103 protein-coding genes and 1 riboswitch (2 of these 104 running past the window's edge) are annotated in these 113,722 nt (G+C 71.7%); of the genes, 44 read left to right on the top strand and 59 right to left on the bottom strand.

All coding sequences use genetic code 11. The annotated features are described in order from the left end of the window. The 4 genes from OG780_RS38730 to OG780_RS38715 all read right to left on the bottom strand — a co-directional run. Positions 1-229 carry the 5' portion of a hypothetical protein gene (locus OG780_RS38730; RefSeq protein ID WP_328456207.1) on the bottom strand. The gene continues 389 nt to the left of window position 1, outside the view, so only the first 229 of its 618 coding nucleotides appear in the window; the start codon lies at positions 227-229; the stop codon falls past the left edge of the window. 132 nt (positions 230-361) lie between these two features. Then, the gene (locus tag OG780_RS38725; protein WP_328456205.1) at positions 362-2,206 is read right to left on the bottom strand and encodes a GMC family oxidoreductase; all 1,845 of its coding nucleotides are present in this window, start codon (positions 2,204-2,206) and stop codon (positions 362-364) included. Then, positions 2,203-3,585 carry a hypothetical protein gene (locus OG780_RS38720; RefSeq protein WP_328456203.1) on the bottom strand — a complete coding sequence of 461 codons (1,383 nt, stop codon included), beginning with the start codon at positions 3,583-3,585 and terminating at the stop codon, positions 2,203-2,205. Before OG780_RS38720 ends, OG780_RS38725 begins: the two co-directional genes overlap by 4 nt. Then, positions 3,582-4,268 (bottom strand): FadR/GntR family transcriptional regulator, encoded by a 687-nt coding sequence (locus OG780_RS38715; RefSeq protein WP_328456201.1) that lies wholly within the window; start codon positions 4,266-4,268, stop codon positions 3,582-3,584. The genes OG780_RS38720 and OG780_RS38715 overlap by 4 nt, the downstream gene beginning before the upstream one ends. Before the next feature lie 244 nt (positions 4,269-4,512). On the opposite strand from OG780_RS38715, the gene OG780_RS38710 reads away from it, so the two are divergent. After that, a complete protein-coding gene (locus tag OG780_RS38710; protein ID WP_443062261.1) occupies positions 4,513-5,709 on the top strand; it encodes a glycoside hydrolase family 64 protein in 1,197 nt (398 codons plus the stop codon). A 125-nt stretch (positions 5,710-5,834) separates the two neighbouring features. Here the strand turns inward: OG780_RS38710 and OG780_RS38705 are convergent, their stop codons facing one another. Then, positions 5,835-6,971, bottom strand: coding sequence for a sulfite oxidase (locus tag OG780_RS38705; protein ID WP_328456199.1), 1,137 nt, complete (start codon positions 6,969-6,971; stop codon positions 5,835-5,837). Between the two features lie 33 nt (positions 6,972-7,004). Continuing rightward, positions 7,005-7,667, bottom strand: a complete 663-nt coding sequence (locus OG780_RS38700; protein WP_328456197.1) for a TetR/AcrR family transcriptional regulator — start codon at positions 7,665-7,667, stop codon at positions 7,005-7,007. A gap of 125 nt (positions 7,668-7,792) precedes the next feature. On the opposite strand from OG780_RS38700, the gene OG780_RS38695 reads away from it, so the two are divergent. After that, positions 7,793-8,353 carry an NAD(P)H-dependent oxidoreductase gene (locus OG780_RS38695; protein ID WP_328456195.1) on the top strand — a complete coding sequence of 187 codons (561 nt, stop codon included), beginning with the start codon at positions 7,793-7,795 and terminating at the stop codon, positions 8,351-8,353. Positions 8,354-8,478: 125 nt separating this feature from the next. Beyond that, positions 8,479-9,156 (top strand): AIM24 family protein, encoded by a 678-nt coding sequence (locus tag OG780_RS38690; RefSeq protein WP_326789719.1) that lies wholly within the window; start codon positions 8,479-8,481, stop codon positions 9,154-9,156. Between the two features lie 69 nt (positions 9,157-9,225). Here the strand turns inward: OG780_RS38690 and OG780_RS38685 are convergent, their stop codons facing one another. From OG780_RS38685 to OG780_RS38675, 3 genes are all read right to left on the bottom strand, one after another. Continuing rightward, entirely contained in the window at positions 9,226-11,013 is a 1,788-nt protein-coding gene (locus tag OG780_RS38685; protein ID WP_328456193.1) for a M4 family metallopeptidase, read from the bottom strand. 235 nt (positions 11,014-11,248) lie between these two features. After that, a complete protein-coding gene (locus OG780_RS38680; protein WP_328456191.1) occupies positions 11,249-12,316 on the bottom strand; it encodes a polyprenyl synthetase family protein in 1,068 nt (355 codons plus the stop codon). Continuing rightward, positions 12,313-13,368 carry a tetratricopeptide repeat protein gene (locus OG780_RS38675; protein ID WP_328456189.1) on the bottom strand — a complete coding sequence of 352 codons (1,056 nt, stop codon included), beginning with the start codon at positions 13,366-13,368 and terminating at the stop codon, positions 12,313-12,315. The genes OG780_RS38680 and OG780_RS38675 overlap by 4 nt, the downstream gene beginning before the upstream one ends. Positions 13,369-13,736: 368 nt before the next feature. Between OG780_RS38675 and OG780_RS38670 the strand changes: the two genes are divergently transcribed. Further along, complete coding sequence (locus tag OG780_RS38670) at positions 13,737-14,618, top strand: aminoglycoside phosphotransferase family protein (protein WP_328456187.1); 882 nt, start codon at positions 13,737-13,739, stop codon at positions 14,616-14,618. 14 nt (positions 14,619-14,632) lie between these two features. Here the strand turns inward: OG780_RS38670 and OG780_RS38665 are convergent, their stop codons facing one another. After that, positions 14,633-15,472, bottom strand: a complete 840-nt coding sequence (locus OG780_RS38665; RefSeq protein ID WP_328456185.1) for a helix-turn-helix transcriptional regulator — start codon at positions 15,470-15,472, stop codon at positions 14,633-14,635. Positions 15,473-15,574: 102 nt separating this feature from the next. On the opposite strand from OG780_RS38665, the gene OG780_RS38660 reads away from it, so the two are divergent. Continuing rightward, positions 15,575-16,282 carry an SDR family NAD(P)-dependent oxidoreductase gene (locus tag OG780_RS38660; protein ID WP_328456183.1) on the top strand — a complete coding sequence of 236 codons (708 nt, stop codon included), beginning with the start codon at positions 15,575-15,577 and terminating at the stop codon, positions 16,280-16,282. 82 nt (positions 16,283-16,364) lie between these two features. Next, positions 16,365-16,991, top strand: coding sequence for an alpha-ketoglutarate-dependent dioxygenase AlkB (locus OG780_RS38655; RefSeq protein ID WP_328456181.1), 627 nt, complete (start codon positions 16,365-16,367; stop codon positions 16,989-16,991). A 33-nt stretch (positions 16,992-17,024) separates the two neighbouring features. Here the strand turns inward: OG780_RS38655 and OG780_RS38650 are convergent, their stop codons facing one another. From OG780_RS38650 to OG780_RS38640, 3 genes are all read right to left on the bottom strand, one after another. Next, on the bottom strand, positions 17,025-17,537 hold the full coding sequence (locus OG780_RS38650; RefSeq protein ID WP_328458684.1) for a TetR/AcrR family transcriptional regulator: 513 nt from the start codon (positions 17,535-17,537) through the stop codon (positions 17,025-17,027). Between the two features lie 206 nt (positions 17,538-17,743). Beyond that, complete coding sequence (locus OG780_RS38645) at positions 17,744-19,189, bottom strand: MFS transporter (RefSeq protein WP_328456180.1); 1,446 nt, start codon at positions 19,187-19,189, stop codon at positions 17,744-17,746. A 254-nt stretch (positions 19,190-19,443) separates the two neighbouring features. Then, the gene (locus tag OG780_RS38640) at positions 19,444-20,646 is read right to left on the bottom strand and encodes an FAD-dependent monooxygenase (RefSeq protein WP_328456179.1); all 1,203 of its coding nucleotides are present in this window, start codon (positions 20,644-20,646) and stop codon (positions 19,444-19,446) included. Between the two features lie 336 nt (positions 20,647-20,982). On the opposite strand from OG780_RS38640, the gene melC1 reads away from it, so the two are divergent. Both melC1 and melC2 read left to right on the top strand, forming a co-directional pair. Then, positions 20,983-21,387 (top strand): apotyrosinase chaperone MelC1, encoded by a 405-nt coding sequence (gene melC1, locus OG780_RS38635; protein WP_328456178.1) that lies wholly within the window; start codon positions 20,983-20,985, stop codon positions 21,385-21,387. Positions 21,388-21,420: 33 nt separating this feature from the next. After that, positions 21,421-22,245, top strand: a complete 825-nt coding sequence (melC2, locus tag OG780_RS38630) for a tyrosinase MelC2 (protein WP_328456177.1) — start codon at positions 21,421-21,423, stop codon at positions 22,243-22,245. 55 nt (positions 22,246-22,300) lie between these two features. Here the strand turns inward: melC2 and OG780_RS38625 are convergent, their stop codons facing one another. Beyond that, on the bottom strand, positions 22,301-23,008 hold the full coding sequence (locus OG780_RS38625; RefSeq protein WP_328456176.1) for a ribonuclease H family protein: 708 nt from the start codon (positions 23,006-23,008) through the stop codon (positions 22,301-22,303). Between the two features lie 90 nt (positions 23,009-23,098). Further along, a complete protein-coding gene (locus OG780_RS38620; protein WP_328456174.1) occupies positions 23,099-23,896 on the bottom strand; it encodes a VOC family protein in 798 nt (265 codons plus the stop codon). A gap of 140 nt (positions 23,897-24,036) precedes the next feature. Between OG780_RS38620 and OG780_RS38615 the strand changes: the two genes are divergently transcribed. Both OG780_RS38615 and OG780_RS38610 read left to right on the top strand, forming a co-directional pair. Next, on the top strand, positions 24,037-25,053 hold the full coding sequence (locus OG780_RS38615; RefSeq protein WP_328458682.1) for a zinc-binding alcohol dehydrogenase family protein: 1,017 nt from the start codon (positions 24,037-24,039) through the stop codon (positions 25,051-25,053). A 61-nt stretch (positions 25,054-25,114) separates the two neighbouring features. After that, complete coding sequence (locus tag OG780_RS38610) at positions 25,115-26,338, top strand: PP2C family protein-serine/threonine phosphatase (RefSeq protein WP_328456172.1); 1,224 nt, start codon at positions 25,115-25,117, stop codon at positions 26,336-26,338. Positions 26,339-26,495: 157 nt separating this feature from the next. Here the strand turns inward: OG780_RS38610 and OG780_RS38605 are convergent, their stop codons facing one another. Then, entirely contained in the window at positions 26,496-26,978 is a 483-nt protein-coding gene (locus OG780_RS38605) for a VOC family protein (RefSeq protein WP_328456170.1), read from the bottom strand. Positions 26,979-27,294: 316 nt separating this feature from the next. Here OG780_RS38605 and OG780_RS38600 point away from each other — a divergent pair, with 316 nt between their 5' ends. From OG780_RS38600 to OG780_RS38590, 3 genes are all read left to right on the top strand, one after another. Further along, positions 27,295-28,491: an epoxide hydrolase family protein gene (locus tag OG780_RS38600; protein ID WP_328456167.1), complete on the top strand. Its 1,197-nt coding sequence runs from the start codon at positions 27,295-27,297 to the stop codon at positions 28,489-28,491. Positions 28,492-28,692: 201 nt separating this feature from the next. Beyond that, a complete protein-coding gene (locus OG780_RS38595) occupies positions 28,693-29,346 on the top strand; it encodes an ATP-dependent Clp protease proteolytic subunit (protein ID WP_328456165.1) in 654 nt (217 codons plus the stop codon). Position 29,347: 1 nt separating this feature from the next. Beyond that, positions 29,348-29,950, top strand: coding sequence for a ClpP family protease (locus OG780_RS38590; protein ID WP_328456163.1), 603 nt, complete (start codon positions 29,348-29,350; stop codon positions 29,948-29,950). Positions 29,951-29,975: 25 nt separating this feature from the next. Here OG780_RS38590 and OG780_RS38585 read toward each other — a convergent pair whose 3' ends face one another. After that, positions 29,976-30,452, bottom strand: coding sequence for a helix-turn-helix domain-containing protein (locus OG780_RS38585; RefSeq protein ID WP_328456161.1), 477 nt, complete (start codon positions 30,450-30,452; stop codon positions 29,976-29,978). 84 nt (positions 30,453-30,536) lie between these two features. Next, positions 30,537-31,856: a DUF6777 domain-containing protein gene (locus OG780_RS38580; RefSeq protein WP_328456159.1), complete on the bottom strand. Its 1,320-nt coding sequence runs from the start codon at positions 31,854-31,856 to the stop codon at positions 30,537-30,539. Between the two features lie 162 nt (positions 31,857-32,018). Between OG780_RS38580 and OG780_RS38575 the strand changes: the two genes are divergently transcribed. After that, positions 32,019-33,320, top strand: coding sequence for a streptophobe family protein (locus tag OG780_RS38575; RefSeq protein WP_328456157.1), 1,302 nt, complete (start codon positions 32,019-32,021; stop codon positions 33,318-33,320). A gap of 34 nt (positions 33,321-33,354) precedes the next feature. On the opposite strand, the gene OG780_RS38570 is transcribed toward OG780_RS38575, so the two are convergent. The 5 genes from OG780_RS38570 to mgrA all read right to left on the bottom strand — a co-directional run bounded on the left by OG780_RS38570 (position 33,355) and on the right by mgrA (position 39,567). Continuing rightward, on the bottom strand, positions 33,355-34,353 hold the full coding sequence (locus tag OG780_RS38570) for a serine/threonine-protein kinase (RefSeq protein WP_328456155.1): 999 nt from the start codon (positions 34,351-34,353) through the stop codon (positions 33,355-33,357). A gap of 34 nt (positions 34,354-34,387) precedes the next feature. Next, positions 34,388-35,242: a hypothetical protein gene (locus OG780_RS38565; protein ID WP_328456152.1), complete on the bottom strand. Its 855-nt coding sequence runs from the start codon at positions 35,240-35,242 to the stop codon at positions 34,388-34,390. A 6-nt stretch (positions 35,243-35,248) separates the two neighbouring features. Continuing rightward, positions 35,249-37,591: an ABC transporter ATP-binding protein/permease gene (locus OG780_RS38560; protein WP_328456150.1), complete on the bottom strand. Its 2,343-nt coding sequence runs from the start codon at positions 37,589-37,591 to the stop codon at positions 35,249-35,251. Between the two features lie 68 nt (positions 37,592-37,659). Beyond that, positions 37,660-38,070 carry a hypothetical protein gene (locus OG780_RS38555; RefSeq protein ID WP_328456148.1) on the bottom strand — a complete coding sequence of 137 codons (411 nt, stop codon included), beginning with the start codon at positions 38,068-38,070 and terminating at the stop codon, positions 37,660-37,662. Positions 38,071-38,574: 504 nt separating this feature from the next. Beyond that, positions 38,575-39,567 (bottom strand): L-glyceraldehyde 3-phosphate reductase, encoded by a 993-nt coding sequence (mgrA, locus tag OG780_RS38550; protein WP_328456146.1) that lies wholly within the window; start codon positions 39,565-39,567, stop codon positions 38,575-38,577. A gap of 151 nt (positions 39,568-39,718) precedes the next feature. Between mgrA and OG780_RS38545 the strand changes: the two genes are divergently transcribed. Together OG780_RS38545 and OG780_RS38540 are read left to right on the top strand one after the other, a co-directional pair. Beyond that, positions 39,719-40,612 carry a LysR family transcriptional regulator gene (locus tag OG780_RS38545; RefSeq protein ID WP_328456144.1) on the top strand — a complete coding sequence of 298 codons (894 nt, stop codon included), beginning with the start codon at positions 39,719-39,721 and terminating at the stop codon, positions 40,610-40,612. A 109-nt stretch (positions 40,613-40,721) separates the two neighbouring features. Continuing rightward, a complete protein-coding gene (locus OG780_RS38540) occupies positions 40,722-41,231 on the top strand; it encodes a mycothiol transferase (RefSeq protein ID WP_328456142.1) in 510 nt (169 codons plus the stop codon). Positions 41,232-41,259: 28 nt separating this feature from the next. Here OG780_RS38540 and OG780_RS38535 read toward each other — a convergent pair whose 3' ends face one another. Together OG780_RS38535 and OG780_RS38530 are read right to left on the bottom strand one after the other, a co-directional pair. Next, positions 41,260-42,324, bottom strand: a complete 1,065-nt coding sequence (locus OG780_RS38535; protein ID WP_328456141.1) for an adenosine deaminase — start codon at positions 42,322-42,324, stop codon at positions 41,260-41,262. A gap of 85 nt (positions 42,325-42,409) precedes the next feature. Beyond that, positions 42,410-42,802 carry a VOC family protein gene (locus OG780_RS38530; RefSeq protein WP_326789692.1) on the bottom strand — a complete coding sequence of 131 codons (393 nt, stop codon included), beginning with the start codon at positions 42,800-42,802 and terminating at the stop codon, positions 42,410-42,412. Positions 42,803-43,259: 457 nt separating this feature from the next. Between OG780_RS38530 and OG780_RS38525 the strand changes: the two genes are divergently transcribed. Together OG780_RS38525 and OG780_RS38520 are read left to right on the top strand one after the other, a co-directional pair. Further along, positions 43,260-43,964: a phosphatase PAP2 family protein gene (locus tag OG780_RS38525; protein WP_328456138.1), complete on the top strand. Its 705-nt coding sequence runs from the start codon at positions 43,260-43,262 to the stop codon at positions 43,962-43,964. A 35-nt stretch (positions 43,965-43,999) separates the two neighbouring features. Then, positions 44,000-44,446, top strand: coding sequence for a hypothetical protein (locus tag OG780_RS38520; RefSeq protein WP_328456137.1), 447 nt, complete (start codon positions 44,000-44,002; stop codon positions 44,444-44,446). Between the two features lie 14 nt (positions 44,447-44,460). Here OG780_RS38520 and OG780_RS38515 read toward each other — a convergent pair whose 3' ends face one another. From OG780_RS38515 to OG780_RS38500, 4 genes are all read right to left on the bottom strand, one after another. Then, positions 44,461-44,955 (bottom strand): hypothetical protein, encoded by a 495-nt coding sequence (locus OG780_RS38515; protein ID WP_328456135.1) that lies wholly within the window; start codon positions 44,953-44,955, stop codon positions 44,461-44,463. A 211-nt stretch (positions 44,956-45,166) separates the two neighbouring features. Continuing rightward, the gene (locus OG780_RS38510; protein ID WP_328456133.1) at positions 45,167-45,769 is read right to left on the bottom strand and encodes a hypothetical protein; all 603 of its coding nucleotides are present in this window, start codon (positions 45,767-45,769) and stop codon (positions 45,167-45,169) included. Between the two features lie 148 nt (positions 45,770-45,917). Then, positions 45,918-47,285: a phospholipase gene (locus OG780_RS38505; RefSeq protein ID WP_328456131.1), complete on the bottom strand. Its 1,368-nt coding sequence runs from the start codon at positions 47,283-47,285 to the stop codon at positions 45,918-45,920. 131 nt (positions 47,286-47,416) lie between these two features. Further along, a complete protein-coding gene (locus OG780_RS38500) occupies positions 47,417-48,250 on the bottom strand; it encodes an alpha/beta fold hydrolase (RefSeq protein WP_328456129.1) in 834 nt (277 codons plus the stop codon). 351 nt (positions 48,251-48,601) lie between these two features. Beyond that, positions 48,602-48,696, top strand: a riboswitch (TPP riboswitch). Between OG780_RS38500 and OG780_RS38495 the strand changes: the two genes are divergently transcribed. The 3 genes from OG780_RS38495 to gndA all read left to right on the top strand — a co-directional run bounded on the left by OG780_RS38495 (position 48,688) and on the right by gndA (position 52,834). Continuing rightward, positions 48,688-50,088, top strand: coding sequence for a purine-cytosine permease family protein (locus OG780_RS38495; protein ID WP_328456127.1), 1,401 nt, complete (start codon positions 48,688-48,690; stop codon positions 50,086-50,088). It overlaps the preceding riboswitch by 9 nt. 64 nt (positions 50,089-50,152) lie before the next feature. Further along, on the top strand, positions 50,153-50,950 hold the full coding sequence (thiD, locus tag OG780_RS38490; RefSeq protein ID WP_328456126.1) for a bifunctional hydroxymethylpyrimidine kinase/phosphomethylpyrimidine kinase: 798 nt from the start codon (positions 50,153-50,155) through the stop codon (positions 50,948-50,950). 441 nt (positions 50,951-51,391) lie between these two features. After that, positions 51,392-52,834: an NADP-dependent phosphogluconate dehydrogenase gene (gene gndA, locus OG780_RS38485; protein ID WP_328456124.1), complete on the top strand. Its 1,443-nt coding sequence runs from the start codon at positions 51,392-51,394 to the stop codon at positions 52,832-52,834. Positions 52,835-52,922: 88 nt separating this feature from the next. Here gndA and OG780_RS38480 read toward each other — a convergent pair whose 3' ends face one another. Further along, positions 52,923-54,470 (bottom strand): hypothetical protein, encoded by a 1,548-nt coding sequence (locus OG780_RS38480; protein ID WP_328456122.1) that lies wholly within the window; start codon positions 54,468-54,470, stop codon positions 52,923-52,925. Positions 54,471-54,795: 325 nt separating this feature from the next. Between OG780_RS38480 and OG780_RS38475 the strand changes: the two genes are divergently transcribed. From OG780_RS38475 to OG780_RS38465, 3 genes are all read left to right on the top strand, one after another. Further along, on the top strand, positions 54,796-55,380 hold the full coding sequence (locus tag OG780_RS38475; RefSeq protein ID WP_326789681.1) for an Rv1733c family protein: 585 nt from the start codon (positions 54,796-54,798) through the stop codon (positions 55,378-55,380). A gap of 349 nt (positions 55,381-55,729) precedes the next feature. Then, the gene (locus OG780_RS38470; protein WP_328456119.1) at positions 55,730-56,194 is read left to right on the top strand and encodes a cyclic nucleotide-binding domain-containing protein; all 465 of its coding nucleotides are present in this window, start codon (positions 55,730-55,732) and stop codon (positions 56,192-56,194) included. A gap of 163 nt (positions 56,195-56,357) precedes the next feature. Beyond that, on the top strand, positions 56,358-57,062 hold the full coding sequence (locus OG780_RS38465) for a response regulator transcription factor (RefSeq protein ID WP_328456117.1): 705 nt from the start codon (positions 56,358-56,360) through the stop codon (positions 57,060-57,062). Positions 57,063-57,118: 56 nt separating this feature from the next. Here OG780_RS38465 and OG780_RS38460 read toward each other — a convergent pair whose 3' ends face one another. Together OG780_RS38460 and OG780_RS38455 are read right to left on the bottom strand one after the other, a co-directional pair. Continuing rightward, on the bottom strand, positions 57,119-59,503 hold the full coding sequence (locus OG780_RS38460; protein WP_328456115.1) for a glycoside hydrolase family 65 protein: 2,385 nt from the start codon (positions 59,501-59,503) through the stop codon (positions 57,119-57,121). 136 nt (positions 59,504-59,639) lie between these two features. Beyond that, positions 59,640-62,024, bottom strand: coding sequence for a phosphoketolase family protein (locus OG780_RS38455; RefSeq protein WP_328456113.1), 2,385 nt, complete (start codon positions 62,022-62,024; stop codon positions 59,640-59,642). 86 nt (positions 62,025-62,110) lie between these two features. On the opposite strand from OG780_RS38455, the gene ppk2 reads away from it, so the two are divergent. Beyond that, positions 62,111-62,914 carry a polyphosphate kinase 2 gene (gene ppk2, locus OG780_RS38450; protein WP_328456111.1) on the top strand — a complete coding sequence of 268 codons (804 nt, stop codon included), beginning with the start codon at positions 62,111-62,113 and terminating at the stop codon, positions 62,912-62,914. Between the two features lie 5 nt (positions 62,915-62,919). Here the strand turns inward: ppk2 and OG780_RS38445 are convergent, their stop codons facing one another. The 6 genes from OG780_RS38445 to OG780_RS38420 form a co-directional block, all read right to left on the bottom strand. Next, the gene (locus OG780_RS38445) at positions 62,920-63,807 is read right to left on the bottom strand and encodes a universal stress protein (protein ID WP_328456109.1); all 888 of its coding nucleotides are present in this window, start codon (positions 63,805-63,807) and stop codon (positions 62,920-62,922) included. 5 nt (positions 63,808-63,812) lie between these two features. Then, on the bottom strand, positions 63,813-64,835 hold the full coding sequence (locus OG780_RS38440) for a zinc-dependent alcohol dehydrogenase (RefSeq protein WP_328456107.1): 1,023 nt from the start codon (positions 64,833-64,835) through the stop codon (positions 63,813-63,815). Positions 64,836-64,898: 63 nt separating this feature from the next. Beyond that, a complete protein-coding gene (locus OG780_RS38435; RefSeq protein WP_328456105.1) occupies positions 64,899-65,804 on the bottom strand; it encodes a universal stress protein in 906 nt (301 codons plus the stop codon). An 821-nt stretch (positions 65,805-66,625) separates the two neighbouring features. Next, positions 66,626-67,465 (bottom strand): enoyl-CoA hydratase/isomerase family protein, encoded by an 840-nt coding sequence (locus OG780_RS38430; protein WP_328456103.1) that lies wholly within the window; start codon positions 67,463-67,465, stop codon positions 66,626-66,628. A gap of 307 nt (positions 67,466-67,772) precedes the next feature. Next, positions 67,773-68,180, bottom strand: coding sequence for a hypothetical protein (locus OG780_RS38425; protein WP_328456101.1), 408 nt, complete (start codon positions 68,178-68,180; stop codon positions 67,773-67,775). Between the two features lie 88 nt (positions 68,181-68,268). Then, positions 68,269-68,715: a MarR family winged helix-turn-helix transcriptional regulator gene (locus OG780_RS38420; RefSeq protein ID WP_328456099.1), complete on the bottom strand. Its 447-nt coding sequence runs from the start codon at positions 68,713-68,715 to the stop codon at positions 68,269-68,271. Between the two features lie 78 nt (positions 68,716-68,793). Between OG780_RS38420 and OG780_RS38415 the strand changes: the two genes are divergently transcribed. The 6 genes from OG780_RS38415 to urtE all read left to right on the top strand — a co-directional run bounded on the left by OG780_RS38415 (position 68,794) and on the right by urtE (position 74,970). Continuing rightward, positions 68,794-69,906: a substrate-binding domain-containing protein gene (locus tag OG780_RS38415; RefSeq protein WP_328456098.1), complete on the top strand. Its 1,113-nt coding sequence runs from the start codon at positions 68,794-68,796 to the stop codon at positions 69,904-69,906. Between the two features lie 299 nt (positions 69,907-70,205). Next, a complete protein-coding gene (gene urtA / locus OG780_RS38410) occupies positions 70,206-71,411 on the top strand; it encodes an urea ABC transporter substrate-binding protein (RefSeq protein ID WP_328456096.1) in 1,206 nt (401 codons plus the stop codon). A 61-nt stretch (positions 71,412-71,472) separates the two neighbouring features. Then, positions 71,473-72,369, top strand: coding sequence for an urea ABC transporter permease subunit UrtB (urtB, locus tag OG780_RS38405; protein WP_261707052.1), 897 nt, complete (start codon positions 71,473-71,475; stop codon positions 72,367-72,369). Continuing rightward, positions 72,366-73,478, top strand: a complete 1,113-nt coding sequence (gene urtC / locus OG780_RS38400) for an urea ABC transporter permease subunit UrtC (protein WP_443062260.1) — start codon at positions 72,366-72,368, stop codon at positions 73,476-73,478. Before urtB ends, urtC begins: the two co-directional genes overlap by 4 nt. After that, complete coding sequence (gene urtD, locus OG780_RS38395) at positions 73,475-74,278, top strand: urea ABC transporter ATP-binding protein UrtD (RefSeq protein WP_328456092.1); 804 nt, start codon at positions 73,475-73,477, stop codon at positions 74,276-74,278. The genes urtC and urtD overlap by 4 nt, the downstream gene beginning before the upstream one ends. Next, on the top strand, positions 74,278-74,970 hold the full coding sequence (gene urtE / locus OG780_RS38390) for an urea ABC transporter ATP-binding subunit UrtE (RefSeq protein WP_326789664.1): 693 nt from the start codon (positions 74,278-74,280) through the stop codon (positions 74,968-74,970). The genes urtD and urtE overlap by 1 nt, the downstream gene beginning before the upstream one ends. Before the next feature lie 63 nt (positions 74,971-75,033). On the opposite strand, the gene OG780_RS38385 is transcribed toward urtE, so the two are convergent. Both OG780_RS38385 and OG780_RS38380 read right to left on the bottom strand, forming a co-directional pair. Continuing rightward, complete coding sequence (locus OG780_RS38385; protein ID WP_328456090.1) at positions 75,034-76,233, bottom strand: RNA polymerase sigma factor; 1,200 nt, start codon at positions 76,231-76,233, stop codon at positions 75,034-75,036. Beyond that, the gene (locus OG780_RS38380; protein ID WP_326789662.1) at positions 76,230-76,586 is read right to left on the bottom strand and encodes a YciI family protein; all 357 of its coding nucleotides are present in this window, start codon (positions 76,584-76,586) and stop codon (positions 76,230-76,232) included. The genes OG780_RS38385 and OG780_RS38380 overlap by 4 nt, the downstream gene beginning before the upstream one ends. A 100-nt stretch (positions 76,587-76,686) precedes the next feature. On the opposite strand from OG780_RS38380, the gene OG780_RS38375 reads away from it, so the two are divergent. Further along, complete coding sequence (locus tag OG780_RS38375) at positions 76,687-77,760, top strand: acyl-CoA dehydrogenase family protein (RefSeq protein WP_328456087.1); 1,074 nt, start codon at positions 76,687-76,689, stop codon at positions 77,758-77,760. Here the strand turns inward: OG780_RS38375 and OG780_RS38370 are convergent. Continuing rightward, positions 77,750-78,892 carry an LLM class flavin-dependent oxidoreductase gene (locus tag OG780_RS38370; RefSeq protein ID WP_328456085.1) on the bottom strand — a complete coding sequence of 381 codons (1,143 nt, stop codon included), beginning with the start codon at positions 78,890-78,892 and terminating at the stop codon, positions 77,750-77,752. The two genes, OG780_RS38375 and OG780_RS38370, sit on opposite strands and share 11 nt — an antisense overlap. Before the next feature lie 154 nt (positions 78,893-79,046). Beyond that, the gene (gene ssuE / locus OG780_RS38365; RefSeq protein WP_328456083.1) at positions 79,047-79,601 is read right to left on the bottom strand and encodes an NADPH-dependent FMN reductase; all 555 of its coding nucleotides are present in this window, start codon (positions 79,599-79,601) and stop codon (positions 79,047-79,049) included. Between the two features lie 750 nt (positions 79,602-80,351). On the opposite strand from ssuE, the gene OG780_RS38360 reads away from it, so the two are divergent. Then, complete coding sequence (locus OG780_RS38360) at positions 80,352-80,519, top strand: hypothetical protein (protein ID WP_326789658.1); 168 nt, start codon at positions 80,352-80,354, stop codon at positions 80,517-80,519. 142 nt (positions 80,520-80,661) lie between these two features. Here the strand turns inward: OG780_RS38360 and OG780_RS38355 are convergent, their stop codons facing one another. Both OG780_RS38355 and OG780_RS38350 read right to left on the bottom strand, forming a co-directional pair. Next, positions 80,662-82,803 (bottom strand): MMPL family transporter, encoded by a 2,142-nt coding sequence (locus tag OG780_RS38355; RefSeq protein ID WP_328456079.1) that lies wholly within the window; start codon positions 82,801-82,803, stop codon positions 80,662-80,664. A gap of 294 nt (positions 82,804-83,097) precedes the next feature. Beyond that, positions 83,098-83,619, bottom strand: coding sequence for a MarR family winged helix-turn-helix transcriptional regulator (locus OG780_RS38350; RefSeq protein WP_442814132.1), 522 nt, complete (start codon positions 83,617-83,619; stop codon positions 83,098-83,100). A 156-nt stretch (positions 83,620-83,775) separates the two neighbouring features. On the opposite strand from OG780_RS38350, the gene OG780_RS38345 reads away from it, so the two are divergent. The 3 genes from OG780_RS38345 to OG780_RS38335 all read left to right on the top strand — a co-directional run bounded on the left by OG780_RS38345 (position 83,776) and on the right by OG780_RS38335 (position 87,844). Beyond that, positions 83,776-85,302 (top strand): SDR family oxidoreductase, encoded by a 1,527-nt coding sequence (locus OG780_RS38345; RefSeq protein ID WP_328456077.1) that lies wholly within the window; start codon positions 83,776-83,778, stop codon positions 85,300-85,302. 158 nt (positions 85,303-85,460) lie between these two features. Continuing rightward, entirely contained in the window at positions 85,461-86,834 is a 1,374-nt protein-coding gene (locus OG780_RS38340) for a cryptochrome/photolyase family protein (protein WP_328456075.1), read from the top strand. A 236-nt stretch (positions 86,835-87,070) separates the two neighbouring features. Beyond that, positions 87,071-87,844 carry a DUF4142 domain-containing protein gene (locus OG780_RS38335; RefSeq protein WP_328456073.1) on the top strand — a complete coding sequence of 258 codons (774 nt, stop codon included), beginning with the start codon at positions 87,071-87,073 and terminating at the stop codon, positions 87,842-87,844. 65 nt (positions 87,845-87,909) lie between these two features. Here the strand turns inward: OG780_RS38335 and OG780_RS38330 are convergent, their stop codons facing one another. After that, on the bottom strand, positions 87,910-88,905 hold the full coding sequence (locus tag OG780_RS38330; RefSeq protein ID WP_328456071.1) for a MerR family transcriptional regulator: 996 nt from the start codon (positions 88,903-88,905) through the stop codon (positions 87,910-87,912). A gap of 113 nt (positions 88,906-89,018) precedes the next feature. On the opposite strand from OG780_RS38330, the gene OG780_RS38325 reads away from it, so the two are divergent. From OG780_RS38325 to OG780_RS38315, 3 genes are all read left to right on the top strand, one after another. Continuing rightward, on the top strand, positions 89,019-89,612 hold the full coding sequence (locus OG780_RS38325) for a sigma-70 family RNA polymerase sigma factor (protein WP_328456069.1): 594 nt from the start codon (positions 89,019-89,021) through the stop codon (positions 89,610-89,612). A gap of 102 nt (positions 89,613-89,714) precedes the next feature. Next, a complete protein-coding gene (locus OG780_RS38320) occupies positions 89,715-90,299 on the top strand; it encodes a sigma-70 family RNA polymerase sigma factor (RefSeq protein WP_328456067.1) in 585 nt (194 codons plus the stop codon). Then, complete coding sequence (locus OG780_RS38315; RefSeq protein WP_328456065.1) at positions 90,296-91,048, top strand: anti-sigma factor; 753 nt, start codon at positions 90,296-90,298, stop codon at positions 91,046-91,048. Before OG780_RS38320 ends, OG780_RS38315 begins: the two co-directional genes overlap by 4 nt. A 56-nt stretch (positions 91,049-91,104) precedes the next feature. On the opposite strand, the gene OG780_RS38310 is transcribed toward OG780_RS38315, so the two are convergent. From OG780_RS38310 to OG780_RS38290, 5 genes are all read right to left on the bottom strand, one after another. After that, positions 91,105-91,911 (bottom strand): DUF1295 domain-containing protein, encoded by an 807-nt coding sequence (locus tag OG780_RS38310; RefSeq protein WP_328456063.1) that lies wholly within the window; start codon positions 91,909-91,911, stop codon positions 91,105-91,107. Then, entirely contained in the window at positions 91,908-93,176 is a 1,269-nt protein-coding gene (locus OG780_RS38305) for a cyclopropane-fatty-acyl-phospholipid synthase family protein (protein ID WP_328456061.1), read from the bottom strand. The genes OG780_RS38310 and OG780_RS38305 overlap by 4 nt, the downstream gene beginning before the upstream one ends. Then, a complete protein-coding gene (locus OG780_RS38300) occupies positions 93,173-93,904 on the bottom strand; it encodes a DUF1365 domain-containing protein (protein ID WP_328456059.1) in 732 nt (243 codons plus the stop codon). The genes OG780_RS38305 and OG780_RS38300 overlap by 4 nt, the downstream gene beginning before the upstream one ends. Then, the gene (locus OG780_RS38295) at positions 93,901-95,232 is read right to left on the bottom strand and encodes an NAD(P)/FAD-dependent oxidoreductase (RefSeq protein ID WP_328456057.1); all 1,332 of its coding nucleotides are present in this window, start codon (positions 95,230-95,232) and stop codon (positions 93,901-93,903) included. Before OG780_RS38295 ends, OG780_RS38300 begins: the two co-directional genes overlap by 4 nt. Before the next feature lie 234 nt (positions 95,233-95,466). Continuing rightward, positions 95,467-97,002, bottom strand: coding sequence for an AMP-binding protein (locus OG780_RS38290; RefSeq protein ID WP_328456055.1), 1,536 nt, complete (start codon positions 97,000-97,002; stop codon positions 95,467-95,469). A gap of 168 nt (positions 97,003-97,170) precedes the next feature. On the opposite strand from OG780_RS38290, the gene OG780_RS38285 reads away from it, so the two are divergent. Further along, a complete protein-coding gene (locus OG780_RS38285; protein ID WP_328456053.1) occupies positions 97,171-97,737 on the top strand; it encodes a GNAT family N-acetyltransferase in 567 nt (188 codons plus the stop codon). A 115-nt stretch (positions 97,738-97,852) separates the two neighbouring features. On the opposite strand, the gene OG780_RS38280 is transcribed toward OG780_RS38285, so the two are convergent. Then, positions 97,853-99,307: an APC family permease gene (locus OG780_RS38280; RefSeq protein ID WP_328456051.1), complete on the bottom strand. Its 1,455-nt coding sequence runs from the start codon at positions 99,305-99,307 to the stop codon at positions 97,853-97,855. Between the two features lie 181 nt (positions 99,308-99,488). Here OG780_RS38280 and OG780_RS38275 point away from each other — a divergent pair, with 181 nt between their 5' ends. Both OG780_RS38275 and OG780_RS38270 read left to right on the top strand, forming a co-directional pair. Next, positions 99,489-100,688 carry an ROK family transcriptional regulator gene (locus OG780_RS38275; protein ID WP_443062259.1) on the top strand — a complete coding sequence of 400 codons (1,200 nt, stop codon included), beginning with the start codon at positions 99,489-99,491 and terminating at the stop codon, positions 100,686-100,688. Between the two features lie 327 nt (positions 100,689-101,015). Then, entirely contained in the window at positions 101,016-103,742 is a 2,727-nt protein-coding gene (locus OG780_RS38270; RefSeq protein ID WP_328456049.1) for a glycoside hydrolase family 2 protein, read from the top strand. Positions 103,743-103,814: 72 nt separating this feature from the next. On the opposite strand, the gene OG780_RS38265 is transcribed toward OG780_RS38270, so the two are convergent. Further along, positions 103,815-105,257 carry a hydrolase gene (locus OG780_RS38265; RefSeq protein ID WP_328456047.1) on the bottom strand — a complete coding sequence of 481 codons (1,443 nt, stop codon included), beginning with the start codon at positions 105,255-105,257 and terminating at the stop codon, positions 103,815-103,817. 254 nt (positions 105,258-105,511) lie between these two features. On the opposite strand from OG780_RS38265, the gene OG780_RS38260 reads away from it, so the two are divergent. Together OG780_RS38260 and OG780_RS38255 are read left to right on the top strand one after the other, a co-directional pair. Beyond that, positions 105,512-105,775 (top strand): GlsB/YeaQ/YmgE family stress response membrane protein, encoded by a 264-nt coding sequence (locus OG780_RS38260; RefSeq protein ID WP_328456045.1) that lies wholly within the window; start codon positions 105,512-105,514, stop codon positions 105,773-105,775. A 125-nt stretch (positions 105,776-105,900) separates the two neighbouring features. Continuing rightward, positions 105,901-106,782 (top strand): GNAT family N-acetyltransferase, encoded by an 882-nt coding sequence (locus OG780_RS38255; RefSeq protein WP_328456043.1) that lies wholly within the window; start codon positions 105,901-105,903, stop codon positions 106,780-106,782. Positions 106,783-106,985: 203 nt separating this feature from the next. Here OG780_RS38255 and OG780_RS38250 read toward each other — a convergent pair whose 3' ends face one another. The 7 genes from OG780_RS38250 to OG780_RS38220 all read right to left on the bottom strand — a co-directional run. Further along, entirely contained in the window at positions 106,986-107,762 is a 777-nt protein-coding gene (locus OG780_RS38250; RefSeq protein ID WP_328456041.1) for a GNAT family N-acetyltransferase, read from the bottom strand. Positions 107,763-107,925: 163 nt separating this feature from the next. Next, the gene (locus tag OG780_RS38245; RefSeq protein WP_328456039.1) at positions 107,926-109,254 is read right to left on the bottom strand and encodes an MFS transporter; all 1,329 of its coding nucleotides are present in this window, start codon (positions 109,252-109,254) and stop codon (positions 107,926-107,928) included. Between the two features lie 301 nt (positions 109,255-109,555). Beyond that, complete coding sequence (locus OG780_RS38240; protein ID WP_328456037.1) at positions 109,556-110,506, bottom strand: catechol 2,3-dioxygenase; 951 nt, start codon at positions 110,504-110,506, stop codon at positions 109,556-109,558. A gap of 9 nt (positions 110,507-110,515) precedes the next feature. Further along, positions 110,516-111,604, bottom strand: coding sequence for a 4-oxalomesaconate tautomerase (locus OG780_RS38235; protein WP_328456035.1), 1,089 nt, complete (start codon positions 111,602-111,604; stop codon positions 110,516-110,518). Between the two features lie 73 nt (positions 111,605-111,677). Continuing rightward, complete coding sequence (locus OG780_RS38230; RefSeq protein ID WP_328456033.1) at positions 111,678-112,388, bottom strand: 4-carboxy-4-hydroxy-2-oxoadipate aldolase/oxaloacetate decarboxylase; 711 nt, start codon at positions 112,386-112,388, stop codon at positions 111,678-111,680. Further along, positions 112,385-113,173 carry a PIG-L deacetylase family protein gene (locus OG780_RS38225; RefSeq protein WP_328456031.1) on the bottom strand — a complete coding sequence of 263 codons (789 nt, stop codon included), beginning with the start codon at positions 113,171-113,173 and terminating at the stop codon, positions 112,385-112,387. The genes OG780_RS38230 and OG780_RS38225 overlap by 4 nt, the downstream gene beginning before the upstream one ends. Before the next feature lie 75 nt (positions 113,174-113,248). Continuing rightward, on the bottom strand, positions 113,249-113,722 hold the 3' portion of the coding sequence (locus OG780_RS38220; RefSeq protein WP_328456029.1) for a GntR family transcriptional regulator. It continues 177 nt past the right edge of the window; 474 of the gene's 651 nt are visible here — the last part of the coding sequence; the start codon falls outside the window, past its right edge; the stop codon is at positions 113,249-113,251.

The raw sequence follows: 113,722 nt of genomic DNA, 5'->3' as shown, positions 1-113,722 counted from the left end.
ACGACGCCCGCTCGCTGGCCGACGCGATGATCGAGGAGGCCGCCGAGGCGATGGCGGAGGGCGCCGACCCCGTGAAGTCGGACTTGTTCGGCGGGGTGATGGAGGCCGTACTGCTGCCGCCGCCGTCGTCGGAGCTGCACGAGACGAGAACGGAGCAGCACGCGATCACGGACAACAGGGCAGCGACACGCCGTGATCCGCTCCGGCCGTGGGGAACACGTCTGCTCATGGGGGCTCGTCCTCTTCCTGCCGTACGGGGCACGGGGGCTCGTCCTCTTCCTGCCTTACGGACTCCCTCATGCTCCGCGCCACGCCCGGCCAGGGCGAACCACGGGGGCCCATTGGGGTGGCGCACGACGGTTCAGCCCCCGTGCCGTGCTCCGTCGAGCCACGCGTCCGAGACCGCCAGGGCCGCCGCCATGATGCTGAGCTGCGGGTTGACCTCCGGGCAGGACGGGAGGACGGAACCGTCGGCGACGAGCACTCCGCGGACACCGCGGAGCCTGCCCTCGGGGTCGGCGGGTGCCCGCTGCGGATCGTCGCCCGCGGCCACGGTGCCGGTCGGGTGGAACGCCGACACGTGCAGATCACGGGCCCCGGCCGAGGTGAGCAGTTCGTCGAGCGCGTCGAGTGAACGGGCGCGGGGCGCGCGGGGGATTCCGGTGAGGACCTCCGTCGCCCCGGCGGCGAAGAGCAGGCGGCCCATGGCACGTACGGCGGTCATCAGGCGGTCGCCGTCGCGGGGGTCGAGGTCGTAGCGGACGAGCGTGCGGTCCCGGCCCCTGACCTGCCCCGAGGGACGGTCGGCGATCATGGCGCCGAGGGTCGCCAGATGGTCCGATCCCTCCAGTTCGCGCCGCAGTTCCCGGCCGAGGCCGGGCAGGACGAAGCTGCTCATGCCGGGTGGGCTCGCGGTCGCCTCGACGAGGATCCCCTGTGCGTGGAGTTCCTCGACCCCGACGCTCTGAAGGACGCCCCGCCAGGCCGTCACCGGTTCGGTGAAGCGTCCGGCGACGCTGGTGGCCGGGTGCACGCTGAGGTTGCGGCCCAGTCGGGGATGTCCGCCGAGGCCCGAGCGGCGCAGCAGGGGTGGGGTCTGGAGGGTGCCGGCGGCCGTCACGACGAGGGGGCTGAGGATCTCCAGTTCGCCGCCGTCGGGGCGGCGCGCCCGGACTCCGGCGGCGCGTGGCGGGCCGGGAACGTCGTGGTCCAGCAGGATGCGGTGGACCCGCGCGCCGGTGACGATCCGGGCACCGGCGGCGCAGGCGTCGGGCAGGACGGACAGCTGCACGCTCTGCTTGGCTCCGGTGGGGCAGCCCACGACGCACTGGCAGGAGCCCTTGCAGCCGGGGGCGTTGCGGCGCAGCGGGGCGGCCCGCCAGCCGAGCCGTCCGGCGCCGGTGAGGGTGAGCAGCCCGTTGTTGCCGAGGACGTCGAGGGGCTGGGGCGCCACGCGCAGGGTGCGCTCGGCCTCGTCGAGGAAGGGGCCGAGGCGGTCGGCGAGCGCGAACCCGAACAGGCTCCGCCAGCGCTCCCGTACGTGGTCCGGTGTGCGGTAGCAGGTGCCGGAGTTGACCACGGTGGTACCGCCGACGGCGCGGCCGACGGGCAGCAGGACGGGCGGCCTGCCGAGGGCCACCGTGGCGCCGCCGTCCCGGTACAGCTCGGTGAACCGGTCGAGGGGCGCCCGGCGGCCGAAGGAGGCCGTCGGGTGGTGCCTGCCCTCCTCCAGGACGACGACGTCCAGCCCGGCGCGCGCGAGGGTCCGTGCGACCATGGCGCCGCCCGCGCCGGAGCCGACGACGACCGCGTCGGCGGTGGTGCGGGCGGGCCATTCCTCGGCCGGTGTGCAGTCGAGGGGCGGATCCTGGGGGACGGCCCCGGGGGCGGGCCGGGCCTGCGTCCGTTCGGTGCCCGCGGCCAGCAGGACGGGAACCTTGAGGAGGTCGAGGAGCGGGGCGAGCCGGGGTCGCCGGGCCAGCGAGCGGAGTACCTCCTCGCGTTCCTCGGGGCGAAGCGCCGCCAGACGTCTGCCGGTGCGCGCGAGGGTGTACGACTCCACGGCGGCGACGGCGGTGCGTACTGCGGCGCGGGCGGGCCGGGGAAGCGCTGCGAGCACGGAATCGAGGCGGTGCGGCACACGGGCGGGCCATGCGGGGCCGCCCTCGTCGGCGAGCAGCGCGGCGACGAGCCCGTCGGCGGTCATCGTTCGCCCGCCTCGGCGTGGGCGGTGCCGTCGAGTTCCCAGGTGGCTTCCGGGCGCCAGTGGCCCCACCAGCGTTCCAGGACGACTCGGGCGTCGGCGGACTCGCTGTTGCGGCAGACGGCGCGGGCGCCGTCCGGGTCGCGGTATTCGAGGGTGAGGGTCCGTTCCGGGGGCTGGCGCACCTCGACGCGGATGCGGCGCAGAGCCGTCCGGCCGGTGACCGTCCACTCGGGCAGGCCCATGGCGGCCCGGAAGCGGCCGAGTCCCACCCGGCCGATGGCCGAGCGCTCCGGTCGCCGTGGCCAGGTGCGGCCGTCCCGGCGCAGGCGCAGGAAGACGAGCGGGGGCAGCCGGCGCAGGGCGGGCCGGGTGGACACGGCGGCGACGATCTCCAGGACGTCTCCGTCGCCGAGGTCCGCGTGCAGCCAGGTCCAGCGCTGCGCATTGCCGTGCCCGTAGATCCGGGCCGAGGCTCCGGGCGCGGCGCGCAGGTTCAAGGTCGTTTCCCCGTACGAGAATTCGCCCTCGTACGTGGCGCGGGCGGCCGGCAGCATCTGGGCCGCGGGCAGCACAGGGCGGCGCCAGGACCATCGGGGGAAGGTGAACAGTGGTGTTCCCTGGGGTTGTTCGATGAGTCTCCAGTGGAAGTCGCCCGCGCTGCCGGCGAGTTGTCCGCCGCCGCTGGTGACGTCCTCGGCCGTGAATCCGTCGGCCGGCCGGGTCCAGGGGACGGGTCCGAAGCGGGCGTGCCGCACCTCGCCCTCGCGGGGGAACACCGCGGCCCAGCCGTGGGCGAACGGCTCGGATCCGTCGGCGGGTGCGGTGAGTTCGTGGTGCAGCCAGACCCCGGTACCGGTCGCCGGGTCGGTGAGGGTGGTGTACCAGACCTCCGTGCGGCCCGGGGTGCCGTTCCATCGCGGGGCCGTGTGTTCCGCGGGGTCCTCGCGGCGCGGGAAGCGGAATCCGAGCAGGAAGGGGAGAAGGCCGGTGGCCAGGGGAAAGCGCAGGACGCCCTCGCCCACCCGCGCCGGGCCCTCGTGGACGGTGAACGGCAGCACGGTCATGGAGGTGAGGGGACGGCGGGGTGTCACCGACTTCCAGCCGTCCAGGGTGAGGCGGCGCCCGTCGGAGGTGAAGGTGAGCCGGTAGCGAATGCGCCGCCGGGCGATCGGCGACACCTCCAACTCGCCTTCGGCGCGCGGGTCGTCGGTGTGTCCGGCGATGCGTACCCGGCCGGTCAGGCGGGCCGGGGTGGTCCGGTGCGGGAGCAGGACCTGGTCGGCGACGGCGCGCAGGTCGAGCCGGATGCGCCGGTGGCCCGGTTCGCCGTCGAGGCGGACGGTGCCGAGCATCGTCTCCGTGAACCGCGTGCCCCTCACTTGAGGCCGTCCAGCATGATGCGTTCGGTGGCCCGCAGATAGGTGTCGGCCGCCTCGTGCGCTCGCCGGGCATCACCGGCGGTGACGGCCTCCACGAGAGGTGCGAGCCTCTCGTAGGCGGCCTCCGGGTCGGTGAAGGGCCCCTTGAGCAGGGAACGGACCGGCAGGTAGGCGTTGAAGAGGGTGTTCGTGAGCAGGACGTACACGCGGTTTCCGGTGGCGCGGGCCAGCGCGCGGTGCACCTCGACGTCGGCCAGCTGGACCGCGTCGGTACCCTCGGCCCGCCGTACGGCCGCGAGCAGCGCGCCGAGTTCGGCCCGTTGGGGGCGGGTGCCACGCTCGGCGGCCCGCTCGGCGATCAACGCGCCCACCCCGCGCCGCACTTCGAACACCTCGTGCACCCAGCCGGCGTCGTGCCGCACGAGCATGGGCAGGAGATCGGCCCCGCCGAGCCGGGCGTAGTCCCGCACCCGGGTGCCCACTCCGTGCCGGGTCTCCAGCAGTCCGGCCTGCACGAGCCGTCCGAAGGCGTGCTTGAGCGTGGTGCGCGTGACGCCGTACCCGTCGGCCAGCCGCCGCTCGGGGGGAAGGTAACTCCCCGCCGGATGACGGCCGTCGAGTATGTCCGTCCGCAGCCGGTCCTCCAGGACGTCCACGATGGTCTCGCGGGGCAGAGCCTCCACGTTTCCCCCTCCGGGCAAGTGGCTGAGTGGATGAGCCACTGAACCAGCGACCACCCCTGGGGGTCAACCCCTCGCGTGCGCTCAACCCTCCCCACCGCGAGGCGAGTTGGACCGGACCAATGCTGCGCGAATCGTTGACACGCCTGCCGCCCGGCAGGATTCTGAGAGCGCTCTCAAAAGGAAGCGGACGAGCCGCGTCCGCGTGCATCCACCTCGCTGAACCCCCACATCAAGGAGGCAGAGAGTGCGCGTACACATCAGATGGCCCGCCTGGGCGTTGGCCTGCGCCACACTCACCGCGGCACTGCTCACCTTCGGCGCGCCCTCCCGCGCCGAAGCCGCGGTACCGGCGACCATCCCCCTCACCTTCACCAACAACTCCGGCCGCGGTGACCAGGTCTACATCTACGACCTCGGCACCGAGCTCTCGACCGGACGACAGGGCTGGGCCGACACGAACGGCACCTTCCACGCGTGGCCCGTGGGCGGCAACCCGCCGACGCCCGCGCCCGACGCGTCGATCACGGGACCGGCCAACGGTCAGTCGAAGACGATCCGGCTCCCCAAGTTCTCCGGGCGGCTCTACTTCTCCTTCGGGCAGAAGCTCGACTTCCGGGTGACGACCGGCGGTCTCGTGCAGCCGGCCGTCCAGAATCCGAGCGACCCGAACCGCAACATCCTCTTCAACTGGTCCGAGTACACGCTCAACGACTCCGGTCTGTGGATCAACAGCACCCAGGTCGACATGTTCTCCGCCCCGTACGCCGTCGGAGTCAAGCTCGCCGACGGGACCACGAAGAGCACCGGGCACCTCAAGGCCGGCGGCTACAACGGCTTCTTCAGCGCGCTGCGCAGTCGGCCGGGCGGGTGGGCGAACCTCATCCAGACCCGGTCCGACGGCACCGTGCTGCGGGCACTCGCCCCGGGGCACGGCATCGAGGCGGGCGCGCTCCCGGCCGGCGTCATGGACGACTACATCAACCGCGTCTGGCAGAAGTACGGTTCGTCGACGCTGACGGTGACACCCTTCGGCGACCAGCCGAACACCAAGTACTTCGGCCGGGTCTCCGGTGGCGTCATGAACTTCACCAACAGCTCCGGAGCGGTCGTCACCAGCTTCCAGAAACCGGACTCGGACAGCGTCTTCGGCTGCTACAAGCGGCTCGACGCGCCCAACGACCTGGTGCGCGGGCCCATTTCACGCACGCTGTGCGCGGGGTTCAACCGCACCACGCTGCTGACCAACCCCAACCAGCCGGACACCTCGTCCGCGAACTTCTACGCGGACGCGGTGACCAACCAGTACGCCCGCGCCATCCACGCTCAGATGGCCGACGGCAAGGCCTACGCGTTCGCGTTCGACGACGTCGGGAACCACGAGTCCCTCGTCAACGACGGCAATCCGCAGCAGGCGTTCGTCACGCTGGACCCGTTCAGCTGACCGACGCCGCGTCGCGGGAGCGGGGGCGGGAGCGGGAGCGAAAGCGGGTCCCGGGCGGGAACCGCCCCCGCCCTCGCGTCCGTCCCCGTGCCGCGTCGCCCGGACCGCCTGGGCGTGGGTCGCCGTCAGCGGCCTCGTCCGTCGTCGCCGGGATCCAGACAGTGCACGGGGACCCGCTGGACCAGGTTGTTCACGAAGCCCCCGCGGTTCCACGGCTGTTCGACCGGCTGCGTGTGGCCTTCGGCATCGGTGGCGCGCGCACTGAGGACATGACGGCCGGGGGTCGCCGTCCACGTGAAGCTCCACGCGCGCCAGGCCCACCGGTCGGCGTTCGGCGGGTCCAGCCGTGCCGGGTGCCAGGAGCGCCCCTCGTCCGTGCTGACCTCGACGCCGGTCACGGGCGCGCGCCCCGACCAGGCCCGTCCCGTCAGGGTGACGACGCCCGGCGGGACCGCCCGCTCCCGCGACATGAAGTCGGGGAAGCCCGGCGGGACCAGCAGGGCGCGCGGGGCGATCCGGGTGACCGGCTCACCCTCGTCGGAGGCCTCCTGCCGCAGCCGGTACGCCACGGCCTGCTGGAATCCCCGGAACGGCGCGCTCGTCACCGTGATGTCCCGGAGCCACTTCACGTGCGCCATGCCGTACCAGCCCGGCACCACGAGCCGCAGGGGATGCCCGTGCTGCGGTGGCAGCGGGGCTCCGTTCATCGCGTAGACCACCAGGACCTCGGGCTCGTCGCCGCGCGCCACGTCCAGCGGAAGGGCACGCTGGTAGTCCTGCTCGACCCCGCGTTCCACACCGTGATCGGCTCCGGTGAACACCACGTCCACCGCGTCCGGTTCGACCCCGGCCTCGGAGAGCAGCAGGCGCAGCGGCACACCCGTCCACTCGGCCGTTCCGACCGCCTCCACCAGCCACGGCTGGCTGACCGGCCGGGGTGTCAGCAGGGCCCGCCCGTTGCCCGCGCACTCCATGGTCACCCGCTGCCTCACCGCGGGATACGCCTTCAGCTCGTCGACTCCGAGCAGCAGCGGGCGCTGCACCCGCCCGCCGAGAACGAGCCGCCAGGAGGCTTCTTCGGCGTACGGGATGTCGTAGTGCGTCAGCACATAGTGCAGCCCCGGCGGTGTGACCTCGTAGCGCAGCGCCTCCAGCGGCAGTCCGTGGTTCCGGGCGGCGAGGGCCAGCTCCTGGGCGCTGATGCCCTCCTCCGGGCCGGCCAGCCGGGCGGGTGCGCTCATGTCCTCGAGGCGATGGCCCATGTACCCATTGTCCGCCCGCCCGGGGCGGAGCCGCTAGACGGAGCGCGGGGTGACGCTCCGGTCGACCAGGTCGCGCCAGCCGGCCTCCAGACGCTCCAGCGGCATACCGCGCTGGCGGGTCAGATGGCCGATCAGCGCGGGGTCGAGGTATCCCATCAGGGTCTGGGCGACGAGCTCCGTGTCCGTGTCCGGCCCGGAGCCGGTCTGCCGCAGCAGCATGCACACGTGCATGAAGCGGACCCGGAACGGCGCGGAGGTGAAGCGGCGGGTGACCTCGGGTTCGGCGGCGAGGTACAGGTCGAGCTGTTCGGAGGTCTGGCGAAGGGCGTGGCATCCGAAGGCGTGCAGGCGCTCCACCGGTGGTGCGCCGGGGCCGAGCGGGGCCGGACCGCTGATGAAAGCGGTCTGGAAGCGCTGCTCGGTGTGGTCGAGCAGCGCCATCAGCAGGCCGGTGCGGTCGCCGAAGCGCCGGAAGACGGTCCCCTTGCCCACCGCCGCCGCGCAGGCGACGCCTTCCATGGTGAGCCTGGCCACTCCCTGCTCCTCGACCAGCCGCGCGGCGGCCTCCAGCAGACGCGCGCGGTTGCGGGCGGCGTCGGCGCGCAACGGGGCTTCCTCAGGCGCGGTGAGCTGCATGAGGACGGGCTCTCCGGGCGACTCCGGTCGCTTCGGAAACGGCGGAAGTGGCTGGGACATGAAGCCAGCGTAACGGCATCCGGGGCCAACTGGACTGCGGTCCGCTTCGGTGGTAGACCTTAAGCGGACTTCGGTCCGTTTTATTACGGCAGTGTTTCAGCGATTCCACCCCCCGGGAGATATCCATGTCCGTACGCATCCTCGCCCTCGTCGGCAGCCTGCGCGCCGGTTCCCACAACCGTCAGCTCGCCGAGGCGGCCGTCAAGCTCGCCCCGGAGGGTGCCGAGGTCGAGCTCTTCGAGGGTCTGGCCGAGATCCCCTTCTACAACGAGGACATCGACGTCGAGGGCGCCGTGCCCGCCGCCGCCGCCCGGCTGCGCGCCGCGGCCGGCGAGGCCGACGCGTTCCTGCTCTTCTCGCCGGAGTACAACGGCACCATTCCGGCCGTCCTGAAGAACGCCATCGACTGGCTGTCGCGTCCGTACGGCGCCGGCGCCTTCGGCGGCAAGCCGGTCGTCGTGGCCGGCACCGCGTACGGCCAGTTCGGCGGCGTCTGGGCGCAGGACGAGGCCCGCAAGGCCGTGGGCATCGCCGGCGGCACCGTGCTGGAGGACGTCAAGCTCTCCGTCCCCGGCTCCGTGGTCCGCTTCGCCGAGACGCACCCCGTCGACGACGCCGAGGTCGCGGCGCAGCTCTCCGAGGTCCTGAACCGGCTGCACGGCCACGTCGGTGCGCCCGCTGCCTGACAACTCCCTTGTGGGCCGGTCCGGTTGCCCCGGACCGGCCTCCGGCATGTCGTCACTCGGTCACCGTTCGTCCCAAGATCGCCACGACTCTGGCGGAGCCTCACCCTCCGCGACAGGATGCCCGCATGAAGAGCGATCTCTTTTCCAGTGACCACATGGTGCAGCCGGCCGTGGCGGCGGGCATGACCGTCCAGAACGCGAAGTCCATCAAGTACGCAGTCCAGGGCGAGATGTTCGCGCGTCAGGGCGCGATGGTCGCCTACCGGGGCAGTCTCCAGTTCGAGCGCAAGGGCCAGGGCGTGGGCGGCATGCTCAAGCGCGCGGTCACGGGTGAGGGACTTCCGCTGATGACCGTCCGCGGGCAGGGCGAGGCCTGGTTCGCGCACGAGGCACAGAACTGTTTCATCGTGGGCATCGAACCCGGTGACGTGTTCACGGTCAACGGCCGCAACGTCCTGTGCTTCGACGCCTCGCTGTCGTACGAGATCAAGACCGTCAAGGGCGCGGGCATCAGCGGCGGCGGTCTGTTCAACAGCGTCTTCACCGGTCACGGCAGCCTGGGGCTGATATGCGAGGGCAACCCGCTCGTCATCCCCGTCTCCCAGCAGCAGCCGGTGTTCGTCGACACCGACGCGGTCGTCGGCTGGACGGCGCATCTGCGCACCTCGCTCCACCGCTCGCAGTCGATCGGCTCGATGATCCGAGGGGGTTCGGGCGAGGCGGTGCAGCTCAAGCTGGAGGGCGAGGGCCACGTGGTCGTACGTCCCAGTGAGGCGACACCGCAGAAGACGCAGCAGCACTGAATCCGGGCAACGGCGAGGGGGCCCCGCCGGCCGGCGGGGCCCCCTCGTGTCGTCTTCCGGAGCGGTTCGTCAGCGGCCGGCGGCCGGGGTGTTGGCGGCCGTGACGTTGACGGCGGCCCAGGCCGAGCCCACCGCCTTGTACTCGGCGCTGTTCGCGCCGTACATGTCGGCGGCGGCCTTCAGCGTGGCCTTGCGCGCGTCGTGGAAGTCGGTCGTGGAGACCATGTACCGGGTGAGCGCCCGGTAGAAGACGGCGGTGGCCTTGGTGCGGCCGATGCCGGTCACCCGGGAACCGTCGTACGTCGGCGAGTCGTAGGTCACGCCGTTGACCGTCTTGCGGCCGCTGCCCTCGGCGAGCAGGTAGAACGCGTGCGAGGAGACACCGGAGCCGGCGTGCACCTCGGTGTCGTACGCGGCGGGCGACCAGTAGTCGATCGTCTCCTCGAGGACGTCGAGGGACGGGTGGTCGAGGCGCCGCAGGAACTTCTGGGCGAGGCCCAGCTTCTCCCCCACCAGGTAGTTGGGCGGGTTCTTCGGGTTGTTCGCCGAGAACTCGACGTCCGAGCCGAAGATGTCGGCGAGCGACTCGTTCAGAGCGCCCGCCTCGCCGTACTGGTTGCCGTCGTCGTCGACGCGGGTGGGTTCCAGGGCGGCGGTCGCGTCGACCACCCCGTGGGTCAGCTCGTGGCCGGTGACGTCGAGGACGACGAGCGGCTTCTTGAACACCCGGCCGTCACCGTCGCCGTACAGCATGCAGCCGCAGGTGGAGTCCCAGAAGGCGTTGCCGACCTTGTTGCCGAAGTGCACCATTCCGCGGGCACCGGCGCTGTTGTTCTTGATGCCCTTGCGACCGAAGGTCTTCTTGTAGAAGTCCAGGGTCTGGGCGATGCCGTACTGGGCGTCGACGGCGGCGCTCGTCCGGGCCGAGGTGGTACCCGTGCCCCACTTGTTGTCGCCGTCGGTGAACGCCTTGCCCCGCGCGAAGGACTCCAGCTCCTGGCCCTTGGCGTCCCGGGTCTCGGTGTTCCACCGGGTCGGGTCCTTGAGCACGTAGCTGGTCCGCGCGGTCCGGGTGGTGGTCAGCGCCACCTTGCCGGCGAAGAGGGAGGACCCGCTTCCGGTGGCGGTCGCCGGGTAACGGCCCGCGGCGGCGGCGCTCGCGAGGCCGGACAGCCCGGTTGCGGCACCGGCGGCCGTGCCGGTCCGCGGGGTCGCGCTCTCGCCGCGCTCGCGCAGCGTCGCGGCCAGGGACGGGGATATGAACTCGTCGGTGTTCGGGGTGTTGCTGCGGATCCGGCCGGTACGGGCGTCCACGACGACCGTGCTCGACCCGCCGGCCTCCGTGGTGTCGCTGTCCATGACGAGCACCTGGTAGGCGAGGGCGGCGGCGCCGTCACGGGCGTCCACGACGAGCCGGGCGGTGCCCGCGTCGCCCTTCGCCACGGCCTCGGCCTTCCGCTCCGCCTGCTCCGGCGTCAGCTCCGCCTCGACGGTGGACGGCTCGACCACGTGGTCGGCGGCCCGGGTCACACCCAGGTACTCGCCCCGCTTGCCGAGGTGGACGACCATGTCGCCGCCGAGGACCGGGAGGCCCCGGTGGGTGCGGACGAAGCGGACGTGGCTCTTTCCGTCCGGGTCCGTCATCACGTCCTTGGCCCGGAGGGTGTCGCCGTGGGTGACACCGGTGGCCGAGGCGTGCGCGAACGCCGCCGCCCTGGCGGCGGACACCGGCGACGAGGCCGAAGTCGCCGCGCGGGCGGGCCCGTTCGGCGCGGAGGCGAAGGCGGGACCGGGGAGCGTGGCGGCCGTCGTCACGGCGACGGCGATCGCCACGCGGCGTATGTGGGGTCTACGCACTGAGTTCCTTTGTACAAGAGCGGCCGGGATCACCAACCGCCTTACGGCGCGGCGCCGTCGGGCACCACGGGGGCTGTCGGGTCCCGATCGGACAGATGTGCGGGGGAACAAGGTGGTTGCCCGGCCCGGCCGATCAGCGTCCGTGTGTGACCGATGTCGCACGGACCCGGCCCCGGAGCGGACAGGGCGGGAGTGCGGGCTGAGAGGCGAGGCGGGATCCGGGAACGCGGAGACCTCAGACGGCGCGGACGGCGAGGGCGGACAGCACGGTACGGAGTTGCGCCGCGGGCTCCTGGGCCGACGGCACCCCGGCGAGGAGCGTGTCCGCCGCGGCCAGGTGGCGGCGCGCCGCGCGCACGGCCTCCGCGCGGCCCCCGGCGCGCTCGACGAGAGCCGTCGCGCGGCGGACTCCGGATTCGCCCAGGACGGCTGAGGCCGCGAGGAGTTCTTCGAGTTCGCCGTACCCCGCTCCGCCGAGCGCCGCGAGCACCGGCAGGGTCTTCTTCCCCTGCCGCAGGTCACTGTGGACCGGCTTGCCGGTGACCGACGGATCGCCCCAGATGCCCAGCACGTCGTCGGCGATCTGGAAGGCGACGCCGAGATGGCGGCCGGCGCGGTCCAGCACGGCCACGGTCCGGTCCGGTGCTCCGGCCAGCCGGGCGCCGAGTGCCAGCGCGCAGCCGAGCAGCGCACCGGTCTTGCGCTCGGCCATCAGCTCGTACTCCCGTACCCCGACCGCGCCGGGCCCGGTCCAGGGCCGGTCGGCGAACAGCAGGTCGTCGGCCTGGCCACGGACCAGGTCACCGAGTGCGGAGGTCAACTGCCGTACGGCGGAACCGGCTTGGGGAGTGAGGGCGACGGTCTCGACGGCCAGCGCGAACAGCGCGTCGCCCGCGAGGACGGCGGGACCGGTGCCGTACGCCTTCCACACCGCCGGGCGCCCGCGGCGCAGCGGGTCACCGTCCATGATGTCGTCGTGGAGCAGCGAGAAGACGTGCACGAGCTCCACCGCGACAGCCCCCGGCACACCGGTCTCGGCCGGGCCGGAGACGAGTTCCGCCCCGAGGACGGCCAGCGCCTGGCGTACCCCTTTGCCCTGACCGTGGTCGGCGGGGGCGCCGCCGACCTCGCAGCGGCCGAGCGCGTACCGGGCCATCTCGGCCACCCACGGGTGCAGCGTGCCGATCGCCTCCGACAGTGCGGGAGCGGCGAGTTCGCGGCACCGACGCAGCACCTGCGCGGCGGCGGGCGACGGCGCGGGCAGCGCCGGGACGGTCGAACGGTCGAGGGCGGTGGACGTCATCCCGCGGCCTCCGTCTCGTCGGTCCCGGTCGTCAACCCGAGTTCTGTCCGTGCCCGTTCGACCATCCGGTGGGCGTGCCGCAGTCCGATGCCCTCCAGCGTCACGGCCAACTCGTCGAGTTCGGCGGCGGTTTCGGCGCGGTCGCGGCCGAGGCGGGCGAGGGACTTGGCCAGCCCGAGACGGGACAGGGCCGTGCCGCGCGGCTCGCTCATCGCCTCGAACTCCGCCAGGGCGCCCGCGTACACATCGCGGGCCCGCCCGTAACGCCCGGCGCGGTAGAGGACGTTGCCGCGCATCTTGTGGTTGTACGCGAGCGCGCCGGACAGCTTCATCGCGCGGCAGGAGACCTCGGCCTCGCTCAGCAGCTCCAGCGCGCGCTCCGTGTCCCCGTCGCGCACGGAGACGATGTCCGCGAGTCCCCGCAGCGCCCAGGCGTGGCCGCGCCGGTCCTCGGCACGGGCGGCTATCCCGGCCGCCTCCTCGAACATCGCGTAAGCGGTGTCGTAGGCGCCGGTGTTGCGGTGGATCTGGGCGATGCCCTCCAGGGCCCACACGGTGTGCCGGGCCTCGCCGCGCTTGCGGGCCTCGGCCAGCAACTGCTCGTGCAGTTCCGTCACGGCCGCGTAGTCGCCCTGGATGCGGCCGGTCTCCGCCATTCCGGCCAGCGAGTAGCCGCGCACCACGACATCCCCCGCCCGGCCGCCGAGTTCGGCGGCCAGCCGCAGCAGCCGCCACGCCAGCGGGAACGCCCCGCGCTGGCGGGCCAGGGTGCCGCCGCTCCACAGCGCCCACGCCATCGCGGCGCCGTCCCCGGCCTCCCGGGCGGTGCGGTAACTCGCCTTCCACGCCCGGTCGGCGTCCGTCACCTGCCCGAGCCGGCGGTGCGCCTCGGCGACCGCGAGGCCCGACCGGGCGGCCTCGGCGCGGGCGCCCGCACGCTCGGCGGCGCGCAGTTGCTCGGTGCCCGCCGCGAGGACGTCGGTCAGCGAGGAGTTCACCGACAAGGTGGTCAAGGCGCCCTGGTATTCCGGGGCGAAGGCTTTGCCGTACATGAGTGCCCTTCCGTCCGCCCACCGTCCGTCCCCGTACGGGCTCAGTCCGGTGGTGATGCCGTTCTCGACTCCTTCAAGGCGGTGACGTGCGGCGATCCCACTATGCACACCACGTATACACAACACGTATACATGGACTGTATACACGGACTGTATACGCAATGTTTATAGTGCGCCGATCACTGTCCGTGAACTGATGCTTCAGGGAGGACAGCGCGCCACGCGCCCGTTGCCGATCAAGACGGCGATCGCGTCCGGGAGGTTGCCTGGCCGCCCCGAACACGTTGCACGGCGGCCCGAACCGGCCACAGGATGGCGGCAGCAGAGCCTCCCCCGCGGAAAGCAGGCCACCGTTGCCCCAAGCACCTATGCACACAGGTGAGGCGCGGATCGACGGTTCGCTCGTACGGCGCCTGCTGGCCGGGCAGTTCCCCCAGTGGGTCCGACTCCCCCTGAAACGTGTGCAGTCGGCCGGTACCGTCAACGCCCTCTACCGTCTCGGCGACGACATGGCCGTGCGCCTCCCGCGGGTCGCGGACGGCGCCGACGACGCGCTCAAGGAACACACGTGGCTGCCGCGGCTCGCCCCGATGCTCCCGTTCCCAGTCCCCGAGATCCTCGGCCTCGGCACCCCCGCCGCGGACTACCCGTGGCACTGGTCCGTGCTGCGCTGGCTCGACGGCGACCTCCCTGCGCCCGATGCCCTGACCGACCCACGGGAACTCGCCGTCGATCTGGGGGTGTTCGTCACCGCCCTGCGCGGGATCGATCTGCCCGGCGGGCCGGACGCCTACCGCGGCACACCACTGGCCGCGGTGGACGCCGAGACGCGCTCGGCGCTCGACGACCTCCGCGGCGTCATCGACACCGGGGCCGCGACGGCGGCGTGGGAGGAAGCCCTGGCGGCACCGGCGTGGGCGGGACCGCCGCGATGGCTCCACTCGGACCTGATGCCGATGAACCTCCTGGTCCGCGGAGGCCGGCTCGCGGCCGTCCTCGACTTCGGCACCCTCGGCACCGGCGATCCGGCCTGCGACTTCATCCCTGCCTGGAACCTCCTGCCCGCGGCCGCGAGGCCCGCCTTCCGGGACGCGGCCGGCGCCGACGACGCCGGATGGGCACGGGGACGCGGCTGGGCCCTGTCCATGGCCCTCGCCCAACTCCCGTACTACCGCGTCACGAACCCGGTCATCGCGGGCAACGCCGAGCACGTGATCCGCGAAGTGCTGGCCGAACAGCGGGTGTCGTAGCCGCCGTCACGCGGTCACTCGACGAGGGCCTGCGTTCCGAGAACGCCGAGGAGGGCGACGCGCTCGGCGTCCTCCGTACCGGGCTCGGCCGTGTAGACCATGATCCGCAGGTCGCTGCCCGCGACGCTGAGCACATCGCAGTCCAGCGTCACGGCTCCGACCTGGGGATGGTCGATGGTCTTGCGGGAGGCCTCGTGACGGGCGACGGCTCCGGACTCCCACAGCTCCGCGAACCGCACGCTGTTCGCGCACAGCTCGTCGATCAGCTGCCCGAGACGCCGGTCCGTCGGGTACCGGCTCGCGGTCGCGCGCAGGTCGGCGGCGAGCGTCGCTTCGAAGGCGCGCCGCTCCCGGGGGGTGTGCCGCACCCGGCCGCCGGGGCCGACGAAGGCGCGCCACACACCGTTGCGTTCGTTGCCGCTCCACCCGGACGGATCACCCAGCAGCGCCGCGTACAGCGGATTGGCCAGCAACAGGGTCCAGGCCGCGTCGTACACCGCCACGGGCGTCCCGCTCAGCCGGTCGAGCAGCCGGTGGACGCCGGGGGTGATGTGGGCCGGCACCATGCCCCGGCCCGGCGGCACCAGCCCGGCCACCTGGAAAAGGTGCTCTCTTTCGGCTCCGGACAACCGCAGCGCCCGGCCCAGGGCCTCGACGACCTGCTCCGAGGGATGGGCCGCCCGCCCCTGTTCGAGGCGGGTGACGTAGTCGACCGAGATGCCGGCGAGCAGGGCCAGTTCCTCGCGGCGCAGTCCGGCCGCGCGCCGGGTCCCGCCGCCGGGCAGCCCGACGGCCTCCGGCGTGACCCGGTCACGCCAGCGTCGCACCGTCCGCCCGAACTCCGTGTTCGCCATGCCACCCACTGTGCACCCGCCCGGGCCGGCGCGCCTGGTACCGGCGGTCCCAGGAAGACCGGACTCCTGGCTGCGGGCGGCGGACCGCCGGACTCTGGACGCATGACCACAACACTAATCACCGGAGCGAACAAGGGCCTCGGCTTCGAGACGGCCCGCCGGCTCGTCGCGGCGGGCCACACCGTCTACGTGGGCAGCCGGGACCTGGAGCGCGGACGGCGCGCGGCCGCGGAACTCGGGGCGCGCCCGGTCGTCGTCGACGTCACCGACGACGCGTCCGTCGCCGCCGCGGCCAGGACCATCGAGGCGGAGGGCGGCCTGGACGTCCTGGTCAACAACGCCGGCATAGAAGGGCGCGGCGAAGGCAACAGCGTGATCGGGGCGGCGGAGGTGACCGCCGGGATGATGCGCGAACTGTTCGAGACGAACGTGTTCGGCGTCGTCCGGATCCTCCACGCCTTCCTGCCCCTGCTCCAGCGGTCGGCCGCCCCGGTCGTGGTGAACCTCAGCAGCGGCCTGGCCTCGCTGGACCGGATCACCGACCCCGCCGGCCCGGCCCACGCCTACCCCGGTGTCGCCTATCCGGCGTCCAAGACCGCCGTCAACACGATCACCGTGCAGTACGCGAAGGCGTTCCCCGGGATCCGTGTCAACGCCGTGGAGCCGGGTTTCACCGCCACCGACCTGAACGGCAACACCGGGATCCAGACCGTGGAGGAGGGCGCCGAGATCATCGTGCGCATGGCGCTGATCGGCCCGGACGGACCGACCGGCGGCTTCTTCGACGCGGCGGGCCCCGTCCCCTGGTGACCACGTCACCCGGCCACCCAGCCACTCGGCCACTCGGTCACTTATTGGAACGCATATTCGATTACGAGAGTACGCTGGCCTCATGGCCACGCACCTCCAGGGCTCGCTCTTCGACCAGACCGACGAACTCCGTCTCGGCGCCCTGAACGGGCTGCGGCGCACGACACTGGGCGACGGCGCCTGGATCGACCTGCTGCCCGGCTGGCTGAGCGGAGCCGACGAGCTCTTCACCCGCCTCGCCGCCGAGGTCCCGTGGCGGGCCGAACGGCGCCAGATGTACGAGCAGGTGGTGGACGTACCCCGGCTGCTCGCCTACTTCCGGGCGGAGGATCCGCTGCCGCACCCGGTCCTGGACGAGGCCCGGGACGCGCTGTCGGCGCACTACGCCGAGGAGTTGGGCGAGGCGTTCACCACGGCCGGGCTCTGCTACTACCGGGACGGGCGCGACAGCGTGGCCTGGCACGGGGACAGGACCGGCCGGGGCGCCCGCGAGGACACGATGGTCGCCATCGTGTCGGTGGGCGCCCCGCGTGATCTCCTGCTGCGGCCGCGCGGCGGTGGGGACACAGTCCGGCGCCCGCTGGGCCACGGCGACCTCATCGTCATGGGCGGCTCCTGCCAGCGCACCTGGGAACACGCGATCCCCAAGACGGCGCGGGCCGCGGGACCCCGGATCAGCGTCCAGTTCCGCCCGGACGGCGTGAACTGACCGGCGCGGACGCTCCCGCCGGGCCCGGCCGGCTCACGGCGCGAGCTGCGCCTGCACGGCGGGCGCGTACCGGTCGACGATGTCGTCGACGGGGGTGGCGCGCAGGTGCGAGCCCCGCGCGATCCCGTACATCACGCCGAGGCCGAGCAGTGTGCTCACGGCGAGTTCGGCGCGCAGGCCCGCGTCCTGCCCGCTCAGCCGGCCGGCGAGACGGTCGCTGACCTGGGCGCGGAAGTTGGCCCGCAGTATCTCGCCCTGCTCCCCCTGGAGCGGGGCGAAGACGATCCGCAGGACGGGGTCGGCACCGCGCTGGGTCTGGCCTTCGAGGAGATGGCGGACCATGTGCCGCCCGAGCTCTTCCAGCGGCGCGTCCAGCAGGGCCTCGGCATCGGACTCGAAGGACATGACACGGGCGAACAGCGCGTCCTTGTTGCCGAAGTACTTGAGGATCAGCGGTGCGCTCACTCCGGCCCGGTCGGCGACCGCCTTGAGCGTGATGTCCGTGTGCGCGTGCCGGGCCAGCAGATACCGGGCCGCGCGCAGGATCGCCGCCTTGCTCGCCTCGGCGTCACGGCGGGGGGCGGGAGCCGCTTCCGGCTCCTGGTCCGGGGCGGGCGCGGCTTCCGGTTCGCGGGGCGGGGCGGGCGCGGCTTCGGGATCGTGGTGCGGTGGAGCGGCGGCGGCCGGCTGCTCACCGGGCCCTGGCGCGGCCGGGGACGCCGTGAGACCGGAGTGCGGGGTGGTCACGGTGCTCAAGCTCCTTCGAGGGCCTCGTCGCGGGGTGCGCCGATGGGGCGGCCGGTTCGCGGGGTCTCGCGGGAGGCGGGGTCGGCGGGTATCGACAGTGCGGCGGCGCAGGCCACCAGTGCGACGGTACCCGCCATGGCGAAGGCCAGCAGATAGCCGTGCAGGGTCGGAACGGGGGCACCCGCGACAAGGCTCGTGTGGTGCACGAGCACGGCGGCCACGGCGGCACTGCACACGGCCTGCCCGATGGTGCGCATCAGGACGTTGACGCCGTTGGCGGACGCGGTCTGCCCGGCGGGCACGGCACGCAGGATCAGCGTGGGCAGGGCGGAGTAGGCGAACGTCGTGCCGATCGAGCAGACCGTGGCGCCCAGGATGATCGCCCACAGGTCACGGCTGTCGGCGATCCGCAGGACGTAGCCGGAGGCGATGATCGCCGTACCGAGGGCCAGGGTGATCCGGGGACCGCGGGCCGCCGATATGCGCGCCGAGACGGGCGACAGCAGCAGCATCGTCACCCCGCCGGGCAGCAGGCACAGGCCGGTCGCCACGATGGACAGGCCGAGCCCGTAGCCGGTGGCCTTCGGCGCCTGGACCAGCTGCGCCGTGACCAGCGAGTTGCCGTAGAAGGAGAAGCCGGTCAGCAGCGCGGCGATGTGCGGCAGGGCGACGCGCGGACGGGCGGCCAGCTTCAGGTCGACGAGGGGGCGTTCGGTGCGCAGCTGCTGTCGCCACCACAGCGTCAGAACGGCCGCGCAGGCGGCGAACAGCGCGAGGATCCTGGGGCTGGTCCAGCCCCAGGTGCCGCCCTGGGACACGGCGAGCAGCAGACACACCAGTCCCGCGGCAAGACCCAGGGCGCCCAGTGTGTCGAAGCGGCCAGGCTCCCGTACGGGCGACTCGCGCACCGCCCACCAGGCCAGTGCCGTCCCGAAGACACCGAGCGCGGTCGTCGCCCAGAACATGACGTGCCAGTTGGCGTACTGCACCAGGAGGGCGGCGAGCGGGAGGCCGAGGGCGGCGCCGATGCCCACGGTCGAGCTCATCAGGGCGACGGCGGAACCCGTGCGCTCCGGCGGCAGTTCGTCGCGCAGGATGCTGATCGACAGCGGGACCACGGCGGCGGCGGCACCCTGAAGCGCCCGCGCCACGATCAGGACGCCGATGTGGGAGGTGAGCGCGCACATCAGCGAGCCGACCGTCATCATCCCGAGGGCCATGAGCAGCACGCGCCGCTTCCCGTACATGTCTCCCGCGCGGCCCAGGACGGGGGTGAGCACAGCTCCGGCGAGGAGGGTCGCCGTCACCATCCAGGAGACCGCGCCCGCCGAGGCGCCGGTCAGGCGGGGCAGGTCGGGCAGCAACGGGACGACCACCGTCTGCATGACGGCCATGAGAATCCCGCCGAACGCCAGGACAGGGATCGCGAGCCGCTCGCGCAGGGCCGCCATCGGCACTCCAGAAGTAGACGTGGGAAAGAGGTGAATGACAATTCACCTTAGCGGTGAATTGTCATTCACCCCAAGCGGTGTCCGCTTCTCCCGGAGTGCGTGAGGGCGCCTCGGCGGCGCCGGGGTGTTTCCGGGGCGCGCCGGGGATTCATGAGTGGCGTGGGGCGGGCCTGTCCGCGTCGAGCACGGGCACTGGCACGGGCACGTACGGATATCGCCCGGCACGAGCCGGTACGGCTGTCGCCCCGGCACGGCTATCGCCCGGCGCGGGCCTGTACTCCGCGGGCGACCTTGGGGCCGAGCCAGCGCTTGAAGCGGCGCAGCGCCTCCAGCCGGCCGGCCGCGCGGTCGATGCGGTAGTACAGCTGCGGCGGGACGTACGGCAGCAGAGGCGAGTGACGCTGCCCGAGCAGGGCGAACATCTGCGCCGGCGGAAGACCGATGTAGCGCGGCAGGCTCTCGTACCACTGGGCGCTGTGGCGGGCCGCGCTCTGCACCGACAGCAGCTCGGACCTGCGCTTCTGCCCGTACCGGGTGAGAGCGGTCCCGAGGTCCGGGTGCTCCCGCAGCGCTCCGGCCAGGGCGATGGCGTCCTCCAGGGCGAGCGTGGTGCCGGCGCCGATCGAGTAGTGCGTGGTGTGGGCGGCGTCGCCGAGCAGGACGAGGTTGCCGCGGTGCCACGTCCGGTTGGTCAGCGTGCGGAAGGTGAGCCACTGGGCGGCGCCGTCGGGCTGCGCCCGGCCGATCAGCCCGTGCCCGTTCAGGAGGCGGGCGAAGAGCTTCTCCAACAGCGCGAGCCCGTCGGCCTCGCCCGCGCTGTCGAGCCCGAGGCCGGTCCAGGTCTCCGGGGAGCACTCGATGACCAGGGTGCTCCGGTCGTCGCCGAACCGGTACGCGTAGCACCAGATCCAGCCGTGGTCCGTCTCCACGAAGGAGAAGGTGAACGCGTCGAAGACCTTCGTCGTGCCGAGCCAGATGTAGTGGTTGCGCCCGTGGCTGATCTCGCTGCCGAAGTGGTCGGCGTAACGCTCGCGCAGGGCGCTGTTGACGCCGTCCCCGGCGACGACGAGGTCGGCGTCGGGGAGCCGGTCGGCCGCGATCTCGCTCTCGTACTCGACACGGACCCCCAGGGAGCGGGCCCGCTCCGCGAGCAGGTCGAGCATCCGGCGGCGTCCGATGCCGAATCCCTCGTCCCCCGGGGCCACTGTCGTGCGGGTGCCGACATGGGCGACGCCGTCGCTCCAGCTCACCGAGTTCTCGCTGACGGCGAGCGCGGACGCCGGGTCGCCCTCGCGCAGTCTGTCGAGCAGGCCCGCCCAGTAGGTCACGCCCCAGCCGTAGGTCGATCCGGCCGGGTTCCTCTCGTGGACGGTGATGTCATGCGACGGGTCCTGGAGCTTCATCAGGATCGAGAAGTACAGGCTTGCGGGTCCGCCACCGACGCACGCGATCTTCACGCGCACTCCCCTATGTTGCACAATGCGGTCGATTGACCACGAAGAGTAGCAGGAGCGCCATGCCCGCGGTTCGCGCCAGATCGCGGGCGTGAGCCGCGCCACGAGCCGGCCGCCGCGACCGCAAGATCATCGCCACGACGCCTTCCGGCCGAAGGATTTCCGCCTGTCGGCGGGCCGCGGACACCCGGACAGCAAGATCATTTTTGTTCAACCCTGCATGACATATACGCGATTGTCCGGATCACAGCCAACCGACATTCGGCGATTTCTCCCGTTGTTTGACGAACCGATAGGCATATCGGGTCATCAACACAGCTGATCACAGGAGGTCTCCGCATGCCGGAGCTCACTCGTCGCCGCGCCCTCGGGGCCGCCGCCGCACTCGCCGTGGGCGCGGGTGCCCAGACCCTGGCCGCACCCGCCGCGTCCGCGAACCCGAACGGACCGGCCGCATCGCGGCGGTCCATGGCCGGGCACCACCACGGCGGCCCGGAAGCCTTCGACGAGGTCTTCCAGGGGCGCCGCATCGAAGGCCGCCCGGTCACCGGGGGCGGCCACCACCACGGCGCCGGATACGCCGTGTTCGTCGACGGCGCGGAGCTGCACGTGATGAGCAACGCCGACGGCAGCTGGATCAGCGTCGTCAGCCACTACTCCCCCGTGCCCACCCCGCGCGACGCGGCCCGCGCCGCCGTCGTGGAGCTGCAGGGGGCGCCGCTCGTGCCCTTCGCCGCCAACTGAACCACCCCGCAAGCAGATCGTGGAGTCCCGCACATGACCGTACGCAAGAACCAGGCGAGCCTGACCGCCGACGAGAAGCGGCGATTCGTCGACGCGCTGCTGCAGCTCAAGCGCAGCGGAAAGTACGACGCCTTCGTCACCACGCACAACGCGTTCATCCTCGGCGACACCGACAACGGCGAGCGGACGGGCCACCGTTCACCCTCGTTCCTGCCGTGGCACCGCAGATTCCTTCTCGAGTTCGAGCGGGCCCTGCAGGCCGTCGACCCCTCGGTGGCGCTGCCCTATTGGGACTGGAGCACCGACCGCACCGCTCGGGCGTCCCTGTGGGCGCCGGACTTCCTCGGCGGAACCGGGCGCAGTCTGGACGGCCGGGTGATGGACGGTCCGTTCGCCGCCTCTTCGGGCAACTGGCCCATCAACGTCCGCGTCGACAGCCGCACTTATCTGCGCAGGTCGCTGGGCAACGGGGTGCGGGAACTGCCGACCCGCGCCGAGGTGGAGTCCGTGCTCGCCATGGCGACGTACGACATGGCGCCCTGGAACAGCGCTTCGGACGGCTTCCGCAATCACCTCGAAGGCTGGCGGGGCGTCAACCTCCACAACCGGGTGCACGTGTGGGTGGGCGGCCAGATGGGCACGGGCGTCTCACCCAACGATCCGGTGTTCTGGCTCCACCACGCCTTCATAGACAGGCTGTGGGCCCAGTGGCAGCACCGTCACCCGGGCTCCGGCTACGTCCCGCTCAAGGACACCCCGAACGTCGTCGACCTCGGCGAGACGATGAAGCCGTGGAACGACACCCGGCCGGCCGACCTGCTCGACCACTCCGCGTTCTACACGTTCGACACCGTCTGATCCCGGCCGCGGCGCGGGCGCGAGCAAGCGCCCGCGTCACGGGGAACGCCGGGGCTCAGGCTCCGCCCTGCACCTCGGTGCGGCACTCCGGGTGACCCCAGCCCTGGGCGTTCTTGGCGATGGGCTCGCCCGCGGCGTAGGAACGACCGCACACGCAACGGCCGTTGAACTTGGCCTTGATGGTGCGGCTCGACGCGCCCGGCCGGGACGTCTTGGCCGCGGGGCGGCGGCGGGCGGCACCCGAGGCGACCGGGGTGTCGGGGGAGGCGGGCGGCTCCGGGGATCCGAGGTCGCTGCCCGCGGGCTGCTGTACCACCGCGGCCTGGCTGGCGGCACGGTCGGCGAAGTCGTTCAGCGGGTCGCCGTCGACCTGGTGGGCGGGGACGTAGCGGAACTCCACCGTACGTCCGGTGAGGAGTTCGTCGATCCGGGCGACCAGTTCCTGGTTGGCGACGGGCTTGCCCGCGGCCGTCTTCCAGCCCTTGCGCTTCCAGCCCGGCAGCCAGGTAGTGACGGCCTTCATCGCGTACTGGGAGTCCATCCGGATCTCCAGCGGCACATCGACTGCCACGGACGTCAACAGGCGTTCCAGCGCGGTCAGTTCGGCGACGTTGTTCGTCGCCGTGCCCAGCGGTCCCGCCTCCCAGCGGGCCGGGGTCTCGTCCCCGTCGGCGACGACCCAGGCCCATCCGGCGGGTCCCGGGTTTCCCTTCGAAGCCCCGTCACAGGCGGCAACAACGCGTTCAGGCATGACCCCGATCATGCCACGCCCGGCCGCGGGCCCCGCGCACGGAGTGGCGGGGAGCGGTACCACCCCGCCGGTGACCGGCGGGGTGGCGGCCACGGACGAGCGTCAGGACACGTCCGTCATCCCGGGCATCTCGCCCTGGGTCGCCTTCATGTCGATGACGGAGAACGACGCGCCCTGCGGGTCGCTCAGCGCGGCGAACCGGCCGAAGGGGCTGTCCATCGGCCCGAAGCGCAGGACCGCACCGCGCGCGGTCGCCTTGGACACCGCCTCGTCGCAGTTCTCGACGGCGAAGTAGACGTTGACGTACGACGGGACCTCGGGCGGGAAGTCGTCCGTCATCTTCATCCGGCCGAGCACCGGGTTCCCGCCGATGTTGAAGACGCGGAAGTCGACTGCGTCGTCCTGCACCTGCTGGGCGGTGAAGGGGAAGACTGCCGGGAAGAACGCGTCGGACTTCTCCGGCTCACGGGTGAAGACCTCGGCCCAGGCGTACGAGCCGGGCTCGCCGATCGACTCGAAGCCCTCGTGGACGCCCGCCTGCCAGACGCCGAAGACGGCCCCGCCGGGGTCCCGGGCCAGCGCCATCGTGCCGAAGTCACCGACCTGCATCGGCTCCATCAGCACCTCGCCGCCCTGGCTCCTGATCTTCTCGGCGGTCGCTGCGGCGTCGGGTGAGGCGAAGTACAGACACCAGGCGGACTGGCCCTCCTGCCCCGGCATCGGCGGTACGACGGCGGCCACCGCCTTGCCGCCGGAATAAGCCTGTGTGTAGTTCCCGTACTCCGAGGACGACTCGCCGAACGTCCAGCCGAGCACGTCCCCGTAGAAGCTCTTGGCCCCTTCGACATCGCTGAACATCGCGTCCGCCCAGCAGGGCGTTCCTTCAGGCTGTACGGCCATGACCCGACCTTCTCCTGTTCGGTGAACGATTGCGCTGTTCACGCTAGCCAGCCTTCACCCGGGCCGCGCGCCGAACCGGGGGCCCTGCAGGACACTGGAGGCGGACCGGTCCGGCCATCGACGGGACGGGGCACGGGATGATGCGGGCATGGGAAGTGGTCCGGCCGGGGCCGGTCGAGGGGGAAGCACTGCGCCTCGCCGAGCGACCGGTGCCGGAGCCCGGCCCCGACGAGCTCCTGGTCCACGTCCGCGCCTGCGGGGTGTGCCGCACCGACCTGCACATCGCCGAGGGCGACCTGCCCGTACACCGCCCCGGCGTGACACCGGGCCACGAGGCCGTCGGTGTGGTGGGGGCGACCGGCGGCGCGGTGAGCGGCTTCGCCCCGGGTGACCGGGTGGGGGTCGCCTGGCTGCGCCGTACGGACGGCACCTGCGGGTACTGCATGCGCGGGTCCGAGAACCTCTGCCCGGCGTCCGAGTACACCGGCTGGGACGCCGACGGCGGTTACGCGGAGTACACGACCGTACCGGCCGCCTTCGCCTACCCGCTGCCCGACGGCGTGGACGACGTCGCCCTGGCCCCTCTGCTGTGCGCGGGCATCATCGGCTACCGGGCCCTGCGCCGGGCCGCGCTGCCGCCGGGCGGGCGGCTCGGCCTGTACGGCTTCGGCGGCAGCGCCCACCTCTGCGCGCAGCTCGCGCTCGCCGAGGGCGCCACCGTGCACGTACTGACCCGCGATCCGGCCGCACGACGGCTGGCGCTCGGCCTGGGGGCCGCGTCCGCCGGCGGGGCGTACGACGAGCCGCCCGAACCGCTGGACAGCGCGATCCTCTTCGCGCCGGCCGGTGATCTGGTGCCGGTCGCCCTGCGGGCACTCGACCGGGGCGGTGTCCTGTCCGTCGCCGGCATCCATCTGAGCGACATCCCGCCGCTGCGCTACGAGAGCGACCTGTTCCAGGAGAAGGAACTGCGCAGCGTCACCGCCAACACGCGTGAGGACGGCAGGGACTTCCTGGCGCTCGCAGCCCGCCACGGCATCCGCGCCACGACGCACGCCTATCCCCTGGAGGACGCGCCGCGGGCGCTGCGCGACCTCAAGGCGGGCCGATTCGACGGCGCGGCGGTACTGGTGAACGACCGACCGCCGCGGCACTGAGCGTGCGGGCGGGCCACCCCCGTGCGTGGATGGACCCAGGGGGTGCTGCGGTGGAGGTGTGATGGCTGGCCGGGGCAAGGACGGGACGGCGGGTGCGGGGGTGCCGTCCGACGCCTCGGAGGACGCCGTCGAGTCGATCGGCACGACGCTCGACGAACGCACGACCTGCGAGGAACTCGTCGCGTTCGTGTGCCGGCACTTCTGCGAGACCGCCGCGGTGGACCTGCTGTCCAAGGACGTGACGGCCGGCCGCCGTACTTCGGGCCCGGAGTTCACCCGCGTCGCCGAGGCCGGCCGCACCCGGCTGCTCATCCCGTTGGAGGGCCGGCGCCCGCTGTCGGTCCGGGCACTCGACGAGGGCCGTCCGATCGCCGCCTCGATCGACCTGTCCGGCCGGACACCCCGGCAGGTCATGGCCGTACCGCTCCTCGCGCACGGTCGCCTGTACGGGGTGCTGCTCGCCGTCCGGCCGGGCGCGCCGTTCACCGGCGCCGACGTGGCGGGCGCCCACCACGCGGCGCGGCTCACGGCCGTGCACCTCGGCCACTCGCGCGAGCACGCATCCCTCCGCGGCACGGTCCTGGACCTCCAGCGGGCACTGCTCGCCGCACCGGGCCGGCCGCATCCGAACATCGACCTCGCCACCCGCTATCTGCCCGCGGGCGGCGGTTCCCTGGTGGGCGGGGACTGGTTCGAGACCGTACGGCTGCACTTCGGGCGCACTCTGCTGGTCGTCGGCGACGTGATGGGCCACGGCCTGGACGCCGCGGTGGACATGAACGCGTACCGTTCGATGCTGCGCTACGTCGCCTCCACGGATCTTCCGCCCCACCGGGTGCTGCGCCGTCTGGACACCGCGGTCGCCGAGGACGCCGGCCGGCGCCCGGCCACCTGTCTGCTCGTGCGGGTCGATCCGGCGCGCGGTATCGCGGTGATCGCGGGTGCCGGGCATCTGCCTCCGGTGGTGTTCGCCGGTGACGGCTCGGGCGAACTGCTGCCGCTGCCGGTGGGTCCGCCGCTGGGCACGGGGGTGGGCGGCTACCAGCAGGTGGTCCGCAGGCTCTCCCCGGACGACACCCTGGTGATGTTCACCGACGGTCTCGTCGAGCGCCGCGACGAGGACATCGACGAGTCGCTGGCACGGCTGGCCGCCCTGCGGCTTCCACCGGGTGCCGGGGTCGACGCCCTGCTCGACGAGGTGCTGGTCGCGCTCGACGCCCGGCACGCGGAGGACGACGTGGCGGTGCTGGCGGCCCGGATCCGCCCGCGCGACCACCCTGCCTGAGGCGCCCCGGCACCCGTCGTCCGCCGCCCGTCGCCCGTCGTTGTCCCCCGTCACACGTCTTGCGCCCCTTGCGTCACTCGCACACCTTGCGCCCGGCGTCCCCGTCCCTCCGGCCGGGACAGGGAGCCTGTCCCGGCCGGAGGGCGGCGGCCGTCGGTCATTCCCCCGCGTGCACCCTTTCCAGGGCCGCCATGTCCAGCTTGGTCATCTTGTACATCGCCTGGGCGGTACGGGCGGCCTTCTCCGTGTCCGCGTCACCGAGCAACTCGATGAGCCCGTCCGGGACGATCTGCCAGGACAGTCCGTACTTGTCCTTCAGCCAGCCGCAGGGACCCGCCTCGCCCCCGTCCTCGATGAACTTGTCCCAGTAGTGGTCCACCTCTTCCTGGCCGTAGCAGTGGACCTGGAACGAGATCGCCTCGTCGAACGTGAACTGCGGGCCTCCGTTGACCGCGACGAACTTCTGACCGTTGGCCACGAACTCGACGGCCAGCACGGAGCCGGGCGTCCCGGGCCCGGCCTCGGTGTAGCGGCCGACCCTGCCGAGCCGGGAGTGCTTGAACATCGAGACGTAGTAGTGCGCGGCCTCCTCGGCCTGGCCGTCGAACCACAGACAGGTGGTGAAACCGTCGGCGGGCATGTGTACCTCCTCGGGCGGAAATCGTCGTCACCTCTGTCGACCGATCCTCGTCCGAAAACTCATCGGCCGCGCGCGCACGACCTCACCCGCGACGACCGGGCAGCCCGGTGCGCGCCCCTTCACCCGCCTCGACCATTCTCGGCCGCCCGGGACCGGCCCGACCTGGTCACCCGGAGTGGTCGCACCCGCTCGACCATGACCGTCGGGGGTCGACGCGGCCCCCGGGACCGCTGTCCGGTGACACCTGGCTGCCGGCCCCCGGTCCCGCGGAAAACCCGTGCCGGGCGAGCCGGGCGCGGAGTTAGCATCCCCGGACATGAATCCCACCGACTCCCCCGGCGTCCATCCGTTCCGCGTCGACTTCCCGCAGAGCGACATCGACGACCTGCACCGCCGTCTCGACGCCACCCGCTGGCCCGACGAACTGCCCGGAGCGGGCTGGGCCTACGGAGTCCCGAAGGACTACCTCCAGGATCTCGTCCACCACTGGCGGCACGCCTACGACTGGCGCGCGGCCGAGGAACGCCTCAACTCGTGGCCGCAGTTCACCACCGACATCGACGGCGCGCGCGTGCACTTCGCGCACATCCGCTCGCCGGAACCCGACGCGACCCCGCTGATCATGACCCACGGCTGGCCCGGGTCCATCGTCGAATTCACCGATGTCGTGGGGCCGTTGACCGATCCGCGCGCGCACGGCGGCGATCCGGCCGACGCCTTCCACCTGGTCGTGCCGAGCATCCCGGGCTTCGGGCTCTCGGGGCCGACACGGGACACCGGCTGGGAGTTCACCCGGGTGGCCGCAGCGTTCGCCGTACTGATGGAGCGCCTCGGCTACCGGCGATACGGCGCACAGGGCGGGGACTGGGGCGGCGCCGTCTCGCGCGAGCTGGGGCGGGCGCACCCCGACCGGGTGACCGGCGTCCACCTCAACCTGCTGCCCGGGTCGTCCGCCGTCACCGAGCCGACCGCCGAGGAACTGGCCGCGCTGAGCCCGTACGAGCGCGAGCGCACCCTCGGCTCCTGGCGGCGGGGCCAGGAATGGAACCGCGAGGAGGCGGGATACGCCGCGCTCCAGTCCACCCGGCCGCAGACCCTCGCGTACGCCCTCACGGACTCTCCGGTCGGTCAACTCGCCTGGATCGCAGAGAAGTTCAGGCAGTGGACGGACTCGCGGGACCGTCCCGAGGACGCCGTCGACCGGGATCTGATGCTGACCAACGTGATGCTGTACTGGCTGACCGGAACGGCCGGTTCGTCCGCGCGGATCTACTACGAGCGGGCCCACGCCGCCTACTGGGGCACACCGCCCGAGCCGTCGACGGCTCCGACGGCCCTTGCCGTCTTCCCCGAGGAGAACTTCGTCGCGCTGCGCCATGTCGCGGAACGCACCGACACCATCGTGCGCTGGACCGAGTTCGACCGGGGCGGTCACTTCGCCGCGATGGAGGAGCCGGATCTGCTGGTCGCGGACATCCGGGCGTTCTTCCGCCAACTCCGCGCGACCGCCTGAGGAACGGTGCCGGTCCTCCGCCGGCCCCGCCCTGCGACGGCGACGGTGACGGCAGTCGCGAGGACCTTGCGGGAACACCCCGGAGACTTCGGCTCTGCCGACAGCGAATCTGCCACGGGCCGAGAAATCCGCTCCGGCACCGGCACCGGACCGAGAGTGGAGTCAGCGGCGACGCCCGCCGCGTCACGACCAGGAGGATCCATGACTCCCCTCATCACCGGCCGGTATCCGGACCGCATGCCGCGGGCCGAGGAGGGCGACACCCCGGCGACCCGCTACGACGACCATCTGGCCGCGCAGTTGCTGGCCCAGCGGATCGTCTTCCTGGGCACCCAGGTCGACGAGGTCTCCGCGAACCGGGTGTGCGCCCAACTGCTCCTGCTGTCCGCCGAGGACGCGCACACCGACATCAGCCTCTACATCAACAGTCCGGGTGGTTCGGTGACCGCCGGGCTCGCCATCTACGACACCATGCGGCTGATCCCCAACGACGTCTCCACGCTCGCGATGGGATTCGCCGCCAGCATGGGACAGTTCCTGCTCAGCGTGGGCACCCGCGGCAAGCGCTTCGCCCTGCCGAACGCGCGGATCATGATGCACCAGCCGTCCGCGGGCATCGGCGGCACCACCGCCGACATCGAGATCCAGGCGCAGAACCACGAGTTCACCAAGCGGGCCATCGAACGGATCACCGCGGAACACACCGGCCAGAGCGAGGAGACGATCTCCAGGGACGGTGACCGCGACCGCTGGTTCACGGCGGAGCAGGCCAGGGAGTACGGCATGGTGGACCGGGTCGTGGAGTCGCTCGACGATGTGCGCCCGGCCGCGTCACGACGACGGATGGGACTCTGACATGGGTACGTACACGATCCCGAACGTCGTCGAGCGGACCCCTCAGGGCGAGCGGTCGTACGACGTCTTCAGCCGGCTGCTCTCCGAGCGGATCATCTTCCTCGGCACGGAGATCGACGACGGTGTCGCCAACGTCGTCATCGCGCAACTCCTCCATCTGGAGTCGTCGAGCCCGGAGAGCGAGATCGCGATCTACATCAACTCGCCCGGGGGATCGTTCACTTCGCTGATGGCCATCTACGACACGATGACCTTCGTACAGGCGCCCATCTCGACGTTCTGCGTCGGGCAGGCCGCCTCCACCGCCGCGGTGCTGCTCGCCGGGGGTGATCCCGGGCGGCGGTTCGTCCTGGAACACGCCCGCGTGCTGCTCGGCCAGCCGGCCAGCGGCGGCCGTCAGGGCACGGTGTCGGACCTCAGCCTCCAGGCCAAGGAGATGCTGCGGATCCGCTCGCAGGTCGAGGAGGTCCTGTCCCGGCACACCCACCACGACGTCGCCACGCTGCGCGCGGACATGGACCGCGACAAGATCTTCACAGCGCAGGAAGCCGTGGAGTACGGGCTCGCGGACGAGATCCTGAGCCGCCGGCTCGCCGTGGTCTGACCTCGGCGAGCCACGCGGAACAGCGTCAGGCGGCGAGACACATTCCGTCGTACCGCGAGGCCGAGGACGGGGTGGACGCGGAGCGGCTCCGGACGGACTCGACCCGGGTGTGCCGGGTCAGCTCACGCTGGGCCAGCGACAGCAGTTCGGTCAGACCCAGACCGAGGGCGCGCGCGGCCGCGGCGAGGACCTCGGAGGAGGCCTCCTTGCGGCCGCGTTCCACCTCGGAGAGGTAGGGCATGGAGATCCGGGCCGCGTCGGCCACGTCCTTGAGCGTGCGTTCCTGGGCCAGTCGCTCGCGCCTCAGGACGTCGCCGACCAGGTCGCGCCACAGCGGCTCCTTGGCTGTGGGAGCGGGAGCCGCGGGTCCCCGGAGCGGCGCGAGCCCCGGTGGCCGCGGTGCTCGGCCCGGGGCACCGGCCGGCGGCGCTGCCCGGGCAGGCTCTCCCGCCGCCGGGCGCAGGGGAATGACGCGGGCTTCGTTCGTCACGTGGTCGCTCACCCCTTCAGCCTAGAAGCGCGGGGCCGTACGGGAAGGGACCGGCGTTCCGCTCTCGGTGAAGCCGGGGTGCGTCGCCCAGGACCCTCAGCCGCCGTCGCCCGCGGCGGGAGAGGAACCGGGCGACTCCGGCGACTGTTCGCCGGACGACGAGCCGGACGCCGGGGCCGACTCCGTCACGGGCGGCGGGGGCTCGCTGGAAGGACTCTCCGGTTCCACCGAGGACGGCGCGGAGGAGGACGGTTCGGAGGAGGACGACGACGGGGACGAACTCTCGGACGACGGCGAGTTCGAGGTCGAGGTCGAGGTCGAGGTCGACGGGGACTCGGAGCCCGAGTCGCTGACCGACGGCGAGGGCTTCACCGGGGGGTGCGTCTTCTTGTCCTTGTCCACGTCGTCACCCCGGTGCCGCTCGATCCACTCGTTGCTCTCGGGGTCGTAGAGCACGAACACATTGATGACCGTGGTCGACGGCGCGACGGCCACGGAGTTCTGCGGACGGTACGACGGCCACGGGTCGCCCGTCGTCTTGACGTTGCCCTTCTGCGGTACCGGTTCGAGCAGCGGGTTGCCGCAGGCACAGCGCACCCGGGGCACACCGCGGGAGTCCACGAGAACGGCGGTGCCTGCCTGGAGGACCGCCTGGTAGCTGGTGGGGGCGCCATTGCGGTAGCCATGGTTGGTGACACGGGTGTCCAGGCGCAGTTGTACGGGGGTCAGGGAGCGCAGATACACGGGGACCGCGTTCGGCTGGATGCCCTCGACCGAGGCGAAGGCCTTGTTCTTCGCGGGGTCCGCCTTCAGAGCGCTGACCTGCTTCTCGACGTCGCAGCTCGACACGTTGCGGGTACCGCCGTAGAGACCGGGCGCGTTGCCACTGTAGGTGCCGGCCTTGTCGGCGGGCGCCGACGAGGCCGATGCCGCGGGCGTCTCCGACTCGATGGAACTGTCGTTGGCGGTCGACTCGGTGAACGGGTCGGGCCCCGACTTGTCCGCGGACTGCGCGAAGACCTCGCTGCCGGCGTTCTTGGCCCCGCCGCCGTTGTTGGTGAAGACCAGTCCCAGGATCACCGCCGCCGCCACGACACCGGTGATCAGCGCGACCCGCGGCGCCGACCGCCACCAGGGCCGTTCGGGTCCCCCACCCGGCTGCCCAGGGCCGGTGGCTCCACCGCCGGGCCCCTCGGGACCCGAGCCACCGCCACCCGTACCACCGCCACCCGTACCGCCCCCTCCCGTACCACCGCTTCCCGGTCCACCGGCTCCGTCGCCCGCGCCGGAGGCGCCGCTGGGCGGTCCCGCGGGCGGAACGTTGACGGGCTGGGTGGGGCTCGGCTGCGACGGGCCCGACAGCGGGCCCGAAGGCGGTCCTGTGGGACGGCCGGAGGACGGCGGTTCGACGCTCACAAGCTCTTCTCCCGATGGAGGGATGCGGTGGCACCGAGGTGCTTTTGTACTGCTTTCCTACATAACGCAACCATTGTGTGCCCCGGTCCGCCGGTGCCCGCAAGCCGACGCGGTCGGCTCTCCCGAGGGGCGGACGGTGTCGGTGCTGCTTAGCGTGGCAGCGTGAGTCCCCAGACACCGTCCGCCCAGCCGGCCCACAGCAGCGGTGCAGGTCCGGCCGCCCGTCACGGCTGGCTCCAGGCCCTCGCGGCCGTACTGGCCGGTCTGGTCCTGATGGCTGTGGTCGCCGCTCTCGGCCTGTGGGCCTCCGGGGCCACCGACCTCCCCGACAACGCCTATCCGCGGGTGGTCGCGGCCACCCTGGTCACGGCGGTCGGCGGGACCATCGAGTTCACCGGCGACGCGGGAGCCATCGCCGAGACGAAGGCGGGCCTCACGGTGATTCCGCTGTCGGTGACCCTGACCGGGGCGCTGGTGCTCGGGGCGGGATTCCTGCGGCCGCTGCGGCACCGCGCCGTCGCCGGGGCGACGGAGCTGGCCGGCTGGGCCGGACGGCTCGCCGTGCTGTGGCTGCTCGTCCTGATCGGGCTGGCGCTCGCGGCCCGCCAGAACTTCACCATCGACCTCGGGGACGGCACCATCGGCGCCATCGGCGACCTGTTCGGCGCAACGCCCGAGGTGGGTTTCAAGGCCGCCATGGCACCGACGCTGGTTTTCGGGGTGCTGTGGCTCGCCGGCGTCTTCGTGATCGCGCTGCTGGTCTCGCGCGGTGCGCCGCTCCCGGCCCGGCTGCTGCGCTTCCAGGAATCGGTACGGCCGGCCGCGTACGCCATGGTGATCCTGCTGCTCGCCTGCGTGGGCCTCGGCGTGGTCATCGGACTGGTCGTGGCGGCGACCCGCGGGCATCCGGCCGAGACCTTCGCCGTGATGCTCCTCGGCCTTCCCAATGTCGTCTGGCTCGCGTTCACCATCGGGCTGGGCGCCACCTGGAACGGACGGGTGGACGGGCCTTTCGGACTGCCGATGCCGCACGTTCTCGACGAGGTGCTGCGCACGCCGGACGTGTCCGCGCTCAACCTCGGCTCCCTCGCCGACTACGACGGCAGGGTCTGGTGGCTGGTGGTCGTCGACGCCGTACTGCTGCTCGGGGCGGCGTTCCTGATGGCGGCCCGCTCACCGGCCCGGACGCGGGCCTGGCAGCACGCCGTCCGCATGGCGGCCTCGCTGGCGCTGACGGTGCTCATGATCTGCCTGCTGGGCCGGATCTCGGCGCACTACGGCCTGTCGATCCTCGGCCTCGGTGACATCGGCGGAGGCCTGAAGGGGGAGCTCTTCCTGAAGCCCCAGGTGTGGGGCGCCCTCGGCCTCGCCGTGCTGTGGGGGCTGGTCACCGGTTTCCTGGGCGCCCTTCTGGCCAAGGGCGTCCGACGCAAGGGCGAGGTCGGGTCCACCGGCCACCGTTGACCGATACCGACGAACGACGGCTGACGGTGGCGCCTCAGCCCCGGAACACGGGCCGGGCCCAGACGGGCGGCTGCGGCACGGGCCCGGGGCCGCCCGGCGCCGCCTCGGCCTCCGTGCTCGACCCGGTGCCGCTCCCGGTCACCGGGCCGCGTGCGGCGACCCGCAGCGCGCTGACGAAGGCCAGGCACGAGTCGTACCGGTCGTCGGGGCTCTTGGCGAGCGCCTTCGCGAGGACCGCGTCGACCGCCTCCGGGATGTCGGGGCGGTGCGTGGTCAGGGCCGGCGGCTGGTCGTACTGGTGGGCCCACAGCAGCGCCATGTCGTCGTCGCGCTGGAAGGGCGGCCGGCCGGCCATCGTCTCGTAGACGACACAGCCGAGGCTGTAGACGTCGCAGCGGCCGTCGACCGGCTTGCCGGAGATCTGCTCCGGCGCCACGTAGTCGAGGGTGCCGACGAACTGTCCGACGCTCGTGAACCCGGTCAGCGACAGGGACTTCTTGGTCAGTCCGAAGTCCGTGAGATAGACGTGTTCGGGGTGGTCGCTGTCGGTGCCCTGGGCCACCAGGATGTTGCCGGGTTTCACGTCCCGGTGCACCAGGCCGTGGTCGTGGGCCGCGTCGAGCGCGGAGGCGACCTGGATGCCGATCCGGGCGGCCACGGTGACCGTCAGCGGACCCTCACGGTCGAGAAGATGGCGCAGGTCGCGTCCGGCCACGTAACGCATGGCGATGTAGAGGACGCCGTCCGTCTCGCCCGCCTCGAACACGGGCACGATGTGCGGGTGGTCGATCGCGGCGGCCACCCGTGACTCATGGGTGAAGCGGCCGCGGAAGGTGTCGTTCCGGGCGAGTTCCGGGGCGAGCAGTTTGAGCGCGACCGTGCGGTCCAGACGCAGGTCCTTGGCCTGGTAGACGACGGCCATCCCGCCGCGGCCGATCTCCCGCTCGATCCGGTAGCCCGCGATCTGCCGTCCGATCAGGTCGGAGGGCCGCCCCGAGAACGGGCTGGTGTCCCGCCCGGACGTCTCGTCCATCAGCCGTCACCCCGGTCCTGCCCCGCGCCGTGCATCAGTCCTCGCTCCCGTCGTCGCCGTCGTCACCGCCGTCGTCACCGCCGAAAGTGACCAGGCGGGTGGGCTCGTGTCCGCCCGGAGGCCCGCCCCGAGGCCCACTGGGGGGCCCGCCGGGAGCGGGCTCCCGCACGATCCGCGTCGGCTCCGCCTGGCGCCCGCGCGCCGTGCTCGGCCCCTGCGACCGATCCCGCTCCTGCCGCCGCTCGGAATCCTGCGATCGGCCGGGTTCCTGCGACCGGTCGCGCTCCGGACCCCGATCCTGCTCCGGACCTCGGTCCCGCTCCGTGCCCCGGTCCCGCGACTGTGCCCGGTCCCGCGACGGTTCCTGTTCCCGTGGCTGGTGTGCACTCTCGCGTCGTGCGGTCGAGGGGGTGCGCTCGGCCGCGAAGGTGCTCAGCCGCGTCCCGTCGCAGTAGACCCACCGCTCGTGCTCGCCGTCGTACAGCCACAGCGACTCGCCGTCGACGACCACGCCGATCCGGCTGCCCTGCGTCCGGGCACGGAAGTTCTCGGCCTCGAGCTGCCCGGACGCCAGTTCCTCGGCCGCCTGCCGGTAGTCGGTGAGCGCCTGCTCGACGCGGGCCAGCAGCGGGCGCGGATCGGCCGTGCGGGCGAGCGGACGGGTCGCCGCCGGCGGTACCTGCGGTACGGCGATCAACAGGCGGCCGTCGACCCAGGCCGACCAGCCGTTCGCGCACACGATCCGCCCCCAGTCGCCGAGCCGGTCGACGAGTTCGACCGGCAGGAGCGCGTCCAGGGGAACGGTGGGGCGGGACGGGTCGGGCGACTCCCAGGCGGGCAGCCCGTCCTGCGGAACGACATGCGTCGGGCGGAAGCCGGGGGTCGTCATCGGCGGCTACTTCCGCATGACCGCGGGCTCGTGCCGTCGCAGCAGCCGGGCGACCAGCCAGCCGAAGACGACGGAGAGCACCACGAGCATGCCCATGTTGATGAGCCACGCGCTGGTCGAGTGCCGGAACATCGGGTCGCCGGTCAGCTCGCCGGGCACGATCCGGGCGAGGCCGATGGTCCCGGCCATCGCGCCCAGGGCCCAGCGGGAGGGCACGAGCCAGGAGAGCTGCTCCAGACCGGGCACACCGTGGAGCTTCAGCAGGGCGCCGCAGAACACCACCTGGACGATGGCCAGCAGCACCAGCAGCGGCATCGTCACCTCCTCCTTGCGCACCACGGCGGAGACGAGGAGGCCGAGCATCATCGCGGTGAAGGCGAGCAGGGCCACGGCCAGCGTGATCTCCAGGAGGGGTGGCATCAGGACGCCTTCACCCCCGGGGGCGTTGAGGTCGACGCCGAACAGGCCGACGAGGGTGAGCACGACGGCCTGGAGCACGGTGATGGTGCCGAGGACGACGACCTTGGACATCAGGTACGCCGATCTGGACAGGCCGACGGCCCGTTCTCGCTGGTAGATCGTCCGTTCCTTGACGAGTTCGCGCACGGCGTTGGCCGCGCCGGTCAGCACACCGCCGACGCACAGGATGAGCAGCGCGTTCATCGCCGTCTCCTGGGTCAGCTTGCCGCCCGCGAGCGCCCGCGCCATCGCGCCCATCACGAACGGCAGGGCGATCATGATGGCGAGGAAGGTCCGGTCGGCCCCGAGCGCGGCCGCGTAGCGGCGGACCAGGGTACGGAGCTGGGAGCCCCAGCTCTGGGCCTTCGGCGGCGGTCCGACGAGGGCTCCGGTGGCCGCGTCCGGCATCTTCGGCTGCGAGGTCGACTTGTCGATGTACTGACCGTGGAACGGCGAGTCCCGGTACTCCCCCGCCCAGTCACGGTCCGTGTCGCGCTCGAAGGCTTCGAACGCCTCGGGCCACTGCCGGTAGCCGAAGAAGGCCAGAGTGTCGTCGGGCGGCCCGTAGTAGGCCACCTTGCCGCCGGGCGCGAGGACCAGGAGCCGGTCGCAGACGTCCAGGCTGAGCACGCTGTGGGTGACCACGATGACGGTTCGGCCGTCGTCGGCGAGGCCGCGCAGCATGTGCATCACCGAGCGGTCCATACCCGGGTCGAGTCCGGAGGTCGGTTCGTCGAGGAAGAGCAGGGACGGCTTGGTGAGCAGTTCCAGGGCCACGCTGACGCGCTTTCGCTGTCCGCCGGACAGACTGTGGATGGGCTGGTCGGCACGTTGCCCCAGGCCCAGTTCGCCGATCACCTCGTCCACCCGGGCCAGGCGCTCCTCCTTGGCCGTGTCCTGCGGGAAGCGCAGTTCGGCGGCGTAGGTCAGCGCCCGGCGGACGGTCAGCTGGGCGTGCAGGATGTCGTCCTGCGGGACCAGGCCGATGCGCTGGCGCAGTTCGGCGTAGTCGCGGTAGAGGTCACGGCCGTCGTAGAGCACCGTGCCGTGGTCGGCGGGCCGCTGTCCGGTGAGCGCGTTCAGGAGCGTGGACTTGCCGGCACCGCTCGGGCCGACGACGGCGAGCAGACATTTCTCGCCGACGGGAAACGACACCTGGTCCAGGAGCGTCTTGCGGCCCTTGTCCACCTCGACGGTGAGGTCCTGCACGTCGAGGGAGACCTCGCCGCTGTCGACGTACTCCTGCAACTGGTCGCCGACGAGACAGAACGCGGAGTGTCCGATGCCGACGATGTCACCGGGTGTGATCAGGGCACGCTCGACGGGCTGTCCGTTGAGGAACGTGCCGTTGTGGCTGCCGAGGTCGACGATCTCGTACGTCCCGTCGGGCCTGGCCTGCAGTTCGGCGTGGTTACGGGAGACGATCAGGTCGTCGATGACGAGGTCGTTGTCGGCGCCACGGCCGATGCGGACGGTGCGGGACGGCAGCGGCCGTACGGTGGTCGGCTGTCTGAACGTACCGGTGGCGGCCGGCATGGAGACGGCCGAGGGGCGCTCCGCGGCAGGTGGCGGGCGTCGGACGAGGACGGCGCGCGGGCCGTCGGCGGGACTCCCGAAGCGGATCACGCTGCCGGGTCCGACGCCCCATTCGTGGACGCGTCGGCCGTCGGCGTACGTGCCGTTCGTGCTGTTCTCGTCCTCGAGCGTCCAGTGATCTGCCTGGGGCCGCAGCACCGCGTGGTGCCACGAGACCCGGACGTCGTCGATCACGACGTCACACAGCGGATCGCGCCCGACGTGGTAGTCGTGGTCCGGGCTCATCACCGTCGAGCCCGTCTCGGTTTCGAGGACGAGCTCGGGTGCAGTCGCCGTGAGCGGCCTCTCTGCCATGCCTGAATTCTAACGATCTGCCCACATAAGCGCCTGATCTGCGCCCGGTGGCCGGGGCGCGCGAACGGTCAGGCGGCGGAGGTTCCGAGGACCGCGGCGGTGCGGTGCATGCGCAGCGCGTCCACCGATTCCGCGAGCAGCTCGTACTCGGTGGTGTCGTCACTGGTGGAGACGCGGACGAGTTTGCCCGCGGCCAACTCCTCGGCGACCAGCTCCTGTTGCCCCGAGTCGCCGCACCAGGAGCGCAGCATGGTCGGGACGTCGGGAACGCTGTCCCCCACCGGGGCGATCGAGTTGGGCGGAAAGGCGGGATCCTCGGGCTGCGGATCGAGCCGTTCGGCCATCCAGGCCGCACGGTCCCGCATCCACCACAGGGCCAGCGCGAGGGTCGGCGCGCGATAGGTGCCGAGGGGTACGCCGACTCGCTGACCGCCGCACATGCCGTACGCGGTGACATGGCACAGGAATTCGTCGTGCACGATCTTCCCCCATTGGCGTCGCTCGTCGCCGGTCCGGCCTCACTTTCCCTGCGGCTCATGGGCTATGCTCCGTGCAATTGCACAGGCATGGCTGAATTGCCCTACTGATTGAGTATCGTCACTACTGACACACTGTCACCACGTGAATTCAGCCAGTCTCTTGGCATATTCATCGCCGCGGTTGGCCGAAACGGCATCGACAGCTTTTCCGGTCCCGGAACCCACCCCTGCCTTCAGGCCCCTGAACTCCGGCCCCCGGCATGACCCGTGAGGCGATCGACGCGGCGCCCGTCACGGTGGTCGTATCACTTCCCGGAGCCGAACACCGGCTCGGGACAAGGACCTTGACCATGCATACGTGCCCCGATGGACGCCGGTTCACCATGTCCGCGAACACCGACCGCCACGAGACCGCCGTCACGCTCGGTTTCGAGGAGGTCCCCGACGCGGTCACACGTCGGGGACCTCGGCGTACACCGGCGGGCGCGCCCCGCGCCGTAGGTCCTACGCCCTGGCCACCGCGTCGATCCGGGCGAGTTCGTCCTCGGTGAAGTCCAGGTTGGCGACGGCCTCGACGCTGTCCTCCAACTGCCGCGGGCTGCTGGCACCGACCAGGGCCGAGGTGACCCGGCCGCCGCGCAGCACCCAGGCCAGCGCGAGCTGGGCCAGCGACTGGCCACGGGACTTGGCGATCTCGTCGAGGGTCCGCAGCCGGCCCACGAGGTCCTCGGTGACCGTGTCCGTGCTCAGGAACGGACTGTCGCTCGCGGCCCGCGAGTCCTCCGGGATGCCGTCGAGGTAGCGGCCGGTGAGCAGGCCCTGCTCCAGCGGCGAGTACGCGATGGAACCCACCTGGAGCTCGTCGAGCGCGTCCAGCAGCCCCTCGTCCTCGGGGCGGCGGTCGAGCATCGAGTAGCGCGGCTGGTGGATGAGCAGCGGGGTGCCCAGCTCGGCCAGGATCCGGGCGGCTTCACGGGTCTGCTCCGCCGAATAGTTCGAGACGCCGACGTACAGCGCCTTGCCCTGCTGGACGGCCGAGTGCAGGGCGCCCATCGTCTCCTCCAGCGGAGTCTCCGGGTCGGGGCGGTGCGAGTAGAAGATGTCGACGTAGTCGAGGCCCATCCGGCCCAGGCTCTGGTCGAGCGAGGACAGCATGTACTTGCGCGAGCCCCATTCGCCGTACGGGCCCGGCCACATCAGATAACCGGCCTTGGTCGAGACGATCAGCTCGTCACGGTGGTGGGCGAAGTCCGCCTTCAGGGCGTCGCCGAGGGCGGACTCGGCCGCGCCGGGCGGCGGGCCGTAGTTGTTCGCCAGGTCGAAGTGGGTGACACCGAGGTCGAAGGCGCGGCGCAGGATCGCGCGCTGGACGTCCACAGGCCGGTCGGGGCCGAAGTTGTGCCACAGACCGAGCGACAGCGCGGGAAGCTTCAGGCCGCTGCGTCCGGTGCGCCGGTAGGGCATGTCCTCGTAACGGTCGGGGTGCGGGGTGTACAACGCGTACTCCTGAGAGGCCGGGGGAAACAGGCTGCCTCCACTCTCGCGCGCCCCGCGGGCAGCGGTCCAACGGAAGGATCGGATGGCATTGAGCGATCCCGCTTCTCAATCGGTCCGGGCGCCCGCCGGTCGGCGCCTACCCTTGCCTCTCATGGAACTGCGTCATCTTCAGCACTTCGTCGCCGTCGCCGAGGACCGGCACTTCACCCGGGCGGCGGAGCGGCTCATGGTGTCGCAGTCGGGTCTCTCCTCCTCGATCAGAGCGCTGGAGCGGGAGCTCCAAGCGCCTTTGTTCGTCCGTACGACCCGCCGGGTCACCCTCACGGAGGCCGGCCGCGCCCTGTTCGTCGAGGCGGAACGGATCCTCGCCCAGGTGCGGTCGGCGCACGACGCCGTGGCCGCCGTACAGGGGGTGCTGCGCGGCACTCTGTCCCTCGGCACCGAACAATGCATCGCCGGCGTGCACTGCGCCCGGCTGCTCGCCGCGTTCCGGCGGCGCCATCCGGACGTGGAGATCCGGCTGCGCCAGGCGGGTTCCGAGGCGCTGGCGGAGGAGGTCGCGGCGGGCCGTCTCGACCTGGCCTTCGCCGTGCGCACCCGTGCCGATGCCGAGCATCTGCGGTCGGTCCCGCTGGCCAGTGAGCCGATGACCGTGCTCTGCCACGCCGAGCACCCGCTCGCGACCGCCGCCGTCGTCACGCCCGAGGAACTGGGCGGGGAGGCCTTCGTCGACTTCCACCCCGACTGGGGTCCCCGGCGCACCACCGACGCGGCCTTCGCGGCAGCGGGTGTGCGACGGACGGTGGCCCTGGAGGTCAACGACGTCCACAGCCTCCTGGAGCTCGTCCACGAGGGCCTCGGCATAGCCGTCGTACCACGCCATTTCGGTCACAAGCCGGAGGCCCGCGATCTCACCGCGCTGCCTTTCAAGGGCGCCTCGGAGGGCTCATACGAGACGGTCGCGATGCTGCCTTTGGCGGAGGCCACGAGCCCGGCCGCGCGGGCCCTGATGACCCTGCTCGACGCCTCTCAGGAAGGTGCCTGAACCGTCCGGGACGCGCGGCGACGGCGGGGAGGCGGCGTGCCCGGCACCGTTTCAGGACACTCGGGCGGTTCCGGACGCAGGGACGGGCCCGATGGGCGATGGTGGTTCCATGCTTGCGAAGGACATCCTCATCGACGGATTCGGCCGCATCCGGGAAGAAGTCCGTGCCACTGTCGACGGGCTCGCGCCGGACGCCCTCAACACCCGCCCCGACGAGACCGCGAACTCGATCTCCTGGCTGGTCTGGCACCTCACCCGGGTCCAGGACGACCATGTCGCCGACGCGGCCGGGACGGAGCAGGTGTGGCTCACCGAGGACTGGGCGAAGCGTTTCGCGCTCGACCTGCCGCGCGGCGACACCGGGTACGGCCACACGTCCGGGAAGGTCGCCCGGGTCCGGGTGGAGTCGGGCGACCTGCTGCTCGGCTACTACGACGCCGTCCACGAACGGACCCTCGCCTACATCGGCGGGCTGGCCGCCCACGACTTCGAGCGCGTCGTGGACGAACGCTGGGACCCGCCGGTCACCCTGGGCGTACGCCTGATCAGCGTCCTGTCCGACGATCTCCAGCACGTCGGACAGGCCGCCTACGTACGCGGACTGGTTCAGCAGTCGTAACCGGGACGCACGACGTCCTCGGTCCGGTTCAGCAGTCGTAGCCGGGAAGCACGACGTCCTCGATGAGGGCCTTGCGCTCGTCGAACGGGATGAACGCGCTCTTGACCGCGTTCACGGTGACGGTGCGCAGATCCTCGATGCCCCAGCCCGCCTCCTCCACGAGCAGCGACATCTCCCGGGTCATCGTCGTCCCCGACACCAGACGGTTGTCGGTGTTGAGGGTGACGCGGAAGCCCAGGTCGCGCAGGGCGGTGATGGGGTGCTCGGCGATGGACTTCGCCGCGCCGGTCTGGAGGTTGGAGGTCGGGCACATCTCCAGGGCGATGCGGCGGTCGCGCACCCAGCCGGCGAGGCGGCCGAGCTTGCCGTCCACGATGTCCTCGGTGATGCGGACGCCGTGGCCGATACGCTGGGCGCCGCAGACCTGGAGCGCCTGGTGGATGCTGGGCAGACCGTGCGCCTCGCCGGCGTGGATGGTGAACGGGACGCTCTCGCGGCGCAGGTGCTCGAAGGCGGCCAGGTGGTCGGCGGGCGGGAAGCCGTCCTCGGCGCCCGCGATGTCGAAGCCGACGACTCCGGCGTCTCGGAACGCCACCGCGAGGTCGGCGATCTCGCGGGTCCGGTCGAACATCCGCATGCCGCACAGCAGGGTGCCGACGCGCACCGGGTTGCCCGCGGCGGCCGCCTTGGCCATACCGGCGGCGAGGCCCTCCTGCACGGCCTCGACGACCTCGGGCAGGGTCAGCCCGCCGTTGACCATGAGCTCGGGCGCGTACCGCACCTCGCCGTAGACGACACCGTCCTCGGCGAGGTCGAGGACGTACTCCTCGGCCGTGCGGAGCAGGCCCTCGCGCGACTGCATCACGGCGAGGGTGTGCTCGAACGTGGCTATGTAGCGGACCAGGTCGCCGGAGTTGGCGGCCTCGTAGTACCAGTCGGCCAGTTCCCGCGGGTCCGTGGTGGGCAGGGTGTGGCCGACGCTCTCCGCGAGCTCGACCAGGGTGGCCGGGCGGAGGCCGCCGTCGAGGTGGTCGTGCAGGACCACCTTGGGCAGGCGGCGGATCGTGTCGATGTCGATGCGGGGCGCGGTCATGTGCGGTGTTCCTCGGGAGGTCGTTCGGATCGGGAGGGTTCGGAAGAGTACGGGGCGTACGGGAGGGTGCGGAGGACCGGGCCGGTCAGCCCGCGGGCTGGAGCAGGTCCCAGCGGTTGCCGTACAGGTCCTGGAAGACGACGACCGAGCCGTACGGCTCGTGGCGCGGCTCCTCCAGGAAGGTCACGCCCGCGGCGCGCATCCTGGCGTGGTCGCGGGCGAAGTCGTCGGTGTACAGGAAGAAGCCGACACGTCCGCCGGTCTGGTCGCCGATCCGGCCGCGCTGCGCCTCGTCCTTGGCCCGGGCGAGCAGCAGCCCCGTTCCGCCGCCCTCCGCACCCGGCTCGACCACGACCCAGCGGGAGCCGTCGGGCCTCGGGGTGTCCTCGACGAGGCGGAAACCGAGGGCTTCGGTGTAGTGGCGGACGGCCTCGTCGTAGTCGTCGACGACGAGGGTGACCAGGGCGATGCGTCTCATCGGACCTCTCCAGGGTTATACGTAACACGCAGGGTACGTCATTCCCTGCCGGTCGCCGGGGTGGCTCCCGTCGCCGGTCACGCGGGATGGGAGGTCGGGCCGACGGCACCTTCCCCCACCAGATGACACGGCACCGCTCCCCCGCCCGGTGACACGGCGCCGATTTCTCTGCCGGGCGACACGGCACCGCTTCTCCGCCGCGTGACGCAACGCCGACACCCGCCGGGTCACGGGACGCCGACTTCCTCGGGCGATGGGACGCTGATCTTCGTGGAGCAACCCGGTGACAATCCCGGACGCCCATCGTCTACAGTTATGTAGACGAGACCGCGACGCAGCTGGGCGCGGGCGAGCAGTCCTGCCCCCGTGCGCGCGTCCCGTGGAAAGGGGCCACAGTCATGTCCGCCGCCCCGGGCGCCTCACCCGCGCACGAGGCCGACGCCACCCAGGCCCGGCCATGAAGCGACACGGCACCAGCGACATCGCCGCGTCGACCGCGCTGGGGAGCCTGGTGGCGTTCGTGCTGCTGGCCCTGGTCGTGACCGGTCACGACGGTGCACCCCTGTCCGGCGACTCCGAGCTGACCTCCTGGTCGCTCACGCACCGCCCGGACGTGGCGCTCGCCATGGCACGCGGCGTGACCTACACCGGCACCGGTGTCGTCCCGTACGCGCTGGTCGTCCTGGCCGGCCTGCTCCTCGGCCGGACGGCACGCCAGCGGGTCCGCGCCGTCGCCGCCTGTGTATGCGCCCTGGCCGCCGCACAGGCCCTGCGGTTCGCCGTGATGTCGCTGATCGCCCGTCCCCGGCCCCCCGTGGCGAACTGGGCCACCCATGCCTCGGGGTGGTCGTTCCCGTCCGGTCACACCACCACCTCCGCCGTCGCGGGCGGGCTGCTCGTCCTCGCGGTGCTCGCCCGCGCCCCGCAGTCCAGGAGAGCCCTCGTCCTGCTCATCGGCTGCTGGGCCGTGCTCGTCGGCCTGTCACGCGTCTACCTGGGCGTTCACTGGTTCTCCGACGTCGTGGGCGGCTGGCTGTTCGCCACCTGCTGGCTGAGCCTGCTCGTGTACGTCCTCGCGCGGTTCTTCCCCCACATCCGCTCCGCGGCAACGGCGCCCCCGCCCCCTCTCCGCGAAGACCCCACGGCGAACCACGGGCGGTAGGCTGCGGCCGTCGCTGAGATCACCCGAGGGACACCATGGAGCATTCGCTGTCGACCCGTAACCGTCTGGCCAACAGCGGCCTCGCGGTCGTCCCGGCGGTTGCCGCTACCGCGTACGCGGTTCAAGCCGACGGCGGGTTGCCACGGCTCGTGGCGGTTCTGGCCGTGCTCGGGTTCGCCGTACTGGCAGTCCGCGGATATCGGCTCGGCGTGACATACGACCACTCGCGGATCACGATTCGCGGCTACGCGCGCACGCGGGTCATCGACCGAGAACACATCAAGGCCGTCACGGACTTTCCGGCCGTGACGTGGACAGCCCGCAACGGGCGCGAGCGATGGACCCCTCTGACCGCTTTCATCACGAGCACGGGTGAATTCTCAGCGACCCGGATCCACAAGGAGCACGCCCTCACGAAGCTGCGGCAGTGGGTACGAGGCGGCGGCGACCGAGGGCGTGCGAAGACCGCCGTTCCTCGATGACATCGACAACGGCTTCAGTCGGCGAAGCAGCCGAAGTCCTCGTTGTCCCGATCCCCGTACGCCTTTCGTGATGCTTCCTCGCCTTCGTCGAAGATCACTCGCCCGGTGTCGAGTCGGCGGGGCTTGAAGGTGAGGAATCCCGAGACGAGATCGTCCGAGGTCATGTTGGCGCGCAGCGCGTACGTGGATGTGGGGTCCAGCGTGACGGACAGGGGGAGCCGCGTCGTGAAGCCTTGCGGGGAGCTCCCGAGGCGGATTCGATGCAACGGGATCCCGTGGGCAGCCTTGATGTGCCACAGCAGTTCACCCGGATCATCGACCGTGCCATCGTGATCCCACCGGTACAGGCCGACCTCGGTGATGCCGTCGTGCTTGGCGCCTGGGCACTCGCGCCAGCCGATCACCGGACCGGAACTCCCGCTCTCGACGAACAGCGGATTGAACTCCGCGCCGCAACCACTCAGCAGGAGTGCGAGAACCAGGACGCCTGTCGCTCTCCCCCACTTCACCCGGCGGAGTCTACGAGAGCGAGGGCGGGTCGGCACCGCTCTGCATCGTCTCGACCTGGCAACGGCGGACAACGGCTTCCGAGTTGGCGCGCGGGCTTCCGAACCGGGGCTGCGCTGTCGCCATGACCGGCCCATGAGGTCCCATCGGATCGATGCCGCGCACCGACCCCGGTGGGCTTCGGGCCGCGACGGCCGGCCGACGGGGCAGCCGTCACTCGGCGCCCGGCGGAAATCCGTAGATGCCGTCGTCCACGGGGACCCCGTCCGGGATGTCCAGGGGGAGGATTCCCCAGTTCCGGGCGATGGCCATGACGTGCTGTTCATCTGGCATGGCGGCATGCCAGTCGTCCCATTCGTCCTCGCTCCAGTTCTGTCGGCCTTCCTCCAGCCACCTTTCCCCGACGCCGAGTCGGCGCTCGATCTCGGTGGGCTCGCCGAGCCGCAGGGGCACATCACCGACGCAGCCGTGGTAGCAATAGGCCCGGACCAGTCGGCCGGCCTCCACTCTCGCCCAGGCGTGATAATCGCCGATGCGATCCGTGCTGAAGTACTGGAGGTCGCCGAGGCGTCGGCCGAGCGCTCCGAGCCAGTCCAGCATGGCCGGACCGTCGCCGTCGCGTCCGTTGTCGAGGTGGATCCGGCCGTGGGCCAGTGTCCACCCCTCCACGGGGGACGCCACGAAGACGCCCCGCTTGTACGCCGCTTCGGTCCCTGAGTCCCAGTCCATCGGCACTCGCCCGACCAACCCGAGCGCGTCGGCGACCGCCCGACTGCCGGCGCCGGGCACGGCGAGCCAGGATGTCTTGTAGCCCATACCCATGGTGATCCCCTCCCACGTCTTTGGGCGGATCCTGCCGCACCGCACTGACATACGCCGTCGGGCGCCCCCGTCACGCCCGGCGGGCCTCGCCTGGCCCCCTCCCCTCGGGGTGGCCTCGGCGAGGCTCGCGGGTCGCGTCCGGCTACGGATACACGTACGCGTTCAGCGTGTTCACCGCGGAGCCGGGATCGCCCAGGTCGTAGCGGTCGACCGCGAGGTAGTTGGGCTTCTTTCGGGCGGCCGGCTCGCAGAAGCGGCGGGCCCGGTCGGCGAGTTTGGTGTTGTCCGTCCCGGCGGTCCCGGAGATCGCGGCGTCACGGAAGTGGTTCATGACGAAGAGCGGGCGGAAGCCGTTCTCGGTACGGGTGAGCGGTACGTTCGTGCCCGCGTCGTACCAGCGGCTGTAGCAGGACCAGTCGGAGGAGCCGAGGCCCGAGCCCATGGACCAGTAGTTCTCGACGGTCCACTCGCGCTGGTACATGACGCCGAAGCTGTCCCGGGTCAGTCCTGCGGACTCGTCCGATGAACGGCTGTGGTCGGTGAAGATGAGCAGGCGGTGTCCCGTCGCGGTGAGATCCGCGAGCTTCGGCCAGCCGTGCTCACGCACGCCGGTCAGGTCGGGACGGTAGAGGACGTCGGACAGGCCGTTCACGCGGGCGAGTTCGGAGCGCAGGACGCCCGGATCGACGTAGTCCTCCAGGAACACGGTGACGACCTGGTCGGGGTGCTGTTTGAGGAAGTCGACCATGCGCTGGAGGTCGACCCAGAGCGCGACCGGCCTGCTGACGAGGGTGCAGCTGTTGTGACACAGGATCGCGCCGTCGGGGGTCTGGTGCAGATCGAGCATGAAGCCCCGTACGCCGTCGGCGAGTTGCTGATCGATACCGCGCTTCTGATTGGGTACGAGGTTGACGAAGGGCGGGGCGAATCCGCCGTCCACGCCGTTCGCGTAGGCGTTGTGCGCGGTGAGGAACGTGACCTGGTCCAGGGTGCGTTGGTCCTGCGGTGGCATCGGCCGGGTCGCGGGCGCGGCCGGGGTGAGGTACCAGGAGGCGAGAGCGCCCGGTGAGCCGATCGCCAGCTGGGCCGGGTAGTTGGAGCCCGAGGGCTTGTCGGTGACCGTCAAGTACCGGTCGGATCCCGGGGTTTTGAGTGTGTACTGGTCGGTTCCGCTCGGTGTCACCTCCCAGGCCGCGTCGGCGCTCGTACAGGCGACGGTCCGGGCCTGGTCGCCCGAGCGGCCCAGACAACTGCCCGCGCTGTCAGAGCTTTCGAGTACGGAGGCGGAACCGCTCTGGCGCAGGGTCCACTGCTGGCGGTCCTCGTTTCCCTTGGGGTTGTGCTGGACGACCGCGCCCGCGCTGTCGGCCGCGTTCAGTCCCGTGATGGCGCTCTGGACGAAGTAGGTGCCCGCGGCGGGGACTTCGGCGGCGCCGGCGGGCGCGGGGACGGCGAAAACGGAGCCCAGTACAGCGGTGGCGGCGAGCAGGGAGCGTCGGCTCGGTCTCATGGCACGTGATCCCTTCCTGTGGGGAGCATGAGCATGCCATGCAGCGGCACAGGGGCGGGCGGCGGCGGTACGGATCGCGTCAGTGGGCGTGGCCCCGGGCCGATGCCTTTCCGCGCATGCGCCGGGTGAGTTCAGCGGCCGTCGGCTCGCGTGCCGGGGTGCTCGATCCGCGTGACGAACGCGGCGATGTCGGCGACCACGCGTTCGGGCTGTTCCCAGTGGAGGCAGTGGCCGGTCTCCGGGTAGGCGAGGAAGTCCGCGCCGTGCACCGCGTCCAGGATGGTCTGCTGGTCCTCTCGGGACAGGAACTCGTCCTGTTCACCCCAGATGACGAGTGTGGGCACCAGGATGCCGGCGAGGGTCGCGCGGAGATCGGCGTCGAGGAGACCGCGGGCCGTGTCCTTCCAGACGTACGCGGGAAGCTTGAGATTCTCCTCCACCATGGTCTCGACGAACCCCCGGGCGATCGGGCGGGTCACCGTGTCGGCCAGGAAGTCCTCGACGAACGCGCGGGGCACGGGATCGGCCAGATCCTCCATGGCGCCGACCATTCCGGCCACCGCCGGTTTGTCCGCGAGGGTGCCGGGGACACCGAGCAGGACCAGGCCCGCGATGCGGTCGGGGTGGCTGCCGGCGACGATCCGGGCCGGTACGCCGCCGCTGGACGCCCCGACCAGGACGGCCCGGGGGATGTCGACCGCGTTGAGGAAATCCACCAGGTCGGCGGCGAAATCGTCCGGGGTGTAGCCCTCCGGGGGCCGACCGGCATCGCCGTGCCCGCGCTGCGTGGGCGCGTATCCGTGCAGGGACGCGGGAAGGCGCCTCAGGAGGGGTTCGAAGGACCACCAGGAGTCGGCCAGACCGTGCACGAAGACGACCGGCGTACCACTGGGGTAGCCGGCTTCGGCGTACGGGAGAGCGAGACCTTCCCGCACCTGCGCGGACTTCAGGGAGATCACGGTCACGGCACCCTGCCTCCTTCCGCCCGGCCACCGGGTCCGGGAACCCGGGAGCGGAGAGCGAGCGGCGATCACTTCCGACAGTACCGAGGGGCGGCACGCGCCGCGCTGCGAACGGGCCCGCTCGCGCTGTTCGAATGAACCGGAGCGTGCGCGGGCGGGCGACGGTCCGGGTGAGTGAGCCCATGAGGCGACGCTTCCGAAGGGGACCTGGGGTCACGGGCCCCGGAGGGCTCCCCGAACGGTCCGGCCCGTGTCCGGTGGTGACGCGGTCCGCCCGTACACAGGAGCTGAGCACGGGTTCTGCCCGGGGGACCCACTCCCGCTCGGTCCTCGGGAGCGGTTAGTGTGTCCGTCGTACCGGACACGGGGTGCCCCGTCCGAGGGCTGAGATCACACCCGTCGAACCTGAACCAGTTCATACTGGCGGAGGGATGTCTTCCATGCCATTGGCGCATGTTCCCGGCGGGCTGCCCGCCGACAGCCGGCCCGCCGTCTTCGACGGACGGATGCCCGCCGCACCCGGCGACCTGCGGGTGGAGGGGCACGGCATCGAGCCGGTTCCCGAGAGCAACCGGTACGGCGGGGCCGGGCGCCTGTTCACCGTGTGGTTCGCCCCGAACCTGACGATGACGGGCGTGTTCACCGGCACCATCGGGATCGCGCTGGGCCTGGACTTCGGCACCGCGCTCGCCGCGGTCGTCCTCGGAACCGTGATCGGTGCCCTGCCCACCGCCTACCTCAGCACCTGGGGCGGGCTCACCGGCACCGGCCAACTGCCGCTCGCACGGCTGGCTTTCGGCCGGGCAGTGGTGCTGCCCGGGATGCTCCAGTGGCTGTCCTCGGTCGCCTGGGACGCGTTGATCGGCCTGTTCGGCGGGGATGCGCTGGCGCGGCTGTGCGGCTGGCCGTTCTGGCTCGGCGTACTGGTCATGATGGCCGCTCAGGGGGCCCTCGGCGTCCTCGGCTACGAAGCCATCCACCGCCTGCAGATCGTCATGACGTTCGTGCTCGCCGTGGCCTTCGCGGTGATCGCCTGGCGGATGCTCGACGGGGTCCACCCCGCGACGACCGGATCCGCGGCGGGCGCCGACCGCGCCGGCGCGTTCGTGCTCACCAGCACCATCGCGCTGAGCCTCTCGCTGTCCTGGGCACCGTACGCCGGTGACTTCAGCCGCTATCTGCCGCGTTCGACGTCCCGGCCGCGGATGTTCTGGTGCACCCTGCTCGGGCTCGTCACGTCCTTCGTCGCCGTGCAGGTCCTCGGGCTGTGGGGCGCGTCGGTGCTGACCGACCAGACGGCGGCGGGCGTGGACTCGCTGCTGGGCGGTGGCGCCGCGGGAGCGTTCGGACTGCTGGCCGTGGCACTCGCCGCGGTGTGCAGCAACGCGATGAACGACTACAGCGGTTCGCTGGCCCTCCAGACCCTGGGTGTGCGGATGCCGCGCCCGCTGGCGGCCGCCCTGGCCGCCGCGCTCGGCTTCCCGCTGGTGCTGTGGATGCACGCCGCCGACACCACGGCCCGCTTCCAGAACGTGCTGTTGTTCGTGGGCTATTGGATCCCCGGGTTCGTCGCGATCGTCGTCGTCGACTGGATCGCCCGGGGGCGGGAGCGTGGGGACGCCCCGGTCGACGTCGCCGTCGAGATGTCCCGTCCGCGCTCCGGATGGCCGTCGCTGGTGGCCTTCGTCGCGGCGTTCGGCGCGGCGGTGCCGTTCATGGACACGGGCCTGTACGTCGGTCCGGTGGCCGACGCGCTGCACGGCGCCGATCTCTCGTACTACGTGGCGTTCCTCGTCGCCCTCGCCCTCTACGCCCCGCTGCGGCTGCGCCGCCGCGTCTGAGGCTGCCCGTCGCTCCGCCGGTCCAGGGCTTCGGGCCCACGGCCGTATCCGAGAGGAACACCTCATGACCGCCCCGCCCCGCGTCCTGACGATCGCCGGCTCCGATTCCGGCGGAGGCGCAGGAATCCAGGCCGACTTGAAGACCATGCTCGCGCTGGGCGCCCACGGGATGAGCGTGCTCACCGCTGTGACCGCGCAGAACTCCGTGGGTGTGCAGGGGGCTTGGGAGCTGCCCGAGGAGGCGGTACGCGCCCAGTACCGCAGCGTGGTCGACGACATCGGGGTCCAGGCCGTGAAGACGGGGATGCTCTCGTCACCCGGCCTCGTCACCACGGTCGCCGAGTTGCTGTCCGACGTGGACGCCCCGGTCGTCGTGGACCCGGTGAGCGTCTCCAAGCACGGGGACCGGCTGCTGGCCGACGACGCGCTGGACGCCGTACGGACCCGGTTGCTGCCGCGGGCGACCGTGGCCACCCCGAATCTCGACGAGGTCGCCCAGCTCACCGGGTTGAAGGTGGACGACGAGACGGGCATGCGCCGGGCCGCGGGGCTGCTGCTCGCGTTCGGTCCCCGTTGGGTGCTCGTGAAGGGGGGCCATCTGCCGGGCCAGGCCGTCGACTTGCTCACCGACGGAACAGCCGAGCACTGGCTGCGTGCGCCCCGCCACGACAACCGGCACACGCACGGTACGGGGTGCACGCTCGCCTCGGCCATCGCGGTGGGCCTGGCCGAGGGCCTTTCGGTGCCGGAGGCGGTACGACGGGCCAAGGCGTACGTGACGGCCGCGATCGAGGCCGGTTTCGCGCTCGGTGCCGGTATCGGACCGGTGGACCACGGGTGGCGGCTGCGCCGCAACGACTGACCCCGCCCGGCGTTCGCCTGGCGTTCGGGCACGGCCGACCCCGCCCGGCGGACGCCCGCCGTTCCGGTACGACCGATCCCGCCCGGCGTTCGCCCGCCGTTCCGGCACCACGGAATCCCGCCCGGGCCGCCGCCCGCGATCCCGGCACGGCTGCCCGATTCCCCGGTCGGCGACCCTCGTTCGGGCACGGCCCGCCCTTCCGTCGGCCACCGCCCGCCCGGGGCCCGCACCCCGGCCGGCCGACGGCTCCGTACCTCGGCGCGAGGCTCCCGGACGTCCGGGTCCGTCCGGCGCCCGGAGGCCCGTCCCACGGTCCGGCACACCTCCTGCCTCGGACGGTGAACACCTCGGCCCCTCCCGGCGTACTGATCGGCACAGCGACAGTCGTCTGCTCGCCCGTCAGGTACGCGGACAGGCAGATCCGGATCCAAGGAGCACACCATGAAGGCGACCGCGCAGATCGGCGTCACAGGGCTCGCGGTGATGGGCCGCAACCTGGCCCGCAACTTCGCCCGGAACGGCTACACCGTCGCCGTCCACAACCGCACCCCCGCGCGCACCAAGGCACTGGTGGAGGAGTTCGGGCACGAGGGCTCCTTCGTCGCGGCCGAGTCGGCCGAGGACTTCGTGGCGGCGCTGGAACGCCCCCGACGTCTCATGATCATGGTGCAGGCGGGTGCCGCCACCGACGCCGTCATCGAGGAATTCGCCCCGCTGCTCGAAGACGGCGACATGATCATCGACGGGGGCAACGCCCACTTCAGCGACACCCGTCGTCGTGAGCAGTCGCTGCGCGAACGCGGCATCCACTTCGTCGGCGCGGGTGTGTCCGGCGGCGAGGAGGGCGCCCTCAACGGGCCGAGCATCATGCCGGGCGGCTCCCCCGAGTCGTACGCCTCGCTGGGCCCGATGTTCGAGTCGATCAGTGCCAAGGTGGACGGCGAGCCGTGTGCCACGCACATCGGCACCGACGGCGCCGGACACTTCGTCAAGATGGTGCACAACGGCATCGAGTACGCCGACATGCAGCTCATCGGCGAGGCCTACGACCTGCTCCGGCGCGTCGGCGGCTACACGCCGCAGCAGATCGCGGAGATCTTCCGGCGCTGGAACAAGGGCCGCCTCGACTCGTACCTCATCGAGATCACCGCCGAGGTCCTCGCGCACACGGACGCCGCCACCGGCGAGCCGTTCGTCGACGTCGTGGTGGACGCCGCGGGGCAGAAGGGCACCGGCCGCTGGACCGTGCAGACCGCCCTGGACCTCGGCTCCCCGGTCACCGCCATCGCACAGGCGACCTTCGCCCGTGCCGCCTCCAGCCAGGACGGACTGCGCTCCGCCTACCGCGGCCTGCCCGGCGGCACCCACTGGGACCTGTCGGGAACCGAGGCCGAGCGCTTCACCAGCCAGGTGGAACACGCCCTGTACGCCTCGAAGCTGATCGCCTACGACCAGGGCTGGAAGATGATCCTGGACGCGGCGGCCGAGTACGGCTGGGACATCGACCTCGGTGAGGTGGCGAAGATCTGGCGCGGCGGCTGCATCATCCGCGCGGCGTTCCTCGACCGTATCCGCGCCGCGTACGCCGTCGATCCGGGCCTGGTCAGCCTGCTGTCGGACGCGGGGTTCGCCACCGAGATCAAGGACGCCCAGGTCCCGTGGCGCGAGGTCGTCTCCACGGCAACCCGCAGAGGCGTTCCGGTGCCCGCGTTCTCCGCGGCGCTGTCCTACTACGACACGCTGCGCGCCGACCGGCTGCCGGCCGCCCTGACGCAGGGCCAGCGCGACTTCTTCGGTGCCCACACCTACCGGCGCACCGACCGCCAGGGCAGCTTCCACACGCTGTGGGGCGAGGCGTCCCGCAGCGAGACCGAGGTCCTGTGACGCCTGTCGGTCGATGAGCGAGCGAGGGGCGGGCCGTACCTCCGTGGTGACGGAGGTACGGCCCGCCCCTCGCTGACGGCCGGGCGTCTCAACCAGCGTTCGTGAAGGGCTCGTCGATCCCCGTCACGAGGCGTGTCATCACCGCGGGCGGCAGCGACGGGTTGCCGGCCGCCGCTTCCGCCACCTGCCGGTCGGGGTCGGAGAGCAGTTCCACGATCACCCGCGGCGGGAGTGCCGGGTGAGCGGCGGCCACGGGTCTCGCCCGGTCGTCCGCGAGGCAGGAGAGCAGGACCGGGGCGGTCGCGTTCGGGTGCCGGGCGATCTCCCGGAACACCTTCTGCCCGGGTGGGGCCTGCCTGGCCAGGTGTTCCAACAGTGCCGCGCTCGCTCCAGGGTTGACCGCCACCTTGGCGTGGACCCGGGATCCGTGCCGGTCGACCATGGCCAGCAACCGGTCTTCGGTGAGGCCAGGGTGCGGCGCGACGGACTTGACCACCTTCGCATCGGGGTCGCTTGCCAGCGCGTCACGTATCTGCGGCGGCAGATCACGGCGTCGGGCCGCCAGCATGCGTGCCGCCGGGTCCGGCGACCGGGCCAGCTCCTTGACCTCGGCGGGAGTCGCGGCGGCGATCCGGGGGAGCAGGGTGGCGCCGACCTTGGCGGTGCGGGCCAGTTCGGTGAGCACGTCGAGCGGGACACGAGGATGCTGTGCGAGGCCCCGGCGCACCTGGACGCACGGGTCCCCCGCAAGTACGCGGATCACGTCCTCGCCGGTCGCGGGGTTCTCGGCGAGGTCGGCGCGGACACCGGGAACGGGGTCCGCGGCAAGTCGTGCGCACACCTGCGGGGACAGGTCCGAACGGGCCGCGAGTGTCCAGCGCAACATCATCGAGGGATGGTCCGCGAAGCGGACGACCGCTTCGGCGGGTGTCGCGGGGTTGCGGAGTGCGGCGACCTGTATGTCGTGGACCGTGGACTCGTGGGAGCCGTCGCAGGAGGCCCCCGGCAGCAGATCGCAGTCCGGCCGGGAGCACTCCGGATCGTGGGTGAAGGGGGTCGCCTCGCGGTCGCAGACCCGGCAGTGTCTCGCGGGAGGCAGTCCCTCGCCGGTGACGAGCGCGGCCAGTACGTGCGCGGGTGTCGCCTCGTTGGCCGCCACGGCGCGGCGCACCTCGGCATGCGGATGCTTCGCGAGCCCGGCGGCCGTTTCCGGTGCGGTCCAGAGGGCGAGCTCCGCGACGACGTCCGGATCCGGGTCCGGGTCCGCGGCGAGCGTCTCCACCACGTCGGCGGGGAGGCCGGGGCAGGCGGCCAGCTTCTCCCGGCGCTCCGCCACCGGGTCCGCCGCGAACAGGCGCGCCCACTCCGGGCTGCCGGATCCCTCGTCGAGCAGGGCGAGGGCAGTGTCCGGCCGCGCCACGGGATCGACCTCGGCGGCTGTCAGCCTGCCTTCACGGGCGAGCCGTACGCCGCTCCGCCCGTCGCGCGCGAAGAGGGCGACCGCCTGCGCGTGGCTGAGGTCCTCCCGGCCCGCGATGTCGATGGCGAGGTCGGCGTCCGCGACCGCGATCAGCCGGTCGACCAGTTCGGACGGCAGGGCCGGGTTGGCGGCGAGACCGCTCAGGACATGGTTCACAGGGGGCATCCTGCCCCGGGCGCGGAGGATCGGCCCGGGATTTTTCCGGCGCGGAGGTCACCGGACGGAAGGTCCCCGGTGCCGGCCCACGCGGTGCGCACGCCTCGCTCGGTGCCCCGCCGTTCATCGGCGCCCAAGGTGGAAATTTCCTTGTCAACGGCGCCTTCAGTACACGAGTCGATCTCGCGATACCCGCCCTGACCGGGGCAGATGCTTCGCGCAGGGGCCGCCTGGTCCCCGCCGCGGGACCGACCTGACTCTGCCACCGCTCGCGCGCGCCGCGATCCCCTTGCACTGTTGGGGTGTAACGAGGAGGTGCGGTGCCATGCGCGGAGCACAGGGTGCGAGGCAGTGGTGCTGGCGCTGGCGGAGGAATCCGCTGCGTCGCCGTGACGACGTCTTCGAGGCGTGGATCGTGCTGATCGTCTGGACGGTGATGGTGCTGGGCGGCACCCTCGCCGGCCTGGTGACCGCCCACGCCGCCGACGAGTCCTTCACGCGGCTGCGCCACGACCGGCACGCCATCCCGGCCATACTGGTCAGCGGCACGGAAAGGGCGGTACCCGCCGGAGAGGGCTCGTCCTTCGACCATGTCCGGGCGACGGTCCGCTGGACGACGCCGGACGGGTCGCCACACATCGGCAGCGCCCTGGTGGAATCCGGGCACAAGGCCGGATCGCACGTGGTGATCTGGACGGATCCGCAGGGCCGGCCCACCACGGCACCGCCCACCACGAGCGCCGCGGCCACCGAGTCCACCCTGCTGGGCGTCGCCGCCGCCGTGGCCCTGGGCGGCCTGGTCTTCGGCGTGGGCGGCCTCGTCCGGTGGCGGCTCGACCAGCGGCGCTATCGCCGGTGGGAGCGCGAGTGGGAACGGCTCGGACCGCAGTGGGGGCACAAGACGCCCTGACCCAGGTGCGTCCATCCCCCACGGTCGGGGCCACTGGTCCCCGGCAGGAGTCAACCGGCCTAAGCCGTAAGGGAATTCTGCGGTACGGGACTTCTGCGGTGCGGGACTTCACGCCTCCCGGACGGTGTTGCCGTCCGGGAGGCGTTCGGCGGCGACGGGGTCCGGGACGGTCAAGGCGTGGATGGCGCGCGGCACGGCACCGCGGAGACGGCAGTCTCCTTCCGTGGAAGCCTTCGGCCCGGGCCGGTGCCATGCGGCCCGTGAAGGGGGCCGGACGGCCCATGGCGGCGGGCGGACCGCGGGCGGAGATTGGAGGCGGAAGGGTCGGGCGCCAGGAAGAGGCAGGATCATGAGCACTTCCACCACATCCACCATGCTGCGGGCGCTGCCCGCCCACCAGCAGGAACGGCTGCTGCGCATGGCCCGCGAGGTGTCGTTCCCCGAGGGCACCCGGCTGTTCGAGGAAGGCCGTCACGCGGACCGGTTCTGGATCATCCGGACCGGGACGGTGTCCCTCGACATGCGGGTCCCGGGCCGCCGGGCGACCGTCATCGAGATCCTCGGTCACAACGAACTCGTCGGCTGGTCCTGGCTGTTCGCCCCGCACACCTGGCATCTGGGCGCCGAGGCGACGAGCCCGGTGCGCGCCTACGAGTTCGACGCCGAGGACGTCCGGGCACTGTGCCGCGAAGACCCCGAGCTGGGAATGGCCGTGGCCCAGTGGGCGGGCGAGATCGTCGGCCACCGGCTCCAGTCGGCCCGGACCCGGCTGCTCGACCTGTACGCCCCCTACGGCAGCGGCAGCGCGCGCTGACCACCGGCGTCGCGCGGATCGGTGAGCCTGCCGTCGACCTCGGCGGGGAAACCCGTGCAGACTCGAATGGGGCCGGTCGGCCCTAGTGCATCGGGGCCGGAAGCGCGACGATCGACCTGAGCGGGCTCACGGTCTGCTGTCCATTACTGAACAAGGGGTCGTCATGGCCGAGGCGCGTACGTTCTCCGAGCGGAACCCGATCAGGGTCTTCCTGCTGGACGACCACGAGGTGGTACGCCGCGGTCTCACGGACCTGCTGGACGCCGAGCCCGACATCTCGGTGGTCGGCGACGCGGGCAACGTGGAGCACGCCCTGGTGCGCGGCCCCGCGCTGCGCCCCGACGTGGCCGTTCTGGACGTACGCCTGCCGGACGGCGACGGCATCAGCGTCTGCCGGGAGCTGCGCAGCCAGATGCCCGAGCTGTCCTGCCTGATGCTGACGTCCTTCGACGACGAGGAAGCGCTGCTCGACGCGATCATGGCCGGGGCGGCGGGCTACGTACTGAAGCAGATCAAGGGGTCCGACCTGGTCTCGGCGGTCCGCACCGTCGCGTCCGGCCAGTCGATGCTGGACCCCACGACGACCGCCCGGCTGATGCGCAAGCTGCGCACGGACCCGGCCGAGGAACCGCCCCTCTCGCCCGAGCTCGCCGGCCTCTCGCCGCGCGAGCGGGACATCCTCGCGCTGATCGGGGACGGGCTCACCAACCGCGAGATCGGCAAGGAGCTCTATCTTTCCGAGAAGACGGTGAAGAACCACATCTCCCGGCTGCTGGCCAAGCTCGGCGTCCAGCGCCGCGTCCAGGCCGCGGTCCTGGCCAACCAGTTCGAACACCCGGAAACGGCCGGCCACCACTCCACGCGCTGAGCCCCGCTCCGGCCGGCCCCGGTCACTGTCCCCGGCCCCCGGACCCCGGACCCCGGTCATGGTCGCCATTCCGGCAGCGTGAGTGTGCAGGACTCACCCGGCGCCACCGTGACCGTGCGGTCCGCCAGGGTGATGTCGATCGGCGGCTCGTCCGACGCCGGCACGCTGACGCTCAGCCTCCCCCCACCCAGGTGCAGCTGCACACCACGGTGCCCCCGGTAGCGGATCGCGAGACCGTACTCGGACAGCTCCGGCAGCGGGACCGGATCGAACCGCAGCGCCCCGCCCCGGGTCTCGAGACCGGTCAGCCCGCGCTGGACGAGATCGAGGGTGCCGGCCATCGCGCCCAGGTGGATGCCCTCCCCCGTGGTGCCGCCCTGGAGGTCGGCGATGTCGCCCCGCAGAGCCTCGTGGATGTACGTCCAGGCCTCGGCGCGCCGGGCCCGGCCCAGCACCCAGCCGTGCACGAGACTGCTCAGCGTCGAACCGTGGCTCGTGCGGCTCAGGTAGTGGTCGACGGTGCGCCGCCAGAGGGTGTCGTCGACCTCGTGTCCGAGCCTGCGGAACAGAGCGCCGAGTTCGGCCGGCGCGAAGAGATAGCCCAGCATCAGCACGTCCGCCTGCTTCGAGGCCTGGTAGCGGTTGACGCTGTCGCCCTCGGCCTCCAGGATCCGGTCGAGCCGCCGGATGTCGCCGTACCGGTCCCGGTAGCCCTCCCAGTCGAGCTCTGCGAGGTCCCCGTACCCCTCGAACTGGCTGATGACCCCGGCGTGGAAGGGCACGTGCAGTCCGCTCGACACGTCGTGCCAGAGGTCGAGTTCGGCGGGGTCGAGGCCGGTCCGCTCCACCATGTCCCGACGCAGCAGCTCGGGCAGCTCGCCCAGCACGTCGAGAGTGCGGGCGAGCACCCAGGCGGCCGTCACGTTGGTGTACGTGTTGTCGTCGAGCCCGGGCCGGATGGCGTCCGGGTAGGCGTCGTGGTACTCGTCGGGGCCCACGACACCGCGGATCCGGTAGCGGCCGAGGGCGGCGTCGTACTCGGCGAAGCCGGCCCAGAAACGGGAGATCTGCACGAGCATCTCGATGCCCTTGGTGTGCAGGAACTCGGTGTCGCCGCTCGCCTCGCAGTACTGCCATACGTTGTACGCGATGGCCGATCCGACGTGGTGCTGGAGGTGCGAGTGATCGGCCAGCCAGCGCCCGGATCGCGGGTTCAGGTGCAGTTGCTGGGTCTCCTCCCGTCCGTCGCTGCCGCTCTGCCACGGGTACATCGCGCCGGTGCGGCCGGCGTCCTGTGCCGTCCGGCGGGCCCGCTCCAGACGGCGGTGGCGGTAGGTGAGCAGGGCGCGGGAGACCTCGGGGAAATGGAGGTTCAGGTACGGCAGCACGAACAGTTCGTCCCAGAACACGTGCCCCCGGTAGGCCTCGCCGTGCAGCCCGCGCGCCGGGACTCCGACGTCGAGCTCCGCGGTGTGCGGGGAGAGCGTCTGGAGCACGTGGAACAGGTGCAGACGCAGGATCGGTCCCACGCTGCCCTGCACGTCCAGTTCGGCGTTGCGCCACAGTGCCTGCCACGCGGTGCGGTGGGTGTCCAGCAGCCCCTCGAAGTCCGCGGCCCGCCCGACCCGGTCGACGGCCGCGTCCAGCGGGTCCTTGATCGCCGTGTCGTGGGAGGTGTGCAGGGCGACGGTCTTGTCCACGGTCACCGTCCGGCCGTCGGTCAGCGCGATCCTGAGCGACTGGGCGGCACGTCCCGGCGTGTGCGCGTCCGTGGTCTCGGCGGGGGCGTCCGTGACGGTCCGGGCGGCCATTCCGATACCGATCTCCGAGGCGGAGGTGCGGCAGCGCAGCCAGACCGTGTCGGGTTTCCCGGTACCGGCCCTGACATCCATCAGGTGACGGGAGGCGAGGGAGCGATAGCGCTCGACTCCGCTGTTGGTGACCGTCCCGTCGAGCGCCGACTCGATCTCGACGGGTCCGGACCAGCCCTCGGCCGTCACCTGCGTGCGCAGCAGGGCGAGGTGGGGATCGGCCATGTGGACCAGGCGAAGCTGCCGCACGGCGAGGCGCCGGCCCTCCTCGTCCTCGTAGCGCACGGTGCGGTCCAGGGTGCCCGCGACCAGGTCGAGGCTCAGCCGGTGGTCGAGCAGCCGGTGGGAGTCGGGGGTGAGCCAGGTCCCGGTTGCGGTCCGCACGCGCAGGGGCAGCCAGTTGGGGAGGTTGACCATGTCCTCGTTCTCGACCTGGTGCCCGGCCACCTGCGAGGTCAGACGGTTGTAGCAGCCCGCCGCGTACGTGCCCGGGTAGTGGACGGAGTCGGCGGAGCACTCCGGGGCCGCGCCCCGGGTCGCGAAGTACCCGTTGCCGAGGGTGCACAGCGATTCGCGCAGGCGTTCCTGCGCCGGGTGGTAGCCCTCGTAGTTCCAGGTGAGGTCGTCCATGCCTTCATCCTCCGGTACGGGCGGCCCGCCGGCCTCGCGGCACACGCGGGGCGACGGCGGGCCTGTCCCGTGAGCGTCGGCCGTGGACGCGTACGGTCCCGGGGTGACACCCCGCTCCGGCCGCGGGCTGGACCTCTCAGCCGGTCCAGGTCCAGTCCGCGACCTCGGGAAGGTCGGTGCCGTGTTCGCGGATCCAGATGCCGTGGCGGGAGCGGGCGTCGGCCATCTTCTGGCGCAGGGCGGCGGCGCGGACGCCGAGGCCGGGGACGCGGTCGATGACGTCCATGACCAGCCGGTAGCGGTCCATGTCGTTGCGGACGACCATGTCGAAGGGGGTCGTGGTGGTGCCCATCTCCTTGTAGCCGCGTACGTGGAGGTTCCCGTGGCCGGTGCGGCGGTAGGCGAGGCGGTGGATGAGCCAGGGGTAGCCGTGGTAGGCGAAGATCACCGGCTTGTCGGTGGTGAACAGTCCGTCGTACTCGAAGTCGCTCATCCCGTGCGGGTGTTCCTCGCCCGGCAGCAGCCGGGTCATGTCGACGACGTTGACGACGCGGACGGCGAGCTCGGGCAGATGGCGGCGCAGCAGGTCGGAGGCGGCCAGGATCTCCTGGGTGGGGACGTCGCCCGCGCAGGCGAGGACGACGTCGGGGTCCCGGGCGCCTTCGGCGGTTCCCGCCCAGTCCCAGATGCCGGCGCCGCGGGCGCAGTGGGCGCGGGCCTCGTCCATGGAGAGCCAGTCGAAGCAGGGCTGCTTGCCGGCGACGACGACGTTCACGTAGTCGCGGCTGCGCAGTACGTGATCCATCACGGACAGCAGGGTGTTGGCGTCCGGCGGGAGGTAGACGCGCACGACCTCGGGGCTCTTGTTGAGGACGTGGTCCACGAAGCCGGGGTCCTGGTGCGAGAAGCCGTTGTGGTCCTGGCGCCAGACATGTGAGGTGAGCAGGTAGTTGAGGGAGGCGATCGGGGCGCGCCAGGGCAGTTCGCGTGAGGTCCTCAGCCATTTGATGTGCTGGTTGACCATGGAGTCGACGATGTGCACGAAGGCCTCGTAGCAGGAGAACAGTCCGTGTCGGCCGGTGAGGGTGTAACCCTCCAGCCAGCCCTGGCAGAGGTGTTCGGAGAGGATCTCCATGACGCGGCCGTGCCGGTCCAGGTGTTCGTCCACGGGCAGGATCTGTGCCTGCCAGGCCTTGCCGCTGGCGCCGAAGACGGCGTCCAGGCGGTTGGAGGCCGTCTCGTCGGGGCCGACCAGCCGGAAGTCGCGGCGCTCCGAGGTCTTGCTCATGACGTGTTCGAGGAGACCGCCGAGGACCCGGGTCGGCTCGTGCACGGTGGCTCCGGGTTTGTCCACGGGGACGGCGAAGCGCTCCAGGGGCGGGAGCGGGAGATCGCGCAGGAGGAGGCCGCCGTTGGCGTGCGGGGTGGCGCCCAGGCGCCGGGAGCCCTCGGGCACGCAGGCCAGTACGTCGGCGACCGGCCGTCCCTGGGCGTCGAAGAGTTCCTCGGGGCGGTAGGAACGCAGCCAGGTCTCCAACTGCCGCAGGTGTTCCGGGTTTTCACGGACCCCGGCGAGGGGCACCTGATGGGCGCGCCAGGTTCCTTCGACGGGCTCGCCGTCGACCTCGGCGGGGCCGGTCCAGCCCTTGGGGGTGCGCAGTACGACCATGGGCCAGCGGGCCCGCTCGGCGATGCCTTCCTCGCGGGCCGTGCGCTGGAGGAGGGCGATCCGGTCCAGGGCCCGGTCGAAGGCGGCGGCCATGGCGCGGTGCACCTGGGCGGGGTCGTCGCCGGTGACATGGATCGGTTCGTGGCCGTATCCGCGCAGCAGTTCGTCGAGTTCGGCCTCCGGGAGCCGGGAGAGCACGGTCGGGTTGGCGATCTTGTAGCCGTTGAGGTGCAGGACGGGCAGGACGGCACCGTCGTGGACCGGGTCGAGGAACTTGTTGGAGTGCCAGGACGCGGCGAGCGGTCCCGTCTCCGCCTCGCCGTCACCGATCACGCAGGCGACGAGCAGCCCGGGGTTGTCGAAGGCCGCTCCGTAGGCGTGGGCGAGGGAGTAGCCGAGTTCGCCTCCCTCGTGGATGGAGCCGGGCGTCTCGGGGGCGACGTGGCTGGGCACTCCGCCGGGGAAGGAGAACTGCCGGAACAACCTCTCCATGCCCTCGCGGTCCCGGGGCACGGAGGGGTACGTCTGGCTGTACGTGCCCTCCAGCCAGGAGTTCGCCAGCACGGCCGGGCCGCCGTGCCCGGGGCCCCATACGCACAGCGCGTCCAGACCGCGTGCCTTCACGACGCGGTTGAGGTGGGTGTGGACCAGGTTGAGGCCGGGCGAGGTGCCCCAGTGGCCGAGCAGGCGGGGCTTGATGTGCGCGGGAGTCAGGCGCTCGGTGAGCAGCGGGTTGGACATCAGATAGATCTGGCCCACGGCAAGGTAGTTGGCGGCCCGCCAGTGGGCGTCCAGAGTGCGCAGTTCGCCGTCGGTCAGTACGGTGCTGTCCTGGTGTTCGGCCTTGGGCATGGAGACTCCGTTGGTCATCGGGGTACGTCGACAAGGCGGGGCGTCGCAGCGCTTCACAGGAGGCGTCATCGGGCGGAGGAGGCGGCATGGCCGAGGAGAAGACGGCGAGGGTGCCGCGTGAGGCGTACGAGCGGGAGCTGCTGCGTCTGCAGACGGAGCTGGTGAAGCTCCAGGAGTGGGTGCGGACCGAGGGCGCCCGTGTGGTGGTGGTCTTCGAGGGCCGGGACGCGGCGGGCAAGGGCGGCACGATCAAGCGGGTGGCTGAGCATCTGAACCCGCGTGTCGCGCGGATCGCGGCGCTGCCGACGCCCACCGAGCGGGAGCGCACCCAGTGGTACTTCCAGCGGTACGTGGAACATCTGCCGGCCGCCGGGGAGATCGTGCTGTTCGACCGGAGCTGGTACAACCGCGCCGGGGTCGAGCACGTCATGGGCTTCTGCACGAAGGAGGAGCACCAGCTCTTCCTCCGGCAGTGCCCGATCTTCGAGCGGATGCTGGTGGAGGCCGGTGTGCTGCTGCGCAAGTACTGGTTCTCGGTGAGCGACGCGGAGCAGCAGAAGCGGTTCCGGCGCCGGCTGAAGGACCCGACGCGGCGCTGGAAGCTGTCGCCCATGGATCTGGAGTCGATCACCCGCTGGGAGGCCTACTCCCGGGCGAAGGACGAGATGCTGGTGCACACGGACATCATCGAGGCGCCGTGGTTCGTGGTCGAGAGCGACGACAAGCGCCGCGCCAGGCTGAACATGATCGCCCATCTGCTGTCCACCGTCCCGTATCGCGAGGTGCCGCCGCCGGTTCTGGAGCTGCCCGACCGGCCGCCGTCGACGGGTTACGTCCGCCCGCCGCGCGATCTGCAGACGTTCGTCCCCGACCACGCGGCGAGCCTTTAGGGCGCTCATACCCGTTGGGGTACGACGGCCACGGGGCAGGCCGCGTGGTGCAGGGCGGTGTGGGCGACCCTGCCCAGTTGCATCCCGATGTGGCCGTGGCTGTCCTGCCGCCGGACCCCGACGACGAGCAGATCGGCCTCGGTGGAGGCGTCCAGCAGCACGTTGCGGGCGGTCCCCTCGACGGTGCGCCGGTGCACGTCCACGGCCGGATGATCCGCCGCGGCGCCGCTCAGCGCCTTGTCCAGGATCTCCACCGCCTGCTGTTCGTGCGCCCGGGCGGGCTCGCCCGCCATCAGCGGGTGATCGGTGCTCTCGTGGGCGGGGCACCGCCAGGCCCGTACGGCCTCCAGCGGAACCCCGCGTTCCGACGCCTCCCGGAAGGCGAAGCGGGTGGGGGCCGGGCCGTGCGAGGGATCCCCGACCCCGAGGACGACGCGCCGGTACCGGCCGGCTCCGCCCCGGTTGTCGTGGCTGCCGCGCAGCACGATCACCGGGCAGTGGGCGCGAGCGGCGACCGTGAGGCTCACCGACCCGAGGAGCCTCTCGGCGACACCGCCGCGGCCCCGCGACCCGAGCACCAGCGCGGTGGCGTTCAAGCCCTCCCTGAGCAGCGCGCTCACCGCGTCGTCGGGCACCACCTCGGTGGTGACCCGCACGGCGGCGTCGCGACGCCGGGCGCGCCGGGCGGCGGCCTCCACGACCCTGTCGGCCATGATCTGCTCGGCGGACCTGCCCAGCCCCTCGGCTAGGGCGGCGCCTTCGTAGCGTTCCCAGAGCGAGGCGTACACCAGACGCAGCGGCAGACCGCGCAGGGCGGCCTCGTCCGTGGCCCAGTCCACGGCGCGCATTCCGGGCTCGGACCCGTCGACACCGACGACGAGGGGCAGGTCCACGACGGTCAGCTCCCTTCGCCGAAGTCGAAGACGATCCGGGCCTGGATCCGGCCGTGCAGCACCTCGTCGATGGACTCGTTGACGGAGGCGAGGGGCCGGGACTCGCGGATGACCCTGGTCCGGCCCGCGGCGTGCAGTTCGAAGACCTCGGCGAGGTCCTGCCGGGTGCCGACGATGGAGCCGATCACGGAGGTGCCGTTGAGCACGGTCTCGAAGATCGGGACCGGGATCGTGCCGTGCGCCGGCATCGCGACCATGACGAGTTTTCCGCCGCGCCGCAGTCCCTTGTACACCGCGGAGAAGGCGTCCTCGTTCACCGCGAGCGCCAGCGCGGCGTGCGCTCCGCCGTGGCGCCCGAGGACCTCGCCGGGGTCCTCCTTACGGGCGTCGATCACGATGTCGGCGCCGAGTTCCGAGGCCAGTTCGAGTTTCTCGTCGGTGACGTCGATCGCCGCCACGGTCGCACCGGCGATCTTCGCGTACTGCAGGGCCAGGTGGCCGAGTCCGCCCACGCCGGAGATGGCGACGAGCTGGCTGGGCCTGACGTCGGCGACTTTCAGGGCCTTGTACGTGGTCACACCGGCGCAGGTGAGCGGGGCCGCGTCGAGCGGGGAGATCCCCTCGGGCACCGGCTGGGCGAAGTCGGCCCAGGCGAGCATCTTCTCGGCGTAGCCGCCGTCGCACCCGTAACCAGTGTTGATCTGCTGCTCGCACAGCGTCTCCCAGCCGGAGAGACAGTGTTCGCAGCGTCCGCAGGCCTTGCCGAGCCAGGGCACGGCGACCCGCTGTCCCACGGTGAGATGGGTGACACCGTCACCCAGCGCCTCGACGAGGCCTACACCCTCGTGTCCGGGGACGAACGGCGGGCTCGGCTTGACCGGCCAGTCGCCGTTGGCGGCGTGGATGTCGGTGTGACAGAGCCCGGAGGCCTCCACCCGGACGCGGACCTGGCCGGGGCCGGGCTCGGGGTCCGGCCGCTCCTCGATCACCAGCGGCTCACCGAACGCTCGTACGACTGCTGCTTTCATGGGATGCCTCTCCTTGCAGGATCGGACCGCGACCAGTACGCGGCCGAGAGCGGCCCGTGGTGATCAGGGGTGCGGGACGACGGCGACGGGGGCGGTGGAGTGGTGCAGCACGGCGTGCGTGACGGGCCCGACGTGGGCGCCGAGCGCGGCGCGGCGGACCCGGCGGCCCACCACGACGAGCGAGGCCTCCCTGGAGGCGTCGACGAGGTGGTTGGCCGGCTTCCCGGACAGGGAGTCCTCGATGATCTCCACGGCCGGGAACTTCTCGCGCCAGGGCCGCAGCGCTTCCGTCATGGCAGCGGCGTCCTCGGCGGCCAGCCGGGCGTTCATCTTGATGTCGGGGGGCAGCCCGTACGCGATGTAGGGCGGCTCGTTCCAGGAGTGCACGACCCGCAGCGCCGTGGCGCGCAGCAGGGCCGCCTCGAAGGCGAAGCCGATCAGCGCGTCGTCCGGGGCGCCGGTGTCCAGCCCGAGCACGACGGGGCGGAAGGGCGCGAGGGCGGACGGGACGCCCGTCGGATCCGTCAGGTGCTCGTCCGCGGCCTGTTCACCGGCGCGTACGTACACGACGGGACGCCCGGCGTGCGCCGCGACGGCCAGGCCGACCGAGCCGACCATGAAACCGCCGACGCCGCTGAGCCCACGGGTGCCGAGGACGAGGAGTTCGGCGTCGTCCGCGGCCTTGAGCAGTACCTCGGCGGGCCGGCCGGTGAGCTGCTCCGCGGTGACGCCGACTCCCGGGTGGCGCTCCCGTAGCCCTTCGGCTGCTTCGCGCGGGATCCGTTCGCTCCAGTGCTGGTGGGTCTCGGCGCCGAGCAGTGGTGCCTGGGCCATGGGGTCCGGGGCCGGTTCCCATACGTTGACCAGCCTGACCGGCAGGGCGCGCAGCCGCGCCTCACGGGTGGCCCATTCGGCGGCGGTGAGGCTCTCGGGAGAACCGTCGAGGCCTACGGTGACAGTGCGGGGCATGATGTCCACCTCCTGAATCGGGCCCGGTCCGGGTCCGATTCCAGGGTCGTGTCGAAACGGTCGGGCGGGGCAGGGGCCGCTGGTCCCCGGTGGGGGCCGTTCGGCCCAAGCCGGGGCACCGCGCCGCGCGGGAGGACGGAACCCTCTCGGGAGCCCGCCTCCCGCCCGGGGCCGGCGCGGTCGGCGACCGTGCGCCTGACCGACAGCTCGGCCGGGAGCCCACCGACACCCGGGGGTGTGCCGCCCGCGGAGACGGCGCGAGGGCGAGGACGAGGGCGATCAGGAGAGCCGTGTGGACGAGGTGGTGGTCGGCGAACGGATCGACCGCCGTACTCTCCGTGAGCCGTCGGCCGGGTACTGGGCGGGCCCCGCTCGGCGACCCGCATCAGCCCCACCATCACCGTGCCCGCAACCGCGCAGATCCGCAGCACGAATCCGCCGATCAGGGCGAGGCCCATGCCGAGCGGCCCGGCCGTGAAGGGCCGGCGGACCCAGGTGTCACCGGCCCGGGGGCGGCGGGTCCACCCCATCGATCCGGCGGGGACACCGTCGGACCGGAAACCCTTGGCGGGCGAGCCTTCGTCGCTCCGGCTCATTCCGAACGGGTGCGTGGCCGCAGCCGGCTGTCGGCCGTTTCAGCCCTCGGCCGTGCCGGGGCCCGTCTGGCGCAGGCAGCGCTCCAGGCGCCGCAGGAATCCGTCGAAGGACTCGTCCGCGGGCCAGGTCTCGTACGCCGTGAGGGTGGCGGCCACCGCGATGTTCAGCTGCAGGGTTGCGGTGAGCTCGTCGGACCCCGCCGTCCTGCAGACGGCGGCCCTTCATCAGTCGGCGGCCTTCAATCGGCCCAGTGCTTCTCCGAGATCGAGTTCGGTGGCACCACGGGTCTGGAAGCCCTGCGCGAACAGTTCAGCCGTGCGCTGCCGCACCTTCTCGCCTCGGACGAGTTGCTGGAACAGCGCGGCGTCCGCGCGTACTTCGGCAGGACTCGGCAGGCTCACGGCGTTGATGGCCGCCTTGGCCGCGATCAGCGCATCGCGGGGGAAACCGCTGATGCGCGCGGCGACACCGGCGACGAACGCGTCCAGTTCGGCGTCGGGGACCGCCCGATTGACCCATCCATAGCGTTCGGCGAGGTCGGCGTCGAAGTCCGACGACGTCAGCACGACTTCGAGTGCGCGGCCCCGGCCCATCAGCCGGGTGAGGTGCTGGATCGCGCCCGCGCCGGGCGGTGCTCCGATTCCCACTTCGGGCTGGCCCAGGACGGCGTTCTCCCGGGAGGCGAAGCGCATGTCGCAGGCGAGGAGGAACTCGCTGCCCGCTCCCCGGGCACGGCCGCGCAGCTTGGCGATGGTGACGGCCGGCAGCCGGCTCAGCTTGCGAAACAGCATGCCCAGGGAGGCGTCGCCGGGGCCTCCGGCCTTCGCGGCCTCGGCGGTGTACTCCGGGACTTTCGTCATGTCGACGTGCGGCAGGAAGAAGTCGGGGTCCGCACTGTCGAAGATCACCACCTTGGGGGCGGCCGGGTGTGACACCTCCTCGAGCATCGCGACCAGGTCCCGCACGACCTCGGCGCCGATGAGGTTCATCGGCGGCGCGCTGAACGTGGCGGACAGGACTGTGCCGTCCAGCCTGGTCTTGATCGTCTCGTACGAGGTGGTCATCCCGGTCCTCCTGTCATCGCTCGGCCCGTGCTTCTCGTGGACGCGGTGCAGGGTGATGTCGTGAGGTCCGGCGGAGGCGACGGCCTGGAACGGGGGTGGCATCCCGGGCCGAGGCTCATCGCACCGCGCCCGGTCCCTCAAGGCTTGGCCGTGAGCCTTTCACCCGGTTTTTGCCATGCTATGACGCTCCTCGCTCGTGGGCGCCCCGGAGACCGCGACTCGGGCGTCAGTGCCGTACGACCCCGCCCGCGTGGACGACGCGCCCGGCAGCGCGGAGGCGATGAAGCTGTCGAACTCGTCGGATCCGTCAAAGGCGACGCGCCGGCCGAGCGCGCGGGTTCGACCAATCCGTGCCGGTTCCGGCCCCGTGCAGCATCCGGGCCACCAGCAGGGCGCCTCCGGTCGCCGCCCCTACCGCTCCCGCGGCCAGGAAACCGCGGGAGGAACGCCAGGACAGTACCGACCACCGCGACTGCGCGGAGAACAACGATCCTGTACTCAGCCACGAACCGGTCGAGATCAGTGACAGGGCGGAACCGATCGAGCCGACCGACAGGGCGCTGCCGATCGAGCCGACCGACAAGGCCGAACCGACGGACCCCACGGACAGCACCGATCCCACGGAGCCGATCGACAGCACGGAGTCCTGTGACCACAACGACAGCACCGAACCAGAGGACGTACGAGGGACCGACCGTACGGACAGCTTTGTCATGAGGCCATCTTGCCCCGCGCCGCTCCGCCTCGGGCGGTTGTCGGCGGATGACGCGGGTCTCGGGTGAGGGACCTTCCGGCATCCGGCTTCAGAACGTGGACCGCTCGCCCGCCGCGCCGAGCGTGTCGGTCAGCTGTCCCAGCAGCGAGCGCAGCAGTTCGTCGTCCCCGTCGTTCAGCACCGGCCAGCGTGCGCGGACCTCGCGGTCCAGGCGCCGCCAGTACGTCCGGCCGCGCGGGGTGAGGTGGGCGAGGATGCGGCGCCGGTCGTGCGGGTCGACGCGGCGGTAGAGGAGGTTCTGGTCCACGAGGTGGTCGACGAGTCTGGTGAGCGTGGCCGGCGGGAGGAAGACCGCCTCGGCGATCGCGGTCATGGGGTGGCCCGCGCCGTCGGAGAGCAGCGCGAGGACCCGCCAGGCGTCGAGGGAACAGCCGTCCTCGTCCAGGACGGACTGGAGCCGCCGTGCTGCCAGGCGCTCCGCCCGCGTCAGCAGCTGCATCAGATCCTGGGGCTGACGCGGCGATGGGGTCGGCATCCTGCTCCTCGCTCCCGGGGGGTGTACATGGTACGAGACGGATTGGAGTTCACCGGGAGGACCCGGAATCATGACGCCATGTTCCGGCCCGATGCACCCGTGCCCGACTGGTTCACGGCAGACGACTCCGTTTTCGGCGTGGCCCTGGTCCTTCCCCTGCAGGGATCGGCGGGCATCTTCGGGCCCACCTGCGAACTGTGCGCACAGCTGGCGGCGGAGGAGGTCAACCGCGCGGGCGGAGTGCTCGGCAGGGAGCTGCGACTGCTGCCCGTGGACGGGGGTGGCACACCACGCGAAGTCGCGGACCATGTCGAGGCGTTGGTGGACCTGGGGGCCGTGCAGGGGGTCACGGGCTGGCACATCTCCTCGGTGCGCCAGGCCCTCGCCCCGAGAATCGCGCATCGGGTTCCCTACGTCTACACCGCCCTGTACGAAGGCGGTGAGCACACCGCCGGGGTGTTCCTCACGAGCGAGACACCCCGTGACCAACTACGCCCGGCCATGGGCCTGCTGGCGCACGAGCGCGGGCTGCGCCGCTGGTTCGTGGTGGGCAACGACTATGTGTGGCCGCGCCGTACGGCCCGAGCCGCTCACGTGTACGCGCGCGAGTGCGGCGGCAGCATCCAGGGAGAGGTGTATCTGCCGCTGGGCACCCATGACTTCGGTGCGGTGCTGCGCCGGATCGAACGCACGGAGGCGGACGGCGTCATCATGCTGCTGGTCGGCAGTGACGCGGTGCGCTTCAACCGGGCGTTCGCCGCGGCCGGCCTCGACGCCCGGTGCCTCCGGCTGAGCACCCTGATGGACGAGAACATGCTGATGGCCAGCGGTCCTTCGGCCACGGTGGATCTCTACAGCACGGCCGGGTTCTTCGCTTCCCTCGCCGGCCGGGACACCCTCGACTTCCACGGACTGTACGCAGGGCGATACGGGATCGAGGCGCCGGCCCTCGGCAGCTTCGGCGAATCCTGTTACGAGGGCGTGCTGTTGCTCGCCGCGCTCATCGGCCGGGCCGGGACCCTCGACGTGTCGGCGATCGGGGCGGCGGCCGAGACCGTGTCCTACGAGGGGCCACGGGGGCTGCTCCATCTGCGCGGCGGTCATGTGCGCCAACGCATCTACCTGGCACGGGCCGAGGGGCTGGACTTCGACGTGGTCGCCGAGCTCGACCTTCACGAACCCGGCCCTTGACACCGGCTCGTCGGCGCCAAGATACTTCCCGCAGGAAGTAATCAGAATGCCTCGGGCGTGTCATGAATTCGGATGCCGAATTCCGCCCCGGGCATTTTTTTGTTGCCCCGCCGAGCGCCCCCGAACGCATCATGAGAGCGGGAAGATACGGCCGGGAAAGTACCGCGAAACACCTTGGAAACAGGGCGACTTGAGGCTGTGGACCGCACTTCAGGAGGTTGTCTCCTCCACAGCCCGAGGGGGTTCTATTGTCCAGCGGTTCCCGAATTCTCCGACGCCGGATCGCAGCCGGTGCCGCCGTGCTCGCGACCGTCGTCGCACTCTCCGCGTGCGGCGCCAAGACCGACGCGGGCGGTACGTCCGACAAGGCCGCGAAGGCGGACGTGAGCGGCGACACCGTCAAGGTGGGCCTGCTCAACTCGCTGTCGGGCACGATGGCGATCAGCGAGGTGACCGTACGCGACTCCCTGAAACTGGCCATCGGCGAGATCAACGCCTCGGGCGGAGTGCTCGGCAAGCAGATCGAGCCGATCAGCGAGGACGGCGCCTCCGACTGGCCGACGTTCGCCGAGAAGGCGAGCAAGCTGATCAGGGAGGACCGGGTCGCGGCCACCTTCGGCTGCTGGACCTCCGCGAGCCGCAAGGCCGTCAAGCCTGTCTTCGAGAAGAACAAGTCGCTGCTCTTCTACCCCGTGCAGTACGAGGGACTTGAGCAGTCCCCCTACATCTTCTACACCGGTGCCACCACCAACCAGCAGATCGTCCCCGGCCTCGACTATCTCAAGTCCCAGGGCAGGAAGCGGATCTACCTGGTTGGCAGCGACTACGTCTTCCCGCGCACCGCCAACAAGGAGATCAAGGCGTACGCGAAGGCCAACGGCATGACGGTCCTCGGCGAGGACTACGCGCCGCTCGGCTCCACCGAGTTCAGCACGATCGCCAACAAGGTGAAGGCCTCGAAGGCGGACGCGGTCTTCAACACCCTCAACGGCGACTCGAACGTGGCCTTCTTCAAGGAGTACAAGTCCGCCGGACTCACCGCCAAGAGCATGCCGGTGGTCTCGGTGTCGATCGCCGAGGAGGAGGTCAAGTCGATCGGGGCGCAGTACCTGGCGGGCCAGCTGACGGCCTGGAACTACTACCAGACCACCCCGGGGGCCGCGAACACCAAGTTCGTGAAGGCCTACAAGGCCAAGTACGGCCAGGACAAGCCGACCAGTGACCCGATGGAGGCCGCGTACACCTCGGTCTACCTGTGGAAGGCGATGGTCGAGAAGGCGAAGTCCTTCGACCCCGAGAAGGTCAAGGCTGCGTCCGACGGCATCACCTTCGACGCACCGGAGGGCAAGGTCACCGTGGACGGCGCGACCCAGCACATCTACAAGACCGCCCGCATCGGCAGGATCGGCTCCGACGGGCTGATCAAGCAGGTCTGGGACTCCGGCAAGCCGATCAAGCCGGATCCCTACCTGAAGGGTTACGACTGGGCCTCCGGCCTCTCCTGACCACCCGTCGCGCGGGGCCTGTGCGCACAGGCCCCGCGTCCCGACTCCCCGGAGCCGCCGTATGACCGTGATCCTCGGGCAGTTGTTCACCGGCGTCAGCATCGGTGCCGTCCTGCTCCTCATCGCGCTCGGCCTCTCGCTCACCTTCGGCCAGATGAATGTCATCAACATGGCCCACGGCGAGTTCATCATGGCCGGCGCCTACACCACGTACGTACTGCAGAAGTCCATTTCCGGCGCAGGAATTTCACTGATCGTCGCGCTGCCCGTCGCATTTCTTGTGTCGGGGGCGCTCGGCGCGCTGCTGGAATGGCTGCTGATCCGCCGCCTTTACCTCCGCCCCCTCGACACCCTTCTTGTCACGTGGGGTGTCTCGCTGATGCTTCAGCAACTCGCCCGTGACATTTTCGGCGCGCCGAATGTGCAGACCCGCGCACCCGATGTCCTCACCGGGCACATCACGGTCATCGGCGGCGACGACCCGCTCACCTTCGCCAACAGCCGGCTGTTCATCCTCGGACTGGCGGTCACGGCCGTCGTGGCACTGTCCCTCACACTGCGGCTGACCCCGCTCGGGCGGCGCATCCGCGCGGTGGTGCAGAACCGGGACCTGGCGGAGGTGTCCGGCATCTCCACCGGGCGCGTGGACCGCACCGCCTTCTTCATCGGCTCCGGGCTCGCCGGGGTCGCCGGGGTCGCGCTGACCCTGGTCGGCCCGATCGGGCCGACGATGGGCACCAACGTCATCATCGACGCCTTCCTGGTCATCGTGGTCGGCGGCATCGGGCAGCTCAAGGGCAGCGTGATCGTCGCCTTCGTGCTGGGCGCGCTGCAGTCGGTCCTGGAGTACTCGACCACCGTCAGTGTCGCGAAGGTACTGGTCCTCGTGGCCATCGTCGCGTTCCTCCAGTGGCGGCCGCAGGGCCTGTACACGCTGCGCACGAGGAGCCTGGTATGACCACCACCACTCCCCTCGCCCCGAAGGCGGGACAACTGCCGGGCGGCCGACGCAGGTTCACGGCGGCTCGGCCCGCGGCCGGATTCGTTGCCGCCGCCCTCATGCTCTTCGCCGTCGCCCCGCTCGCGTTGTCCGACTTCCGGCTCGGGCTGCTCGCCAAGTATCTGTGCACGGCCATGGTCGCGGTCGGCATCTGTCTGGCGTGGGGGCGCGGCGGCCTGCTGACACTCGGCCAAGGGGTGTTCTTCGGACTGGGCGGCTACGCCATGGCCATGCACCTGAAGATCGCGGACGCCGGCCCCGGCAACCTGCCCGACTTCATGCAGCTGTACGGGACCGCCACCGAACTCCCCTGGTGGTGGCGGCCGTTCGCGAATCCGGTGTTCGCGATCTCCGCGACCTTCCTGCTGCCGATGGCCGTCGCCGCGATCCTCGGTTCCTTCATCTTCCGGCGCCGGGTCAAGGGCGCCTACTTCGCGATTCTCAGCCAGGCCCTCGCCGCGGCCTTCGCGATCTGGCTGGTCGGCCAGCAGGCCACGACGGGCGGCACCAACGGACTGACCGACATCCAGGGCTTCTTCGGCTACGACCTGAACGACCCGGTCAACCAGCGGATGGTGTACTTCGTCATCGCCGCGGTGCTGCTCCTGCTGATCGCGCTCGCCCGTCAGCTGATGCGCAGCCGCTACGGCGAACTCCTCGTCGCCGTGCGGGATTCCGAGGAACGGGTGCGATTCCTCGGCTACGACCCCGCGAACGTCAAGCTCGTGGCGTACGTCGCCGCGGCGGGCATGGCGGGACTGGCGGGTGCGTTGTTCGTGCCCGCCGTCGGCATCATCTCCCCCGCGCTGGTCGGCATCGTGCCGTCCATCGAACTCGTCATCGGCGCCGCGGTCGGCGGCCGGGCGAGCCTGACGGGCGCGGTGCTCGGCGCGATCGGCGTCGCCTGGGCCAGGACGGCCCTGTCGGAGGAGTTCCCCGCGGCCTGGACGTACTTCCAGGGGCTGCTGTTCATCGTCGCCCTGGCGTTCCTGCCGGGCGGACTCGCCTCGCTGGCCGGGATCGTGCGGCGCCGGGCGAACCGAGGAATCGCTGGAGACACGGCATGACGGAGTTTACGGACAGTGCACCCGCGGGGCTCGAGATTCGGGGACTGCGGGTGACCTTCGACGGCTTCACCGCCGTCGACGGGGTGGACCTCGATGTACGGCCGGGGGATCTTCGTTTCCTGATCGGGCCGAACGGCGCGGGCAAGACGACACTGGTCGACGCGGTCACCGGACTGGTGCGGGCGACAGGATCGGTGCGTTTCGGGGGTGCCGACATCCTCGGCAGGAGCGTGCACCGGATCGCCCGCTCGGGGATCGGCCGCACCTTCCAGACGGCCGCCGTCTTCGAGGAGTTGACGGTCCTTCAGAATCTGGACATCGCGGCGGGCGCCGGGCGGGGCGCGCTGACGATGCTGCGCCGCCGCAAGGGCGTGCCCGAGTCCGTGGCGCGCGCCCTGGAGACGGTGGGCCTGACCGGCCGCGCCGACAGCCCGGCCGGCACGCTCGCGCACGGACAGAAGCAGTGGCTGGAGATCGGCATGCTGCTGGTGCAGGACGTCCGGCTGCTGCTGCTCGACGAGCCGGTCGCGGGCATGAGCCACGACGAACGACAGGCCACCGGCGAGCTGTTGGAGCGCATCAGCCGGGAGCGGACCGTCGTCGTGATCGAGCACGACATGGACTTCATGCGCTCCTTCGCGCGCAGCGTCAGTGTGCTGCACGCGGGCCGGGTGCTCAGCGAGGGGACGGTGGCCGAGGTGCAGGCCGACCCGAAGGTGCAGCAGGTGTATCTCGGGCACGCGGCCGCCGAGGACACCACGGCGGCCGTTCCCGGACCGACCGCCGTTCAGGAGGCGTGATGCTGGAGATCGACACCGTCCACGTCGGGTACCACCGCAGTCTCGTCCTGCACGGTGTCTCCGTCGAGGTGCCGAGGGACGGGGTGGCGGCGGTGCTCGGGCACAACGGCGCGGGCAAGAGCACCCTGCTGCGGGCCGCCGTCGGACTGCTCGGCCCGCGGAGCGGATCGGTCCGCCTGGACGGCGAGGACATCACCCGGCTGAGGCCTCATGAGCGGGTGGCGCGCGGCATGGCGTACGTGCCGCAGGGCCAGCAGGCCTTCCCGCACCTCACGACCGCCGAGAATCTCCAGCTGGTCGCGGACGGGCGACGCCGCGGCAGGGAGGCTATCGCCGAGGCACTGGACCTGTTCCCGGCGCTGCGCGCCCTGTCGGGCCGCCGTGCGGGGCTGCTCTCCGGGGGGCAGCGCCAGCAACTGTCCATCGCACGGGCCCTGGTGACGGAGCCTCGGGTTCTTCTCCTGGACGAGCCGACCGAGGGCATCCAGCCCTCGGTGGTCGCCGAGATCGAGGAGACGGTTCTCGCGCTGGCCGCCCGGGGCGGTCTGTCGGTGCTCCTGGTCGAGCAGCATGTCGGCTTCGCGATGCGGGCCGCGCAGCGCTACTACGTCCTGGAGGCGGGCCGGGTCACCTCGTCGGGCGAGGGCGGCCGGGACGCCGAGCGGGTGGTGCGGGAGGCGCTCAGCGTGTGACCGCGGGTGGAGTCCGCCGGGCACCCTGATGATCGGCCGGGACGGGGCGCGCGGCCTCGGCCGTCAGCGCCCCGCGAGGGATGCCCGGGTCCGTTCGAGGTGGGCGCGTTCCGGCGCGCTCCCGGACAGCGTGATGGCGGCGTCGTACGCCCGCAGTGCCTCGGCGTCGCGTCCGAGCCGGCGCAGCAGGTCCGCCCGTACGGCGTGGAAGGCGTGGTATCCGTCGAGGTCGAGCTGGTCGACGAGGGCGAGGGCGGGCCCCGGTCCCTCGGTCTCGGCCACGGCGACGGCGCGGTTGAGGGCCACGACCGGGCTGGGGGCGAGCCGCATGAGCTGGTCGTACAGCTGGAGGATCTGCCCCCAGTCCGTGGCGGCGGCGGTCGGGGCGTCGCTGTGGACGGCGTTGACCGCGGCCTGGATCTGGTAGGGCCCCGGCCGGTCGCGGCGCAGACAGCGGCGTACGAGAGCCTGGCCCTCGGTGATCAGGTCCCGGTCCCAGCGGGTGCGGTCCTGTTCGGCGAGGAGGACCAGGTCACCGCCGGCCGTCGCGCGGGCCGGCCGGCGGGCCTCGACGAGCAGCATCAGCGCGAGCAGGCCGAGTGCCTCGGGCTCGTCGGGCATGAGCTCGACGAGGAGACGTCCGAGGCGCAGGGCCTCGGCACAGAGGTCCTCGCGGCCCCCGTACCCCTCGTTGAAGACGAGGTAGACGACGGCCAGTACACCTCTGACGCGGTCCGGCAGGTCCGCGTCGCGCGGCACGCGGTAGGGGATGCCCGCGTCGCGGATCTTGGCCTTGGCGCGGACGATCCGCTGGGCCATGGTGGGTTCGGGGACGAGGAAGGCACGCGCGATCTGCGCGGTGCTCAGGCCGCCGAGGAGCCGTAGCGTCAGGGCGACCTGGGCCTGGGGCGCGAGCGCGGGGTGGCAGCAGGTGAAGATCAGACGGAGCCGTTCGTCGCGCACGGGGCCCTCCTCCGCGGGGTCGTCCGGGGCGTGCAGCCGGGCCGCCTCGGCGTGCCGGGCCGCGCGGGTGGACTCGCGGCGCAGCCGGTCGACGGCGCGGTTGCGGGCGGTCGTGATGATCCAGCCGGCCGGGCTCGGCGGGATTCCGGTCCCCGGCCACTTCGCCACGGCCGTGGTGAACGCGTCCTGGACCGCTTCCTCGGCGAGGTCGATGTCGCCCAGGAAGCGGATCAGGACGGCGACCGCCCGGCCGTACTCGGCTCGGAAGACGGCCTCGATGTCACCGGCTCCGACAGTCATCGGTCCTCGGACTCGTGGGTGAACGGCCGCACCTCGATCGGGAGCGTCGTCGCCAGGGTCGCCTTGCGTCCCCAGGCGAGCGCCGCGTCGAGATCGGGCGCCTTGATCAGACAGATCCCGCCCAGATACTCCTTGCTCTCCGCGTACGGCCCGTCGGTGACCAGGACGTCACCGTCCCGGGCGCGCAGCACGGTGGCCGTCTCCGGCCCGTGCAGTCCGCCGGCGAACACCCAGGCGCCGGCCTCGCGCAGTTCGGTGTTGAACACGTCCAGGTTGTGCATGATCTCTTCCAGGACCTCGGGCGCGGGCGGCTCGCCCTGCGGCTGCATCACGCTCAGCAGGTAGTACTTCATGATGTTCCTCCTCGGTGGTCCCACTCGGCGTCTTTGTGACTACACGAACGAAGGGGCGCCGGATCGACACACGCCACGACGACAGCGGGAGATTCCTTCGATGACCGTCCCATCGCATCCGCTCGTCGCCGCGGCCCGGGAACTGGCGGCCGGGGTCCTGGCGCCCCTGGCGGAGGACGTGGACCGGGACGGCATGCCCGCGAGCAGCGTCGAGGCCGTCAAGCGGTCGGGGCTGCTCGGGATCGCCGCTCCGGTCGAGGACGGCGGGTCGGCGGCGCCGGCCGCGGTGGTCCGCACGACCGCGGAGATCCTGGCCGGGGCGTGCTGCTCGACCTGGTTCGTGCAGGCCCAGCACCACACGCCGGTGGCGACCCTGGCGAGGAGCGGCCTTCCGGTACGCGAACGGCTGCTGGGTCCGCTCGCGCGCGGGGAGCTGCTGTCCGGTGTCGCGTACGCCCAGTTGCGCGCGTACCCGCGGGTCCCGGTACGGGTCACGCGCGAGCGCGGCGGGTGGCGCTTCGACGGGACGGTCCCCTGGTACACCGGCTGGGGGCTGAACGACGTCATGCTGCTGGCCGGGGTGACGGAGGACGACGAGGCGCTGTTCGCGTTCACGCAGGCGCGCGAGCAGCCGGGGCTGCGCCCGTCCCCGCCGATGCGGCTCGCAGCGCTCACCGCGTCCCGGACCGTCTCGCTGGAGCTGGACGGGCTGTGGCTGCCCGACGACGCGGTGGCGCTGCGCACCCCGTACGAGTCCTGGGCGGTCACGGACCGCCCCAAGAACACCAATGCCTCGCCGGCCGTCTTCGGGGTCACGGCGACGGCGATCGGCCTGCTGGAGGACGATCCCTCGGCGAAGGGGACGGCGGACACACTGCGGGCGCGTCTCGACGAGGTCAGACGGCAGGCGTACGAACTCGCCGACCACCCGGTGCCGACCGAGCGGATCGAGGAGCGGCTGGAGTGCAAGACCCGGGCGTACGACGTGATGCGGGCGGCCACCACGGCGGCGGTCGTGGCCGGCGGCGGGCGGGCGATGGACCTGCGCAGCCCGGCCCAACGGCTCGCGCGCGAGGGGATGTTCCTGCTGGTGCAGGGGCAGACGGCCCAGGTGCGCGCGGCGCACCTGGGGTCGCTGGGTTCCCTCGGCGGACTCGGTCCGCTCAGCCGGTGAAGGGCACCTGGGCGACCGGGGCCGGCGGGGCCGCGAACGGGTGCCGCCACAGGCCCCGTTCGGCGAGCCGGGGCAGGACGCCCTCGCCGAACCAGTAGGCCTCCTCCAGGTGCGGGTAGCCGGAGAGCACGAACTCGTCGATGCCGAGGGCGTGGTACTCCTCGATCCGGTCGGCGACCTCCTCGTGGCTGCCGACCAGCGCGGTGCCCGCTCCGCCGCGCACCAGGCCGATGCCGGCCCACAGGTTGGGGTGGATCTCCAGTCCGTCCCGGCCGCCGCCGTGCAGCGCGAGCATCCGTTGCTGGCCCTGCGACTCGCTGCGGGCGAGGCCCTCCTGCACGGACCGTACGGTCGCCGGGTCGAAGCCGTCGAGGAGCCGGTGCGCCTCGGCCCAGGCCTGCTCGGAGGTGTCGCGGGTGATGACGTGCAGTCGGATGCCGAACCGGAGGGTCCGCCCTTCCTTCTCCGCGAGCCCGCGGATCCAGGCGATCTTCTCGGCGACCTGGGCGGGTGGTTCGCCCCAGGTGAGGTAGACGTCCGCGTGGCGGGCGGCGACCTCGCCGGCGATCGGCGAGGAGCCGCCGAAGTAGATCTCGGGGACCGGGTCGGGGACCCGGGCGAGCCGGGCGTCCTCGACCCGCAGGTGCTCGCCGGCCAGGTCGACGGTCTTGCCGTCCCACAGGTCCCGGACGATCCGCAGGAATTCGCCTGTACGGCGGTAGCGGGCGTCCTTGTCGAGGAAGTCGCCGTAGGCGCGCTGCTCGTGGCTCTCGCCGCCGGTCACCACGTTGAGGAGCAGTCGTCCGCCGGTCCGGCGCTGGAAGGTGGAGGCCATCTGCGCGGCGAGTGTGGGCGACACGAAGCCGGGCCGGAAGGCGACGAGGAACTTCAGCCGCTCCGTGTGCTGACTGACCATCGCGGTCGTCAGCCACGCGTCCTCGCACCAGGCGCCCGTCGGGGTGAGGGCGCCGACGAATCCCAGGTCCTCGGCGGCACGGGCGATCTGGCTCAGATAGGCGACCGTCGGTGGCCGGTCCCGTGAGGTCACGGTGGCGGGCGTGCCGTGACCGCCGCCGACGACATCGCGGCTGTCGCCGTTGGTGGGCAGGAACCAGTGGAAGGTGAGGGACACGGCGGCGTTCTCCGATCGTGGGGACCTGATGGGCGAGGGGGCCGTCGGCTGCGGCCGGTGCCGTGCCTGCTGCGGCTTCAGTGCCCCGGCAGGCGGCGTTCGCCCCGTCGCGGCGCCTCCGCGTCGTCGGCGATCGCTTCGACGGTCATCGGTGTCAGCCCGTGGCGGCGAGCAGGGGTGTACGGCCCAGAGCGGCGGAGAACTGGTCCACCACCTGGGCCAGGGCCTCGGCGCTGCCCGGCGCCACGGTGACGCTCCCGTCCTGGCCCGTGATGATGTCCTTGTCGAGGGTGAACCAGCCCTGGACGATATGGGCCGCCCCCATGGAGTTGAGGACCGGACGGAGCGCGTAGTCCAGGGCGAGCACGTGAGCGGTACTGCCTCCCGTCACCAGCGGCAGCACGGTCTTCCCGGTCAGGGCGTACTGCGGGAGCAGATCGAGCAGCGCCTTCAGGACACCGGAGTAGGCAGCCTTGTAGACGGGGGTGCCGATGACCACTCCGTCGGCGCGGGCGAACAGTTCGGCCGCCTCCACTATGGCGGGGTGCTGGAAGTCCGCGCCGAGCAACGCCTCGGCGGGGATCGTACGGACGTCGAGGGGGATCACCTCGTGCCCCTGCCCGGCGAGCCGGGCGTCGAGGTGGCGCAGGAGCTTGGCCGTGCGGGAGGAGACCGAGGGGCTGCCGGAGACGGACAGGACGGTGGCCATGAGTCCTCTTTCGTGAACGGGTTCCGGTGAACGGGTTCCGGGTCGGTACCGCGAGCGGGCTCGCGGGTGAATTCCGTGACCCGGGTGCCGGGTCACGGGCTGCCGGGGTGACCGGAAGGCGTGACCGGGACTTCGGGTGGGCGGGATACCGGGGTGAACGGACGGACGTGACCGGCGTTCCTGGACGACGGGCTGCCGGGCGGGCGGAGAGCGAACGGAGACGGATCAGGCTCGCACCGCACCCGCGCGGCACGCTGGAGGAGCACCTGAGTCCCGACGGACTCCCGCTCCCTGTACGGCGGTCGGACCTCGGCGCACCGTACGGACCGTCGCGCGGCACGCTGGGCCGGCGGCTGTTCGGGACGCCTCGGGGTTCGGGAACCCGGCCGGACTCAGCCGGAGTTCGGGCGCCGATGTGCCGCGGAGAGGCGAGGGAACACGCCGATCACGGTGAGGAGAAGTCACCGTGGACGGAGGACCCGCGCGAAGGAGACCCGCAGTCGGGGATCGTCAGGCTTCGCGGCGACAGAAGGAACTGCAGACACGCGCGAGGTCGACGTGGCGTCGCCGCGTGAGGTCCAGTCGCATCTTCATGGCCGCGATCGTCGCAGCTCCGCGTACGGGCAGTCAAGGAACGGCGGTTCGGTCTCGCATCCCGGACCGGGACATGTCCCGGGGAAACCCGGGCAAGCGCATTCCACGGGACTCGTCGCTCCGGGTCCGCCGTCAGAGCTGGAGGTGTCTGCCGCCATGGGCACAAAGGTGCTGGAACGATTTCCCGCCGGGGCTCCGCGTGGATCCTGGACCGCGGAGGAGTACGCGGCCCGGCGCCGTACCGAGGGGCTGCAGGCGACGGTCGTGATGGACCTGAACTCGGACGCCTTCCTCGTGGTCGTGCCGGCCGGCGACGAGGACTGAGCCGGACCACGGCGGACGGACCGCGGCGGAGCGCAGCGGACGGACCGCACGCACTACGGCCCGCGCGAACCACACGGCTGGCCGTCGTGCGTCCTGTCGGAGTGGGCCCGTCCCGCTGGACGGGGCCACTCCGACAGGGTTCTCACACCTCGACGCGCTCGTCCCCTCGGGCCCCGGGCGCGGACGCGGGCTCGGGGTCGGCGCCGGGCTCGCGGCTGAGTGTCCCCGGCCACCACGCCCGGCGACCGATGTCGCGGACCAGGGCCGGCACCAGCAGGGAACGGACGACCAGGGTGTCGAGCAGGACGCCGAAGGCGACGATGAAGGCGATCTGCACCAGGAACGCCAGCGGGATCACCCCGAGGGCGGCGAAGGTCGCGGCCAGCACCACGCCCGCCGAGGTGATCACCCCGCCGGTGGCGACGAGTCCGCGCAGCACGCCCGCACGTACCCCGTGACGCAGCGACTCCTCCCGGACCCGGGACATCAGGAAGATGTTGTAGTCGACGCCGAGGGCCACCAGGAACACGAAGCCGTACAGCGGCACGGACGCGTCGGTGCCCGTGAAGCCGAACCCGTGCCGGAACACGAGCGACGAGATGCCCAGCGTGGCGAGGAAGTTGAGCGCCACCGTGGCCACCAGGAGCACCGGCATGAGCAGCGAGCGGAGCAGGACGGTCAGTATGACCAGGATGATGGCGAGGACCACCGGCACGATGAGCGTGCGGTCGCGTTCGGCGGTCTGCCGGGTGTCGTACTGCTGGGCCGCGTAGCCCCCGACGAGCGCGTCGGCGCCCGGTACGGCGTGCACCGCTGTGCGCAGCCGGGCGACGGTGGCCTTGGCCGCGTCGCTGTCCGCGGCGGACCGCAGCGTGACGTCGACACGGACCCGGCCGTCGACGGTCCGGGGCGCTCCCCCACCGGGCCGCCCGGACTCCGTCACCGCGGCGGCCGACGCGACACCGTCCGTGGCGCGTGCCGCGGACGTGACCCGCGCGACGCGGTCGGCGTTCGCGATGATCACGGCGGGGTTGCCGGAGCCGCCGGGGAAGTGCCGCCCGAGGGTCTCCTGCGCGGCGACCGACGGTGCGTCGTTGACGAAGATCTCGGCGAGCGGGATGCCCTTCGCGGTCAGGGTGGGTGCGAAGGCCGCGCAGGCGAGGAGCCCGGCCAGGGCCATCGCCCAGACCTTGCGCGGCGCGCGGTCGACCAGTGCCGCGACCCGGTTCCAGATGCCGCCGCCGGTGCTCACCCCGCCCGCCGGGCGGGGCCTGGCCGGCCAGTAGGCGGCGCGGCCGAGGAGCACCAGGACGGCAGGCAGGAAGGTGAGCGAGCTCAAACCGGCGCAGGCCACGCCGATGGCTCCCACGGGACCGAGCGAGCGGTTGTTCGTCAGGTCGCTGAGCAGCAGCGCCAGCAGTCCGAGGGCGACGGTTCCCGCGCTCGCGACGATCGCGCCCCAGGACTGCCGCAGTGCCGCCCGGACCGCCGTGAACCGGTCGGCGCTCAGGGCGAGTTCCTCACGGAAACGGGCACTCAGCAGAAGGGCGTAGTCGGTGGCGGCCCCGATCACGAGGATCGAGAGGATGCCCTGCACCTGGCCGTCGACGCGTACGACACCGTGGTCGGCGAGGACGTAGACGACCGCGCAGGCCAGGCCCAGCGCGAACACCGATCCGAGGATGATGAGGAACGGGAGCAGCACACTGCGGTAGACGAGCAGCAGGATCACGAGGACGGCCGCCAGGGCCACCCCGAGGAGCAGTCCGTCGATTCCGGCGAAGGCGTCGCCGAGGTCGGCCTGACTGGCTGCGGGTCCGGCGATCCACGTGGTCGTACCGGGGACGGCTGCGGCGGCGGTACGAATGCGGTCGACGGCGTCGGGAAGCCGCTTGCCGAGGTCGGGCCTGAGCTGGACGACGCCTTCCAGTGCCTTGCCGTCCCGTGACGGCAGGGCGGGTGACGGCCGGCCGACCACGCCGGGGGTACCGGCGAGGGAAGCGAGCGCGCGGGTCGCGGCGGACTGCCGGGCCCCGGCCGTGGAAGCGTCGCCGTCCACGGTCCACACGACGATCGCGGGCAGCGTCCCGGCCTGCTGGAACGCACGCTGCTGGGCCACCACCTTCGTGGACTCGGCGCTGCGCGGCAGGAAGGCGGCCTGGTCGTTGGTGGAGACCTCGCCGAGCCGGCCGGCGTAGGGGCCGAGGGTGCCTCCGATGCCGAGCCAGGCGACGAGCAGGACGACGGGGATCAGCCACAGGGCTCGTCGCGGGGTGAGGGACATCGTTCTCCAGGTTGCGCCGGCAGGTGATTCGATGAGCGGCAAATATCTCGATGAATGACAATCTCAATCATTGAGATATCTCGCGTCCAGATCGTAGACCATGCCCGCAGTTCCGTCCCCGGCGGCCGTCCGGATGCGCCGGGCGGCGGCCGTCCGGGCACGGACAGCGTCCGCCCGGACCCGAGGACGCGTCCGAGGGCGGCGGGTTCAGCGGGCGTCCGAGGGCGGCGGGTTCAGCGGGCGGCGGCGGGCGGCGGCGGGCGGCGGGCGGCGGGCGGCGGGCGGCGGGCGGGTTCAGCGTCCGGGGGACCGTACGGCCGAGAGCCGCTCGTTCATCGTCGCCAGGAAGCGGAGGACGACGGACAGCTCGTCCTCGCTGAATCCGGACCGCACGCTCGCCGTGACGTCGGCGAGCGGCCGGAAGTGGGCGCGCGCGGCCGACCTGGCGTCGGGAACGTAGTGGAGGTGGACCACCCTGCGGTCGGGGCTCTCCCGGACGCGCCGTATGTGGCCCGCGCGTTCGAGCCGGTCCAGACACGCGGTGACCGCGCCCGAGGTGAGTCCGAGGTGCTCGCGCAGCCGGCCCGGGGTGAGCGGCTCGGACGCGTCGAGGATCGCCGCGAGCGCCAGAACGTCCGTGGCGTGCAGACCGTGTTCCCCGGCGAAGGCGTGGACCAGCCGGTTGATCTCGCCGTTCAGGCGGCGCAGCTCGACCGCGAAGGCGTGAAGATCCGTCGCCACGGCCTGATCCCGCTCCCGGCCCGCATCGGGGTCCGGATCATCCGTCCGGTCGTCACGGTCGTCTCGTCTGGCCACGTGATCAGCCTATAGAAGTCCCGGCACTCCCCCGTTCGGGCGTCCGGCACCCGGAGGTCGCCCCGTCCGGCGCATCCGCGGGCGGTACCGGGGTGGAAGGGATCAGGGAGGGAGGCGGTCCCCGAGGGGGCCAGGACGGCGACCGACGGAGGACCCATGAGCGACGACGAGACCGGCACCGGCCCGAGGTGTCTGGTGACCGGTGCCACCGGCTACATCGGCGGACGGCTGGTCCCCGAACTGCTGGCCGAGGGGTACCGGGTGCGCTGTCTGGCCCGCACACCCGCCAAGCTGCGCGACTATCCCTGGGCGGGCGAGGCGGAGGTGGTGCGCGGCGATGTGACGGACGCCGGCTCGGTCGCCGACGCGCTGCGCGGATGCGAGGTCGCCTACTACCTCGTGCACGCGCTCGGCACGGGCCACGACTTCGAGGACACGGACCGCAGGGCGGCCCGGATCTTCGGCGAGCAGGCCCGTGCGGCGGGTGTGCGGCGCATCGTCTACCTGGGCGGCCTCACCCCCGCGGGCGTACCGGCCGGGGAACTGTCACCGCACCTGAGGTCGCGGGCCGAGGTGGGGCGCATCCTGCTGGAGTCCGGCGTACCGACCACCGTGCTGCGCGCCGCGGTGATCATCGGATCCGGCTCGGCCTCCTTCGAGATGCTGCGCTATCTCACCGAGCGGCTGCCGGTGATGGTGACGCCGAGCTGGGTGCACACCCGGATCCAGCCCATGGGCGTACGCGATGTGCTGCGCACCCTGGTCGGCAGCGCCGGGATGCCCGCGGAGGTGAACCGCGCCTTCGACATCGGCGGCCCCGACGTCCTCACGTACCTGGAGATGATGCGCCGGTACGCGGCCGTCGCCGGGCTGCCGCGCAGACTCATCTTCCCGGTGCCGGTCCTCACGCCCCGGCTGTCCAGCCACTGGGTCGGCCTGGTCACCCCGGTGCCCGCGTCGATCGCCCGCCCGCTCACCGAGTCGCTGCGCCATGAGGTCGTGTGCCGCGAGCACGACATCGTCCGGTACGTTCCCGATCCTCCGGGACGGCCGATCGGCTTCGACGCGGCGGTTGCCCTGGCGCTCCAGCGGGTGCGCGACGCCCAGGTGACCACCCGCTGGTCGTCGGCGTCGTACCCGGGCACGGCCAGCGACCCGCTGCCCACGGACCCCGACTGGGCCGGCGGCAGTCTCTACACGGACGAGCGCGAACTGGCCGTGGACGCGTCGACCGAGAACCTGTGGCGGGTGATCGAGGGCATCGGCGGCGACAACGGCTGGTACTCCTTCCCCCTGGCCTGGGCGGTGCGCGGCTGGATGGACCGGCTGGTGGGCGGAGTGGGCCTGCGGCGCGGCCGCCGTGACGCCAACCGGCTGCGGGTGGGCGACTCCCTCGACTTCTGGCGGGTGGAGGAGATCGAGCCGGGACATCTGCTGCGGCTGCGGGCCGAGATGAGACTGCCGGGGCCGGCCTGGCTGGAGATGTACGCCGACGTGACCGCCGACGGGCGCACGCGCTACCGCCAGCGGGCCCTGTTCCATCCGCACGGGCTGCTCGGGCACCTGTACTGGTGGAGCGTGTCGCCGTTCCACGCCGTGGTGTTCGGCGGCATGGCCCGCAACATCGCGCTGGCCGCCGAGAGCACTCCCGCCGACGCGACGGCACCCGCGCCCACCCACTGACACCGCACCCGCCGACCCGCGTCCCTGCTCACCCGCCGGCTCCCCGACCGCGTCCGTGTCCGTACCGCGCGAGCTGTCCGAACCGCATCCGCGGGACTTGCCCGGACCGAAGCAGACCGACGCCGTACCCCTCTCAGCACCGCCCCCGGAGCCACCCCATGACCGTCTCGATCGTCCTGTTCACCTCCGACCTGCGCCTGCACGACCACCCGCCGCTGCGGGCCGCCCTCGACGGTGCGGACGCGGTGGTGCCGCTCTTCGTCCGCGACGAGGCCGTCGCCGACGCCGGGTTCACCGCCCCCAACCGGATGGCGTTCCTCGCCGACTGTCTGACGGACCTGGACGCCGGGCTCCGTGACCGCGGCGGTCGACTGGTGGTGCGCTCCGGCGACGTGGCGGACGAGGTGGCCAGGGCGGCCGTCGAGGCCGACGCCGACGCGGTGCACATCGCGGCGGGGGTCAGCGCCTACGCGCACCGCAGGGAGGAGCGGCTGCGCGCCGCGCTGGAACCGCAGGGACGCCGCCTGCACGTCCACGAGGCGGTGATCACCGCGCTCGCTCCCGGTGCGGTGACCCCGGCGGCCTCCGACCACTTCGCCGTCTTCACGCCGTACCACCGCCATTGGGCGCGGCAGCCGTTGCGGGACCCGGTCGCGGCTCCCCGGGCCGTCCGGGTGCCGGACGGCGTCGGTTCGGAGGCGATCCCCTCGCGCCCGGACGTGTCCACGGTGTCCGAGGGGCTGGCCCGGGGCGGCGAGACGGAGGCCAGGAAACGGCTGACGGCCTGGCTGCGCGACGGGATCGGGGCGTACGAGGACCGCCACGACGACCTGCCCGGCGACGCGACCTCCCGGCTCTCCCCCCATCTGCACTTCGGCACGCTGTCGGCGGTCGAACTGGTCCACCGGGCACGCGGCGTGGGCGGTCCGGGCGCCGAGGCGTTCGTACGACAGCTCGCCTGGCGGGACTTCCATCACCAGGTGCTGGCGGCCAGGCCGGACGCGTCCGCCGCCGACTACCGTCCCCGGCACGACCGTTGGCGTTCGGGGGCCGAGGCACAGGAGGACATCGAGGCCTGGCGGGAGGGGCGGACCGGCTATCCGGTGGTGGACGCCGCGATGCGGCAACTGCGCCACGAGGGCTGGATGCACAACCGGGGGCGCCTGCTCACCGCGAGCTTCCTGGCCAAGACCCTGTACGTGGACTGGCGGGTCGGGGCCCGGCACTTCCTGGACCTGCTGGTGGACGGCGATGTCGCCGACAACCAGCTCAACTGGCAGTGGATGGCGGGAACGGGCACGGACAGCCGGCCCAACCGTGTCCTGAACCCGCTGACCCAGGCACGGCGTTACGACCCGGAAGGGGCATATGTTCGGCTTTGGGTGCCCGAGTTGGCCGGAATCGCGGGGCGCGCGGTGCACGAGCCGTGGAAGGTCCGGGGCCTGGACCGGGCGGCCCGCGACTACCCGGACCCGATCGTCGACCTGTCCGAGGGGCTGGCCCGGTTCAAGAAAGCCCGGGGCCTGGACTGACAACAACGCCCGGGGCCTGGACCGGCAACAACACCGCGGCCGCGTGCAGGAACGATCCGAATCGAATATAAACTGCCGAGGATTTTACCTGTTGTAGAGATTCCTCAGCGGTGCGCCGCCGTACTGGTGGTCGTCCGAACCACTCGTACCGGATCCGTGCGCACCGGATCCATCGCGCGGCCATCCCGGAGCCAACGGCTCCGGAACCGCCGTACCCGCCCCCAGGAGGCTGCTCAATGCGCATTACACGGAACGCGGGAACCCTCTTCGTGACCGGTGCGTTGACGCTGACCCTGGCCGCGCTCGCCTATCCGGCCATGCTGGGGGTCCAGACCACGTCCGCCGCCCCGGTCCGCATCATCGCCAATCCGTCCTCGGGGCCGCTGACCGAGGCCGACCGTGACTTCGTCGTCAAGGTGCGCGCGGCGGGGCTGTGGGAGTACCCGGTCGGGCAGCTGGCCCTGCAGAAGGGGACCACCCCGGAGGTCCGCACGGCGGGGCAGCACCTGATCGCGGGGCATGCCGGGCTCGACACCACGAGCCGCAAGGTCGCCAAGGAACTCGGCATCACGCTGCCCAACAAGCCGTCCCCGCAGCAGCAGGGCTTCGTGGCGACGCTGAGCGCGGACTCCGGCTCGAAGTTCAACACCGACTTCGCCAACATCCTGCGCATCACCCACGGACAGATCTTCTCGACCGTGGCGAAGATCCGCGCCTCGACGGAGAACTCCCTCGTACGGCAGCTCGCCGACCAGGCCAACGACACCGTGCTGGACCACATCACCGTGATGGAGAAGACCGGACTGGTCGACTTCGACCAGGTGATCATCCAGGAGACCACCATCCCGAAGGTGCCCGCGGTCAATCTGACGCCTCCCGCGCCGCAGCCCGGCGAGCCGGAGGTCGTCCTGACACCGCCGGCGGGTGGTGGTGCGGCGCTGCCCTCGGGCGGGGCGTCGCTGCCCGCGGGCGGTGCCTCGCTGCCCTCGCCGACGCCGACGGTGGGCTGAACCACGCAGGTGGGGTGAACGGCGGCGGCCCGAGCGGGAGTTCGTGAGGGCGGCCGCCTTCCGGCTCAGCCCTCGGCCAGGCTCACCAGCGTGGTGAGCGCCTCCCTCAGTCCCGGCGGCCGGAGCATGCCCTGTTCCTGGCGTCCGGCCCAGCCGGGGCCGCCGAGCAGGACGGCGGGATGGCTGCGGGCGCCCTTGACTCCCCAGGCGGTCGCCGCGATGTGCCGGGCCAGCGGGCGGTCGGCGGTGGAACGGGTCTGCGACCACAGCACGACGGCGACCGGTCCCAGCCGGCGCACCGCCGCGGTCAGCGCCTCGGGGGGCACGGCGGGGCCGAACATCCGCGCGGGCAGGCCCTGTTCGACGAGCCCCGCGTGCAGCGCCTCCAGCGGGAGGCAGTGTTGTTCGCCCGGGACGCAGGCCAGCACGATCGGACCGCCGGCCGCCGGCGATCGGGGCCCCACCGGTCCCGAAGCGCGGTGCAGCACCCGGGAGATCTGCCACGACAGCAGGTGCTCCACCTCCACGTAGCGGTCCCCGGCGGACTCCCATTTGCGGCCCACCGCGTGCAGGGTCGGCACCATCACCTCCTCCCAGCCGACGACCACGCCGTGCCGCTCGACGAGCGAGGTCAACTGGTCGTCCAGGGAAGGCGCGTCGAGGCGTACGGCGGCGCGCGCGAGCCCCTTGCACTCCTGCCTGGGGTCCCCGAAGGGCTCCGCTCCGGCCGACGGTGCCGGGTGTTCCAGGCCGTCGGCCGCGCTCCCGCCCTCGGGCGCCAGGGGGTCGGACCTGCCCTTCGCCGCCCTGGCCGCCTCGGCGGGCGGGACTCCGGACGAGGTCAGCCGGCACATCTCCTCGAGCATGGCCACGTCCTGGGGCGTCCAGCGGCGGTGCCGTCCGCCGGAACGGACCGCGGGGCCCATTCCGTATCTGCGGTCCCAGGAACGCAGCGTGGTGGGTGACACTCCCAGGCGGCGGGCCAGCGCACCTGTGGTGACACCGGCTTCGGCGGATCCCGTGCCCGGCTCCCGACCCTGATCCGACCGGCCATCACCCATACGGCGACTATACGACGCAGAAACGATGCGAGTTGTCGCCTCTGTCGCATGGTTCACACAATCGGTTTCACGGGGCCCCACACAGGGAGTTCCCGGAGCAAGGAGCCGTGGCCATGAGCGCAGATCCGACCGCCGAGCACCCGACCGCCGAGTCCGGGGACGCGCTCACGGACGCGGACCTGGCCCGTGGCATCGTCGACGGGGACGAGGCGTCCATGGCCACCGCGTACCGGCGCTGGGCTCCCCTCGTCCACGCCCTGGCCCGGCGTTCGCTGGGCGACGCGCGCGAGGCGGAGGACGTCACCCAGCAGGTGTTCCTCGCCGTGTGGCGGGGGGCCCGGGGTTACCGGCCCGAACGCGGCCCGGTGGCCGCGTGGCTCGTCGGCATCACCCGGCGCAAGATCGCCGACGCCCTGTCCGCGCGGACCAGGCGCACCGAGCTGGTGGGCGCGGCCGGCGCCCTCCTGGTCCTCGCCGACGACACCAGGTCCCGGCCCGAGGCCACGCTCGACCGTGTCGTCGTCCGGCACGAGCTGGCCAAGCTCCCGACCCCGCAGCGCCGGGTCCTGCACCTCGCGTTCTACGAGGACCTCACGCAGACCCAGATCGCCCGGCGCACCGGCTGGCCGCTGGGCACCGTCAAGAGCCACTCCCGACGCGGTATGCACCAGCTCCGCGACTGTCTGCGCCCACTGGCGGAGGTCTGAGCGCAAAGGGCCCACCAGCACTTTCCGGCCCGCGGGCCAATCCACCACCCCACCGGCTCCGGATCACATCCGAACCGTCGTCGCGTCTCGGAGGACCACACCGTGAAGGAAGCCGTGGAGATCGGGCGAAAGCCGTCCGCGGAGCCGGACCTGCCCGATCTCATGTCCCGGGTCGCCCGCGGTGACCAGGACGCGTTCGCCTCGCTCTACGACGTGGTGGCGGGCCCGGTCCTCGGCATCGTGCGCAAGGTGCTGCGCGACCCGGCTCAGTCGGAGGAGGTGGCGCAGGAGGTGCTCGTCGAGGTGTGGCGGACCGCCGCCCGCTACCGCCCCGAGCGGGGGTCGGTGATGAACTGGGTCCTGACCCTCACCCATCAGCGGGCCGTGGACCGGGTGCGCTCGGTCGAGGCCTCGGCCGCGCGGGAGCAGAAGGCCGCGCTCCTCGACCGGACGGCCCCGTTCGACGAGGTGACCGAACAGGTCGAGGCGCGCCTGGAACGTGAGCAGGTACGGCGCTGTCTGCGCACACTGACCGAGCTCCAGCGCCAGTCGGTGACCCTGGCCTACTACCGCGGGCTGACCTACCGGGAGGTGGCGGAGCTGCTGGCGACTCCCCTCGGCACGGTCAAGACCCGGCTGCGCGACGGTCTGATCCGGCTGCGCGACTGTCTGGGGGTCACGGCGTGACCCCGGTGGATCTGCACACGCTGACCGGCGCGTACGCGCTGCACGCGCTGGCCGACGACGAACGCGAGCGTTTCGAGCGGCACGCCGCGGGCTGCGCCGACTGCGCGCAGGAGGTCCGTGAGCTGAGTGCCACCGCGGCGCGGCTGGGCCTGGCCGTCACGGCTTCGCCGGGCCCGGCCCTCAAGGACCAGGTGATGCGGCGGATCACCACGGTCCGCCAGGAGCCGCCGTACGCCCTTCCCCCCAGGGCTCGCCGAGCCCCCGGCATCCGCCGGCGCCGGCCCGGGCGATGGGCGCTGGCCGCGGCTCTGGCCGCGGCGGCCTCGCTCGGCGGTACGGCGGTGTGGCAGCACGAGCGCGCCCAGGACGCCCAGGAGCAGGCACGGCAGGCCGAACGGCGTGCGGAGCAGGTGGCCGCGGTCCTCACCGCCCCCGACGCCAGGTCACGTACGGCGAAGCTGGCGGGCGGGGCGAGCGGCACGGTCGTCGTGTCCCGGAGCCGGGACCAGGCGGTGTTCATCTCCTCGAAGATGGCGAAACCGCCGGGCGGCAAGGTCTACCAGCTGTGGTTCGACGACGCGGGAACCATGCGGTCCGCCGGGCTGATGGACCCGGGCCGCACGACCGAGGCCGTACCGCTGGAGGGTTCCCTCGACGGTGCGTCCGGCATGGGGATCACCGTGGAGCCGGCCGGTGGTTCCCCCAGGCCGACGTCCGCGCCGGTGGCCCTGCTGGGCCTCCCCGTCTGAGTGTTCGTCCCCTCCGTTGGGGGGAGGGGACGAACACTCGGCTCCGTTGGAGCGGGTCAGCGGCGCGGTCTCGGTGGCAGCGGAAAGAAGCCGCTGGTGCGCGCCGCGTATTCGGCGAAACCCGGGCGCCGCGCCATGTGGCGCTCCAGCATCGGCTTTCCGCTGCCGTTGATCAGGAGGTAGCTCATCACCAGCGGCGACACCAGGGCCACGGCGGCCGCCTGAGGGCTGTCGCACGCGAGCAGGAACAGGCCCCACCAGACGCAGAAGTCGCCGAAGTAGTTGGGGTGGCGGGTCCAGCTCCACAGGCCCCGGTCCATGACGCGGCCGCGGTGGGCCGGATCGGCCTTGAAGCGGGCCAGCTGGGCGTCGCCGACCGCCTCGAAGAACAGCCCGAGAGCCCACAGGGCGGTGCCTGCCCAGGCGAAGCCCGTCAGCGGCCCCGGAATGTACTGCGCGGCCTGGACGGGCAGCGACACCAGCCACACCAGCGCCCCCTGCAGGAGGTACACCATGCGCAGGGCGTAGAGGTCACGGCTGCCGGGCGCCTTGGCCAGCAGGGCTTCGTAGCGCGGGTCCTCGCCGTGTCCCCGGCCGCGCCGCGCGATGTGCACGGCCAGCCGCAGTCCCCACACCGAGGTGAGGACCGTGACGAGCACGCGGCGGGCCTCGTCGCCCTCACCGGCGGACGCCAGGAAGGTGACGAGGGCCACCGCGGTGAAGCCGATCCCCCAGGCGACGTCCACGATCCGGTGCAGGCCCCCGCGTACGGCGACGGCGAAGGTGGCGAGCATGACGGCGAACGCCGCGCCGGCCGTGAGAACGAGGTTCCGGGCGAACGCCTCCCAGGGGAAACCGCTCATGGCGTGGGGTCCTCCTTCGTGAACAGGTACTGCTGGACGTCCAGATAGCCGGAGCGGAATCCGGCTTCGGAGTACGCGAGATAGAAGGTCCACATCCGGCGGAAGGTCTCGTCGAAGCCGAGCGCCGCGACCTCGTCGGCCCGCTCGGTGAACCGCTCGCGCCACAGCCGCAGCGTTTCCGCGTAGTGCTCCCCGAAGGCGTCCCTGCGGATGGTGCGCAGACCGGTGTGGGCGCGGGTCACCTCATCCACCGCTTCCACGGAGGGCAGCAGCCCGCCGGGGAAGACGTACTTCTGGATCCAGGTGAAGGTGTCGCGGGAGGCGAGCATGCGGTCGTGCGGCATGGTGATCGCCTGGAGGGCGAGACGGCCGCCGGGGGCGAGCCGGGCGTCGAGGGTGGTGAAGTAGACGGGCCAGAACTCCTCTCCCACGGCCTCGATCATCTCGACGCTGACCACGGCGTCGTAGGTCCCGGTGGCCTCGCGGTAGTCGCACAGTTCGATGCGCACCCGGTCGTCGAGTCCCGCCCGGCGCACCCGTTCACGGGCCAGGGCCCGCTGTTCACGGGAGAGGGTGAGCGAGGTGACGCGGGCGCCGCGGGCGGCGGCGCGGATCGCCAGCTCGCCCCAGCCGGTGCCGATTTCGAGGAGCCGTGTCCCGGGTCCCACGTCGGCGAGGTCGAGGAGCCGGTCGATCTTGCGGTGCTGGGCGGCGGGCAGCAGCGTCCAGGAAGCGGGGAAGCCGCGGAAGAGGGCCGACGAATAGCTGAGGGTGTCGTCGAGGAAGAGCGCGAACAGGTCGTTGGACAGGTCGTAGTGGCGGCTGATGTTGTGGCGGGCTCCCGCGGGGGTGTTGCGCTGGATGTCCGGCCGGCGCATCGCCCAGAGCGCCCGCAGTCTCTGGAGCGGTGCCGGGACCAGCCGGGCCGCGTTGCCGGCGAGCACGGTGAGCGCGGCGACCAGGTCCGGCGCGTCCCACTCCCGCGCCATGTAGGACTCTCCGAAGCCGACGAGGCCCTGGGCGCCGATGCGGCGGTGGAAGGCGGCCGGGTCGTGGATGTCGATGACCGGGCCGCCGAGGCCGGCGCGGGTTCCGTCCGCGAACCGCGCCCGCAGCGGCAGTCGTTCGAGCGCCCTCAGCACCAGCGCGCGGGTGACGGCCGTGCGGGCCCGCGACGACGGCGGCCGGGTCACGACGTCCGGCCAGCGGAGCGGGTCGGTGTCCCGTCGGGGTGTCCCGACGGGACAGGACTCGGCTGTCGTCATTTCACGCTCTCCTGATCTCGTCGCGGGGTGCGGGGCTGGACGGGCAGCCCGCGCAGGTAGAGGCGGATGCCGTGCAGCCGGATGGCGGCGGACACGGCGACGGTGGACCACGGGTGGCGCAGTGCCTGACGCAGCAGCGCGCCGACCGTCGCCGCCTGCCGTGTCCCGCGTACGGTGGCGGTGAAGGGCCGGTTTCCCGCGCGTTCCAGACGCACCGTCAGATCGAGTCGGCTGCCGGGCTCGGGCAGCCGCATGCGGTAGGCGCCGTCGACGGGGAAGAACGGCGAGACGTAGAACTCCTTGCGGGTCCGCGCGATGCCGCTGTCGTCGGGGCGCAGCAGATACGTGTGCCGTTCGCCGTAGGTGTTGTGCACCTCGGCGACGACACAGCGGGCGGTGCCGTCGGGGTCGTGGCACCAGTACAGGGTCAGCGGGTTGAAGACATGACCGAGGACTCGGGCGTGGGCGAGCATCAGCACCGGTCCGCCGTGCAGGTCGACGCCGTGCGAGGCGAGGAAGCGGTCCAGGCCCGCACGGATGCTCGGCTGGTCGCCGTCGAAGTGGTCGCGGGGGTCGAAGCGGGCCAACGGGCGCAGCGGGCAGGGCAGTTCGGGTGGATGGTCGGGGTCGGTCAGCCACATGTACGTCCGGTGGCGGAGTGCGTACCGGGTGGGACGGGTCCGTACGTGCGCGACCGTGCAGGGGTAGAGAGCGGGGACGCCGGTCACCAGGTCACCCCCAGTGCCTCGGCCGCCTCGACGCCGGACCGGCAGCCGTCCTCGTGGAAGCCCCAGCCGTGGTAGGCGCCGGCGTACGCGGTCACCGGGCTGTTCAGGGCCGGGAGACGGCGCTGGGCGGCGACGGACTCGGGCGTGTAGACGGGGTGTTCGTACTCCATGCGGGCCAGGACCCGTGCCGGGTCGATCCGGTCCTCGCCGCCGAGGGTGACGACGTAGGTCTCGGGCGCGTCCAGCCGCTGGAGTCGGTTCATGTCGTAGCTGACCCGGACCCGGTCGGCGTCGGTGTCGCAGTCGGGCATCAGGTAGTTCCAGGAGGCGCGTGCCCGGCGGGCACTCGGCAGCAGCGCCGTGTCGGTGTGGAGGAGGGTGGTGTTGCGCGAGTAGCGGAACGTCCCGAGCACCTCGCGCTCCAGGCGGGTGGGGTCGGCGAGCAGCCGCAGGGCCTGGCCGGGATGCACGGCGATGACGACGGAGCCGTACGAGGCGGTGGTGCCGTCCTCGGTGGTGATGTCCACTCCGTCGGCGTGGCGGCGCACGGCCCGGACCGGGGTGGAGGTGTGCACCGCGTCGAGTTCCTTGGCCAGTCGGTCGACGTAGGAGCGGGAGCCTCCGGTGACCGTGCGCCAGGCGGGCGAGCCGCCCACCGAGAGCATGCCGTGGTGGTCCATGAAGCGGAACAGGTAGGCGGCCGGGTAGCGGCGGGCCGTGGCCGCGTCGCAGGACCAGACGGCGGAGACGAGCGGGGTCATGAAGTGCCGCGTGAAATAGGGCGAGAAGCGCTGCCGGGCGATGAACTCGCCGAGCGTCAGGGCGTCTTCGCCGCCGTCGGCCAGCAGTCGGCGGGCGGCGCGGTGGAACGCCGGGACTTCGGCGAGCATCCGCAGGTAGGGGCCGTGCAGCACGCTGCGCGGCCGGGCGAACAGACCGGCGGGGCCCCGGGCGCCTGCGTACTGGAGTCCGCATCCCTCGCACCGCACCGACATGCTCATCTCGGACTCCTGCGTGGCGACGCCGAGTTCGGCGAACAGCCGCAGCAGGTGGGGGTAGGTGCGGTGGTTGTGCACGATGAAGCCCGAGTCGACGCGGTGCAGGCGTCCGTCGGACGAGGTCAGGTCGTGGGTGTGGGCGTGTCCGCCGAGCCGGTCGTCCGCTTCGTAGAGGGCCACGGGCCGCTCTCGGCCCAGCACGTACGCGGCGGTGAGCCCGGCCACTCCCCCGCCGATCACGGCCGTACGCCGGAGTGCCCCCGGGCGTTCCTGTCCGGTGTGCCCGGCGCCGCCGTCCGGAGCGCCTGCCGGCCCGTGCCTCGTTCTCATCGGATTCCTCCCGCCCGGCTCCTGATCGGGAGATCGGAGCTCTCGGAGGTATTCCGAAGCAGAGGGCCGAACGGATGGGCCGGGGCCCGATCTTCCTCCGCGCCGGGCGGAGGAAGGGCCGGACCGCCCGGCGGCCGAACACCGAGGGCGATCGTTCCGTCACTCCCGGCCACCGGGGCGCCGGGACGCGGGGACCGCCCTCGCCGCGACGCCCGCCGTCACCGGGAGCGACGGTCAGTTGACGTGCCGTTCGTGCCCCTCCCAGTACGGCTCGCGCAGCTTGTACTTCTGGAGCTTGCCGGTGGCCGTCCGGGCCAGGACGTCCCGGAACTCGACCGAGGTCGGCGCCTTGTATCCGGCGAGGCGCTCCTTGCAGTACTGGATCAGCTCACTCTCCGTGGCCTCCGCGTCCGGAGCGAGGACCACCAGGGCCTTGACGGTCTCGCCCCACTTCTCGTGCGGCACCCCGATGACCGCGACCTCGGCCACCGCCGGATGGCTGAAGAGCGCGTCCTCCACCTCGATCGAGGACACGTTCTCACCGCCCGTGATGATCACGTCCTTCTTGCGGTCGCTGATCGTCAGATAGCCGTCCTCACCGATGGATCCGCCGTCGCCGGTGTGGAACCAGCCTTCGGCCAGCGCCCGTTCGGTCTCCGCGGGCTGCTCCCAGTAGCCCTCCAGCACGACGTTGGAGCGCGCGAGGATCTCGCCGTCGGCGGCGGTGCGCAGGGTCACGCCCAGCGCGGGGGCGCCGGCGCGTACCAGTTTCTCGGCGCGGTCCTGCGGGTCGAGGCCGTCCCACTCGGCGCGGGTGCGGTTGACGGTGAGCAGGGGCGAGGTCTCGGTGAGGCCGTAGATCTGGATGAACTCCCAGCCCAGCAGGGACTCGACCCGTGCGACGGTCCTGGTGGGCGGCGGCGCTCCGGCGACGATGATACGGACCCGGTCGCGGCCGGGGATCTCGCCGTCGAAGGACTCGGCGGCGGCCAGCACCGCGTTGACGACGGCCGGGGCCGCGCACATCACCGTCACGCCGTGCTCGGCGACCCGGCGCAGGATCTCCGCCCCGTCGACCTTGCGCAGCGCGATCTGCCGGACGCCGAGGCCCGCCATCGCGAACGGCATCCCCCATCCGTTCGCGTGGAACATGGGCAGGGTGTGCAGGTACACGTCACGGTCGGTGACCCCGGCGTGCAGGGCGAAGGTCGTGGCGTTGACCCAGATGTTGCGGTGCGTGATCTGTACGCCTTTGGGCCGGGCCGTCGTGCCGCTGGTGTAGTTGATCGTCGCGGTGGCGTTCTCGTCCGCCTCCCAGGGCCGGGGTTCGGTGTCGAAGCGGTACAGCTCGGCGTCCGCGGCGGGACCGAGCGTGAAGCGGTGCTTGCAGTCGACCCCGGCGAAGCGGTCGGCCAGTTCGGGGTCGACGAGCAGGACGCTCGCGCCCGAGTGCTCGACGATGTAGCTCACCTCGTCGGCCGTCAGACGGAAGTTGACCGGTACGAGGACCCGGCCGTGGCCGCTGACACCGAAGAAGGAGGTGAGCAGCCGGGCACTGTTGGGCGAGACGACGGCCACGCGCGCGCCGTGCGGGACGCCCAGCGCGTCGAGCCCGGCGGCCTGGGCTCTGGCCAGCTCACCGACGCGCCGGTAGGTCAGCCCTTCCCAGGGCTCGGCCGGCTGGTCGGGTTCGTCGACGACACCGAGGCGGTCGCCGTACACGGTGACGGCGCGGTCCAGGAAATCAAGGGCTCCGAAAGGGACGAGCATCACGGCCTCCCGACGATCGGACGATGTCCCCTTTCTATCCTGGCCCCGCCCCCGCGCATCCGGACAACACACGAAGGGGCCGCGAAGGGCACCGGCCGCGCTGTCCGGACCCATGTACGCGTCCTCGCGTCCTTGGCCTTCGCCCGCCCGGCACGTCACGATCGTCCGATGGACAGCCGACCGACGTTCGACTTGCCCCGGCCCCTGCGCATCGGCGGGCTGGGACTGCATCTGCGCGAGTGGTCCGACGACGACGTCGCGGATCTCGTCGCGCTCTACGACGATCCCGAGATCGACCGGTGGACACCGGTCGTCTCGCCCTTCGACGCGGAGGCGGCGCTCGCCTACCTCGCGGCGGCCGAGCAGAAGGCCGCCGAGAGGCGCGGGGTGCAGCTCGCCATCACCACGGACGGTGCGCGGCCCCGGGGCGAGATCCTGCTGTTCCCCGGCACGGCCGACGACCGTGACGTCGAGCTGGCCTACGGCGTGGGGGCCGCCTACCGGGGCCGGGGGCTCGCGACCCGCGCGGTCCGGCTCGTCGTGGACTTCGCCCACCGTCGCGTCGGAGGTCGGCGCGTCGTGCTGTGCATCGAGGACGGGAACACCGCGAGCGAGGCGGTCGCCAAGGCGACGGGTTTCGTTCTCGCCGGTGACGAACCCGTGGTCCGTACGGCGAAGGGCCGGGACGTGGTCCTTCGGACCTGGAGCCAGCCGGCCGACGACGGCCACGGCTGAGCTCCGTGACCGGCGGCGACAGGCTGCCGGAGGGTCCGAGGGCCCAGATCTGCCCAGGCCGTCGGATTCAGGTGGGCGCCCCCGGACATCGTGCGTCCGGGGGCGCCCCGGGCGGTCACGCCCCGGCGGGTTCCGTCTCCGGAGCCGGCGCCGTCAGGTACTCCTCGGTGACCTCCTTCGGGCCGAACGGCCACACCTTGTCCAGGCGCGCCCAGACGACGAAGGCGACGAGGCCGAGGGCGAGCCAGGCCAGCGACCACTCGATGGGGTGGCGGCCCGGGGAGTTCTTGTCCGCGTAGCCGTAGATGGTGAGCCAGCCGGCGAGGGCCAGGAAACTCGGCACCGGGTAGAGCCACATCTTGTACGGGCGGCGCAGGCCCGGCTGCCGTTTGCGCAGCACCGACAGGGCGACGACCTGGGCCAGCGCCTGGACGATCACCATGACCGTGGTCAGCAGCTGGATGAGGGTGGCGAGGTCGGTGTGGCGGCCGATCAGGAAGCCGATCGCCGTGATGACGCCCATCGTGGCCAGACCCAGCATCGGGAAGCGGTGCTTGGGGTGCAGCTTGGCGTACGGGCGGAAGAAGACGCGCTCGCGGGCGGCGTCGTAGGGCACCCGCGAGCCGCCGAGCAGTCCGGTGAAGACCGAGGCGAACGCGGTGATCAGGATGAGGACGGTGACGGTGTCGGCGGCGCCCTTGCCCCAGGTCTCCTCCATGACCGCCGAGGCCACCGAGGTGGAGGCGATGTCACCGGGGTCCTTCATCCGGTGCCAGTCGATGACGCCGAGTGTGCCGATCTGGAGCAGCAGGTAGATCACCATGATGCCGAGGATCGAGAAGATGATGGAGCGGGGCAGGACGCGGCCGGGGTCCTTGATCTCGGCGCCCATGTACGCGGTGGTGTTGTAGCCGAGGTAGTCGTAGATGCCGATGGTCAGGCCTGCCGCGAAGCCGATCCAGAAGTGGCTGCCCGACAGTTCGAAGGCGTGCGCCGGGTAGGTGAAGGCGAGGTCGGCGCTGAAGTCGGTGGCGGCGGCGACGATCACCAGGAGGACTGAGGTGATCATCACGGCCCACATGACAGCGGTGATCCGCGCGATGTGCTCGATCCCCCGCCACAGCAGGAGGACGACGAGGGCGACCATGCCGAGTCCGACGAGGTCGCCGGTGGTCTTGCCCATGTCAGGGGCCAGATAGCCCAGGTACTGCACGAAGCCGACCACGCCCGTGGACATGATCAGCGGGATGAAGAGCATCGCCGTCCACACGAACAGGAACGGCATCAGGCGCCCGGTGCGGTACTGGAAGGCCTGGCGCAGATAGACGTAACTGCCGCCGGAACCGGGCATGGCGGCGCCGAGCTCGGCCCAGATGAGCCCGTCGGCGAGCGCCAGCAGAGCGCCGGCGATGAAGCCGATGACCGCTTGCGGGCCGCCGAACGCGGCGACCATCAGCGGGATCGTCACGAACGGCCCGATGCCGCACATCTGGCTCATGTTGATGGCGGTGGCCTGGAACAGGCCGATACGGCGGACGAAACCGCCGGCGGGTGGCGGGGTACCGGACACGGGTCCTCCTCAGGACAGGACGCGGGGAGAGGTACGAGGTGACGGCCGGCGTCGATGGCGGCCGACGGATCAAGGGCGGCGGGTGACCGGTCGGCGCTGGACTCCCCTTGGCTCGCCCGGCGAAGCTGACTGGGCGATAAAGTTAAGGAGCCTTACTAAGCACGTCAAGAGGGTGTCATGAATGAGTGAGAATGGTCCGATGCCCGCCGACGACACCGCAGAGCAGCCCGAACAGCCCTGGAACCGCCAGCGGCTGCGCAGCACCAACGAGCGACTGCTCCTCGACCGGCTGCGCAACGACGGTGCCGCCTCGCGCGCGCAACTCGCCCGCGAGACGGGCCTGTCCAAGCCGACGGTCTCCAGCGCGCTCGCCGCGCTGGAGGAGGCGGGACTCGTCCACGAGGTCGGAACGCGGGCTCCCGAGCGCGGCCGGGTCGCCGTCCTGTACGCCCCCGACCCCGCGGCCGGGTACGCGCTCGGCATAGACATCGGCCGCAGCTGGCTGCGCGTCGCGGTCGCCGATCTCGACGGCGCGGTGGTCGCGCGCGCCGACGTGCGCAACCGTGCCCGTACCTCCGGGGCGATGGCCGACCTGGTGGTCTCCACCGCCCACCAGGTCGTCGCCAACTCCGGTGTCGGCGCGCACGAGGTGGCCCACGCGGTGGTGGGCACGCCGGGCGTGTACGACGAGAAGCAGCGCCGGGTGCGGTACGCGATGCATCTGCCCGGGTGGGGGCGGGCGGGCCTGTTCGACCGGATGCGGGAGGAACTCGGCATCCCGCTGGAGGTGCACAACGACGCGAACCTCGCGGCACTCGGCGAGTACACGTACGGGGTCGGCGCCGGCAGTCGGCTGTTCGCGTACATCATGATCGGCACCGGCCTCGGCATGGGTGTCGTCAGCGAGGGACGGCTGTTCACGGGGGCGCACGGCGGAGCCGGTGAGATCGGCTTCCTGCCGTGGCCCGGCCAACACAAGCCCGAGACCCTGGAGGACGCGGTGTCCGGCGAGGCGGTCGTCGAAGCCGCCCGGCACTTCGGCATGACCGGGCAGCTCACCGCGAAGGCCGTCTTCGACGCCGCCCGGGAAGGCCACAAGCCCGCGGTCGAGGCGGTCCGGCTGGAGGGCGAACGGATCGCGCACACGGTGGCGGCCGCGACGGCGGTGCTCGATCCCGACCTGGTGGTTCTGGGCGGCGGCGTCGGCCACAGCGTCGATCTGCTGCTGAAGCCGGTCCGTGAGACCCTGCGCGCCCTCACACCCCTGCGCCCGAGGATCGCACCCGGCCGTCTGGGCGAGGACGCGGTGCTGCTCGGCGCGGTGGCCACGGCGCTGGGGACCGCGCGCGATGTGGTGTTCGAGCGCAGGTCGGCATCCTGAACCGGGGGCGGCGCCCGCCGCCGCCCGGCACAACTCGCGCGTCCGGCACGGTCGACGCGGCCGGACCGGCCGACACGGGCGGCACGGTCGACACGGGCGGTCGGCACAGGCGGTCGAAACGGCTGGCACGGGCGGTCGGCACGGCTGGCGTCGGTGGTGCGAAGCGGGGGCCGGGAGGCGAGTGAGGAAGGCCCGCCCCGCTGTGATCGACGGGGCCGGTGATTGACATGGCTTACTCACCGGCCTAGCTTGTGGACCTAGTTAGTAAAGTTTCCTAACTTGCAGTGCCGAAGCGCGGATGCTCCCCCACCTCCCAAGGAGATCACCGTGTTCCACCGCCCTGCCTCCCGGCGGCGCCTCGCCACGGCCGCCGTCGCCCTGAGCCTGCTGTGCACCCTCTCCGCGAGCGCCTGGGCCGACGGGCCCGACATCGGAGCGACCGCCGTGCCGCACGTCCGCGTCACACCGGTGGCCTCCGCGCCGGGCAGCGCCACGGCGTTGTCCGGGTACGCGATCCAGTCCAGCGCCAAGGTCCTCGACCCGGCGTCCGCCGTCTCCAGCCCCGGCTACGGGGTGAGCGGCTGGTACCCGGCCGGCTCCCGTTCCACGGTCCTCGCGGCGCTGCTCGCGAACGGGACGTACGCGGATCCGTTCTACTCGACGAACCTGCGGAAGGTCCCGAAGGCCGACTTCACCGTGCCCTGGTGGTACCGCTCGGACTTCACGGTCACCGACACCTCCGAGCGCAGCTATCTGGACTTCAGCGGGGTGATCTCGGCGGCAGACGTCTACGTCAACGGCCGCCGGGTCGCCGACGCCGCCGAGGTGGCCGGCGCCTACACGCACCACGAGCTGGACATCACCTCGCTGGTGCGCGCGGGCACCAACACGGTCGCCTTCCGCATCCGGCCCAACGATCCGAACAAGAACCTGACCATGGGCTGGATCGACTGGCTGCAGCCGCCGCCCGACCAGAACATGGGCATCGTCCGGGACGTCCTTGTCCGCCGCGGCGGCCCGGTCGCGCTGCGCGACGCGCATGTGCTGACCCGCCTGGACGTGTCCTCGCTCAGGTCCGCGGACCTCACGGTCAAGGCGCGGGCCCGCAACGAGACCGGCTCGGCCGTCACGGCCACGGTGTCCGGCCGCATCGGCCCGGTGTCGTTCTCGAAGACCGTCCCGCTCGCGGCCCACCAGACGAAGGCGGTCGCCTTCTCGCCGTCCGACGCCCCCGGGCTGCACCTGACGTCACCGAGGGTGTGGTGGCCCGCCGACATGGGCGGGCAGCCGCTGTACGGCCTCGATCTGACCGTCTCCGTCGCCGGTGCCGCCTCCGACACCGCACACGAGGACTTCGGCGTCCGCGACGTGAAGGCGCCCCTGAATGCCGACGGCGCCCGGCAGTACAGCGTGAACGGCCGCAGGCTGCTCATCAAGGGCGGCGGCTGGTCCCCGGACGAGTTCCTGCGCTGGGACCGGGAGTACGTCGAGGACCGGCTGAGGTATGTGCGCGATCTGGGCCTCAACACCATCCGCCTCGAAGGCCACATCGAGCCGGACGAGTTCTTCGACCTCGCCGACCGCTACGGCATTCTCACCCTGCCCGGCTGGGAGTGCTGCGACAAGTGGGAGGGGCAGGTCAACGGCACGGAGACCGGCGACAAGTGGACCGCCGCCGACTACCCGGTCGCCAAGGCGTCGATGGCCGCCGAGGCCGCCCGGCTGCGCGACCACCCGAGCGTCATCTCCTTCCTCATCGGCAGCGACTTCGCGCCGGACGCCAGGATCGAGAAGACCTACCTCGACGCGCTGAAGGCGGCCGACTGGCCGACCCCGGTGGTCGCCGCGGCGTCCGACAAATCCTCCCCGGTGTCCGGCAGTTCGGGCATGAAGATGACCGGGCCCTACGACTGGATCCCGCCGGGCTACTGGTACGCCAAGCGCGAGGGCGGCGCCACCGGCTTCAACTCCGAGACCGGCGCGGGCCCCGACATCCCCACCCTCGACACCCTCCGCCGCATGATGTCGCCCGCCGAACTGGACACCCTCTGGAAGAACCCGGACGTCAGGCAGTACCACCGCTCACCGTCCCCGGTCTTCGGCACCCTCAAGATCTACGACGCCGCCCTGGCCGGCCGCTACGGCGCGCCGACGGGTCTCACCGACTACGTGCGCAAGGCGCAGCTCGCCCAGTACGAGAACGTACGGGCGCAATTCGAGGCGTACGGGCGCAATGCCACCGACTCCTCGAAGCCCTCGACCGGGGTCGTCCACTGGATGCTCAACAGCGGATGGACGTCGCTGCACTGGCAGTTGATGGACCGTTACCTCGACCAGGGCGGGGCCTACTTCGGGGCGAAGAAGGCCAATGAGCCCCTGCACATCCAGTACTCGTACGACGACCGGTCCGTCGTCGTCGTGAACAACCGGCACGCGTCCGTGTCCGGCCTCACGGCGCGGGTCACGCTCTTCGACACCGCCGGCACACAGCGGTACGACAGGACGGCGACCGGTGTCACCTTGCGGGGCGACGGGGCGCGCCGCACCGCGCTCACGGTGCCGTCCTCGGTGAGGGGTCTGTCGACGACGTATCTGGCGCGCCTGGTGCTGCGCGACGCCGGGGGCAGGGAGGTCAGCCGCAACGTCTACTGGCTGTCGACCCGGCCGGACACCATCGACTGGGCGAACACCGACTGGTACTACACGCCGACGACGAGCTACGCGGACCTCAAGGGGCTCAACTCCATGGCCCGGGTGCCGGTTTCGGCCTCTGTGTCGACCTCTTCGGGTCCCGGCGGGACCTCCACGACGAAGGTCGTCCTGCGCAACGACGGGAGCGGGAAGACGCCCTCGCTCCTGACCGACGCGCATCTCGTGGACGGCAAGGGCAGGCCGGTGCTGCCGGTGCGGTGGTCCGACAACCAGGTGAGCCTGTGGCCGGGCGAGTCGGTGACGCTGACGGCGACCTGCCGGACGGCCGAACTGCACGGGGCCGGGCCCGCGGTGCGGATCTCCGGGTGGAACACGGAGGAGCGGACGGTCCGGGCCCGGTAGAACCGTCCGGGCCCGGTGGAACGGCGCGAGGGGCGGACCCGGTTCCGGGCCCGCCCCTCGTCCGGCTCGCGCTCAGCTCACGTTGAGCGCGGTGTCGTCGAGGACGAACGACGTCTGGAGCGTGGAGCCCTCGACGCCGGTGAACTTGATCGTGACCGTCTGCCCGGCGTAGGTGGAGCCCAGGCTGAACGAGCGCTGCGTGTACCCGGACGCGGCGTTCAGGTTCGAGTACGTGGCCAGGGTCGACAGCACGGTACCGCTGCTGTTGACGACCTGGGCCTTGAGGGTGTCGTACGCCGTGCTCGTGGTCGTCTCGGCCGTGTCCACGTGCAGATAGAAGCTCAGGGTGGCCGAGCAGCCCGAGGGGATGGTCACGGACTGCGCGAGCGTGTCGGTGTTGGCCGAGCCGTAGCCGTTGAGCCAGGCCTTGTACGAACCGGTGCGGGCCGCCTCGTCGGCGCTGTTGGTGATAACCCCGCTGGTGGCGGTCCAGGACGTGCTGCCCGACTCGAAGCCCTGGTTGGCGAGCAGTTGCGCGGCCGTGCAGGTGCCACCGCCACCACCACCGCCGCTGGTCGTGCCGGCGAGCCAGTCGGTGGCGTTCAGGGCGAGGGCCTTGTTGGTGGCGCCGGTGTCGTTCCAGCCGTCGTACAGGGTGTTGCCGGACTGGCCGGTGCCGTCGTCGATCGGGGAACTGTCGCCCCAGAACGCGACCTTGCCGCTGCCGAACGTGCTGGTCGCGAAGAACGCGCCGGTGTTCCCGGAGTAACCGGTCCGGTAGAGCAGGCCCTTGACGGCCGAGTTGTCGGCCGGCTTGAGCGTGGCCGTCGTCCCGCTGGCGATCAGGCTCTTGGTGACGGTACCGAACGAGCCGTGCAGAATCGTGTTGGTGCTGTCGCTGATGGCGCTCGGATAGTCGGAGCTGATGCTCAGCGTGTCGATGGAGAAGCCGAACGGGTCGGTGCTGTCGACGCTGTTGTTGCTCATCAGGTCGTTGAAGATCTCGACCGCGTCGTAGCCGTCGCTGTTGCGGTCGGCTCCGGTGTGGTCGGAGATCATGAAGAGGCCGCCGCCGTTCTTGACGAACGTCATGATGGCGGTCTTCTCGGCCGTGGTGAACAGCGTGTTGGGCTCGGGCAGCACCAGCTCGTCGAAGTTCGACAGGTCGGTCGCGGCACTGCCCCCGTAGGTGAGGCTGGAGCCCGAAGGCAGCGTCTTCAGGCTGTAGTTTCCGGTGTTCTGCAGGGCCACGCCCCAGGAGGACAGGGCGCCCGTCCAGGAAGTCTCCGAGGTCGGGCTGGAGTTCTGGCCGAGCGGGTCGGGCTGGCTGGTGGAGATGATCCAGTCGGCGTTGCCCGCGGTCTCGGCGTGGCCGTTGTCGAACAGGACGCGGTGGGGGGTGGCCGCGCGGGCGGGAACAGCGGTGGCCGCCTGGAGCGCGGCACCCGTGACGAGCAGTCCGAACAGGCCCAGGGCGGTGGTGAGTCTGTGGCGGGACTTCCTGAATCCGAGCATCCGACGAACCTCCGGTGATGAGGGGGGAGAGGCGGTGCGGGCGCCAAGTCTGCGCGCGTAGAACGGAAGTTGACTGTCTCCCGTTCAACAGATTATTGAACGGTACATGTCCAAACGAGAGTTGCCCAGGGGGCGGACGGGGCGCGCCGCGGGCCCTCCGGCGGCATCCCCGCGAGTGCCCGCGCGGCGACGGACTGGCCGGGCCCGATGCGGGCAGATACATAACTACGGGGGACCGACCAGGAGGGGCGGAGATGGAGATCTCGGGCGTCATCAGTGCCATCGTCATCGGCATCGTCATCGGTGTACTGGGCCGGCTCGCCGTGCCGGGACGCCAGCGCATCGGCATCCTGTGGACGATCGTGGTCGGCATCGTGGCCGCGTTCATCGGGTCGGGGATCGCCGCCGCGTTCGGCGTCGCCGACACCAAGGGCGTCGACTGGATCGAGTGGCTCATTCAGATAGGCCTCGCCGCGATCGGCGTCACGGCACTGGACCGGGCCAGGGGGCGTCACTGAGCGGTCGGCGCCGGGCCGGAATCGGCTGACGGGCGGCGCTCGCCGAATTGCGTTGCCGGGCGGGGGTGTGTGCGGCTACGTTCTGCGGGTTTCGCATGCCTGCGCCGCCACTTCACGGAGACACCTTGCCGCCACGCATCACGCCGTTGACCGATCCCGGCTCCTCCCCCTCGAACCGACGACTGGCCTGGCTGGCCTCGGACGCCGAAGGGGTCCCGGTGGGCTCGGCGTTCCTTCGGCTGCCCGGCGGGAAGGGGCGGGACCATCGCGCCGAGCTGGAGATCGCGGTGCACCCGGCCGAGCGGCGTGCCGGAGCGGGCGGCGCCCTTCTGGACGCCGCCCTGACCGCCGCGCGGGGCGACGGACGCCGGTCGCTGGTCGCCCGCGTCACGGCCGGCTCCCCCGGCGAACCGTTTCTCACGGCCCATGGGTTCCGCCCGGTGCTGGCTCTGACGTTCGCCCGCCTCTCGCTGCCGGAACTCGACCTCGAAGCGGTGACCGCGATCGCCCGACGCCCGCACCCGGGGTACGCGTTGACGAGCTGGGACGGCGTCGTGCCGCCCGAACTGGCGCACACCTTCGCCGACTCCCGCCGGGCCATGGACGACATGCCGATGGAGGACAGCGACCACGGCATCGACGTCTGGGACGTCACGCGGGTCGTGGCCGTGGCCGAGGCCGTCCTCGAACGGGGCGACGCGCTGCACACGGTGGCCGTGGTGGACCGCTCGGACGGGTCCGTCGCCGGATTCTCGGAACTCGTCGTACCGGGCGGCGGGCGCGGCGACGCCCAGCACTACGGAACGGGCGTCCTGCCCGGACATCGCGGCCACGGCCTCGGGCTGTGGATGAAGGCGGAGTCGATCCGCGCAGCGCGTCTGCGGTACCCGGAACTCGCCGGACTGCTGACCGACACGGCCGACAGCAACGCGCACATGATCGGCATCAACGACGCGCTCGGCTATCGGCCGACCCACCGGGAGCTGGAATACCGGCTGGACCTCTGAGGGGCAGGCACTGGGACAGCGGCGCTACGGGGTGCCGGTCCCCTCGGCCCCGCGTCGACCCCGCGTCGGTCCCGCATCGGTCCCGGGGGCTCGGCCGGAGTTCCCGGCCGGGACCCGGCGCCCTACGACGGACTCCTGTGTCGGACGGCCGCCTTCAGCGCGGCGACATCACCCCCGGCCGCACGCGTCGACGGCGGCCGGGGTCACCCTTCGTACACGTACGGCGTGGTCGTGGTGAGCGGCTGGAAGCCCAGTCGGGTGAGGATGGGGCGGCTCTGGCTGGAGGCGTCGACCTGGACGTAGCGGTAGCCGCGCTCGGCGGCGACACGGGCCCGGTGGGCGACGAGGGCGCGGTAGATGCCCCGGCCCCGCCAGGCCTCGACGGTCCCGCCGCCCCACAGCCCGGCGAACCGGGCCCCCGGCGGGAGTTCCATGCGGGCCGCGCTGACCGGGACGTCTCCGACGAGCGCCACGACGGCGACGACCGTGTTCGCGTCGCCGGTGAGCTGGGCGAGCAGCTGGTGGCGCAGCAGGGTGCTGTCGCCGCCGAAGGCCTGCTCATGGACGTCGGCGACGAGGGCCACGCCCGCGCGGTCGGTGACCGGCAGCAGCCGTACTCCCTCGGGCGGTTCCCCGTCGAGGGCCAGATCGCTCAGCTCGGCGACCATCAGCGTCTCCTCGGGCTGGGCGGTGAAACCCGCGGCCCGCAGTCGCTGCCCCAGGTCCTCCGGCCGGTCGTGCCCGTACAGCTTCCACTCGAAGTCGCCCCCGAGCGAGGAGAAGAAGCGCACCTGTTCGGCGATCGCCGCGTCGGCGCCCGTCGCGTCGAGGTCGGACCAGACCACCCCGTTCCAGCCCTTGTCGGCGCCGACAAGGCGCACCACCTTGCCGACGCGCTCGACGCGGGCGCCCGGCGCGTCGGGCCGCGCGCCTTCCCGCATGTCCCTGTCGAACAGCGCCAGTACCGCTACGTGATCCATGGGGTCACTTCAACATCCCGGGACGAACGGGGCAACGGGATAAGGCGGTGTCCTCCCTGTTCATCACTCGCCAGGCGTCACCGCGCGTACGCCCCGGGCATGAGGGCGTCCGGGAGGGCCCTTCCGCAGGGCCTTCCCGGACGCCGGCTCTGCGCCGCTCCGGTCAGCCGGTGGCGGCCAGCTCCTGCTGCGGGACGGAACTCAGGGGCGTCGCCTGGACGCGGCGCAGGCCGGTCAGGCTGACGAACACCAGGGAGAAGACGCCCGCGAGGGCGAAGGCGGTGAAGCCCGCGGTGGTCGAGCCGGTGGCGAGCAGCTGGCCGCCGAGCCAGGGTCCGAAGACGGCGCCGAAGCGTCCCATTCCGGAGGTCCAGCCGACCGCGGTGGCACGGTTGTCGTCCTCGGAGCGGTGCGCCACCGTGGCGTAGATCATCGCCTGGGCGCTGAAGAGGAACATGCCGGTCAGGAAGACGACCGTGTAGGTGAGGGGCAGCGCCATCTTGAAGCTGAGGGAGTAGATCCCGACGGCGGTGGCGCCGAACCAGATCGCGGAGATGCGCGAGCCGCCGAACTTGTCGGTGAGGCGTCCGCCGATCAGCATGCCGACGATGCCGCCGAGGTTGATGACGATGACGAAGCCGATCGAGGAGCCGAGGTCGTAGCCGTTGGCCTTCATCAGCGAGGGCAGCCACTGCGAGACGCCGTAGACGAGGAGGAGACCGCCGAAGGACGCGATCCAGAAGAGCAGGGTCTGCATCCACCGGCCACCGCGGAACAGGGCGGTGACGGCGCTGAAGCGGTCGGCCACGGCCTGGCGCTCCTCGGCGCGGGCGGCCAGGTCGACCCCGTAACGGTCGGCGAGCGCGCGGGCCTCGTCGGTGCGGCCCTTGGCCTGGAGGAAGGACATCGACTCGGGCAGGAAGGCGGCCGCCAGCGGAACCCCGATGAACAGCGGTATCACGCAGATCCAGAAGGAGACCCGCCAGTCGCCCGTCCCGAGCGCCACGAATCCGGCGACGATGCCGCCGGCCTGGTGGGCGGTCATCAGGGAACCCACGATGAGGGCGCGGCGGCCCTTCGGCGCGTATTCGGTGACCATGGTGATCGCGCTCGGCAGCAGGCCGCCGAGGCCGAGGCCGGCCAGGAAGCGACCGAGGCTGAAGACGCCCAGGCTCCCGGCGGCGGCGCAGACCGCGGAGGCCAGCGAGAACACGGCGGTCGAGGTGACGATCGTCTTCTTGCGGCCGACCCAGTCACTGACGGTGCCCGAGCACAGGGCGCCGATCAGCATGCCGAAGGTGGCGTAGGAGCCGACGTCGCCGGCCTTGCCGGGGTCGATGCCGAGCGCCTTCGTCTCCAGCATGTGCGGCAGCACGGAGCCGTAGATGAACATGTCGAGGCCGTCGAAGAGGACGACCAGCCAGCAGAGGCCGACGACGATCGCGGCCAGTCTGCTGCCGCCGCGAGCGGGCAGGGCGAGGGAGGAGGACATCGTTGTTTCCTCTCGTCCAGGAGGTGGGGGCCCTGGAAGGGGATCGGGGACGCGGGTCGACGCGGCTCGTGCGGCTGACCCGATTGTGCGACAGACGCTAAGGAGTGGAGTCCCAGAGTGTCAACGTTTTTGTCAACAATCTGCGAAACAATCAGGCCACCTCTCGCGACCCTGGCACGGGCGACTGAGAGGCAGGTGAAAGCACGCACGGGCGGCACACGATCAGTGCCGCCCGTACGTGTGTACTGGCTGGAACGGTTCGCTCAAAAGATCGGCGCCCGACGCGACGCCATCGGGGTGGTCAGCCGATGGGCGGTGTGCCGTGGGTGTGGAAGGACTCGATGGTCTTCAGGCCCCAGGCCTGGCCCTTCTTCCGCTCGTTCTCGGTCCAGGTGACCAGGGGCCAGTCGGGGGCCAGGACGAGTCGGGTGAGCGGGTTGCACAGCTCGATGCGGTTGCCGCCGGGTTCGTAGACGTACAGGAAGAACGTCTGCTGGATGGCGTGCTTGTGCGGGCCCGTCTCGATGAACACACCCGTGTCGATGGCGAGGTCGGCGGCGCGCAGGATGTCCTCACGGGTGTCCGTGGCGAACGCGATGTGGTGCAGGCGCCCGCTCGAACCCGTCCAGTCCTCCGTGTAGACGACGTCGTACGACTTGTTGCTGAAGGTCAGCCACTGGGCGGCGATCCGGCCGCTGTCGAGCTGGATCTGCTCGGTCGGCCGGGCCCCGAGCGCGTCACGGACGAAGTCTCCGTTGGCGGCGACGTCGGAGGCGAGGAAGTTCACGTGGTCCAGGCGTCGTACGCCGACCCCGTGGCCGGGCTTGGCCTGCGGCTGGTTCTTCAGACCGGGCTTGAGATGGTCGGGCGCCTGGTACCACTCGCTCTCCCAGTACAGGGCGAGCTCGTGACCGTCGGGGTCGGTGGTGACGTAGAGCGGGCCGAGACCCGGCTCGTCGTTCACCCAGCGGCCCTCGCGGCCGGCGCTCTCGATCTCCTTGACCCGGCGCTGGAGGGCCTCCTCGCTGGAGGCGCGCAGGGCGGTGCGGCGGATGCCCGAGGTCGTGTGGGCGGTGAGGGTCAGGCTGTGGTGCTCGTAGTCGTCCCAGGTCCGCAGATGGACGGAGTCTCCTGAGCGGCCGTTCTCGGTCAGGCCGAGGTAGTCCGTGAAGAAGCGGACGCTGGCGTCCAGGTCGGGGGTGAGCAGTTCGACGTGCCCGAGGTGGGCGATGTCGCCGAGCGGCGGGGCCATGGGGCCTCCTTAAGGGTGATGTGCGGCTCCGGCCGGCCGGGGGAAGACCGTGCCGTCGAAGATCTTGCGTGCGGTGCGGACGACGGCGGTGCGCCGGGCCACGGGTGCGGCGCCCCCGGGGCCGTACTCGACACCTGCTTCGATGTCGAGGAATCCGGTGGGGTGTTCGATACGCAGCCGGTCGCCCCGTTCGGGCGGGCGCGCCACGCCGTGCCCGACGCCGCCCTCCAGGCGCAGCCCGGCGGCGACGCTCGCTGCGCCGAGGACGCCGATGGAGGTGTGGCAGCGCACCGGGATGAAGGTGCGGGTCATGACGGCTCCGCCGGCGCGGGGCGGGGCGAGCAGGGTCAGCTTGGGCACGGTGGCGTTCTCGACGTCCCCGAGACCCATCAGCTTGCCCGCTTCCAGGCGGATCTCGCGGAGCCGGTCGGCCAGCGTCAGATCCTCCTCCAGGTCCTTGGGGGCCTCGTACCCGGTGACGCCCAGCGAGGACGCGGCGATCAGCACGGTCGGCATGCCGTTGTCCACACAGGTCACCGGGATGTCGGCGACGATGTCCCGGGCATGGCCGGTGGGCAGCAGCGGGCTGCTGCCCACCGGGAACTCGATCACCACGGGGGCGGCGGTCCCGGGCACCCCGGAGATCTCGGCGGAGCCCCTGTAGACCACGCGCCCGCCCTCGGTGGGGAAGCTCGCGACCGCGAGGTCCCCGGAGTTGACCATGCGGATGCGTACCGAGGTACGGCCTTCCCTCGGCTCGACCAGTCCGCGTTCGACGGCGAACGGGCCGACCCCGGCGAGGATGTTGCCGCAGTTCTGATGGTCCGACACCTCCGCTTGGTCGACGGCGACTTGGAGAAAGAGGTAGTCGACGTCGGCGGCGGGGTCCGCGGAGACCGAGACCACGGCCACCTTGCTGGTCAGCGGGTGGGCGCCGCCCAGGCCGTCGATCTGGCGCGGGTCGGGGCTGCCCATCACGCGCAGCAGCAGATCGTCGCGTTCGGCGGCGTCCCGGGGAAGGTCCCCGGCGAGGAAGTAGGCGCCCTTGGAGGTGCCGCCGCGCAGGAGCATGCAGCGCACCTCGTCGGGCCCGCTCATGCCGTGGCTCCGTCCGGGAAGCGGGGCCCGCTCATGACCCGGCTCCCGGATCCGGCCCGGAAGCGGGGCCCGCTCATGGCGTGGCTCCGTCCCGCACGTAGTCGTCGTACGACGTGTAGGTCACGCCCAGGCGGACCAGGGTCTCGCGCAACCCGTAGCGGTCCAGGCCGAGTTCGCCGTCGAGGAAGGCGGCGCGGGCCAGCGCCTCCTTGCGCTCGCGGGCCGCGGAGGCCTCGGCGACCTCGCGGGCTTCCTCGCGCGGCACGCACACCACGCCGTCGTCGTCCGCGAGGATCACGTCGCCGGGCCGGACGATCTGACCGCCGATGGCCACCGGCACGTTCACGGAGCCGCCGGTCGCCTTCACTGTGCCCTGCGGACTGACAGCGGCGGACCAGGCGGCGAAGCCCATCTCCCGCAGTTCGGCGGTGTCCCGGATGCCGGCGTTGATGACCAGCCCGCGCACACCGCGCCGTTGGAGCGCGGTGGCGAACAGCTCGCCGAACATGCCGTCGGTCGAGGGCGAGGTGGTGGTGACGACGAGGACGTCACCCTCTCCGCACTGCTCCACAGCGGCGTGGATCATGAGGTTGTCGCCGGGCCAGGACAGGACGGTGACCGCGGTGCCCGCGACCCGGACGCCCTGCTGGACGGGGCGCAGACGCGTGCCGAGCAGGCCGGTGCGGCCCATGGCCTCGTGCACGGTCGCGGTGCCGTATCCGGCGATCGCCTCGACGTCCTTCGCGTCCGCCTTCGGCGGGCCGGTGACGATCACGCCGCTCATGCCAGCTCCTTCGCGATCTGCGGGTAGGGACGCATGAACGCCTCGGCCATGGTCTTGTGGGCCAGGCCCAGGTTGGGGCCGGCGTTGCGCTTGAGCTGGACACCTCGCCGCACGGCGAGGTCGGTGTAGTAGTCCCACAGGTGCTGCTGGGCGCCGAGGCACTCCATCGCCTTGCGCTTGGTCTCCCACACCTCGGTGATGTCGAGGAGGACCTCGGGCCTGAAGCCGCTCATCTCGGGCTGGTGGGGCTCGAAGTAGAAGACGGGCGGGGCGCCGATGATCTCGCCCTCGCCGGGATAGCCGATGGCCTGGGCGAGGACCCGGGCCTCCAGCGCCATGCGGCTGGCGGCGGGATGGTCGCCGTTGTACGGGTCCTCGGTCGGGTGGGTGAGCACGACGTCCGGCTGGGTCTCGCGGTAGACCGTCACCAGGCGGTCGGTGAGCTCGGCGGTGACGGTCAGCGGGTAGTCGCCGGCGTCGAAGAAGCGGACCGTGGCGCCGAGCGTGGCGGCGGCCTTCTCGGCCTCCTCACGGCGTATCGCCTTGATCTCGTCGAGCTTCTTGCCCTCGCGCCAGGCCTTGGCGGACTCACCGCGCTCGCCGAAGGTCAGACACGCGATGGTGACCTTCTCCCCGCGGGACGCGGCCAGGGCGATGGCGCCCCCTGCCCGCCACACGAAGTCTCCGGCGTGCGCGGTGACGACGAGCGTCGATCGTGACGGGCTCCCCCCGGGCTCGGGCGGGGCCGGGGGCTCGGGGGTGGCGGGCGCGTAGCCGTGCGTCATCGCAGCAATCTCCTTGGTGGACAGGTGGGCGCCCGCCTCGGCTGTCCGTCGCACCGCGCGTCGCCGCGCGGTGCGTCAGTCGCGCAGTGCTTCGATCACACTGCCGAGGTGAGCGCGGACGGCCGCTTCGGCCGCCTGCGGGTCCCTGGCCGCGATCGCCTCGATCATGGCCAGGTGTTCACTCAGGGACTGCTGCGCGCGACCGGGACGCAGCGCCAACTGGAAGCGGTGGCGAACCAGTTGGGCGTTGAGCCGTTCCAGGAGTTCCACGGCCGTCCGCTGGCCGGAGAACTCCCTGATCCGGGCGTGTACTTCGTGGTTCAGCTCGGAGTAGGTGATGGGTTCACCGTCGCCGACCGCCTTGACCATGGCAGCGCCCAGGTCGGCCAGCTCGGCGAGCTGGTCGTCGGTGGCCAGGACGGCCGCCTTGGCGGCGCAGAGACCTTCGAGGGCCATACGGCACTCGGTGATGGCGACCGCTTCCTCCACGGTCACCACCCGGACGCGTGATCCGCGGTTGCGGATCCGTTCGACCAGTCCCTCCGATTC

The sequence above is a fragment of the Streptomyces sp. NBC_00386 genome (assembly GCF_036063235.1).
Lineage (GTDB): Bacteria > Actinomycetota > Actinomycetes > Streptomycetales > Streptomycetaceae > Streptomyces.
The sequence above is the reverse complement of the archived record's forward strand: the minus strand, read 5'-3'. Positions and strand labels throughout refer to the sequence as shown.

Coding starts and splice junctions, on each gene's coding strand:
- OG780_RS38725 (WP_328456205.1), bottom strand. CDS start 2,206: ATGACCGCCGACGGGCTCGTCGCCGCGCTGCTCGCCGACGAGGGCGGC.
- OG780_RS38705 (WP_328456199.1), bottom strand. CDS start 6,971: ATGGGCCATCGCCTCGAGGACATGAGCGCACCCGCCCGGCTGGCCGGC.
- OG780_RS38700 (WP_328456197.1), bottom strand. CDS start 7,667: ATGTCCCAGCCACTTCCGCCGTTTCCGAAGCGACCGGAGTCGCCCGGA.
- OG780_RS38695 (WP_328456195.1), top strand. CDS start 7,793: ATGTCCGTACGCATCCTCGCCCTCGTCGGCAGCCTGCGCGCCGGTTCC.
- OG780_RS38690 (WP_326789719.1), top strand. CDS start 8,479: ATGAAGAGCGATCTCTTTTCCAGTGACCACATGGTGCAGCCGGCCGTG.
- OG780_RS38680 (WP_328456191.1), bottom strand. CDS start 12,316: ATGACGTCCACCGCCCTCGACCGTTCGACCGTCCCGGCGCTGCCCGCG.
- OG780_RS38675 (WP_328456189.1), bottom strand. CDS start 13,368: ATGTACGGCAAAGCCTTCGCCCCGGAATACCAGGGCGCCTTGACCACC.
- OG780_RS38670 (WP_328456187.1), top strand. CDS start 13,737: ATGCACACAGGTGAGGCGCGGATCGACGGTTCGCTCGTACGGCGCCTG.
- OG780_RS38665 (WP_328456185.1), bottom strand. CDS start 15,472: ATGGCGAACACGGAGTTCGGGCGGACGGTGCGACGCTGGCGTGACCGG.
- OG780_RS38660 (WP_328456183.1), top strand. CDS start 15,575: ATGACCACAACACTAATCACCGGAGCGAACAAGGGCCTCGGCTTCGAG.
- OG780_RS38655 (WP_328456181.1), top strand. CDS start 16,365: ATGGCCACGCACCTCCAGGGCTCGCTCTTCGACCAGACCGACGAACTC.
- OG780_RS38645 (WP_328456180.1), bottom strand. CDS start 19,189: ATGGCGGCCCTGCGCGAGCGGCTCGCGATCCCTGTCCTGGCGTTCGGC.
- melC1 (WP_328456178.1), top strand. CDS start 20,983: ATGCCGGAGCTCACTCGTCGCCGCGCCCTCGGGGCCGCCGCCGCACTC.
- melC2 (WP_328456177.1), top strand. CDS start 21,421: ATGACCGTACGCAAGAACCAGGCGAGCCTGACCGCCGACGAGAAGCGG.
- OG780_RS38625 (WP_328456176.1), bottom strand. CDS start 23,008: ATGATCGGGGTCATGCCTGAACGCGTTGTTGCCGCCTGTGACGGGGCT.
- OG780_RS38620 (WP_328456174.1), bottom strand. CDS start 23,896: ATGGCCGTACAGCCTGAAGGAACGCCCTGCTGGGCGGACGCGATGTTC.
- OG780_RS38615 (WP_328458682.1), top strand. CDS start 24,037: ATGCGGGCATGGGAAGTGGTCCGGCCGGGGCCGGTCGAGGGGGAAGCA.
- OG780_RS38610 (WP_328456172.1), top strand. CDS start 25,115: ATGGCTGGCCGGGGCAAGGACGGGACGGCGGGTGCGGGGGTGCCGTCC.
- OG780_RS38605 (WP_328456170.1), bottom strand. CDS start 26,978: ATGCCCGCCGACGGTTTCACCACCTGTCTGTGGTTCGACGGCCAGGCC.
- OG780_RS38600 (WP_328456167.1), top strand. CDS start 27,295: ATGAATCCCACCGACTCCCCCGGCGTCCATCCGTTCCGCGTCGACTTC.
- OG780_RS38595 (WP_328456165.1), top strand. CDS start 28,693: ATGACTCCCCTCATCACCGGCCGGTATCCGGACCGCATGCCGCGGGCC.
- OG780_RS38590 (WP_328456163.1), top strand. CDS start 29,348: ATGGGTACGTACACGATCCCGAACGTCGTCGAGCGGACCCCTCAGGGC.
- OG780_RS38570 (WP_328456155.1), bottom strand. CDS start 34,353: ATGGACGAGACGTCCGGGCGGGACACCAGCCCGTTCTCGGGGCGGCCC.
- OG780_RS38565 (WP_328456152.1), bottom strand. CDS start 35,242: ATGACGACCCCCGGCTTCCGCCCGACGCATGTCGTTCCGCAGGACGGG.
- OG780_RS38560 (WP_328456150.1), bottom strand. CDS start 37,591: ATGGCAGAGAGGCCGCTCACGGCGACTGCACCCGAGCTCGTCCTCGAA.
- OG780_RS38545 (WP_328456144.1), top strand. CDS start 39,719: ATGGAACTGCGTCATCTTCAGCACTTCGTCGCCGTCGCCGAGGACCGG.
- OG780_RS38540 (WP_328456142.1), top strand. CDS start 40,722: ATGCTTGCGAAGGACATCCTCATCGACGGATTCGGCCGCATCCGGGAA.
- OG780_RS38535 (WP_328456141.1), bottom strand. CDS start 42,324: ATGACCGCGCCCCGCATCGACATCGACACGATCCGCCGCCTGCCCAAG.
- OG780_RS38530 (WP_326789692.1), bottom strand. CDS start 42,802: ATGAGACGCATCGCCCTGGTCACCCTCGTCGTCGACGACTACGACGAG.
- OG780_RS38525 (WP_328456138.1), top strand. CDS start 43,260: ATGAAGCGACACGGCACCAGCGACATCGCCGCGTCGACCGCGCTGGGG.
- OG780_RS38520 (WP_328456137.1), top strand. CDS start 44,000: ATGGAGCATTCGCTGTCGACCCGTAACCGTCTGGCCAACAGCGGCCTC.
- OG780_RS38510 (WP_328456133.1), bottom strand. CDS start 45,769: ATGGGCTACAAGACATCCTGGCTCGCCGTGCCCGGCGCCGGCAGTCGG.
- OG780_RS38505 (WP_328456131.1), bottom strand. CDS start 47,285: ATGAGACCGAGCCGACGCTCCCTGCTCGCCGCCACCGCTGTACTGGGC.
- OG780_RS38495 (WP_328456127.1), top strand. CDS start 48,688: ATGCCATTGGCGCATGTTCCCGGCGGGCTGCCCGCCGACAGCCGGCCC.
- thiD (WP_328456126.1), top strand. CDS start 50,153: ATGACCGCCCCGCCCCGCGTCCTGACGATCGCCGGCTCCGATTCCGGC.
- gndA (WP_328456124.1), top strand. CDS start 51,392: ATGAAGGCGACCGCGCAGATCGGCGTCACAGGGCTCGCGGTGATGGGC.
- OG780_RS38475 (WP_326789681.1), top strand. CDS start 54,796: ATGCGCGGAGCACAGGGTGCGAGGCAGTGGTGCTGGCGCTGGCGGAGG.
- OG780_RS38470 (WP_328456119.1), top strand. CDS start 55,730: ATGAGCACTTCCACCACATCCACCATGCTGCGGGCGCTGCCCGCCCAC.
- OG780_RS38465 (WP_328456117.1), top strand. CDS start 56,358: ATGGCCGAGGCGCGTACGTTCTCCGAGCGGAACCCGATCAGGGTCTTC.
- OG780_RS38460 (WP_328456115.1), bottom strand. CDS start 59,503: ATGGACGACCTCACCTGGAACTACGAGGGCTACCACCCGGCGCAGGAA.
- OG780_RS38455 (WP_328456113.1), bottom strand. CDS start 62,024: ATGCCCAAGGCCGAACACCAGGACAGCACCGTACTGACCGACGGCGAA.
- ppk2 (WP_328456111.1), top strand. CDS start 62,111: ATGGCCGAGGAGAAGACGGCGAGGGTGCCGCGTGAGGCGTACGAGCGG.
- OG780_RS38440 (WP_328456107.1), bottom strand. CDS start 64,835: ATGAAAGCAGCAGTCGTACGAGCGTTCGGTGAGCCGCTGGTGATCGAG.
- OG780_RS38435 (WP_328456105.1), bottom strand. CDS start 65,804: ATGCCCCGCACTGTCACCGTAGGCCTCGACGGTTCTCCCGAGAGCCTC.
- OG780_RS38430 (WP_328456103.1), bottom strand. CDS start 67,465: ATGACCACCTCGTACGAGACGATCAAGACCAGGCTGGACGGCACAGTC.
- OG780_RS38425 (WP_328456101.1), bottom strand. CDS start 68,180: ATGACAAAGCTGTCCGTACGGTCGGTCCCTCGTACGTCCTCTGGTTCG.
- OG780_RS38420 (WP_328456099.1), bottom strand. CDS start 68,715: ATGCCGACCCCATCGCCGCGTCAGCCCCAGGATCTGATGCAGCTGCTG.
- OG780_RS38415 (WP_328456098.1), top strand. CDS start 68,794: ATGTTCCGGCCCGATGCACCCGTGCCCGACTGGTTCACGGCAGACGAC.
- urtB (WP_261707052.1), top strand. CDS start 71,473: ATGACCGTGATCCTCGGGCAGTTGTTCACCGGCGTCAGCATCGGTGCC.
- urtC (WP_443062260.1), top strand. CDS start 72,366: ATGACCACCACCACTCCCCTCGCCCCGAAGGCGGGACAACTGCCGGGC.
- urtD (WP_328456092.1), top strand. CDS start 73,475: ATGACGGAGTTTACGGACAGTGCACCCGCGGGGCTCGAGATTCGGGGA.
- urtE (WP_326789664.1), top strand. CDS start 74,278: ATGCTGGAGATCGACACCGTCCACGTCGGGTACCACCGCAGTCTCGTC.
- OG780_RS38385 (WP_328456090.1), bottom strand. CDS start 76,233: ATGACTGTCGGAGCCGGTGACATCGAGGCCGTCTTCCGAGCCGAGTAC.
- OG780_RS38380 (WP_326789662.1), bottom strand. CDS start 76,586: ATGAAGTACTACCTGCTGAGCGTGATGCAGCCGCAGGGCGAGCCGCCC.
- OG780_RS38375 (WP_328456087.1), top strand. CDS start 76,687: ATGACCGTCCCATCGCATCCGCTCGTCGCCGCGGCCCGGGAACTGGCG.
- ssuE (WP_328456083.1), bottom strand. CDS start 79,601: ATGGCCACCGTCCTGTCCGTCTCCGGCAGCCCCTCGGTCTCCTCCCGC.
- OG780_RS38360 (WP_326789658.1), top strand. CDS start 80,352: ATGGGCACAAAGGTGCTGGAACGATTTCCCGCCGGGGCTCCGCGTGGA.
- OG780_RS38355 (WP_328456079.1), bottom strand. CDS start 82,803: ATGTCCCTCACCCCGCGACGAGCCCTGTGGCTGATCCCCGTCGTCCTG.
- OG780_RS38345 (WP_328456077.1), top strand. CDS start 83,776: ATGAGCGACGACGAGACCGGCACCGGCCCGAGGTGTCTGGTGACCGGT.
- OG780_RS38340 (WP_328456075.1), top strand. CDS start 85,461: ATGACCGTCTCGATCGTCCTGTTCACCTCCGACCTGCGCCTGCACGAC.
- OG780_RS38335 (WP_328456073.1), top strand. CDS start 87,071: ATGCGCATTACACGGAACGCGGGAACCCTCTTCGTGACCGGTGCGTTG.
- OG780_RS38330 (WP_328456071.1), bottom strand. CDS start 88,905: ATGGGTGATGGCCGGTCGGATCAGGGTCGGGAGCCGGGCACGGGATCC.
- OG780_RS38325 (WP_328456069.1), top strand. CDS start 89,019: ATGAGCGCAGATCCGACCGCCGAGCACCCGACCGCCGAGTCCGGGGAC.
- OG780_RS38310 (WP_328456063.1), bottom strand. CDS start 91,911: ATGAGCGGTTTCCCCTGGGAGGCGTTCGCCCGGAACCTCGTTCTCACG.
- OG780_RS38305 (WP_328456061.1), bottom strand. CDS start 93,176: ATGACGACAGCCGAGTCCTGTCCCGTCGGGACACCCCGACGGGACACC.
- OG780_RS38295 (WP_328456057.1), bottom strand. CDS start 95,232: ATGAGAACGAGGCACGGGCCGGCAGGCGCTCCGGACGGCGGCGCCGGG.
- OG780_RS38290 (WP_328456055.1), bottom strand. CDS start 97,002: ATGCTCGTCCCTTTCGGAGCCCTTGATTTCCTGGACCGCGCCGTCACC.
- OG780_RS38285 (WP_328456053.1), top strand. CDS start 97,171: ATGGACAGCCGACCGACGTTCGACTTGCCCCGGCCCCTGCGCATCGGC.
- OG780_RS38275 (WP_443062259.1), top strand. CDS start 99,489: ATGAGTGAGAATGGTCCGATGCCCGCCGACGACACCGCAGAGCAGCCC.
- OG780_RS38265 (WP_328456047.1), bottom strand. CDS start 105,257: ATGCTCGGATTCAGGAAGTCCCGCCACAGACTCACCACCGCCCTGGGC.
- OG780_RS38260 (WP_328456045.1), top strand. CDS start 105,512: ATGGAGATCTCGGGCGTCATCAGTGCCATCGTCATCGGCATCGTCATC.
- OG780_RS38250 (WP_328456041.1), bottom strand. CDS start 107,762: ATGGATCACGTAGCGGTACTGGCGCTGTTCGACAGGGACATGCGGGAA.
- OG780_RS38245 (WP_328456039.1), bottom strand. CDS start 109,254: ATGTCCTCCTCCCTCGCCCTGCCCGCTCGCGGCGGCAGCAGACTGGCC.
- OG780_RS38240 (WP_328456037.1), bottom strand. CDS start 110,506: ATGGCCCCGCCGCTCGGCGACATCGCCCACCTCGGGCACGTCGAACTG.
- OG780_RS38235 (WP_328456035.1), bottom strand. CDS start 111,604: ATGAGCGGGCCCGACGAGGTGCGCTGCATGCTCCTGCGCGGCGGCACC.
- OG780_RS38230 (WP_328456033.1), bottom strand. CDS start 112,388: ATGAGCGGCGTGATCGTCACCGGCCCGCCGAAGGCGGACGCGAAGGAC.
- OG780_RS38225 (WP_328456031.1), bottom strand. CDS start 113,173: ATGACGCACGGCTACGCGCCCGCCACCCCCGAGCCCCCGGCCCCGCCC.